Origin of the sequence: Desulfovibrio sp. 86 (genome assembly GCF_902702915.1) — a bacterium.
Lineage (GTDB): Bacteria > Desulfobacterota > Desulfovibrionia > Desulfovibrionales > Desulfovibrionaceae > Desulfovibrio.
Map to the genome: position 1 here is coordinate 2,850,686 of NZ_LR738849.1, position 115,343 is coordinate 2,966,028.

Here is a 115,343-nt window from a genome sequence, read left to right on the forward strand (position 1 = left end):
GGGGCGTGAGGGCCAGCAGCATGCGCAGGGGCAGCCGAAAAGAGATTTCAGAGGCAAGCCATGTTTCGGGCCCGTTGGCCTGCTCGCCACGCAACGCCAGGCCACGGATGAAAATTTCGCGCGTAAAGGGCGAAAATTCCACCTGATCTGCCGAAGCGGCATAGGGCTTGCCCTGAGGACTGCGGGACAGGTTGCTGAGCCCATTGAGAACCTGCTCCTGTATGGTGGAGCGCAGCCCGAATCCCAGGGCGGTCAGGCCGCCAGCGACCAGAATGGCCAGTATTATCAATGTTTTCAGCAGTTTTTTCATGAGGGAGGTTTTCCTTTATATGATGGCTGGCTGGCGGTTGGGCCGCGCCAGCCTTGGCGACGCGTTACGGGTTTTGCGGTCAGTCCACCCGGTGGTGACAACCCAGGCTTGTGGGGTTGCGCATGGCTGCCTGGGTGATGACGTAGGCCGTCTGCGAACCGTGAAAAAGGTCCACCAGACGGCGGGAAATACGTGTATGCTTGTAAAAGTCGTGTATATGGCGCACAAGGTCGCGCATGTCTTCAAAGGCCCGGCGTAGGCGGGCCTCTGTGCGTGAAATGCCCACGTAGTTCCACATGGTGTTGCGGATATTGGCCCAGTCCTGCGCCACCAGGGCCGGGTCGTCGCGCCGCTCGTCGCCTTCATGCAGCCAGTCGGGGATGGAGGCGGCGAGTTTATTTGAAAGGCCGCGTTCGCTGTTCAGGCGGCGGGACAGATCCTTGCCGCAACTGACGCCCCACACAAGGGCCTCGAGCAGGGACGTGCTGGCAAGGCGGTTGGCCCCGTGCAGGCCCGTGCAGGCGCATTCGCCTATGGCGTAAAGCCCGCGCATGGAGGTGCGCCCGCGCACGTCCGTGAGCACGCCGCCGCAGAAATAGTGGGCGGCCGGCACCACGGGGATGGGCTCACGGCGGATGTCGATGCCCGCCTCAAGGCATTTCTGGAACACGGTGGGAAAGCGTGTGGGAAGGTCCTGCTGCACGCCGCTTACGTCCAGAAAGAGGCAGGGCGCGCCGTTGTGCAGCATTTCGTCCATCATGGCTTGCGACACCACGTCACGCGGGGCGAGATCCGCGCGCGCATCGTAATCTTTCATGAATGCCTGCCCCTTGTGATTGAGCAGGCGCGCGCCCTCGCCGCGCATGGCCTCGGTGATGAGGGAGCGGCGGTTGCTGCGCTCCTCATACAGGGCCGTGGGGTGAAACTGCATGAATTCCAGATTGGCCAGCGACACGCCAGCGCGAAAGGCCATGGACACGCCCGTGCCAACGCAACCGGCCGCGTTGGTTGAATGCAAAAAAACCTGCCCCACGCCGCCTGTGGCGAGCACTGTCCAGTCGGCCAGGATGGTTTCGGGTTCGCCGCTGTCCTCGTTGAGCACATAGGCCCCCAGGCAGCGGTTATCGACCTCGTAGCGCAGTTGCGAATTTTTGGCGTGGTGGTGGCTTGTCAGAAGGTCGATGGCGGCGCGGCGGTGCAGTCGCGTGATGCGTGGGTGCGCCATGACCTGTGCCGTCAGGCCGTCCATCATGGCGCGGCCGGAATAGTCACGGCAGTGCAGGATGCGGGGGGCGGAGTGCCCGCCTTCGCGCGCGAGGTTGAAGCTGCCGTCTTCATTGCGGTCAAAGGGAACCTTGGCGCGCTCGATGAGCATGCTGTCAACGCATGCGGGGCCCTGACTGCAAAGAAAGCGCACGGCTTTTTCATAGTTGTAATTATGGCCCGCGACCAAAATGTCTTTTTCCAGGGCCAGGGCATCGCCCTGAGGTTCGGCCTTCTGTTTGACCGGGCTGCTGGCAGTGTCGGCAGCCGCGTGCGCGGGGGTGTCGGCGCGGTAGATGATACCCCCTTGCGCCAGTTCGGAATTGCCGTCGGCCAGTTGGGCTCCGGCATTGATGAGAAGCACTTCATAACCGGCGTCGGCCAGGGTCAGGGCGGCGGTGCATCCGGCAATGCCCGAACCGATTATCAATACGGGCACATGACGGCGACTGGCATTCACTGGGCAAACCTCACAGGCCGCATGCTTCAAGCATACGGGTTAATGAAAGACGGGCGGGGGGGCAAAGTTGCGCCTCAATCTCCAGAGGAGTGGCTTTTTGTGAAACAATTTCAGTCAGTATAGTCCAAAGCTTCTTTTCCGTCACCTTGGCCATATTGCCGCAAATGGCGTGGCCCAGGGGGATAATGCGGCACTGGCCCTTAAAGTGGTCGGCCAGGCGGTGAACAAGGTTGTTTTCTGTGCCCACGATAAGTGTGGAGCCAGGCGCTTCGGCAGCCACGCGGGCCGCGTCCTTGATGAGAAAGGATGTGGAGCCCGCGCCGTCGCAGACGGCAATGACGTCTTCGCGGCATTCGGGGTGCGCAATGACGCGACAGCCGGGGTGGGCGGCGCGCATTTCGCGCACGTCGTCGGGGTCAAAGCGGGCGTGGATGGCGCAGCAGCCGGGCCAGAGCAGCAGTTTTCTGTCCAGGGCCTGAGTTTCCGGCTCGACCAGCCCCTTGGAACCTATGCGCAGCACGTGCCGGTCATGCGGCGGTATGCCAAGGGCCGTGGCCGTGTTGTTGCCCAGATGCCTGTCGGGCAGAAAGAGCACGCCGTCTCCCTGTTTCATGGCCCATTGCAGCATGACGCCCGCGTTGGCCGAAGTGCAGACCGCGCCGCCGTACTCGCCCACAACGGCCTTGAGGGCTAGGTCTGTGTTGACGTAGGCCAGGGGAATGATCCTGCGCCCGGTTGCGTAGAGCTGTTCCAGAACTTTGCGGGCCAGGGGGGCGGGCGTCATTTGCGACATGAGGCAGTCAGCGTCCAGGCTTGGCAGATAGACGGACTGCCCTGGCTTGGCCAGGAGCGCGGCGGATTCGCCCATAAAATACACACCGCAAAAAACAATAAAGTCCGCGTCAACCTGGGGCACGCGCCGGGCCAGCTCCAGGGAGTCTCCCGTAATGTCGCAGTGCTGCACCACGGCGTCATTCTGGTAGTGGTGCCCCATGATGCAGAGTTTGTCGCCCAATTGTCGCTTGATAGCCTGAATTTCGGCACTGATATTTTGCATGTTCTTTTTCCTGCGCTGAAAAGATGCGGCCCTGAGCGGCCTCAGGCCGGCAGCAGCGTCATGCTGAAGTCCGCCGCCACTGCGGAGTGGGTAAGCCGCCCCACGGAGATGAAGTCTGGCCTGCGGGGGGCTGTAAGCGCGAGCTTGCGGATATTTTCAAGGCGGACGCCGCCGCTCACCTCGGTTTCAATATCAGCCGGGACAAGGGCCAGGGCCTCGCTCAGAAGCGGGCCTTCCATATTGTCCATCATAATGCGATCGGCGCGCGCCGCTATGGCTTCGCGCACATGTTCAAGAGTGCGGCACTCAACCTCGATGGGCGGGCAGGGAGCGTAGCGGGCGCGCAGGGTGGCCACTGCCGCCGTGATGGAGCCTGCGGCGTCAATGTGGTTGTCCTTGAGCATGAGCATCTCCGCAAGGTTTTTGCGGTGATTGCACGCGCCGCCCGCCTGAACGGCGTATTTTTCAGGCCAGCGCATGCCGGGAGTGGTCTTGCGGGTGTCGAGCAGGCGCACGCCCGTGCCTTCAAGCTCACGCACGTAGCGGGCCGTAAGGTTGGCTATGCCTGAAAGATGGGTTATAAAGTTGAGGATGACGCGCTCGGCCTTGAGCATGGCTACGGCGGGGGCCGAGATGCGGGCCACAACGGTCATGGCGGGCACGGGGGCTGCCTCGGCGGCCAGGGCCTGCCATTTGAAAGGTGAGCCCAGACTGCGGAACACCGGGCCGATGACGGGCAGCCCCACCACCAGGGTGTCCTGTTTGGCGCGTATGGCTGCGTTCAGATACGCGTCGGGAGCAAAAAGGCCCATGGCGGTCAGTTCGGGGCCGTCTTCTTCCAGGGCGAGGTCTATACATTGTTGGAGAAGCCGCTGTCCTTCAGGTGAAAAAAAAGCGGCCCAGGGCGTATACATTGCGCTTGTCCCCATTTCTTACGCATGCTAAGTGAGAGGGCGCCCGATGTGGCCAGACGCCACGCGCGGCGTGTTGGCCCTCACACGGCGGAATGCGCCGATGTGCGGGTGTTTTGAAGTAGATAGAATGCCCAGTGCGTCGCGTCAAGCCGCGTGAACCTCGAGAGCATTTTCACATATGCGCCATTCCCTCGGTGAGGCGCATTTTCCGGCATTATTGCTCCTTCGGGACGTATTTTTTTTGGATGAAAGGCGCGCCATGGCAGATTACAAAGATAAACAGCACAGCAGGGCCCAAGAGGGCATGGGGCAGGACGACGCCTGTGGAGTCCAGGCTGCGGTTTCGCGGCCAGACTCGCAGTCGGGCCTGCAGCCAGACATGTCCGCAAGTTCCGCGCCTGCAAGCCTCGCGTCTGAAAGGCCCGCACCCGCAAATCCCGCTTTCGGCGACAGTGAACGCGCCGCAGAAGTGAATGCGGATGCTGACCGCGCCGAAAACCGCGCCGAAGACCACGTTGAAGACCGCGCCGATCCCGGGGCGGGGACTCCTGGGCACGCCTCAACGCAGGACGAGTCTGCCGCCAATACCTCTTTCAAAGATGATGAATACGACGCCGACTATTCGGATCAGGAGTTTATTCATCCGGCCGATATGGCCGATCATCTGGAAAATCTCAGCCTTGAAAAGCAGGTGAGCACGCTTTCCAGCATGTCCAAGGAAGATGCCGCCGATGCCCTGGCCGAACTTGACGGCAATGTGGCCGTTGACGTGCTGGAAAATCTGGATACAGACGTTGCCGCCCAGATTATTGCCGAAATGTCCCCGGACGACGCCGCCGACGTGCTGGATGAGCTGGACGAGGACCACCGCGACGCCCTGCTGGAAAAGCTGACCCGCGAAGACTCCGACGAATTGCGCAGCCTGCTCAATTTTGACCCGGATTCCGCAGGCGGGGCCATGAACACCGAGCTCATCCTGCTGGAATGCAACCAGACCGTGGATGAGGCCATTGCCCATATCCGTTCTGAAATGGCCGAAAAAGAAAGCCCCTATTACGGCTATGTGGTGGATTCGCACGACGTGCTTGTGGGCGTGCTTTCCCTGCGTGACCTCATGCTGGCCCGCCCCGGCACCATCGTGGGCGACGCGGCGGCCGGGCAGAGCGTCATCAGCGTCACGTACGACACGGACAGGCGCGAAGTGGCCAGCCTGCTTTCGCACTACAACTTCATGGCCATGCCCGTTGTGGATAATGACGGGCACATCATGGGCGTCATCACCTATGACGACATCATGGACATCATGCATGAAGAGGCCAGCGCCGACATGCTGGGCATGGTGGGCGCCGACCCGGAAGAAAGCGTGGACACGCCCTGGAAGGAGAGCGTGCGAAAACGCCTGCCATGGCTGTTCGTGAACATGTTCAACTCGGCCCTCTCGGCTTCGGTGGTGTACATGTTTGAAGGCAGCATAGCCGAAATGGCGGTGCTGGCCGTGCTCATGCCCATGGTGGCCAATCAGGCGGGCAATACGGGGCAGCAGGCCCTGGCCGTCATGATCCGCCAGTTGGCCACAGACCGCTTTGACCAGAAAAAAGCCTGGATGGCAGTTGTGCGCGAAGGCAAAATCGGCATTGTGACCGGTATTGTCATGGCTTTTACAGCCTTTGTGGGCGCGTGGATGTTCACGGGCGTGGCCACCATCGGCGCTGTCATGGGCGGCGCGCTTATGTGCGACATGCTCCTGGGCGCTGTTTCCGGCGGTTCGATACCGCTTATTTTTCGTGCCCTCGGGCGTGATCCTGCGCACGCATCCAGTATTTTTCTCACCACAATAACGGACGGAGCGGGATTTTTTATTTTTCTCGGGCTGGCGTCACTTTTTCTCTTATAAAGCATTGTATCTTTGAAAAAAGGGACATGCTCCAAGGCTGCACGAGAGCGCAGCGCGCCGCGACGGGGCGTGGGTTCTGCCGAAGAACGCATTTTTCGGCAGAACGACGATTGAAATGTGAAGCATTTCAAAGATACTCTGGTCTGGCTCTGCATACTCTGAACCTCCCGTTTCAGGCCGCCGAACCCAAGAGGGCTGGCAGGCATGGGCAGCCGGGAGCGCCCGGACAGGCATATGACACAGACGCAAAGCGAAATCTGCCGCATCCTGCTGGTGGATGACCACAAACTGCTGATGGAGGGCGTGCGCAGCCTGCTTGCGCCCTACGCCCATCTGCGGGTTGTGGGCATGGCGCTTACCGGAGGGGAGGCCGTGGCCCTGGCCGCCTCCATGTCGCCGCACCTGATGGTGCTGGATCTCGGCATGCCCGGCATGAACGGCGTTGAAACGGGGCGCGCCGTGCTGGAGGTACGCCCCGGCACGCGCATTCTTGTCTACACAGGGCATGAGGACCAGCGCTGGCTGCCGGAACTTATCGACATAGGCATCATGGGCCACGTGCGCAAGTCTGAACCGCCGGGGGTGCTGCTGCGCGCCATCGAAAGCGTGCGCCAGGGCAACATCTTTTTGAGTTTTTCCGATCCTGGGGGGCGGCTGGCGGCCCTGCTGCGCGCGCGCCGACAGGCCGCCGACGAAACGGGCGGCGAAGGGGGGAGCGACCTGAACGCGCTTTCACCCCGCGAAAAAGAAATATTCCGTCTTCTGGCAGATGGATGGAGCGTCAAGGCCATTGCCGGCGATCTGCACATCAGCCCAAAAACTGTTGAAACCCACAAGTATAATCTCCTCACCAAACTACAGGCTGGGTCTGTGGGGGATCTGGTCAAGATCGCCATCCGCCACGGCCTGCTCAAGGTCTGACCTTCTCCATAGCCGCCACAGGGCCGGGCCATGAACCGGATTATGAACCGGGCCATGAGCCGGGGCCGCCCCCCCCTCCTTTTTTGCCTTTCGCGTCGACCGCCCTTGGGCCATATGCGCCCGCGCCAGCACGGGGGGGCATTACAGGCGCCTGGGGAAAATCCTTAGAACTTTCTTTCACAAATCAGGATTCTCCCGATGGTGCGCGTCCGTCCCCCATCCTAGTCTTGCCCTAACCGAAAAAACAAATGCGTCGGTCAAGGGCGCAAGGGGGAGACAATGGCCTGTGTTTTTCGTGAATGCTTCAAAAGAGGCGCAAGGGATTATACGGCAAGGCTCGTGCTGTTGCCCGTCATGCTTTTTCTGTTTTTAGCCGCGCCGGTGGCGGTTCTGGCCCAGAACGGGGACCAGACTCGGCCCGCCGCGCAGAGTTCGGCTCCCGCTTCCGGTTCCGTGACCGCCGCTCCCGCAGCGACCGCCACTTTTGTGGATGGATCGGCCCTTCTGGCGGCGTCGTCCACAGTGCAGGATTCCGGCCAGGTTCTGGAGCAGGCTTCCTCGCAACCGGTTGACATGACCCCCATCGATAATCACCCCTGGTGGTTCTGGCCCCTTGCCCTGCTGGGTTTCTGCTTTATTCTCGGCATCATCGCCGTCATGGCCGGCGTTGGCGGCGGCGTGCTCTTTGTGCCGCTGGTCAGCGGCTTCTTTCCCTTTCATCTCGACTTCGTGCGCGGAGCGGGTCTGCTGGTTGCCCTGGCGGGCGCACTGGCAGCCGGTCCCGGTCTGCTGCGCCGTAATTTCGCCAACCTGCGTCTTGCCCTGCCCGTGGCGCTGATCGCTTCAGCCTGCGCCATCGTTGGGGCCATGCTGGGTCTGGCTTTGCCCACCGATGTCATCCAGACATGCCTTGGCGCTACCATTCTGGCCATTGCCGTGCTTTTGCTGCTCTCCAAAAACTCCGTGCGTCCCGTGGTGAACAAACAGGACGCCATTGGCATGGCCCTGGGCATGGACGGCGTTTTTCTTGAGCCCAGCACCGGCGAAGTGGTGGAATGGAAAACCCACCGCACGCTGGCGGGCCTTTTGCTCTTTATCGTCATCGGCATCATGGCGGGCATGTTCGGCCTTGGAGCCGGATGGGCCAACGTGCCTGTGCTCAACCTGCTCATGGGCGCGCCGCTCAAGGTGAGCGTGGGCACATCCAAGTTCCTTCTTTCCATTACAGACACCTCCGCCGCCTGGGTGTATCTCAACCAGGGCTGCGTTATTCCCCTTATGGCGATTCCCTCCATCGTGGGCCTTATGCTCGGTTCCGTGGTCGGTGTGCGCCTGCTTGCCGTGGCCAAGCCAAAGTTCATCCGTTATATGGTGATTTTTGTGCTTCTTTTCTCCGGCGTCAAAGCCCTCATGAAGGGCTTGGGCTGGTAGTTCCCGCCCGGACTGGACTTTTTGGGAGGATAGTATGAATACTGTGGATGTAAAAAACAACATCAAGGCATCACCGGCGCAGCTGCGTTACGCCGATACGCTGTTTTACGGTTCGCTCATTGGCTTTGTGACGATGCTGATCACGTACGCCCTCTATGTGTTCGGCGTGCTTGAACCGCAGATTCCCCTTGATGAAATGCCGCGACTTTGGACGCACAGCGCCGCCGCCTACCGTGCTGCGGGGAACATTCCCCAGGGATGGGGCTGGCTTGCGCTCGTGGGCAAGGGGGATATATGCAACTTCCTGGGCATTGCCTTTCTTGCGGCCCTGACGATTTTCTGCTTTGTGCAGCTTGCCTGGAGCCTGGCCCGGCATAAGCAGTGGCTCATGATGTGCATTGCCATTGCGGAAGTGCTGGTTCTGAGCCTGGCTGCGTCCGGCGTGTTGGTGGCCGGGGCGCACTAGCCTGCCCGCCAAGGTCTGCGCGGCAAAAACGTACGGCTCTAAGCCCCAGTGTGCCTTGCGGCGCAGACCTCGGAGGAAACCATGTTTGCCGTTATAAAAAACACGTTCGCACACCTGCTGGAAGTGCCCGATGCCGTGTCACCGGCACGGTATCGCTCGCTCCGGCGGCTTATGACCATGCTGATGGTGGCGGTGTCTGTAACGCCGTTGCTGCTGCTCTCGGGCATAAGTCATGTGCAGTATACCAGAACCCTCGAGCGTGAGGTGGAAAGCCCCATCTACGCGCTGGCCCGCAAGTCGCAGGCGGCTCTGGAGCTGTATCTTGGCGAGCGTGAATCCACCGTGAGCTTCATCGCCCATGCCTATACGTTCAAGGATTTGGCGGATGAGCGCACCCTTAACCGGATTTTTCTGTCCCTCAGAAGCGAGTTTCAGGGCTTCGTGGACATGGGGCTGGTCAATTCCGAAGGCATGCAGATTTCCTACGTGGGGCCGTACAAGCTCAAGGGCGTGGACTATGCGGGCAAGCCCTGGCTGCGCGAAACGGAAATCAAAAGCCGCTACATGAGCAATGTTTTTCTGGGTTACCGTGGCTATCCGCATATGGTCATAGCCGTTCACAGGATGGAAGAAAGCGGCATTTCATGGACCCTGCGCGTGGCTGTGGACACGCTGCGCCTGCAGCAGGTGCTTTCCGCCGTGGGGCCGGAGCAGGACACCGACGTTTTCCTGGTGGACAGGGAAGGCGTGCTGCAGACAGATTCCAACCTCTACGGCAAAGCCCTGGAATCCTGCCCACTGCCCACGCTCCAGGCCACGGCCGAAACCGTGGTGCGCACCATTACCGAGCCGTCCGGGCGCAAGCTCATGATTGCCTCGTGCGGGCTGGCGGGCACGGATTTTACCCTGCTGGCGGTCAAGCCCACGGCTGACGCCTTCCGCCCCTGGACGGCCCTGCGTACCGAACTGCTGATTGTTCTGGGCGGCGGCGTGGCGCTTATTGTGCTTGTGTCGCACCTGCTCATGAAGCAGCTCATCAACAGGCTTCAGGCCAGCGATGAACGCCGGGTGGCCGTTTTTGCCCAGATGGAGCACAACCAGAAGCTTTCCTCCATAGGGCGGCTGGCTGCGGGAGTGGCCCATGAGGTCAACAATCCCCTGGCCGTCATTTATGAAAAGGCCGGGCTGGCGCGTGACTTGATCAACCTGGGGCAGATGGGCGGCGAGGACAAGGATAAGGACAGGCTCAATACCCTGCTTGAAGGCATTGAAAGCACGGTGGAGAGGGCGCGCGGCATCACCCACAGGCTGCTGGGCTTTGCCCGGCGCATGGAGGCCAATCGCCAGAGCCTGCATATTGAGGAAGTTATTGCCGAAACCCTGTCATTTCTTGAGCGTGAGGCCAAGAACCGGGGCGTCAGCCTGCAAATGGATCTGGACGACAATCTGCCCGAAATTGTCTCTGACCGTGGCCAGTTGCAACAGATTTTTCTGAACATCGTGGGCAATGCGCTGGACGCCGTGACGGGCAGCCAGCTTCCCGGGGACGCAAGAAACGGACAGCAACGCTTTGTGAAAGTGCAGTGCGTTCCCTCAGGCGGCAGCGCGCTTGAGGTCACCGTGTGCGATAATGGCAGGGGTATGCCTCCAGAGGTGTTGCGGCACATTTTCGAGCCGTTCTATTCCACCAAAAAAGACAAGGGCACCGGGCTTGGCATGTTTATCACCTACGGCATCGTGCGCCGTCTTGGCGGCGAAATCCGTGTGGAAAGTGAAGAAGGTCGCGGTAGTACCGTGTACGTGACCCTGCCTTTGACCCCGCCCGACGGCTCTGTGGAGGTATAGTGATGGCCTTGCGTATACTTCTGGCTGACGATGAAAAAGATTTTGTCGAAACCCTGGCAGAAAGGCTTGAACTGCGCGGGCACAGCGTGCGCGTGGTTTTTGACGGCCTTGCGGCTCTCAGCGCCGTGGCTGAAGAAACGCCCGACGTGGTGGTGCTCGATCTGCTCATGCCGGGCCTTCCCGGCGACGAGGCTTTGCACCGCCTCAAGGCGGCGCAGCCTGAACTGCCAGTGATTCTGCTTACAGGGCACGAGGTTGTGGATGACACGGGACTTTCACCCGCGTGCCAGGCCTATGCCTGCCTGACCAAACCCCTGAGCTTCAATGTTTTTCTTGAAACTTTGGAAGCTGCAGTCCGTGAGTGCCGCGAGACCGCGTCTCGCCAAGGAGGCCGCGCATGAATACCAGTCAATGTACGGCCCGCCTGCTGGCGTCAGCAGTGCACGACATGCGCAACGTGCTTGCGGTGATTCGTGAATCTGCCGGCCTTGCGCAGGATCTGGCGGCCCTTGCCGACTCTTCCGCCGCCAGGAACGGTGGCGGCGCGTTGGCGGGAAAACAGCGGCTTGAAGCCGCCCTGGCCGAGGCGCAACGCTCTGTGGGGCAGGGAGCCGCGCTGGCCGAAGCCATGGACTATCTGGCCCAGTCCGGCGGCGCGGAAAGCGGCGAACACAGCGGCCCGTGTGATCTGGCCCGCGTGAACCGCAGCTTTTGCCTGCTGGCAGGCCGTCAGGCCCGCGCGGCGCAAATTGGCCTTGTGAGCGGCGAATGCTCGGAGCCAGTGTGGGCGTCTGTGCCTCCTATGGATGTGCTGCGCGCCCTGCTTGAAATTTTCGACCTCTGCGCCTCGGTGGGCGGTCAGGTGCAACTGCGTTTCACCGCCGGACGTCGCCAGAAGGAAGAAGGTATTGTGGTGGAAGTGCTGGAAGGAGCCAACAGGGAATTGGCTCTGGCTGCCATGACGGGCAGTCCCATGCTCAGCGGCATGCGCCCCGGCTGGCGGGCCGCGCTCATGCCCTGGCGAGAGCAGGGGCCGCGCTTCTTTCTTTCACTTTCCGCCTGCGACTCAGATGCAGCATAACCGGTTCCGGCTGATGCCCGGGCCTTCAAGGAGAGTTCCATGACCAAGGAAGACATCAAGATTCTGCTGGTGGACGATGAAAAGCAGTTCGTGGATACGCTGGCCGAACGCCTTGCCATGCGTGGCTTTGCGGCAAGGGTGGCTTATGATGGTCCTGAAGCCCTGCAGGCTGTGGAACAGCCCACGGACGTCATAGTGCTTGACCTGCGCATGCCCGGCATGGATGGCTTTGAAGTGCTGCGCAATGTGAAAAAAAGCAACCCCCAGGTGCAGGTGATCATCCTTACCGGCCACGGCGGCGATGCCGAAGAGCAGACCGCCTACCGTATGGGCGCGTATAATTTCCTGCGCAAGCCCATGGACATTGACGAACTGCTCAGCAGCATCCGCATGGCCTACCGCGACAAGCTGGAAAACGCCATGGTGGCGGTATCGCTTGCAGAAGGCGGCGATTTTGATTCCGCCCGCGATGTCATGAATGAAAAGGATATTATGCAGGATCACGAAAAATAGACAGCGGCGGTTTGATCTGACCGCCGCGCAGGAGCGGCCATGCGCGTGCTGATTGTTGATGACGAGTCGGCGTTTGCCGGGCCTCTGGCTCAGCGTCTGAGCCTGCGCGGCATGGAAACGCGCACGGCCCACGATGCCGGTGAAGCCTTGAAGGTTTTGCACGACTGGCCTGCGGAACTGGTGTTTCTTGATGTGGGCCTGCCCGGCATGGACGGTGTGGCGCTGCTCAAGATCATGCGCGAAAAACACCCGCAGACGGATGTGGTCATGCTCTCCGGGGCCGCAGATATGGGCAAGGCGGTGCAGGCCATGCGCCGGGGGGCTTTCAACTGGCTTTCCAAGCCGGTTGACCTTGAACAGGTGTTGGAAGAGTGCCGCAAGGCACGGGAGCGCGCAGCCCTCCGGCAGGAAGCAGCCCGGCTGGCGGAAGCCGCGCGCTGGCGCAGCCTGGGCCGCGTGGCGGAAGGTGTGGCCCACGAGGTGAATAATCCGCTGAATATCGTGGTGCAGGCCGCCGGGCTCATCAAGGACTGCCTGGATGAGCCCGAGGCGCAGGCCCTGCCGGACATTGACGAACTGCGCGAGGCCGTCAACACCATCCGCACGCAAAGCCTGCGCGTGCGCGAAATAACCCGCAAGCTGCTCATGGTCGGGCACGGGCTGGATGCGCGCACGGGCCCCTTGGACGTCGCGGCCATCATTGGCGAAGTTACGGAACTGCTGCGCCACAGGTTTGATGCCACCGGTTTGCAGTGTCTGGTTGATCTTTCAGGCGCCCGCCTGCCTGAGGAGCAACGCCTGGCGGACGATCTGGCTGTTGAAGACGAGTTGCGGCCCTGGGGCTCCGCGCCGGAGTTGCGGCAAATATTTTTGCATCTGTTCGAAAACGCTCTGGATGCCATGCCCCACGGCGGCGTTGTGCGCGTAACGGCCAAGGTAAGGCGTGACGGCCAGGGCAGGAGCTGGTATGATTTACTGGTGGCTGACACCGGGCCTGGCATAGCGCCAGACATAATGCCCCACATTTTTGAACCATTCTTCAGTTCGCGTGCCCTTCAAAGCGGATGCGGCAGTCATGACCAATACCATGACAGTCTCAGCGGCAGCGCCATGCGCCCCGGCTCTGCAGCACAATCCCATATGGGCCGCTATGCGGGTCTCGGCCTTGCCGTGGCCCGTTCACTGGCGCACGCGCGCGGTGGTGAACTCTCCGCCGCAAACAGCCAGGAAGGCGGGGCAGTCTTTTGCCTCAGTCTCCCCTTGGCGCAAATGCCCTCGGCCACCGGTCAGGCTGCGGGCGACCGCTCTCCGGGCGGCGGCCTCTGACGGCCGCCCCCGGTGGCGTTGACGCGCAAGATGCGTCAATAAAAAATCCCGGCACGAACCGGGATTTTTTATTTGCAACGTTATCCGTAGCGCTGCCGCCTGTCCGGCCTTGGGGCCAGAACCGGTTTCCTCAGCCGCGTTTTGGCGCAGCCGCCGTTACCGCATCCGCATCCGTCCATACCACTGGCGTCTTTGGCGTCAGGCGGCGCCACGTGGCTGCCTGCGGCAGGCGTATCCCGGCCAGGGGGGCAGGGGCTACTCGGCGTTCTCGCCGAGATTGTTCAGCCATTGGGCCATACGGGCGGTCTGTTCCAGATACCACAGCGAAGCTATAAGCGGCGAAAGCGTACCGCCGTCAGGGTCATACATGGCGGAGGAACCGTGCTTGCGCAGGCTCTCCCAGGCGACGACAGCTTCATGCAGCGATTTGGCGCGCTCTTCCCCCAAAACAGGGGGCAGGGCGATCTGCTTGAGGGCGATGGTCTTCTCCAGACGATCCAGTTCCGCAGCAATGCAATCCTGCATGTCAGTGGTCACCCCGGCCGCGCGATCCATGCACGCCTGGTAGCCGGGGCTGAACAGACTGTCAGCCTGCGCTGGAGAAAAATCGTCCTGATCCGCATCCGGGGCAGTGCCCTGACTGCCTGACGGCGGACTCACAGTGGTGGGAGCCGTGCCAATTGCGTTTGTCTGGGTGTTTTTTGCCGAAGGAGCGCCAGCGCCGTTGGTAGTCGCGGGCTGGGCTTCAGTGTGGCGCTCGGCGCTGAACGCGGGCGGAGCAGTGGACAGTAGAGCCAGCATGGTCAACGCAGGCAAAATTACGCGAAAAGATTTCAGACAGCTTCGCAACATCCTGGACTCCTTGATGAATAAAACAAGCAGAGCTTCAGTGTACGCGCAGGGCCAGAGGGGCGCAAGGGACGGGGACGCTGATGCAGCGCCACTAAGCTTTCGTGCGCAAAGTCTGCCTGGCCGGCAGAGCAGCGCCATGTCAGAGGGCGCTGGCGGCTGCGTAAGCTGTCGCGCCGGGGCGCAAACGCGGTTCGGCCGCGCTGCACTCTCGTGCCGCGAGAGCAATGTAACTTTTGAACGGCTCTAATCGCGCTCTGGCGGCCGCGAGAGCAAACGTTCGCTACGGAGGCGTGAGCGCAGTTTATCTGCGCGGTTAAACGCCGTAGTGAGCGTGTCGTAAACTTTGAGAATATATATTCTCAAAGGTGCCCTGTTCCAGAGCATGTCCCTTTTTTTAGAGCATTTTGCTTTTGAAACACTCCTTGTTTCAACGCATCATTCTGGCGAAAAACGTGGTTTGCGCCAGAATCCACGCCACTTCGTGGCGGCTGCCGCCTTCGCGTCAGCAGAGCAATTTCAAGCGGCAGCCGTTGGGCGACGAAGAAGCCTTACGGAGGATGGCGACAGCATCACTAGTGAAATTGCTCTAAAGGTAACATGCTCTAACGGTATTCGCGCCCGGACCAGAGAACCCGGCCAATAACCCTGAACTGGTCGGCCATGTCGCCGCGCAAGTCCAGGCTGACAGGAGGATATGCCGGGTTAACGCTGTGCAGTATGATCTTGCCGGGAATTTTGTCAATACGTTTGATATAGATGGCGTCTTCAAAGCCGACAGCGTACAGACGGCCGGGGCTGATTTCCGTCTGCCCCTTGTCCAGCAGCACCAGGTCGTTGTCAAAGATTTCAGGCACCATGCTGTCGCCGGATACGCGCATCAGGACCATACGCCTGGGATTGCCCTTGCGGCGCAAAAAATCGCCTCTGAAGGCATAGCTGTCATCACTGCGTTCGCTGACTTCAAGACTGCCCGTACCAGCGGAAAGCCGCGCTTCAGCCAGTGGAATATGGATAAGGTCTGCTTCGCTGTCAGGCGAAGCTGCGGGAAGCTCGCCCTCCGCCGCTTCAGGCAGGTACATGGGGCCGCTGCCAAAGAAAAGCCAGTGGGCGTTTACGTTGGTTTCCGCCGCGCATTCCTGTATCCAGGCTGGCGGCACTTCGCCGCGTTTGCGCGCGCCGCTGACGGATTGGGGGGTGATGCCCAGAGCGCGCGCCAATTCAGCGTCGCTCGCGGCGTTCAGGGACAGCATGAGCCTTTGCAGGGTCGCTTCAAAGCCGGTTTTTTCGGTCATGGCATGCCTCGCGGGCCGCGTCAGCCGTGCCTTCAAGCTGGGCATGCCGCGCGGCGGCCTTGAACAGCCCGTGCACTACGGGCTGTGGAGTTTTGTGAGTGCTGGCAATGTCGCTGACGGGCGGAATGCCCACAAGAAACGTATATGCCTGGGTCAGGCTATCAATCTTGATGCAAGCTGGCAAGAATTTTATCAACTTTAAGTTGATAAATGTTTTCTATGGGTAATCAAAAAATGATTGATGAAATATATAATTGTTTTTTTACACTGTTGTGTCAGTTTTGCGTGCTTGCGGTTTGTTGTTTTGTCAGCGCTATCAGTCGTAGGGTCAGGTTGGCCACAAGAACGCCGCCGCAGGCCAGGATAGTGTCGATCAGCCGCCAGCCGAGCAGGGATATGTCGCCCCCCGTGCCCAGCATGGCCATATCCACGAGCAGGAGCACGATGAAGGTAATGATCAGGCTGAACAGCATGTAATGCCCGGCCTGGGCGTATGGGATGAAGAGGGCGACCAGGGCGATGCAGCCGGCAAGCTGCAGGGGGGCCTGTGTGTTGAATACCACCGGAGCCGCTGCAATAACGCCAAGCACCGTGCCCAGGGCCCGGTCGCCTATGCGGCGTAGTTCCGTCGCGCCATCGCTGTGCATGACAAAGAGTACGGTCAGCCCCACCCATGCAGGATGGCTGAAATTCATATGGCGCGCTGCCAGCGTGCAGAGCAGCACCGTAAGGGGAACCGCCACGCCAAAAAGGCGGTCGTTGATGGCCCCGCTTGTGAAAGCCTTGAATTCTTCAAAGGGGCTTGCTCCGTGTCCCTGCCCGCTGCCAAAGGGGATGCCCAGCACGCTGAGCGTCGCGCCCAGAGCAATGCCCGACATATAGAAGACCGCCGCAGACAGAGAACTGGTCAAGCCAAAATGGGTCAGCAGGGCTGCGGCGGCCATGTTTTTGACCACAAGGCTGAGGTAAGCCTGATCAGGGCGCGGCAGGGCGGCAAGCCAGCTGAAGAGTACCAGGGGAATAAGGGCAAGATCGTTATTGCCCTGTGTAAAAAAGCCCACAGTGGCGGCCAGGCATACAAGCAGCCCTCCCGCGCCGATGCACAGCACGCGCGGCAAGGGTGTGTAGCGTGGTGCAATGAACAGGGCGAACAGCGCCCCCATCCCGCCCAGCAAGGTGATATCCGGTTTGTTCCAGGCCAGGCTGACGGCAATGGGTATGCACATGGCCAGCAGGTAAAGAACGCCTCGAACCATAAGGTCACGTGTTTGCGGGGAAATGGGCATGCAAGCTCCCGAGGAATCAGCGAAAAACGGTTATATTGTGTTTTTGATGCCTATTAATTACATAGTATATAGGCAGGCATACAAAGGTCAACGCGCGTATGCCCGGGATCGTCCAGGCTCGCGCAACGATATCTCCGTTGTTGCCCTTTGCCGCTGGCAACGGCTATGCTGACAGCACAGGCGGGGTTTTGGAATGCCAGCCTGTTGAAGTCTCACTGAGCTGCCTTGTTTTTTTGGCAACAGCCGACAAGCTGAAAATGCGATACCCCTTCCCTATTGCGGATGGCCGGAAGCAGGTCGTTTTTGCAGAAACATTTACCGCGCTTTCGCGTCTTAAGAAACGGGCCAAACTGGCGATTAATTGTATATGCTGACGAAACCCAGGAACACGATGGGGAACCGGACCCCGGTATGCCACTGAATGCGTCTGAAGGGTGAGAACAGGCAGAGGAGGTTCAGTACATGACTATCAAAGTAAGGATTATCCTAGGCTTTCTGCTGACCATCGCCATCATGGCGGGCAGCACGATATCCTATGTAACCAGTAAAATGCGTGACAACGCCGAACAGGCGTATCTGGAAGCCTCTAGTGAACAGTTGCAGATTATGGGCAGCTATATCGAAGGATTTCTTGGCGAAGCCGAGCGCAATCTCTCGGTTCTGGCGGCCAATGAGATGCTGATTAACGCTGAGGGGCTTTTTCCCAGCTACGTGAACAAAACGGGCGAGACCCTCTATAAGCGCTCCGAGCTTGGTCCGGAGGCCGCCAGGGCCACCCGGCCTTTGGCGCGTCTGGCCGAGGTGAACCCCGCCTATGCCGAGATTTACGTGGGATACCCTGACGGCAGTTACGGCACTTCAATGAAGGAGGGGCCAGTACCTGGCGGATACAACTCTTCCAAGCGCCCCTGGTATGTGGGCCGTATGAACTCCAACAAGGACGTGGGCCTCGCCGACAGTTACCTGTCCATTTCCGGCGAACTGGTGCTGGCCGTAACACACAGTATGCGTGGCCCCAATGGCGAAATCAAGGGCGTACTGGGAGCCGACGTCTCGCTCAAGGGCCTTTCAGACAAGTTCGCCGCGCTGAATTTCGGCCGTACCGGTTACTTCATGCTTATTGAAAATACGGGGCGCATCCTTTGCGATCCCAGAGACAAGGAGCTTACCGGCAAGATTATTGGCAAGGAGGTCAAGGATCCTGGGCTGGAACAGCTCTTCAAGGCCAAGGACGGCCTTGTGTTCACACACATAAAGGACGTGTCAGTTCGCGCCAACGTGTTCACCACCCGCTTTGGCTGGAAGATTGCCGTCATTGAGGATGAGAGCGAAATTTTCGCCAGCGCCAATGAGGCCATCCGTTCCGTGTCTATCATCTATGGCATCGTGACGGTCATCATGCTGGTTGTGGCCTGGGGCATCGTGCGGTCCATCAACCGTCCTCTGCGTCTGATTGTTGTGGAGGCGGACAAGATTGCCCAGGGCGACCTTAATGTGCGCCTTGAACCGCGCGATTTTTACGGCGAACTGGCGGAATTGCGGCATTCTTTGATGAATATGGTCAGCAATTTGCAAAATATGATTGCAACCGCGCACCAAAAGAGCAAGGAGGCTGAAGACCAGGCTCTGCTGGCCAAGGCCGCCACAGAACAGGCCGAAGCAGCGCGGCATCAGGCTGAGAGCGCCAGGCGCGACGGCATGCTGGCTGCCGCCAGTCAGCTGGAAGAGGTGGTGTCCATCATTTCGTCCGCCTCCAATGAGCTTTCGGCCCGCATAGATCAGTCAAGCCACATATCGACGGAATCCGCCAGTCGCCTTGGCGAGGCCGCCACGGCCATGAACGAGATGAACGCCACCGTGCGCGAAGTGGCGGGCAACGCTTCTTCCGCATCGGCCATGTCGGACGAGACGCGGGGCAATGCCGAAAACGGCGCGCAGATTGTGCTGCAGGCCCTGAAGAGCATTGATCAGGTTCACAGCGTCTCAATGGAACTCAAGGACGACATGGCGCAACTGAACGAGCATGCCCTGGCCATCAACCGCATCATGGGCGTCATTTCAGATATCGCGGATCAGACCAACCTGCTGGCGCTCAATGCCGCCATTGAGGCCGCACGCGCTGGCGACGCCGGGCGGGGTTTTGCCGTGGTTGCCGATGAGGTGCGCAAGCTGGCTGAAAAAACCATGGCGTCCACCCAGGATGTGGGCAATGCCATCAAGGCGATTCAGGAGAGTACGGCCAAGAGTGTCGGCGGTATGGACAAGGCGCTTGCAGAAGTGGAAACCGCCACCGGCTTTGCCCGTCAGTCTGGCGAAGCCTTGCGCCAGATTGTGCAGAATGTGGAAACCACGGCGGATCAGGTGCGGGCCATCGCCACGGCCAGTGAAGAGCAGTCTGCCGCCAGTGAGGAGATCAACGAGTCCATCCTGCAGGTCAACGACATGTCGGGGCAGACCGCCCAGGCCATGGGTGAGGCTGCCCATGCGGTGAACGAACTTGCGCAGCAGGCGCGCCGCCTGAGCGAACTTATTGGGAATATGAAAAAAGCCTGATGGCGCTCGCATAATGAGAGCATGTAACGTTGAAAAGATTACATGCTCTCAGGCGACACAAGGGTGCAGCGCGCCACGAAGTGGCGTGGATTCTGGCGAGCTTTAGCCGTTGCGACGAAGGAAGCTACGGATAAAGATCGCCAGAATGAGGCCTTGAAACAAGGAATGTTTCAAAAGCTAAATGCTCTAAGGGCGGATAGCCGTTGCGACGGCTATCCGCCCTTGTGCGGGGCGAGCCTGTTTTTGCAGCCACGCTTCGACCTGTTCTGGGTGGTCTTTTATGAACTGGCGGGCGTTTTCAGCGGGTCCGCGTCTTTTTCCTGATTCTTGGCCATAAGCTGCTGCAGCGGCAGGGGGGAGAAGAGGAAAAAGACATGTCAGACGACTCTGTGCGGGCAGGTATAGATGTTGATATTGTCTTTGCGCACAAAGCCGAGAAGGCTTATGCGCATGGCTTCGGCCAGTTCCACCGAGGCCAGCGAGGGCGCGCCCGGGGCCATGAGCAGACGCACGCCGCTGACTGCGGCCTTTTCGAGCATGTCCACCGCCAGACGCCCGCTGAAGATCATGAGCTTGCCGTGAGGGGGCACGCCTTGAAGCTGCATGGCCCCTATGAGCTTGTCCAGAGCGTTGTGCCGGGCTATGTCTTCATAAAACAGCAAAATGCCCTCAGGGTCCGCCAGGGCGCAGCTGTGGGCGGCCCCTGTTTGCCGAAAAAGCGCGCAGCGTTCTTCAAAGGCCGCCTGAAGACTGTGCACCTGGGCGGCGTCAAGCCGCACGTCCGCCTGCTGTGCCTCGGTTTCTGGGGCCGGCGGCGGGGCAAGGCGGACAAGGATGCTCCCGGCGGCGCGAAGCTTGAGGGAGGGCAGGGGCGCGGCGCGTTGGTCCGCAGGCGCGCATGGTGGTTCGGCCGCTGATGCCGCCGATGTCGTTGATGTCTCTGATGCCGTTGCTGCCTCTAATGCCGTTGCTGCCGCAGAGGCGCAAGCCAGCGGATCCAGCCCATGGGCGTTTTCGGCCGCAAGGCGCGGACTCTGGTGCGGCGTGCGGTCGGGGTTCTGCCCCGCAGGATGCCGGATGGTCAGGGATGATATCTGGCGCGCATCACGCAGCAATCCCAGGGTGAAAAGCCTCCCGACGGCCAGTTCTTCAAGGTCGGCGGGCATGCAGTGCATGCGGGCCACGGTCTGGCCGTCACAGATGAGGTCATAGGCTTCTTCACGCAGAAGCACATCCTCCACCTCATGCCTGCCCGTATGGTTGATACGGGTAATGACGCGCAAAACACAGGCTGGTGAAGGCAGGAAAACGGGCATGGCGGCTGTGGTCTCCGGTAAAGATTGCAGGGCGGCAAGGAATGCTTTGCAGAAAAAAAGGGACTGGCCAGATTTTATCAGCGACCTGATGCGGCGCTTACCAAGTTTAGCCAAAATGCTTTGAAAAACAAGCGCAACGGGCCAGTTTTCGCCAGTTGCGCGGTTTGCGTATTTTTTATGAGGCTGACAGAATACCTGTCATAAATTGCCGGGAATGAAGATCGCGTGAAAAAGGAAGCTTTTCATTACCCGTTTGCTCACATATACATAAATGAGTGGCATACAGACAATACGTATGCCGCACCATGAAATGTTTGGAAAAGGAGACATTATCATGAAAAAACTGCTGCTCTGCCTTTTTCTTTTGCTTCTGGCCGCCCCCGTTGGCGCGGACGGCGGCGAACTGGTCTGGAAAGAGTTTGAAGCCAAGTGGATGAAAGCGTTCACTCCTGGTTCCGTTACCGTTCAGGATCAGGGGCAGGTAAAAATATGCACATTGGAAGAAGGGGTTACGGCCACGTTTTTTTTAAACACGGACGATATGGTGGAGCGTGCCGTTGTGGCCAATACGGCCGCGTCCTCTGCCCGTTATTTTGAGGGCATAGCGCAAACCATCAAGGTTCTTGTCGGGCAGAACCCCCAGGCAGAGGCTGTGAGTGCGGCTTTTGCCACGGTGCAGCCTGCCACTCTCTGGCGTGCGGTGGGAAACTTCTGTTTTGAGCGCACACAGGATTCGGATGCGGGCTGGTTTTTTTACGCCAGCCGGAGTGAACAGTGCCCCACAGAGGTCAGATAAGGTCAAACATCATGACGGTATTTGCGGGATATGGGCCTTATGGAACAGCTTGCGTTTCATGAGCTTGAAGGGCACGCCGGGTGGCAGCGGGCTGCCCTGTATTCAGGGCAGGCAGACCCCTTTTGCTGTACGCCCGCCTGGCAGCTTTCCTTTCACGAGGTTTTTGCCCCCGAGCGTCGCCTTCTTGTGCGGCATGAGAGCCGGCACGATGTGGACAGTGTCCTGGTGTTCGCCGAACAGGCGTTTTCAGCCGAATCAATGCTGCTGACGCCCATCGACACGTTGTGGTTTTTTAGCTCGCCCCTGCTCGGCCCCCATGCCGTGGACATGCTGGGCAATCTCCTGGACGAGCTTGCTAGCCGCCACAAACCATTTTTTCCGCGCATTGTGATCAGTGGCTTGCAGCCGGGCGGCCTTTTGCCACGCCGCTTGCTGCGGACTTTCGGGCGTCAGTATGATTTTTTTATGCATTCTGAAACCGTACAGTGCGCAGCGTCTCTTCAGGGCGGGCTGGACGGCTTTTTGTCGCGCAGATCCGCCAACCACAGGGCCAAAATGTCCAAGGGGCGGCGGCGCGCCCAGAACCGGGGCATTGGCTATGAGCGGCATGTGCCTGCCTCGGCGTCAGAAGCGCGGGCCGTTTTTGCACGCATGCTGGCGGTAGAGAATAAAAGCTGGAAGGGAGAGGGGCAGTGCGGCATGGCCGAAGAACCCGCCCGCAGCTTTTATGACGCCATGTTGCGGCGGCTTGCTCCGGCACGTGGGGCGCGCGTCATGTTCGCCGTGCACGAGGGCCGCGATGTGGGCTTCATTTTTGGCGGCATGGCGGGCGATGTGTACCGGGGACAGCAGTTCAGCTATGATCAGGACTGGAAGGACGCGGGCATCGGCAATCTGTTGCAGATCGAACAGGTGGCCTGGCTGTGCGAGCAAGGGGCGACCCGTTACGACATGGGGCCGCTGACCGGCCCGCGAATGGGCTACAAGGCCCATTGGACAGAGGCATGCCTGCCCATACAGACATGGCTGATGGTCAAAAAATAGCCAGACGCATCTTCTGCCTTTTCATCTGCAAGGTCTGATTCCCACCTGACGTTCCCACACCTTTTCTGCCCCGACTTCCCTGTGCCTGCGGCATGGCAGGCCTTGTCCGCCATCATCAGCGTCAGCCTTTACGCTCGGCCAGATCTTCCTGCGCGCAGGTCTTCCCCATGGCAGGAGCTTCTTCAATGCCAGGAGCTTCAATCAGCGCCGGTTCGGCAAACGTGCCCGCGAGAGTGTTCCGGTGCATCCTGTACAGGTTTGGGGCAACCGCGTCCGTTCGTGACCGTGCCAATCGCCGTGCTAAGTCCGCGCTCCGCCCGTGCCGTGCCAGTGCCCAGCGGCACTGACGGTCATTTTGACAATCGTGGCGTGTACGGGCGGGAAGGGCGAAAACGCCACAGACATGCCCAAGTCGGATATGGTGCAGGCTGGATGCGGCTCGTACTGTGCGGCGGAGAGTGTGCTCAGGGGAGGCTTTGACCTGTCCGGCGGGCAAGAAATCCTTGATATCCGGGCCTGTGAAAGGGAAAAATGTAGAAAATTTATTGACATTCTCTAATGAATGACCGAAATTTAAGGCTGCCCTCGTAAAAAAGTGAGGGTAAGTACTTAGGAGGACTGTCATGAAACGTTTTATAGTTGCTATGGCACTTGCCCTTTCGTTGGCATTGCCCGGCTTGGCCGCTGCCGAAGGCACCGGCATGTACCTGGCCCCCAAATTCCTTATGACCATCCAGAGCACCGGGCAGATGGAACGCAGCAGCGGTCTGGCCGGCAGTGGTGTGGACGACTACAGCCAGTTTACCATGGGCGGCGCTCTGGCCCTTGGTTACGACTTCTGGCCCCAGCAGATGCTGCCCATCCGCGCTGAAATCGAATTTGCCCTGCGCGGCAACAGCGAAAAAAGCTGGACCGATGGCGGTGCGAACCTGCGTGACGTCAAGGGCGTGTGGAACAACTCCACCCTGTTTGCCAACGTGTTCTGGGATTTCCACAACGACAGCGCCTTCACCCCCTACGTGGGCGGTGGTCTTGGCATGGCGTTCAACTACACCGGCTACACCTTCAGGGGCAATGACGGCAGCAAATTTGAAGCTGATGACCGCTTCACCAACTTCGCCTGGAACGCGGGCGCCGGTGTTGCTTACAACATCAATGAAAACTTCACCGTTGACGCTTCTTACCGCTTTGTGAGCCTTGGCTACAACGAAGTGAGCTCCAACATTGGCGGAACCAAGTATGAAGTTGGCAACCGCCCCTACAACAATGAATTCCTGCTTGGCCTGCGCTACGGCTTCTAAGGCCCACCGACGCTAACCAAGGCCCGCAAGCCCTGGTTGCCTGCCCCATTTTGCAGCAGGCAGCGCTTTCCAAGGCTGAATGACTGCATCTCTGCCGGAGGTGTGGACCGTTTTTTCAGTCGCGGCTTCTGGCCGCAATGCCACCGGTTTTGAAAGCCCCCCGGAATTTTTCGGGGGGCTTTCACTTGTGCGTGCCCGGAGTATTTTTTCGCGGGCGCATGCCGATGTATGCCCCAGGCCGTTGGCCATTTCACCACACCACCCGCCAGCGCGGCTGACATCCGTGTCAGCCGTCGCCTGTTGTATTCCCACCCGTTTCGACGAATCAAAGCAGCCCAGGTACGGCATCTGAAGGCATGTGAACAAGGCCAGGGCCTCACGCGTTAGCGTGGGGACTGCGGTCATGTCTACACGGACTGTATCTGGGCATGTGTGTGCATATGTGCGGGTGGCCTGTATTCGGGCATCTTATAGACTGGGTCACACGCAAGGAGCCATGCGCACGCCAAATCTGATGGCCACCCGCAGCAGTGAATATGTGACAGGCATGGTACAGCACCGTTACGCTCTCCACAGGTTTTGTGACAAAACCCAGCTTGCCCAAGTTCCCACATTTGCCGCCGTCATGACTTCAAGCCGAAACCACCTGAAATCCTTTGGTTCGTGAATGGAAGAATGTCTAGAAATTCTATATAGTTTTTGCTTGTTTCAGCGTAGAAAATGGGAAAATTAGCTGGCTCGGAGGGCATGAAAAAAAGGAAAAAAATCTTTTTTCCCTCTTGACAATCAGCCTGGCCTTACGGTTCGGAACTTTTGCTGAACATGTTAAAAAAATGGAGTATAGATGAGAAAATGAGAGAAAATTAAAACTACAATTGTTAAAAACTCTGCCATTATTTGTTAATATAGGATAATGAATTTTTAAAACCCTTGCGGTGTAAGGCTTTTCAGGACGGCCCGAACTGACCGATAATTACAAAAACATAAAGCATTTCTGCAGATTATCCGACTGTGTCATTGGGGAAAGCAAAAAAGCGTTCTGCCCCAAACAGCCTTTATTCATCAATTGCCCGCCAACCTCGTTATAAGCTACAAAGCCTCATGCGAGAAAAATGGCCTGAAATTTCTGAAAATCTCAAAAAAATGCTTAAATCCGGGCTTTTCAAAGTCTGGATTGCTCCTTTGCATGCCAGCGTTGACGAAGAGGGACTGCACCTTGTGGCCCCCAACGCCTACGTGGCCAGCAGGCTGGAAAGCATGATGCTAACGACCTTGAAAGAGGCCGCTGCTCCAGTACTGGGCCTTGAACCGGGACAGGTCAGCGTGTGCATCACGGCTGCCGGTCAGGAGGCCGAAGCGCCTGCGCAGGAGTCCAAGGCTCCTGCGGAAGAACCGCAGGTCGCAGTGGCGACGCCCAAGGTTCGGCCTGAACCCTCTGCGCAGGCAGCGCCCAACTTGCAGCAGGCATCACTTCCCCTTGCGGCGCCCGTTATATTTCGCAGCACGCAGAACTGGCGTTATTCCTTTGCGGATTTTGTCGTTGGCCCCACCAATAACATGGCCGTTGCCGCGGCGCAGGACGTCAGCCGCAGGCATGGCTGTGTTCGTACCCTGTTTGTAAATTCCGCATCTGGTCTTGGCAAGACACACCTTGCCCAGGCCGTTGGGCGCGCCATCAACGAAGAGGGCGGCAATGCGCGTGTGGGCTACCTCACCGCCGAGGAGTTTGCCTCGCGCTTTGTGACCGCGTTGCGCGCTCAGGACATTGAAGGCTTTAAAGCCCGCTTTCGCGAGCTTGATGTGCTGCTTATGGAGGACGTGCACTTTTTCCAGGGTAAGGAAAAAATGCAGGACATGGCCCTGGCCGTGGTTAAAAACCTTCAGGCCAAGGGCGGGCGCGCCATATTCACATCGTCTTTTTCGCCGCGCGAATTGCAGCGTGTGGACAGCCAGCTTGTATCGCATTTCTGTTCGGGCATTTTGACGGATATGGGCCGTCCCACCAAGGACATGCGTTGCGACATCCTTGGGCAGAAAGCCAGAAGTTTTCAGGTGCTTTTGCCGGACTCGGTTTGCGAACTGCTCGCCAGCCGTCTCAATGGCGATGTGCGCCAGATGGAATCCTGTCTCAACAGCCTTATTTTCAAGGCGCGTCTGCTCAATTGCGGCCTGAATCTCGATCTGGCCATGGAAGTGCTGAGCCAGTATGCGGACGTAGCTTGCGGCCCGGATTTTTCCACCATTTTGCGTCTTGTCTGTGAAAGCTACGGCCTTAACGAGCGCCAGCTGGCCTCCAAGTCGCGCCGCAAGGAATGCGTCACAGGCCGTAATACAGCCTTTTATCTGGCCCGCAAGCATACGGAAATGACACTGGAAGAGATTGGCGAAAAATTCAATCGCCGTCATTCCACTGTCATCAAGGGCATTACGTCTCTGGAGCGTGAGCTTTCCAAGCAGTCTACCGAAGGGCGGCGTATTGCCCGCGCGGTGTCGCTGATCGAGCGCAATGCCGGTCTTGCAAGCGCCCGCGCCATGTAGCCCGTATCAGGCGGCCACGCACCATATAGCCACTCCGATAGCCATTCCCTGCCGAAAAAAATCACGGCCCGTTCCTCCAAGGAGCGGGCCGTTTATTTATGGCTTCAGCCAGGCGAGCGCACCAGCGCGATGTACAAGACTGCCTGTCAGAGTAAAAACCACCGTATCTTACGGTAACATATAATAAAGGTTTTAGGGGGTGGGGGCGTGGGGGAGGAGACCCTTTTACAAAAGGGTCCCTCCCCCACAAAACATTTCCGCTCGTGCCCCAGCATTGGGACAAGCGCGGCAGCCGTTTCCTCCCCCACAAAACATTTCATCGTATTATCACCCTACTGCGCCTTACTGCAGTAAGGCGTCCAGCGCGGAGGCAGAGAGACGGCGCGGCTCAAGCCGTCGGACGGGCTCAACGCCCCAGCGCCGCAGAATGTCCAGCGCCATGTCTTCTCCCTTGTCCAGGCATTGGGCCACAGCGGGCGAAAGGGGCGCGCCCAGGGTCATGGCCGCAGGCTGCGCCCCGATAAGGGCGCACTGGTCGGGCATGTTGCCGCGCAGTGTGGCAAGGCCGAGAACCTCAGAAAAACTGTTCTGGTGCGGGCCGATTTTTTGGGCCGTGAGGTAGGCGGGCACCTGATCCCGCAAGACCATGTGCCCCGGTTCCAGGCCAAAATCCACAGCATCCAGCACAAGCAGTTTGTCCGCGCGTTCAACGTGGGTCAGCAGGGTTTGCCCCTGGGTGCCGCCATCAACGATGTCCACATGGTCGGGAAAGTCCCAGTGGGAATAGAGATTTTGCGCCAGCCTGACGCCATAGCCTTCGTCGCCGTAGAGAATGTTGCCCAGTCCGATGATTACTACCGCTTCCATGAAGTGTCCTGTTACGGTGCAGGTTGCGCCTGCAAGCAGAGGGCGGCCCTACTAGAGCATTTACACTTTTTCAAAGTTAAAATGCTCTAGTGCGGGGCCGCCCTGATGTATGGTCGAAAGGGCTCAGGGCTTGCGCCGCTCCCTGTATCCGCTGAACATGCCGGAAACCAGGGTGGTCTTGCCCATGATTTCTTCGCGTATGACCATGTAGATATGCACGGTCACAAAGGTGACCAGCAGCAGCATGCCAAGGCGGTGCAGGCTGCGCAGTTCCTGGTCATTGCCGCCGATCCAGTAGGCGAAGTCCAGCACAAAGAGGAAGGGCCTGAAAAAGGCCTGATGGCTGCTTTCAGCGTACATGCCAAGGCCAGTAAGCATGATGACAAGCATGAAGACCATGCCCACGGCCATTCCGGCCTGGGCTAGGGGATTGTGCCCTATATAGGCGCGTGGTTCCTTGTCCAGAAAAAGGTACCAGCGTATGTCGTGCCACAGTTCGTTCCACCAGGTTTTGCGCCAGACCGGCAGGATGATCAGCTCGCGCGAGTAGCGGTTGCCAAAAAGGCCGTAAATGTAGCGCAGCACAGTGGATATGATGAGCACAAAGCCCGCGATGAAGTGCGCCATGCGGGTATAGCCCATGTAAAAGGTGTCGTAGGCTGAGGTGCCTGCCACGGAAAGCCAGGGTTTGCCAATGATATAGCCCGTGACGATGAGCACGCACACGCAGATGACCATGACCCAGTGCCAGATGCGGATGGGCAACTGGTACACATATATGCTCTTGCCCAAAGGCATTTCAGGCGGATTTTCTTTCATCTCGCTCATGAGATTTCTCCTACGCTTGGGGCGCTTGTGCGCCGGGGCGTCAAAGGGCGGGGCTACATGCCCCGATCCATGCGCACAGTAAGCAGGTCTTTGCCGTCAGGCCCGATGATGTGGGTCGAGCAGGCCAGGCACGGGTCAAAGCTGTGGAGCGTGCGCAGGATTTCCAGAGGCTGCTCCGGAATATCCATATGCGTGTTCATAAGCGAGGCCTCGTAGGCGCTCAGCTGGCCGTCGGGGCTGCGGGGCGCGCCGTTCCAGGTGGTGGGCACCACGCACTGGTAGTTTTCGATCTTTCTGTCCTTGATTTTGACCCAGTGGCCAAGCGCGCCGCGCGGAGCTTCGGTAAAGCCCACGCCCCGCAGTTCTGTGGTGGGCCAGGTTTCGGGCTTCCACTTGGCGGTATTGGCCGTGGTGCGTATGCCGTTCTTGAGGTTGGCAATAAGCCTGTCATAGAAATAGCGCATTTTTTCCGCAGACCAGGCCAGCTCCAGAGAGCGGGCGGCGATGCGCCCCAGGGTGGACTGCAGCACGCTGACGGGCACGCCGCCCGCACGGCCCAGAAAGTCGTCAACCAGGCCCTTGATTTCGTCATTCTTGCGGGCATAGCCGATGAGCATGCGGGCCAGAGGGCCGACTTCCATCTGGTGTCCGCGCCACAGGGGCGTCTTGAGCCAGGAGTAGCGGTCTCTTTCGTCCACCTGCTTGAGGTCCGTGGGCGTTCCCTTGATATTGGGGCCGGGGTTGTAATGCGGCTCGGTGATGCCTTCCCAGGGGTGCAGTCCGGTCTTGCCGGCAGGGTAGGTTTTGTACCAGGAGTGGTTGACCGTTTCCTGAATTTCTTCAGGATTGGTAAGGTTAACGGGCAGAACCTGATCGAATTTGCCGTTGATGATGGCCCCTGAGGGCAGAAGCAGACTTTTGTCGCTGAAATCATTGGCAATGCTGGGAATGGCGCCGTAGGCCAGTACCGAGAGCTTGGACAGCCCGCCGCCGATATTGAGCCAGTCGCCATAGAAGCTGGCCAGGGCCAGGGTGTCGGGAATCACCACCTGCTGGGCAAAGGTGCGGCAGCGCTCGATGACCTGGAGGATGAAATCCAGACGTTCCTGATTGATGACGTCGGCAGCGCCCACGCCGTCAATGTTGAGCGAGCAGGGCACGCCGCCCACCAGCCAGTTGGGATGCGGGTTTTTGCCCCCAAAGATGGTGTGGATGTGCACCACGTCCTTCTGGAAATCCAGAGCTTCGATATAGTGGGCCACAACCATCAGGTTGGCTTCGGGCGGGAGTTTGTAGGCGGGGTGGCCCCAATAGCCGTTGGTGAAGATGCCGAGCTGGTTGGAATTGATGAGCTTGAGCAGCTTGTCCTTGACGGATTTGAAGTAGCCCGGTGAAGAGTTGGGCCAGGGCGACAGTTTTTGCGCCAGCTCCGAGGTGGCCTTGGGATCGGCGGTGGAGGCCGAAACCACGTCCACCCAGTCCAGCCCCGTCAGATGGTACAGATGCACCAGGTGGTCATGGTACATGAGGCAGAGCTGCATGAGGTTGCGGATGATATTGGCGTTATCGGGGATTTCAATGCCGAGAGCGTTTTCAACGGCCTGCACGGAAGCCAGGGCATGGGTGCCCGTGCACACGCCGCAGATGCGCTCGGTAAAGGCCCAGGCGTCGCGCGGGTCGCGGCCTTTAAGGATGATTTCTATGCCGCGAAAGATGGTGCCGCAGGAAACGGCATTGGTGATGACGTTGTCGTCATTGATGTTCACCTCGCAGCGCAGGTGTCCCTCGATGCGGGTCACGGGGTCCACAACGAGGCGGCGGCCCGCGTCAACAACAGTATATCCTTGCGTAGTGTATTCGTAGGACATGGGTGCGTTCCTTAGCTCTTGCTGGTGTCGTCGTTAACTTCCGGGGCTTTTTTCTTGTCGCAGCAGGCATGGCGGACCATGGTCGCCGCGCCGTGAATGGCCACGCCTGCCGCCACACCGGCCACAGCGGCAACGCCCACGGTTTCGGCCGTGGAGTTGGTGCCCATGTGCGGGATGGTGGTGATGCGGTCATAAAAGGACTGCTGATCCCAGAAGTTCTGTTCCGAGCAGCCGATGCAGCCGTGCCCGGACTGGATGGGGAAGGAAACGCCGTTGTTCCAGCGGGTGGAAGGACAGGCATTGTATGTGGTGGGCCCTTTGCAGCCCATTTTGTACAGGCACAGGCCGGAGCGCGCGCCTTCGTCATCCCACGACTCAACAAACTGTCCGGCGTCGAAGTGGGCACGGCGGTAGCACTGATCATGCACGCGCACGCCGTAGAACATTTCGGGCCGTCCCTGTGAATCAAGGTTCGGCAGCCGGTCAAAGGTAATGATGTAGGTCAGTATGGAGCTCATTACCTCAGGGATTGCCGGGCAGCCGGGAACCTTGATCTGCGGTTTGTTGGGAAAAAGCTTGTGCAGGGGGGTTGCGCCGGTGGGATTGGGCGAGGCCGCCTGCACGCAGCCCCACGATGCGCAGGTGCCCCAGGCCACAACGGCCTTGGCGTGTTCCACGCCCTGTTTGAGCTTTTCATAAAAAGGCTTGCCGCCGTCAATGCAGTACATGCCCTGCGCGTTCAGGGGCACATTGCCTTCAAGGGCCAGAATGTACTGCCCCTTGTATTTTTCGATGGCCTGCTCGTACGCGGCGTTGGCCTGATCGCCAGCGGCCGCCATGATGGTGTCCTGATAGTCCAGAGCAATCATTGAAAGGATGATGTCCGCCGCAAGGGGATGGGCGGTGCGCAAAAAAGATTCGGTGCAGCAGGAACAGGAAAGTCCGTTGATCCAGAGCACCGGCAGACGAGGTTTGGTGGAAAGGGCCTGGGCGATGGCCAGATCCGCGCCGGGGCCAAGCCCCATGGCAACGGCGGTGAGTGCGCAGAATTTCATAAAGTCTCTGCGGCTTACGCCCTTATTTCGTAAAACCTCGGCGGTTGTTTCAAGACGTGCCATAGTTACCTCAACGCTTGCTGGTTGGAAGTGAGCCGTGAGGGGTGCGTTATGCAGCAAAGGAGGGAAGCGGTCCGGCTTCCCCAGACCAGATTAACTTTGAAATGCTTCACATTTCAAAGGTTTCATTCAGCCGAAAATGCGATTTTCGGCTGAATCCACGCCACGTTGTGGCGCGCTGCACTCTTGTACAGCGATAGAGCATTTAAGCTTTTTCAAAGCTACAATGCTCTATGCCATAAAAGCTACTGTTAAGGTTATAGTTCAGCTTGCTCAAAGGCAAGAGAAAAATAATATTACAGACTTGCGATCATAATGGCAGGTTTAGCATGAAAGCATACTGCATAAAAATAAACAAATATTTAATTATAGATATGCATGTTTATACGATGCGGGCCAGCATTTGCGCCGCAAAAAAAGGGGGGCGAAAGCCCCCCTCTGGTCAGCTCAGGCAAGCGTGGCTGCCTGTGTCATTCCATCTTTTTTGTGTATTACTCTTCTGCGCCTTCTTCGCCTTCAAACTTGATGAAACCGGGCTCCACGTTGGTCATGGCGTTGACAATGAGTTCCACCAGACCGCCGTAGGCGAAGTTGTTCTTGGTATACAGGTCGTTGTGCTCAAGGATTTCGCGGATCTGGCCCTTGCAGTTGGAGCAGGGGGCGCAGATGTACTTGCGGGTTTCGGGACCAAGGCAATCCTTGAAGGCTTCGGCAATCTGCCACATCTTTTTGCGGCCGGAGATGTTGCCGCGCCATTGTTCGATGTTGTTGCGGGTCATGATGGCAAAGCCGGAACCGCCGCCGCAGCAGTAGTTGTCCACACCGTGATGGGGCATTTCACGGAACAGGGGCGCAATCTTGCGGATGATTTCGCGCTGGGGCTCAACAATGCCCATGAGGCGCACCACGTTGCAGGGGTCGTGCAGGGTCACGGGAAAGTTATTGCGCGAGGGGTCAAGCTTGAGGCGGCCGCTCATGACGATGTCACGCAGGGTGACGTAGCAGCTTTCGCGCGGAACCTGGTATTCAAAGGGAATAACGCGGTCGGCAATGACCGTAAGGGCTTTGTGGGCATGGCCGCACTCGCCGATGACGATCTTTTTCACGCCCAGTTCCTTGGCGGCCATCATGTGTTGCAGGGCGATGCGGGCGGTCTGCGCGTCGTCGTAGAACACGCCGTAGTTCACGCCGTCATAGGCAAGAGCCTTGCTGGAAAGCGTCCACGAAAGGCCCGCTTCCTGGAAGATGAGGGAGAAGGAGGCGATGTTTTCAGGCCAGGCCATGATTTCACCGGCATTGTGCAGCAGCATGATGTCCGCGCCCTGCACGTCAAAGGGCGTGTGGATGCCCACGCCGGTGATTTCCGTGTAGTCTTCGTCGATGAATTCGACGTTTTCCTTCACCACTTCGGGCGTCATGCCCGTGGAGGAACCGGCCTTCATGTGATTCATGGTGCCGCGGTCGTGCAGTTCGCGGGGGTAGATGCCCATTTCCTGGCTGAACAGCTTGCGGATTTCGCGGGCCAGCAGGCCGTTGTCAACGCCGATGGGACAGGTCTGGGCGCAGCGGCGGCACAGGTTGCAGCGGTAGGCCAGTTCGCCCAGGCGCGCCACGGTCTTCCAGTTCAGGTCCATGTCGCCGTAGCGCCATTTTGCCAGAGGTTCCTTCTTCACATACTGCTTGTAGATGCGGCGGAAGATTTCGGAACGGAAGTTGGGGCGGTACATTTCATTCTCGCCCGACATTTCATAGAGATGGCAGGCTTCGGAGCAGGAGTTGCACTGGGCGCAGTAGTCCATGCTGGTTTCAAGTGAAGTAGTCGCGATTTGATCTGACAGTTGTCCCTTGAAAAGCGAGGGGAACTCCGTTTTGATGGAAGTGTAAACGTACCATCAACCGGGCACAGCGCCCACGGAGTTTCCCCATGGAAAGTTTCAATCAAAACGTCATCAAACACAAGACCGGACTTCTCAACCTTGCTGCCGAACTCGGCAATGTCTCCAGAGCCTGCCGCATCATGGGCTTTTCCAGAGATACCTTCTACCGGTATCAAACAGCACGAGACGCCGGAGGCGTTGAAGCGCTGTTTGAGGTCAGCCGCAAAAAGCCCAACCTGAAAAATCGCGTGGAAGAGGCCACGGAACTGGCGGTGTTGGATTTTGCGATAGCCTTCCCTGCTCATGGGCAAGTGCGGGCCAGCAACGAACTGCGCAAAACCGGCGTATTTGTGTCGCCGTCAGGGGTGCGTTCCATCTGGTTGCGCCATGACCTGGCCTCAATGAAGCAGCGCCTGAACGCCCTGGAGAAGAAGTCCGCTGAAGAGGGCATTGTGCTCACCGAAGCCCAGGTACAAGCTCTGGAGCGTAAAAAACACGACGATGAGGCTTGCGGCGAAATAGAAAGCCATCATCCCGGATATCTCGGCAGTCAGGACACATTTTACGTCGGCACCATCAAGGGCGTCGGCCGTATTTATCAGCAAACCTTTGTGGATACCTACTCTAAGTGGGCGGCTGCCAAGCTCTACACTACCAAAACACCCATCACCGGAGCCGACCTGCTCAATGACCGGGTTTTGCCATTCTTCACTTCAATGGAAATGGGCATTATCCGCATGCTGACGGACAGGGGCACAGAGTACTGCGGCAGACTGGAAACGCATGACTACCAGCTTTATCTGGGCATAAACAACATAGAACACACCAAGGCCAAGGCGCGGCATCCGCAGACAAACGGCATCTGCGAACGTTTCCACAAGACCATCCTGCACGAGTTTTACCAGGTTGCCTTCCGGCGGAAACTGTATAACTCTCTGGAGGAACTGCAGGCCGATCTGGATGTCTGGATGGAACATTACAACATCGAAAGGACACATCAAGGGAAAAAGTGTTGCGGCAGAACGCCATTGCAAACACTCCTTGACGGAAAACAGATCTGGAAGGAAAAGGTCGGACAACTCAACTAACCTGACAATCGGAACCATCAAAACGGAACCGACTGTCAGATCAAGTCTGAACTACTACATTTCAAGCATGGGCAGAAAGGTCCAGTTGTTTTCCTTGGTGAACAGTTTGCGCATGCCGGAGAGGAACTTGTTGACCAGCTCTTCCTCTTCTTCACGGCTCTTGGGCTTGGGGATGTTCAGCACGCTGACTTCATCAAGAATACAGGCCGTGTTTTCCTTCTGCTCGTCGGTGAAGGGCTTCCAGGGCATGGTATGCATATCCACAGCCAGTTCGGGGATTTCCTTCAGGTCAATGCTGACCATCTGCCCCTCGACGGTGGAAACGTCAGTCAAACGGAGGTTGTCTTTCATGTCTGAAACTCTCCCTAGTCTTCTTTCTTTTCTGTGGGGTTGGTCGTGGCGACGTCTACCCAGCTCTTGGGGGCGCCATCACCTGAGATATGCTTGGCCGACCAGGTCACGTTGAACTTGAGGGCCTCAAGGATTTTCTGCTTGTTCTTCTCGCTGTAGCTGGTGGGTTCATCGCCCCAGCGGATGTCATGATAGGTGAAGTACTTCATGAAAACGTGCCCCATGTGCGTCATGGGAATCCAGATAAGCAGGAAGAAGCCCACCAGCAGGTGCAGGCTGAACAGCACGCTGGTCTGCGGGGCGAAGTTGAGGGTAATCAGGTTGTAGATAAAGGTGCGGGCCAGTTCGAAATACGAGGGCGAAAAAGCCCAGGCGGCCAGACCAAGAAGGCCGAAAACAATGAAAATGACCAGATTGAAGTAATGCTCGGGCGTGCTGTAGCGGCGCAGGCCGTCGTCGTTGCGGCGCCTCTCGATAAGGCCGATGCCGCCGATAATGATGCACAGCGTGCCCACCAGCACCATGGCATTAATGACGTTGCCCACAAAGAGCATCAGTCCGCCCTGCGGGTTCAGCCCAAAAAGCTGAGCAATGGCAGCGCAAAGCACAATTATTGTGCCGCCCATGAGCATGTACATGCCCACGTGGAAGGGATACGAGCGCACCCACAGCTTGATGTTGTGTTCAAATGTGGCGTGGAGGAAAAGCACTTCAGTGAGCAGCGCCTTGATGTCGCCCCAATGTGAAATGTGACGCGGCTTGGTCCACCAGTCCTTTTCTTCCATGAAGCTGCCGCCGTAGACGGTTTTGCTGCCTTCATGCGGGACGGGGTAAAGTTCCCAGCGCACATGCAAGGGGCTGGCGGCCATATACGACCTGATTTTCAAGTATGCCATGCAAATAAAGCCGGCTACCGCCAAATAGCCCAAGATGTAAAACAAAATGGTCATGCGTTTTCTCCCGTAGAGTCAAGATGCCGCTGAAACGTGGGTTCGACGGGCCCGGCCCAGCCGTGCGCCGCTAAAAGCCCGGCATGCGTCTGCTTGCCTGCAACCTCTTCTTAAAAGGTACCGGGTATGCGATTATGGCGGATAGCCTCTGTTGAGAACTGATCACAATAAGCCATGGAGTCAAGTTGCCCGGTGGCCCTCCTGATACCTTAAATATAAAAAAATGCAAAGATTTCAGAAGGATTCATCATGACAATTTTAATCAAGATTAAGATAATTTTATTTAAGTAAATCAACAAGATTAAGCTCAAAAATCAGTTTTGCGCAAGCAAAAATATTTTTTTTCTGCGATAAAAGTAAAAGCGCCTAGGTTGGATGCTATCTGACTGCTGAAATAGTACTAAAAAACTATGTAATGAGCTGAATGAATGATCAATCTATGTAAATTGCAAGGCAATAGAGTCGTTTAAAGAGACGTGATTAACCAAGTGTTGCGATATGAAAAGATAACAGGCAATAATAATCAATGTTTATTGTTGCTTGCCAAAATGGCTCTGCAAAGCGGGTATGCGGAAAGGGGGGCAGATGAGCAGGATCGCGCTGATTGCGGGGAGGAGACCAATAGGCAGCCGCACGGTGGGGCGGTCAAGGGGAACAGGCAGAATGGCGACTTGGGGAGTGACCGGGCCGAGGGGCCATAGAACAAAAGGGATTCAAGAAGGAATAGGGGAAGTTGACCGAATTCAGGGGGGAATGGCAGGAATGAGGAAGTGGTGGGGCACTCAGGAGCGTGACGTAATGCCCGTACTCAGGGAGTGGGAAAGGCAGGGTACAGGAAAAAGCGGGGAGCGTTGCAGGGTAGGAAAAGCCGACAGATGCCCGGGGTCCGTGCCGTCGGAGTGCAGCCAGTTTCACGGTGATGGGGCGATGGTATAGGCGGGCGCTGGCCTATCCAGCCGCAGCGCTTGTGCTGGCTACACCTCGGTGCGGGCGGGGCCGCTGGCCTGCAGGCGTGGATACGCCGCTGGGAGGTGGTTAACGCCGTAGGGATGTAACGTAGCCTTTGAGAGAAGCCGTGTGCTCACAGCAAATAGTCATGGGCAAAGGAACGCGCTCTAGGGGCAGGACTTCCGAAACTGCTGCAGCACGTGCCCCAAAGCGTCTTCTGTCCAGACGCTCATGGAGTTGCGCACGCTCGTGAAGGGGAATGAAAGAGGGCAGGCCCTCGCTGGTCAAAGCAAAAGCCGGTCATCGTGCATGAGATCGCGAAGGGTAATGGATTCAAACACGCCATCAAGCGTCGCTTGCAGGCTTTCCCACGCCTTGCGTACTTCGCAGGCATCAAAGCGTGAACAGTTGCCAGGTTTTTCAAGGCAGCCGCTCAGCTCAATGCCCCCTTCCATCAGACGCACGATACAACCAAAAGTAAGATCTTCCGGTTTGCGCATAAGGACATGCCCACCCTTGGCGCCGCGAACACTGCCTGTGATGCCCGCCAGCCGTAGCTGCCGCAAAATTTGTTCAATAAACTGAGAGCTGATGCCAGTTTTACTTGCGAGCAAGCTTGAAGAAACCGGTTTTTCAAACCCATTGTTTGCTAAGTACAGTAGAATACGAGCTGCATAGCGCGTTTTGGCTGAAAGCTTCATTGCGTATCCCCCATGGAGCAGTGGTAAAAGGGGAAATCAAAAGGAACCTATGGCCTCATCACGCTGAGACAAAAGTTCGACGTCCGAAACATAAGCGCGTGTGGCAGATAGTAACATCAACGTAGCAATTATGATACAACTTTTTTCAGATTATCGTGTAGCTTGAGAAAACATTCACAGTTATTTTTGGCGTCCTGTGCTAAGGACAGGTTTCAAGAAAGGATCGCCCAAGTCCGCTTGACGCCCATAGTGGCTTACGCTAAGAATCATGAGTAAAGCAGTCTAAATTAGATGTATCGGGTATCGTCAACTTTATCGCCTCCCGCTAAATAAGGAATAACTATGCGTATTTCCACAATGTCCTGTCATGCGCTGCATTTGCTGTTGTGCCTTTCTGAACAAGATCAGGACATGCCGGCATCCGCTTCCGAACTGGCGGCCTGTACGGGTATTTCTGAAAAGTTTGTGCAAAAAATCATGCGCTTGCTTCAATCTGAGGACATTATCAAGAGCGTAAGGGGCATCGCCGGGGGGCACATGCTTGCCCGCAACCCCGATTCCATAACGCTGGCGGACATAATCAACGCAGTGGAAGGTGGCATTACCCTGCCCGGCGTCAACAGTGAGGCCCCAGTCGGCAAAGCCGCCTTTGACGTTTGGGACAAGGCTGCCATGACCCTGCACAACTCTTTGGATGCGGTGACGCTCAGTTCAGTTCGTAAGAGCGCCGGGTTTTCGCCGCGTCATGCTGCTCATCGCAAACAAGGCCACTCAGTCACCAGACGACCAGAATCAGAACCCGGAGGCGCCAATGCAAAAGCATATTCTCTTGGTAGACAGCGATGCCGAAAGCCTAAACAGGATGTCGCAAGTCTTACGTCAATCTAACTACCAGGTAAGCGTCGCGTCCAGCTGTGACGAAAGCCTGCATTTGGTCAACAATTGCAAACCGGACTGCATCATCTTTGATGTTGAGCTGCAGGGCACTTCGGGCACCATCTTGTACAGTCGACTGCGCAGGAATTCGCAAACGCGTGATATTCCGGCCATTGTCTGTACAAACGTGGGGCCGAGGCCCGTCTGCTTTGGAACTGGGGTTCCGGTTTTGAGTAAAAACTGCCCAGGCGATGTGTTGCTGGGCGCTGTTTCTGCCGCTGTAGCCTGTTAGCTCGCCGCCCAACACGGTTTCGCGGTGTTGGGCCAGCATGGCCTTTGCGTGCGGCATGGCTGCGCTGAAATTTTTTTGTTGGCCGGGCAATGGGATCGTTGCCCGGCCAACGGGCATAGGTGCGCCCTTGCAAAGCAGAACTGCGGTCGGCAAAGGACAAAGCGACGCCGTTCTGCTGATTTTGCCTTACTCCAGTTCGTTATGACGGATGTGCGGCGGCACAATGATCATTTCTGCCAGCAGGGGCTTCAAGAAAGACCATTTGATCTTGTGTTCTTCATACACTTCCATCATATCGCGAATGGCGTCCCAGCAGTTATGGCAGGGGGTGATAACCAGTTCAGCGCCAGTGGCCTTGATCTGATCCAGCTTGTTTTTGAGCCCCACATTGCGTTCCTGGCGGTACTTGCCAATGCCGTTAAGGCCGCCCCCGCCGCCGCAACAGAAGTTGTGGTCGCTCTTGGGGTCCATTTCTCTGAAATCTTCAGCAATATAGCTCAGGATTTCACGTGTGGCGCTGCCCAGGCCGTGGTTGCGCACATAGTTGCAAGAGTCTTGCAACGTGCAGGGAACCTTGATTTTCTTCGTGGGATCAATCTTGAGTCTGCCAGTGCGCAGCATTTCGGCCACCCACTCCACATAGTGCATGAAGCGCACCGGCGGATCCCCGCTTTCACGTCCGGCCCAATAAGGGCCTTCAACCACGGTGGCGCGATGGGCATGGCCGCATTCCGTTCCCACAACCACTTTGGGTTTGAGGCGATCCACAGCGGCGTAAATGCGCTTGATATTTTGCGAGCAGCCTTCCCAGTCGCCAGCGAACATGCTTAACGAGGTGTTTTCCCATCCTTCGCGGGGCACCGTCCAGTTGGTGTCGGTCACGCTGAAGAGAATCGCGGCCAGGGCGATGTCTTCAGGATAGTGCTTTACCTCACGGGCGTTAAGAACATACATGACGTCGGCATTTTCTTTTTCCACAGGGATTTCAAGATCAGGCCATTCTTCCTGCTGTTCTTCCACCATCCATTCGCAGGTTTCCAGCCAGTCTTCTTCGGTCACGTCCATCTGCGCGCCGTACACGCGGTGCATGCCGGAACCGATCTTCATTTCCCAGGGAATAAAGCCGTGCTTGAACAGTATGCCGCGCAGGTAACTGAACATGACGCCCGTGTCTATGCCGTGGGGGCAATAGACGCCGCAACGGTTGCAACAGGTGCACTTGCCCCAGGCCGCATCCATGCACTTGATCATGAATTCGGTGTCAACCTTGCCCTTGCGGCGCAACATTTCGCCCAGGGTGGCCTGAATCTTGTACGACGGAATCTGGGTGGGATCATTGTCGCTGGTTCTGTAGAAAAAGCAGCTGTCCGCACACATGGCGCAATGCGCACAGACACTTAGCCATGTGCGGGTGCGCGATTTACAGGTCTGTTCAAGATCGCGGGCCAGGGCTGCCTGGTCCACTTTCATTTCCTTCATCTGGCTATAATATTGCGCCCCGGCCTTGTCCTTCAGCAGTTCAAGAATGCCTTCTTTGGTGGTGACTGGGGTCGGGGTGCAAAGCAATTCGGACATAATCCGCTCCTTTCAGACGAAAAAATAATGATACAGGTTCCCGCTTACCAGGGAAAAGCGCCGCCGCGGGTGGCTCCGCCCCTTTTGATGGCGAAGTCCATGCCGAGCTGGGCACGTGACATAAAGAAGAGAACTATGTGCGAAAGCTTGGTGAAGGGAGCCAGTATAAGGAAAAGCTCACCACTCAGAACGTGCGCCAGCATCCAGCTCTGGTAGGCGGGCATGTCCAGCCGCGCCATAAGCCCGGTGGCAAAGGGCAGAAATGTCAAAAGCAGTACGAGCCAGTCCCCGCCGCTGTTGAGTTGGCGCAGTGCAGGCGAAATCATGCGGCGTATGGCCAGCAGAACGATGGCCACTATGCTCATGACGGAAAAAATGTCGGCCAGTGTGCCGGGCAGCGAAGGCAGTATTATGCCGACATAGCGCTCAAGCAGCACGGTATGGCCAAGCAAAAAGAGCGGAACAAGCACGGCACCGAAGTGCAGAAGAAAAAATAAAACAGCGGCTACGGGCTGTGTTCTCCAGCCGTCGGTTCCACCGGGGATCAGCCATTTGAAGATTGACGCAAAGATGCCTGCGATGGAGCGGTTGGCATGGTACCGGTAGGCCACGCGTTCAAGGCGCCAGTCCAGACCGTTTACGTACCAAAAAACGCGGGCCAGCATGCCGACCACAAAGATCACGAGTGAAATGACAAAAAGGGGTCCGGTAATAAAATCAACCATCTGATTTTGCCTCCTACTTTCTTTCTACCTTGTACGTGACAGCCAGTTACTTATTGGCGGCATTCTCAGATGCAATGCGCTCGCTATGACAGGTCCGGCAGTCCACAAGGCGGGGCCCCTTGGCAAGTTTGACGTGACATTCGGTACAGGTAGCGTGCAGATAGTCCATCTGTTTGCGTGGAGCGACGTTTCTGACGTTTGCGAACGATTCGGCTAGGCCTTCGTCCGTCATCTGGTGGCAGGTTGTGCAGTCCTGCCCTTTGTCTGCCAGATAGGCAATGTGTTGATCGTGTGTGAAGAAGACCGGCGGCATTTTTTTGGCACTGAAAGGCGGGTAGGTGAAGGGGATGCGCTCCTCACCGTATGCTTCGCCCGAAGACAGCACCAAGCCGAAGGTCAAAAACAACAGGCAGGGGAGAGTGATCCAGAGTCCGATGTGTTTTTCCTGCATGGTGAATCCTTACTTCCTGGCATAATCCTAATGATGTTGCCCCGGTATAAACCAGGCCGGCGCAAATTATAAGGAAATCCCGAGCCCACGCATCGGGATTTCCCCTGGTTTTGTGCTTATCTACGACTTGGCCCCATGAAGCGACTCAGCCGCGTTGCGCATGAAAACAGCGCATTTGTAAGGCTCATTCTTCATACACCTCATGGCAAACGCTGCCGAAAGGTAGAGAAAAAGGCGGGATTCATAGTCCAACCTGTTGGTTTGCAACCAGTGATCATGAGGCGCGTCACCCTGTGCAAGAGCTTTGGCCCGATTGAGGTCTTCCGCATACGCATCGCCAGCAAGCTTGGAATACAGTTCGCAAATTTCTTCCGCCAGGTACTCACGTTCTGATAAGGCAGACATGGCAACCCCCTTGCGTCACGCGCAGTTACGCCTCACTGTACATGAGGCACTGATAAAGAGCAATTAATCATTCTTATTCTTGAGCAACTTAATCACTACCAAAAGATTATTATATAAAAAATACTGCGTCAATAAAGTTTCTATTTTTTTGCACTAAAAAATTATAACTAATTTGACTTGTTAAACATAAAAGTGGACTTAAAAGATATAGTATTTTTGTCACAATCTTGCTCTTGTATGAGAATTCTGGAGACGCTTTGCAGACGTAAATCATATTTTTTTACTCGAGTTACCGTTTGAACATTCAATTTTTACTTATCAAATTAGTATTATTTGTATTTACGTGAATACATTAATATTTTTTTTCTATTTTAGAGGCGCTTGTGGCTCAAAGCAGTATGGCCATCAGCAGTACTCGTGTTCCAACGCATGTGACTACATGAAACAACAGGTCAGAACCCTGACGTGAGCGAAAACCATCATAAACTGAGCTTTTTATTATACTGAAATATAAGAATTTTATTGTTGATACAATTTTCACAAGTGAAGAGGCCACATTAGCCCGAAAGTCCCCACCCAGGAAGGCAGGTGGGCTGCGTTGTGGGCTGCCTACGCGTTTCCAGCAAGGAGGGACGCCCGCGTGGCAACAGGCGGGCGAGGATCTGTAAGGATGAGCGCCCGCGTGGCAGCAGGCGGGCGAGGACCTGAAATAAGGGGGCGTTTGGCAGCAGGCGGGCTAGAGCATTTTAACTTTGAAAAAGTGTAAATGTTCTATCGCTGTACGAAAGCACAGCGCGCCACAACGTGGCGTGGATTCAGCCGATCTTTAGCCGTTGCGACGAAGGAAGCTACGGATGCTTCAAGCGTTGTGACGCAGGAAACTACGGATAAAGACAGCATGAGTAACTATACATCTTGTTCTGCGTAATCGCTGTCGCCATTCGTAAGGCTCGCAGACTCGCCAACGACTGCCGCGAAGACAGCATGAGTAACTATACATCTTGTTCTGCGTAATCGCTGTCGCCATTCGTAAGGCTCGCAGACTCGCCAACGGCTGCCGCAAAGACAGCAATTGGTTAATAGAGCGACCAGCCTGCTGATGGTTGTCGCAAATCGCATTTTCGGCTGAATGAAAACTTTGAAATGTGAAGCGTTTCAAAGTTAATCTGCTCTAGGATATGCAAGGGCGATGACTACGCGGGGAATAAAAAAGAAGCGCAGGGAGTTCCCTGCGCTTCTTGTATGGCATGTGCGGCCGTTCTAGCCGTTCAAGTCAACCAGTATGGGGTTTTCTTCAAGCTCTTCAAGGAACTTGTCGGGGCGTTCCTTCTGATCCGGCACCACGATGTCGCCATTGACGTATTCGCGGTAGCCAGTTCCGGCGGGAATCAGGCGGCCAACAATGACGTTTTCCTTGAGGCCGCGCAGATAGTCCATCTTGCCCTTGAGGGAAGCCTCGGTCAGCACCTTGGTGGTTTCCTGGAAGGAGGCCGCCGAGATGAAGGAGGAGGTGGTCAAGGATGCCTGAGTGATGCCCAGCACCAGCGGTTCCGCAGTGGCGGGCTGACGCCCTTCTGCCATGGCCCTCTGGTTTTCCTGCCTGAACTCGCCCTTATCGACCTGTTCACCCACCAGGAAGCTGGTGCCGCCCGAATCCAGAACAGTAACCTTTTTAAGCATCTGGCGCACGATGACTTCAATATGCTTGTCGTCAATGCCCACGCCCTGGAAGCGGTAGACTTCCTGAATTTCGTCCACCAGGTAACGGGCCAGGTATTTCTCGCCCTTGGTGCGCAGGATGTCGTGCAGTTCGGGGTAACCTTCGGTCAGCGGGTCGCCGGCTTCAACAAAGTCGCCGTCGGCAGCGGTGATGTGCTTGCCCTTTGGCACCAGGTATTCCTTGGCTTCACCGATTTCAGGCGTCACCACAAGCTTGCGCTTGCCCTTGGATTCGCCCGCATAGGTGACTGTGCCGGATATTTCGGAAACAACGGCCATGTCCTTGGGCTTGCGCACTTCAAAGAGCTCGGCCACGCGGGGAAGACCACCCACGATGTCCTTGGTCTTTGCGGTTTCGCGCGGCTTACGGGCGATGATGTCGCCGGCCTGGATGTTGTCGCCGTCCTTGACCATGATGATCGAGCCCACCGGCAGGCTGTAAATGGCCGCCGCGCCGCCGTGGCTGCGCTTCTTCACGTTGCCGTTGTCATCGCAGATGGAGATGGACGGGCGGAAGTTGGTGGTGCGGTATTCCATAATGGTCAAGCTGGCCTGACGGGTGATGTCGTCCACTTTTTCCTGAACGGTCTTGCCGTCTACGATGTCCGTAAAGCGCAGGGTACCCTCTTCTTCGCACACAAAGGGTTCGTTGAAGGGGTCCCATTCGGCCAGCACTGTTCCCTTGTTCACTTCCTGGCCATCATGCACCAGCAGGCGTGCGCCGTTGGGCAGGATGTATTTTTCGCGTTCGCGGCCCTGGGCGTCAACAATGGCCAACTGTCCGCTCTTGCCCAGCACCAGATACACGCCGTCCCTGTTGGTGACGGCCTTGACCCGGTTGAGGATGACGCGGCCGGTGTTGAGGGCTTCAAACTTGTTCTTTTCAATGGTGCTCGAAGCCGTACCACCGATGTGGAAGGTACGCATGGTCAACTGCGTGCCAGGTTCGCCGATGGACTGGGCCGCGATGATGCCCACGGTTTCACCCGTGTTAACCAGGTGCCCACGGCCAAGGTCACGGCCGTAGCAGAGAGCGCATATGCCGCGTTCGGCCTGGCAGGTAAGGGGCGAGCGCACCATGACGGAGGAAATGCCCTTGTCATTGATGATCTGGGCTTCTTCTTCGCCAATAATGGTGTTTTCGGGCAGCAGGACTTTTTCCGGATTATCGGGGTCATACACCGGGTAGAGCAGGGCGCGGCCGATGATGCGTTCAGCCAGGGGCGTCTTGATGTCGCCGCCGTCCTTGAGGTGGGTCAGCTCGATGCCGTCCACCGTGCCGCAGTCGTGTTCGGACACGATGACGTCCTGCACCACGTCCACCAGGCGGCGTGTGAGGTAACCGGAGTTGGCCGTCTTGAGGGCCGTGTCCGCGAGACCTTTACGTGCGCCGTGTGTGGAGGTGAAGTACTGCAACACCGACAGGCCTTCGCGGAAGGAAGACGTGATGGGCGTTTCAATAATTTCACCAGAAGGCTTGGCCATCAGGCCGCGCATGCCGGCAAGCTGACGCATCTGGTCCTGGTTGCCTCGCGCGCCCGAGTTGGACATCATGAAGATGGGGTTGAAGCTCTGGTTCTTTTCCTGCTTGCCGGTCTTGGGATCAGTGAGGATATCGTAAGAGATTTCCTTGATCATTTCCGTGGAAACGTCCTGAGTGGCCTTGGTCCACACGTCCACCACCTTGTTGTACTTTTCAGTACGGGTGATGATGCCGTCGCGGTACTGGTGTTCGATGTCGTCCACTTCAGCCTGTGACGCCGCAAGAATGCCCTTCTTGGTGGCAGGAATGGTCAGGTCTTTCACGCCGATGGTCACGCCAGCCCGGGTTGCGAACTCGTAGCCCATGTCCTTGAGCCTGTCGCACAAAATGACCGTGGCCTTGATGCCGCAGTCGCGATACGCAGCGCCCACGAGGCGGGCGATGTTTTTCTTGGTCAGCACGCAGTTCACAAAGTCAAAGGACAGCTTTTCCGGCAGGATATCGCTGACCAGCACGCGACCGGGAGTCGTGTTATACGTGTTCCCGTCGGGCATACGCACCTTGACGCGGGCGTGCAGGGAGACGACGCCCGCATCGTGCGCGCTCTCGACTTCCCAGGGGGCGCAGAAGGACATGCCCTCGCCCTTTTCAAAGCTGCGCTCGGCGGTCATGTAGTAAAGGCCAAGCACGATGTCCTGTGAAGGCACGATGACAGGGCCGCCGTTGGCGGGCGAAAGAATGTTGTTGGTGCTCATCATGAGCACGCGGCATTCAATCTGCGCTTCCACGGACAGCGGAATATGCACGGCCATCTGGTCGCCGTCGAAGTCGGCGTTGTAGGCGGAGCAGACCAGCGGGTGCAGCCGGATGGCCTTGCCTTCAACCAGCAGGGGTTCAAAAGCCTGAATGCCGAGGCGGTGCAAGGTAGGCGCGCGGTTCAGCAGAATGGGGTATTCGCGCACCACTTCCGAAAGGATATCCCAAACCACCAGTTCTTCGCGCTCCACCATTTTTTTGGCGCTCTTGATGGTGGAGGCGTGACCGCGTTTTTCCAGCTCCGAGTAGATGAAGGGCTTGAAGAGTTCAAGCGCCATCTTCTTGGGCAGGCCGCACTGGTGCAGTTTGAGGTAGGGGCCCACGGTGATGACCGAACGGCCGGAATAGTCCACGCGCTTGCCCAGCAGGTTCTGACGAAAACGCCCCTGCTTGCCCTTGATCATGTCCGAAAGAGACTTGAGGGGACGGCCGTTGGTGCCGGCGATGGCACGGCCACGGCGGCCGTTGTCGAACAGGGCGTCAACGGCTTCCTGCAGCATGCGCTTTTCGTTGCGGATGATGATCTCGGGCGCGCCAAGTTCCATAAGCCGCTTCAGGCGGTTGTTACGGTTGATGACGCGGCGGTACAGGTCGTTGAGGTCGGACGTGGCGAAACGCCCGCCGTCCAGGGGCACGAGGGGACGCAGTTCCGGCGGAATGACAGGAACAACTTCCATAATCATCCATTCGGGCTTGTTGTCCGACTCAAGAAAAGCTTCAACGATCTTGAGGCGCTTGGTGAGTTTTTTCTTCTTGGTCTGGCTCTTGGTGGCTTCGCCTTCCTCACGCAGTTCGGTACGGAGCTTTTCGAGGTCCAGTTCTTCCAGCAGGCTGCGCACGGCTTCCGCGCCCATGCCCACCGTAAGCACATCCTCGCTGCCGTAATGATCCAGAATCTGAAGGTACTGATCTTCAGAAATGACCTGACGCTTTTGCAGGTTGGTCTGGCCCGGATCAAGAACAATGTAGGAGTCGAAGTACAGCACCTTTTCAAGATCAGCCATGGTCATATCAAGCAGCGTGCCGATCTTGGAGGGCAGGGTCTTCAGAAACCAGATGTGCGCCACCGGCGCGGCCAGTTCGATATGGCCCATGCGTTCGCGGCGCACCTTGGAGGCAATGACTTCAACGCCGCACTTTTCGCAGACGATGCCGCGGTGCTTCATGCGCTTGTACTTGCCGCAGTTGCACTCATAGTCCTTCACGGGGCCGAAAATTTTGGCGCAAAAAAGGCCGTCACGTTCCGGCTTGAAGGTACGGTAGTTGATGGTTTCCGGTTTTTTCACTTCACCATAGGACCATTCGCGGATGGCTTCAGGAGAGGCGATGGAAATCTGGATGGCTTTCAGATTGCGGATATTGGTCACGTTGGCCGACGTGCCGCGTGCTGTGAAAAGATCGTCCAGGCTCATATATAATACCTTGCTTTGGTAGAAGCTCGTTGGAATCGTTATCTATGTCGCGTCACCCGCAAGTGGGGTCACCACTTGCGGGCGACGCAACGAATGTCCGGGTCCGCCAGAACGGGCGGCTTATGCCTCATCCTCGCGATCTCTCATATACCCTACGCGCTTGGGCTTCTTTTTGCCTTCTTCCTGGTGCAGGGTGACGTTGAGCCCAAGGCTCATGAGTTCCTTGACCAGAACGTTGAAGGACTCGGGCAGACCTGCTTCAAGGAAGTTGTCGCCCTTGACTATTTTTTCGTACATCTTCACGCGCCCGGTCACGTCGTCGGACTTGACCGTGAGGAATTCCTGCAACAGGTAGGCGGCGCCGTACGCTTCGAGCGCCCACACTTCCATTTCACCCAGACGCTGCCCGCCGAACTGGGCCTTGCCGCCGAGGGGCTGCTGGGTCACCAGAGAGTAGGGGCCCGTTGAGCGGGCGTGGATTTTTTCGTCAACCAAATGGTGCAGCTTAAGCATATACATGACGCCTGTGGTCACGCGGTTCTTGAAGGGTTCACCCGTGCGGCCGTCGTAAAGGGTCGTCTTGCCGTCGTTGGCAAGGCCGGCTCTTTCCATCCAGCCCCAGATCTCTTCTTCGGTCGCGCCGTCGAACACAGGGGTTTTGGTCACGATGCCGTTGCGCAGCTTGTGGACGGAGGCCTTGAATTCTTCGTCGTCCATTTCGTCCACGAGCTTGTTGATGTCTTCAGAGCTGTAAACGCTCTTGACCTCGTCGCGCAGTACCTGCATGGCCGCGCCGGAATCCAGCAGTTCGGCCAATTGGCGGCCCAGTTCTTTGGCTCCCCAACCAAGGTGGGTTTCCATAATCTGGCCTATATTCATTCGCGAAGGCACGCCCAGGGGGTTGAGCACAATGTCAACGGGACGGCCGTCGGCGAAGAAAGGCATGTCTTCTTCCGGCAGGATGCAGGAGACGACGCCCTTGTTACCATGGCGGCCCGCCATTTTGTCGCCCACCGAGAGCTTACGCTTGATGGCAATGTGAACCTTGACCATCTTGATGACGCCGGGGGGCAGATCGTCCCCTTCGGTGACCTTTTCGCGTTTGGAGTCATAAATGGCGCGCAGATAATCAATCTGCTGGTCATAGGACTTGAGTATGTCGGTCACGGCATCATTGACTTCCTTGCTCTTGAAAAGGCCAGCGAGCTTTTTCACGGGCAGTTCGTCAAGCATTTCTTCAGTCAGGGCCGCACCGGCTTCCACCAGCACTTCGCCCTTCTTTTTGCCGGGCACGGAGGTAGCGACCTGCTTGCCGCAGACGTGCGGGGCCAGCAGAACGCGCGTGCGGTCGGTAAGGGCGCGCATGTGGTCGGCTTCTTTCTGGTCAAACACCGCAGTGTCATGAACCTCAATGGCCAGCGTGCGGTCGTCCTTTTCGCCCGAGCGGCGGTTGAAGACCTTGACGTCAATGATGGTGCCTTCCACTCCCGGCGGGACCTTGAGGGAGGTGTTTTTCACGTCCCTGGCCTTTTCGCCGAAAATGGCGCGCAGCAGTTTTTCTTCAGGGGTAAGCTGGGTTTCGCCCTTGGGGGTGATTTTGCCCACAAGGATGTCGTCGGGCTTGACCGCCGCGCCAATGCGAATGATGCCGCTTTCATCCAGGTTACGCAGCATGTCTTCGCTGACGTTGGGGATGTCGCGGGTGATTTCTTCGGGTCCAAGCTTGGTGTCACGCGCCACCACTTCGAATTCTTCGATGTGGATGGAGGTGAAGACGTCTTCCTTCACCGTGCGTTCGGAGATGAGGATGGAGTCTTCGTAGTTGTAGCCGCACCAGGGCATAAAGGCTACCACGAGGTTTTTGCCCAAAGCCAGTTCACCGTCGTCGATGCCGGGGCCGTCAGCGAGAATCTGGCCTTTTTTGACAACCTGGCCAGGATAGCAGCTGGGCTTCTGCCCGAAGCAGGAGTTCTGGTTGGACTTGTGGTACTTGAGCAGGTCATAGGCGCGCACGCCGCCCTGCTTTTTGTACACGTCGCCCTCGTAGGCCACCACGATGCGGTCGGCGTCCACATATTCCACCTTGCCGTTGGCAGGGGCAACGATGCAGGCGCCGGAGTCGCGGGCCACGTCCACTTCCATGCCAGTGCCCACAAGGGGCTTTTCTGAACGCAGCAGAGGCACGGCCTGGCGCTGCATGTTGGAACCCATGAGCGCGCGGTTGGCGTCGTCGTGTTCCAGGAAGGGAATGAGCGCAGCGGAGATGGAGACCATCTGGCTGGGCGAGATGTCCATAAGGTTCACTTCGTCGCGGTGGCGCATTTCCACTTCGCCCTTGACGCGCACGGTGACAAGCTCGTCCAGCAGGTTGCCGTGCTCGTCCACAAGGGCGTTGGCCTGGGCGATGACCTGGTCGCCTTCACGCGAAGCGTCAAGGTGCACCACGTCCTCGGTGACGCGGCCTTCGCGCACGACACGGTACGGCGTTTCGATAAAGCCGTAGTCATTGACCTTGGCAAAGGTGGTCAGGGAAACGATAAGGCCGATGTTCGGGCCTTCAGGCGTTTCAATGGGGCAGATGCGGCCATAGTGCGACGTATGCACGTCGCGCACCTCAAAGCCCGCGCGCTCACGGGTCAGACCGCCGGGGCCCAGGGCCGAAAGGCGGCGCTTGTGCGTCACTTCGGACAGGGAGTTGGTCTGGTCCATAAACTGCGACAGCTGGGATGTGCCAAAGAATTCCTTGAGCACGGCCGCCACGGGTTTGGGGTTGATAAGGTCGTGCGGCATGAGCGTGGAGATTTCCTGCAGGCTCATGCGCTCCTTGATGGCGCGCTCCATGCGCACAAGGCCGATGCGGTACTGGTTTTCCACCAGCTCGCCCACAAGGCGAACGCGGCGGTTGCCCAGATGGTCGATATCGTCGGCCGGGCCATGGCTGTCCTTGAGGTGCACCAGCACCTTGATGGCCGTGAGAATGTCATGGTCCGTCAGGGTGCGCAGATCCGAAGATTCGTCCAGCGCAAGGCGCTGGTTGAGCTTGTACCGGCCCACGGGCGACAGGTCGTAGTAGTCGCCGTTGCGGAACAGGTTGTCGAAGAAGCTGGCTGCAATCTCGGCAGTGGGCGGCGAAGAGGGACGCAGACGACGGTAGATCTCTTCCTGCGCCTTCTGCTGGTCGGGAATACGGTCCAGCATGAGGGTGTCGCGGATGGAGGACGACGTATCGGTGCCCTTGGTGTGCAGCACGCTGACCCGGTTAATGCCGGCTTCACGCATGCGGTCCAGCAGACCGGGAGTGATTTCATCCGCGGCTTCTGCCAGAAGTTCGCCGGTTTTGGGATCGGCCACGTCCACAGCCAGAAACATGCTGTCCAGAGTGTCAGGACGCATTTCAATGGCTTCAATGCCCGATTCACAGATAAGACGCCAGCTGCGTTTGGTAATGGGCTTGCCAGCCTTGACAATGACGTTGCCTGCGCCGTCAACGATGTCGGCATAGGCATTGTCCTTGCGGTACAGGTCCTTGCGCACTTCCCAGTAGATCGCGTTACGGTCTTCCAGACGGTAGGTTTCGCGCGAGTAGAAGTAGTCGAGGATCTGTTCCTTGCTCATGCCCATGGCCTTGAAAAGGATCGTGGCGGGCATTTTGCGGCGGCGGTCAATGCGGACGTAGAGTATGTCCTTGTGGTCAAAGTCAAAGTCCAGCCAGGAACCGCGCATGGGAATGATGCGGCACGAATACAGCACCTTGCGGCTGGTATGCGTCTTGCCGCCGTCATGCTCGAAAATGATGCCTGGCGAACGCTGCAACTGGTTGACGATGACACGCTCGGTGCCGTTTATGATAAAGGTGCCTTTTTCGGTCATAAGGGGCAGGGTGCCAAAATAGATATCCTGTTCCTTGATGTCGCGAATGGTACGGTTGCCCGACGCTTCATCGGCATCATAGACCACAAGGCGCACCTTGATGCGCATGGGGGCTTCGTAGGTCAGTCCCTTTGAGATGCACTCCGCCTGATCGTACTTGGGTTCGCCAACTTCATAGCTGACAAATTCCAGACTGGCGGTCTTGTTGAAGTCTTCAATGGGAAAAACAGTATGAAAAACACCTTCGAGTCCTTCATCAGGGCGGCGATCGGCTTCCGGAACGCCTTCCTGAAGAAACTTTTCATATGAATCTATCTGCAGGTTAAGCAGATGGGGAATAGGGAGGGAAATCTTGATCTTGCCGAACTGTTTGGTGAGCTGGCCCATGGGTACCTCAAGATAGGTAGCGGTTGCGCCCCGGCGGAGCGACAAGTAAAGCGTCTGCCGAAGCCGGCGGGCAAAAACTTGTTGTCACTGCACCCTGAAAGCGTAAATCACGGTGGGAGGTAATGCTTACTGCGCGGGGAAGGCGAAAAAAACCCATCCCTGTCTGGGTAAACAGGGCTTGGGTTCAGGCGTCAACCTTAAAAATATGTACTTATGCAGTAAGTTATATTAAACAGAAAAAGGCCTCCTAAGCCGTTCATGAAAGAGGATACATAATGCGAATTTTAAACTATGGCAAGCCTTTTTTTTGATCTGTTTTTTTTACCGCGTCAGAGCATAAACAATACCGACGTTAATGGCAAAAAGAATTTGGTCGTGATCCACGGAAAATTTCCAAAACAGAGTATCTTTGAAATGCTGCGCTTTTCAAAAAAAGCGATTACCGGCAGAAGTCACGCCACCTTGTGGAGCATGTATATTTTTTTAGAGCAATTTCTCTTTGAAATTGCTCTGCTGACGCTAAGGCGGCAGCCGCCACGAAGTGACGTGAATTCTGGCGAGCTTTAGCCGTTGCGACGAAGGAAGCTACGGATGCTTAAAGCGTTGTGACGCAGGAAACTACGCTTGAAGACAGCATGAGTAACTATACGTCTTGTTCTGTGTAATCGCTGTCGCCATTCGTAAGGCTCGTGGACTCGCCAACGACTGCCGCAAAGACAGCAATTGGTTAATAGAGCGAGCAGCCTGCTGATGGCTGGCGCAAACCACGTTTTTTGCCAGAATGATGCGTTGAAACAGGGCGTGTTTCAAAAGCAAAATGCTCTAACAGTAAAATGTTCTACGGGGGCATGCTCCGGCAGCCAAAAAAAAAGCGGGGCCAGAGGCCCCGCCATAAAGCACGGTAGAACCGAACTTACTTCACTTCGACAACAGCGCCGGCTTCGGTCAGCTGCTTCTTGGCGTCTTCGGCTTCGTCCTTGGACACGCCTTCCTTCAGGGTGGAGGGGCAGCCGTCAACCTTTTCCTTGGCTTCCTTGAGGCCAAGGCTGGTCAGGGCGCGCACGACCTTGATGACGCCGATCTTGTTGGCGCCAGCTTCCTTCAGGATAACGTCGAACTCGGTCTTTTCTTCAGCAGCTTCAGCAGCAGCGGCGGGAGCGGCCACCATCATGGCAGCGGCAGGCGCAGCGGCGGACACGCCAAACTTTTCTTCCAGTTCTTTGATGAACTCGGAAAGTTCAAGAACGGTCATGCTGGAGATAAATTCAACAACTTCTTCTTTGGTAACGGCCATGATAGTCTCCTAATCTTTGGCTTAAATTCGGATGATTTCGGTGATGGCCAACTAGGCGGCATTGGACTTCTGCTCTTCGATGCCCTTGAGGGCATAGAGCAGGCCACGCAGCATGTTGGCAAACAGCGACACAAAGTTGGTGGGCACGGCGTTCATGGTGCCGAGCAGCTGACCGAGAAGCTGTTCCCTTCCGGGCAGCTTGGCCAGCGCATCCAGTTGGGCGGCACTCAGGGCCTTACCGTCCAGGCTGGCGCAGCGAAGCTCAAAGAGCTTGCTTTGCTTGGCAAAATCACTCAACGCCTTGGCCACCGCCACGGGGTCATCGAACCCAAAGGCCACGCCGATGTTCTCATGGAAGTTATCCTTGATGACATCGTGCGTGCCGTCGGTCAGAGCTATACGCGCCAACGTGTTTTTAACGACGAGATATTCGCCGCCAGCCTTGCGAAGGCTCACACGCAGGTTTGTCAGCTCTTCCACCGTCATACCCTTGAAGTCCGTCAGCACAGCAAAGGAAGCACTGTCGGCCTTGGCCTTGATGGCTCCAATTATTGCGGCTTTTTCAGACCTGTTCACGTGATACCTCTCACGTTCGGGGTTGCCAGGTGGAATGCCGAGCCAAAGTAGAAGCGTCTGGGCAGGGCAATTAAGGGGGTTAACCCGCCTGCCGTCTTCGACTCGTATTCCGTTCCTCAGACACTATGATGGCGACCTGCAAACCAGGCCGCCATCACGCTTGAGAGTTATCCCTCAAGAAATTTTTTGACCTGGGACATGTCAACTTTGAAGCCGGGGCCCATGGTGGTGGAAACAGCCATGGAAACCATGTAGGCGCCCTTGGCGGCCGAAGGCTTAAGACGGTTCACCGCGTCAAGCAGGGCCTTGAGGTTGCCAAGAATCTTCTCGGCGCCAAAAGAGGCCTTGCCCAAAGGAGCGTGCAGCACGCCAGCCTTGTCAACCTTGAAGTCCACGCGGCCAGCCTTGAGCTCGGTGACGGCCTTGGCTACGTCAAACGTAACCGAACCGGTCTTGGCATTGGGCATAAGACCACGGGGGCCAAGCACGCGGCCGATCTGGCCCACAAGGGCCATGACATCGGGGGTGGCTACGGCGGCGTCAAAGTTCAGGTTGCCTTCCTTGACCTGGGCGACCAGGTCTTCAGCGCCAACCACGTCTGCGCCGGCTTCGCGGGCCTCGGCCTGCTTTTCGCCCTTACAGAACACGGCAACGCGCACTGTCTTGCCAAGCCCGTGGGGCAGGGTGACAGCGCCGCGCACCATCTGGTCGGAGTATTTGGGGTCAACGCCGAGGCGAATGGCCACATCTACGGTTTCGTCAAATTTGGCAAAGGCCGCGCCAAGCGACTTGCTCACAGCGTCTTCTATGCTGAAGCGCTCCTGAAGGTCAGTGCCTTCCAGAGCCTTGCGAAAATTTTTGCCATGTTTAGGCATGAGATAATCCTTGTCGTTTTGCATCTCCTGCCACGCATCGTCTTGCGCGAAGGCGGCAGTACAATTGATTTCAACGATGGCAACTGCGGCGGGTTAATGGCAGAACCACCCGGCTGTCGCCTCAAGACCGATAAACCTGCAAATTGCGAAAAGCCCCGTAAGGCCCGCGCTGCGGCATGGCCTTTACTTAACGTCAACGCCCATGCTGCGAGCGGTGCCCGCAATGGACTTCACCGCAGATTCAAGAGTGGCGGCATTGAGATCGGGAAGCTTCAGCTTGGCGATTTCTTCCACCTGCGCCATGGTCAGGCTGCCCACCTTGTTGCGGTTGGGTTCGCCAGAACCTTTTTCCAGCTTGGCGGCCTTCATGATCAGCACCGAGGCCGGAGGGGTCTTGGTGATGAAGGTAAAGGAACGGTCGGCATATACCGTGATAACCACGGGGATGATCATGCCTTTCTGGTCCATGGTACGGGCATTGAACTCTTTGCAGAAGCCCATGATGTTCAGGCCATGCTGACCCAGGGCGGGACCTACCGGCGGGGAGGGGTTGGCCGCACCCGCAGGAATCTGCAATTTGATCTTGGCAACTTCTTTTTTGGCCATTTGCTTTATCCTTCATCGCTGCTCGCGCTGACCGGCCTTGGGCCGCCGCGCGGGGGCAAGTCATTAAGCAAGGTTAGGTGATATGCGCCCCGGCATGTTTTGTATGGGTATACAAACGTGCCGTGCGGACAAAGAGCAATCCTGTCCGCAGAACCCTTCAGTGCGAAAGGGGCCTAGCCTTTGGAAACCTGTGCGAAATCCAGCTCAACCGGCGTTTGACGCCCGAAGATGGATACGGAAACGCGCAGCTTTCCCTTGTCGTAGTTAACGTCTTCAACCACGCCATTGAAGCCCCCAAAGGGTCCTTCAATGACACGCACTTCGTCGCCCCTGTCAAAATTGAACTTGGGTCTCGGGGTTTCCTGACGTGTTTCCATCAGTTCCAGGATGCGTTCGGCCTCGCCGTCACGCATGGGCGTGGGACGGTTTTTGCCGCCCACAAAGCCTGTGACCTTGGGGATGGACTGTACCAGATGCCAGGACAGGTCGGTCATGATCATGCGAACCATCACATAGCCGGGGTAGAACTTGCGCGTGGATGTGCGCTGCTGTCCACCCTTGGTGGGTTCGATAACCTTTTCGGTGGGAACCACCACTTCCTCAATAAGGCCCTGTTCCTGCCCGGTGCGGCGCAACTCGTTAATGGTCTTTTGCACACGCTGCTCGAAACCCGAGTAGGTGTGCACAATATACCAACGAGCCTTTGAGGAGAGCTCGGAAGTTTCGTCGATTGCGGGGTCTTTCATATCGGCCTTCAGGACAGTATGGTCTTGATCAGTGATGACAGACCAAGGTCAACCAGCCCAAGAATAACGGCCATCACGGCGACAAAGCCCAACACGGCCAGAGTGGCCTTGCGTGTTTCTTTCACCGTGGGCCACGTCACCTTGCGCAACTCTGCCTTGGCATCCTCGACGTAGCGCGCGAAGCGCACGAAAATGTTGGGGGCTTTGTCGGCCTTAAGGTCGCCAGCCTGAGCTTGTTTTTTTGCCATGGTATTGTCCGGAGATAAAAAATGGCAGGGCAGGAGGGATTCGAACCCCCAACATGCGGTTTTGGAGACCGCCGCTCTAGCCGTTAGAGCTACTGCCCTGCGTGCCGTCCGGGGGGGCGTGACGCCCCCCCAGCGGAATTATGTTACCTGGTTTCGCGATGCAGCGTGTGCTTCTTGTCCCAGGGGCAATACTTTTTCATTTCCAGCCGACCGGTAGTGTTTTTCTTGTTCTTCCGGGTGCTGTAGTTGCGGCGTTTGCACTCGGTGCAAGCCAGAAGTATGTTGATTCTCATGGGCCTACTCGGTGATTTCAGTCACCACGCCCGAGCCAACGGTGCGGCCACCTTCGCGGATAGCGAAGCGCAGGCCAACTTCCATGGCGATGGGAGCGATGAGTTCAACCAGGAACTGCGAGTTGTCGCCGGGCATAACCATTTCCACGCCTTCGGGCAGACCGATAACGCCGGTGATGTCCGTGGTACGGAAGTAGAACTGAGGACGGTAGCCAGTGAAGAAGGGGGTATGACGGCCGCCTTCTTCCTTGGAGAGCACGTACACTTCAGCCTTGAACTTCTTGTGGGGGGTGATGCTCTTGGGAGCGGCAAGAACCTGGCCGCGTTCCACGTCGTCACGCTTGACGCCGCGCAGCAGAGCGCCGATGTTGTCGCCGGCTTCACCCTGGTCGAGCAGCTTGCGGAACATTTCAACGCCGGTGCAGGTGGTCTTGACGGTGGGCTTGATGCCCACGATTTCCACTTCTTCGCCGACCTTGACCACGCCGCGTTCCACACGACCGGTCACAACTGTGCCACGGCCGGAGATGGAGAACACGTCTTCGATAGGCATGAGGAAGGGCTTGTCGATGTCGCGCTCAGGCGTGGGAATGAAGGTATCGCAAGCTTCCAGCAGATCGATGATGCACTTGGCTTCAGGGGAATCGGGGCTGTCGGTTTCCAGAGCTTTCAGCGCGGAACCACGGATGACAGGAACGTCGTCGCCGGGGAAGTCGTAGGAAGACAGCAGTTCGCGCACTTCCAGTTCCACCAGTTCGAGCAGTTCTTCGTCGTCAACGAGGTCGCACTTGTTCAGGAACACCACGAGCTGGGGCACGCCGACCTGACGGGCGAGCAGGATGTGCTCACGGGTCTGGGGCATGGGGCCGTCAGTGGCGGCCACCACCAGGATACCGCCGTCCATCTGGGCAGCGCCGGTGATCATGTTCTTGATGTAGTCGGCGTGGCCGGGGCAGTCCACGTGCGCATAGTGACGATTGGGGGTCTCGTACTCAACATGCGAGGTGGAGATGGTGATACCACGTTCCTTTTCTTCGGGGGCCTTGTCGATTTCGTCATACGAAATGAACTTGCCGCCGTTCTTCATGTTCGCCACCTTGGTGATGGCGGCGGTCAGCGTGGTTTTGCCATGGTCGATGTGGCCGATGGTGCCGATGTTTACATGGGGCTTTTTGCGTTCAAATTTTTCCTTGCCCATTGTACGTCTCCCTGGAGAAAATAATGTTTGCGTTTTACCTGCGTTACAAAAAAGTGCTTCAAGCTTTGCGTGTGTAACGCCTGCTCCTCGCGTAACGGCTGCGGCAGTGGAAAAAAACCGTTGGGCGGCCCGCTGTCCGCATTCAGTCCCTGGACACCAGGGAACGTGCATTGGCGGACGGGTTGACTGAGGGGGAGGAATTCAGCAGGAATGGAGCGGGAAACGGGATTCGAACCCGCAACCCTCAGCTTGGAAGGCTGATGCTCTAGCCGTTGAGCTATTCCCGCACGCTACCGTAGTTCCCCGACAGGCTCCCTGTCTCCTACAGCCAAGGCAGTTTTTTGTAACCAGCCACCACCCGTCTGATTTACGGAAGACGGAAAAGTGGTGGTGGAGGGGGGTGGATTTGAACCACCGAAGTCTTACGACGACAGATTTACAGTCTGTTCCCTTTGGCCACTCGGGAACCCCTCCACTCGTGCCGCTAAGGTCGGGCAAGTGTCCTTCCTTTGACCGGCGTAATTCTCTGGAGCTGGCGATGGGACTTGAACCCGCAACCTGCTGATTACAAATCAGCTGCTCTGCCAGTTGAGCTACGCCAGCGGCAAGAGTGCTATTTAGCCACTTCCGAACTGCTTGGCAAGTAAAAAATGCATTTTCCCGCATTTTTTTATAAATTTCACTGACTCGCCGTTATGCGCAAGCCCCCTGAATCATGAGGAGAGCCGCGTGAACCGCCACTTTATGGCGCGCTCCCCCGACAATGCCTCAGCGGGCCCGGAACGCCACGGTGCAGCGTTCAAGGCCAGCCATGTCCCTGTGGGTCACGGGAGCCTCAAAAAGGCTGTCGGCACGCAGCAGGCGGCGTGTTTCCGCGCCCTGTGCCGCGCCATGTTCCAGCAACAGGCAGCCGCCGGGCGCAAGCGCTCTGGCCGCTGCCCCAATGACCGCCCCAAGGTGGGCCAGCCCCGCCGCAGGCGAAAAAAGCGCGCCATGGGGTTCGTGCGCCAGCACTTCGGGCATTACCATGGGACGCTCGTTTTCGGCAATATACGGGGGATTGCTCGCCAGCAGGGCATAAGCGCCGGACGCAAGGGGCGGCCTGTACAGATCGCCCTCAATGCAGACAACTCGCTCCTGCGCCCCCAGCGCCTGGGCATTTTGCCGCGCCGTTTTCACGGCCTCGCCGCTGATGTCCATGAGCAGGCCGCGCCAGCGGGGGAGCTCAAGGGCAAGGGTAATGCCAATGCAGCCTGAGCCTGTGCCCACATCGGCGAAATACAGGCCACGCTCTGTAAGTCTGCCCCCGGATTCAAGCTTTGTCGCCGCCTCAAGGGCTTTTTCCACAAGCAGTTCCGTCTCGGGACGGGGAATGAGCGTGTGGGGCGTTACCAGAAAATCGCGCCCATAGAACTCCCTGCTGCCCGTTATGTGCGCTAGCGGTTCCCCTGCGGCGCGCCGGGCAACAAGGACGTCAAGGGCCGTCAGTTCACGTGACGTCAGTTCGCGGTCAGCCTGCGTCACGCAGGCTATGCGGTCAAGGCCGAGTACCTGGCGCACCAGCACATGCGCGCAAAGGCGGGGGCTGTCCACCCCCGCCTTTGTCATTTTTTGCGCGGATTCAGCAAGATACTGGCGCAGCTTCACAGGACTCAGGCTCCGGCTTCGGGCTGGGGCTGTCCGGCCTTGCGGCCGCCGCCAGAGGCGGCAGGCTTGCGCGGGCGGGCTGCCACGGTTTCCTTCTTGCTTTCTTCTTTGTTCTTGCGGTTCTTGTCCGTTCCGGAGGCTCCGCCACGGCTGCCCTTGTCTTCAAAGACCAGGGGCAACAGTTCATCATAATGGTGCACAGGATGCACGGTTATGCGCTTGAGCAGTTCCTTGGGCACGTCTTCAAGATCCTTGGTGTTCTGCCAGGGAATGATCACGTGCTTGAGGCCGCGCGCCACACCCGCCAGAATCTTTTCCTTGATGCCGCCCACGGGCAGCACCCTACCCTGAAGGGTGATTTCACCGGTCATGCACAGGTCTGCGCGCACGCGGCGTCCACTGAGGGCCGATATGAGGGCCGTCGTGAGCGTAACGCCCGCCGAAGGGCCGTCCTTGGGCGTAGCGCCAGCGGGCACGTGCACGTGGATGTCAAACTCGGACACAAAGGACGGGTTCACGCCCAGATCGTCGGCCCGACTGCGGATGTAGCTCAGGGCAGCCTGGGCGCTTTCCTTCATGACGTCGCCGAGCTGGCCGGTGAGGGTAAGGCCTCCCTTGCCCTTCATGACTGTGGCTTCCACGGTGAGCACTTCGCCGCCCGCAGGAGTCCAGGCCAGACCAAGAGCCATGCCGGGCATGAGCTTCTTTTCCTTTTCGTCCTCAATAAAGCGCGGCGCGCCCAGCAGCTTTTCCACATCGGCCGCGTCAACCCTGAAGGGCCCCTTCTTGCCTTCGGCCTTGCGACGGGCCAGCTTGCGGCAGATGGACGACAGTTCGCGTTCAAGGTTGCGCAGGCCCGCTTCGCGCGTGTATTCCCTGATGACCTTTTCAAGGGCAGCGGCGTCCAGAATCACATCCTTTTCTTCCAGGCCGTTTTCCTTGATCTTTTTGGGCAGCAGATGCTTGCGCGCTATTTCGGCCTTTTCCTGCATGGTGTAGCCCGGCAGGGTGATGACTTCCATACGGTCGCGCAGGGCCGCCGGGATGGTCTCAAGGTGGTTGGCCGTGCACAGGAACATAACCTTTGAAAGGTCAAAGGGCACATTCAGATAGTGGTCGCTGAAGGTGTAGTTCTGTTCCGGGTCCAGCACTTCCAGCAGGGCCGAAGACGGGTCCCCCCTGAAGTCCGAACCGAGCTTGTCCACTTCGTCCAGCACAACAACCGGGTTGCGGGTGCCAGCCTGCTTGATGCTCTGGATGATGCGGCCAGGCATGGCACCAATATAGGTGCGCCTGTGCCCGCGTATTTCGGCCTCGTCGTGCATGCCGCCCAGTGAGAGTCTCTGGAACTTGCGTCCCATCGCGCGGGCGATGGAGCGGCCAAGAGACGTTTTGCCAACGCCTGGAGGGCCGGCGAAGCAGAGAATGGGTCCCTTGGACTGCGGATTCAGCTTGCGCACGCTCAGGAACTCAAGGATGCGGTCCTTGACCTTTTCCAGCCCGCAGTGGTCTTCGTCCAGAATCTGCTTGGCGTAGGCTATGTCCAGCCTGTCGCGCGAAAGCTTCTTCCACGGCAGTTCCACCAGCCAGTCCAGGTAGGTACGCACCACGTTGGCCTCGGAGGAGTCCGCATGCATGCCCGCCAGGCGGCGCAGCTGCTTGTCTGCTTCCTTGCGCACGTCCTTGGGCAGACCTGCCTTGTTCAGGGCGGCCTTGAGGTTTTCCAGTTCTTCTTCGCCTTCTTCATCCTTGTCGCCCAGCTCGGTGCGGATGGCCTTGAGCTGTTCGCGCAGGAAGTAGTCCTTCTGGGCCTTGTCCATACCCTCGCGGGCAGAACTCTGAATGCGCGCCTGGACGGTGGCCACCTCGACTTCACGCTGCAGCTGGGTGTTGACCAGCATAAGGCGATCCAGCGGATCTTCGGCCTCCAGAATGCGCTGGGCGTCGGCCGTCTTCATGCGCATGTTGGCGGCAATGAGATCAGCCAGGCGGCCGGGATCGTCCACGCCCTGCAAAACTGCCAGCACGTCAGGCGAGGAGAGCCCGCGCAGAGAAAGCACTTTTTCGCTTTGCTCGCGCACGGAGCGCAACAGCGCCTCCACTGTGGGGTCTATCTTGGGCGTGGTTTCGGACAGGGTTTCAATATGCGCCTCAAGGAAGGGCTCAACCTGGCTGAAACTGCGCACACGGGCGCGGCTCACGCCCTGCACAAGAATCTTCACCCGCGAGTCGGGCATCTTGAGCATGCGCATGACCTGCACCACGGTGCCTACCGTATACAGGTCGTCCGGGCCGGGGTCTTCGGTGCTTTCTTCTTTCTGGGCGCAAACGAGCAGATGCCGTCCGTTCTTGAGAGCGGCGTCCACTGCCTGAACCGATTTTTCACGCCCAATGAAGAGAGGCAAAATCATGTAGTTAAAAATAACCACGTCGCGCACGGGCAGAACCGGCAAGGTGTCGGGTATGCTCTGCATGGCGGCGGTCAGGCCGCCTTCGCCTTCAGCCACATCCTGCGCGAGAGGGTTGGCGTCCCGCTGTTCTTCATTTTCAACGTCCGGACCCGCAGTGGAATCGGTTCCATCCAGGTTCAACAAATGGTTCTTTTCATTATAATCAGCCATATACTCTCCCTGACTGCCTTAAATGGTCTGCATCTGCGTGATGCTGTAGCAGTCTCCCTCAGTAACGATAACATGATCCAGAAAGCGCAGGCCCAGTTGCGGCGCAAGTCTTTGCAGCTCGGCGGTGAAAGCTTTGTCTGCTTCGGAAGGCGCGGGGTTGCCGCCGGGATGGTTGTGCACCATTATGATGCCGCTGGCCTTGCGCAGCAGCGCGGCCTCGAATACTTCTCTGGGCTGCATTGAAACCTCCGCGATACCGCCGCGCCGCAGACATTCCCAGGCGGTAAGCCTGTTGCGCTGGTCCACCAGCGCCAGCCAGCACTCCTCGTGCGGGCAGCCCGCCAACCGGCTCTGGGCCATGCGGGCCACGGCTTCCGGCGTGACCAGCACTTCTCTTTTACGCATGGCCGAAGCCACATAGCGGCTGCGGACTTCGCGCAAGACCTGAAAATAGGTCATCAGTCCTGGTCCGAAACCGGGCACTGCAAGAAGTTCGTCGGGCCGGGCGTCCATGACGCCCCGGATGCTGCCAAAGCGCTGGAGCAATTCCTTGGCCAGAGGTTTGGTGTCCTTGCGTGTGAGCCCGTAGCCCAACAGCAGTTCCAGAACCTCATAGTCAGCCACAGCGGCCGGTTCATGCTCGAAACGCTCACGCAGCCGGGCTCTGTGCCCTGCGTGCAGTTGTATGGGGCCTGGCTTTGCTGTCATAATGTAAGCAGTCTTGGAGGTTATGCAAGAGGCAGGGATATGACTATAGGGATTTTGCCCGTTTTGGGCCAATAAATAAAGGGATTTCTGGCAGCACGAGGGTCATGCCCTGCCCTGAACCTGGCCCCGAGCCTGGCCCTGGGCCCTGGCAAATAGAGCCGTCATGCGCGTGGCCAGAAAATCCAGGCTCTGTTCGGGACTGCGGCGGCCGCTTTTGACATGCAGTTCGGCATCCACCACAAGGGACATGCCCTGCGCGATGCCTTCAGGCCCAAGGCGCTGGGCAAGCTGTTTTTTGGCCCCGGATTCCTGGGGGCGCATACGAGGATTTTCACCAGCCTGACACTGCCATAAAAGGCGCAGTTCACGGGCCAGCAGGGCAAGAAGCGAAAACAGCAGGCTGTCGCCGTCCTTGCTGCGCGCAAGCTCTCTCCACACGGCGGGCAGATTGCCTGCCTGCATGTGACGGATGCAGGCGAAAACGTCGCATTCCGGGCTCCACGAGGCTGTGGATATCAAGGCCAGACTTATGTCCTGCTCGCGGCTGCCGGAAACAGCGCCAGCGGCGGCGTTGGCGGCGTCGTCAGCGTCCAGCATGGCGGCGCGGAGCAGAAGCAGCTTTTCCAGTTCGTTTTCAATGGCCAGGGCGTCGGGCGGGACGGAAGCGCAGAACTGCTCCAGGGCGTCAGCTTCAAACCGCAGGTTCAGCGACTGGCAGCGTTGCAGCACGTGTTTTTTCACAGTGCGTTCATTGAGCCCTTCATGCCGCCATATCCAGCCCTGTTTGTCGGCAAAGGCCATGCAGGGCAATTTGCCGAGATGGGCCGGAATCTTGGGCTGGCCACGTTCCCAGTTGACCTCAAGGCAGAAGAAGGGCCAGCACTGCTCCGAGGGACGGGCCAGGGCGTGGGAGATTTTTTTCCATACTGCCGCCGGCCACTGGTTGGCTTGCCTGATAATCAGGGCGCGCGGCGCGCCGAAGAGTCCTTGAAGCGTCAGATGCTCCCAAAAGCGCTGCGGCGGTTCTTCATCACCCCAGTAGACATGCCTTTCCCACTGCTCGGGAGCGGCCTGGGGCATGAGGCCGCCTCCGGCCGCAGGAGGATGGGCCGCCAGCATCCTGTTCAGATGGGCGCGCAGCAGTTGTCCGTCAGGGCAGACAAGAAAGGAAAATCCTGGATGGGGAGTGCTCATGTTTGTATGCCGTACAGTTATGGAAACGCTGATTTATTCCGTTTGGCTGCGTTGCTTCCCTTTTTTTGAAACAGTCGAGGACGGAAGAGTCCACTCCTGCTTGAAAAAAGATCGCGCCTTGCCAAACGAAATACCAGCGCGTTTCCAAAAGATTCTTTAGAGCAGATTAACTTTGAGAATGTTCATTCTCAAAGTTTAAGGCACGCTCACTACGGCGTTTAACCGCGCAGGTAAACTGCGCTTGCGCCTCCGCGGCGGGCGTCTGCTCCCGCATCCGCCAGAGCAATTTCAAAGAGAAATTGCTCTAATCAGTGCTTCTTTAGAAAGAAAGCAGCCAAGACAGTACCATACCGATAAACGCTTTTTCAGGGAAGGGGAAAGGAGAAGGGGCGCTTTTTTGAAAAAAGCGCCCCTTTCCATATATATTTCATGCGGCCGGACTGGGCCTGACCAGGGAGGATACATTTTACGATGCGTGATGCCTGAAAGATGCTGCCGCCGAACTTCCCGCCTCAGATCAAAAAACGCTTTGTACCATGACAAGAGTTTTAGGGGGTGGAGGCGTGGGGGAGGAGACCCTTTTGCAAAAGGGTCCCTCCCCCACAAAGCATTCCAAAAATGATATACCTACGCCCTAGTTGGCCACGATGTTGACCAGTTTGCCCGGCACCACCACCACCTTGCGCACGGTGAGGCCGGCCAGATGGCGCTGTACCGAACTGTCGGCCAGGGCAGCGGCTTCCATAGCGGCCTTGTCCGCCCCGGCGGGAACTTCCACCGTGCCGCGCAGCTTTCCATTGACCTGGAGCGCCACGGTAAGCATGTCCTGGGCCATGGCGGTCTCGTTCCATTCCGGCCAGAGTTCTTCGGAAACAGTGGTCTTGTGACCAAGGCGTTGCCAGAGTTCTTCGCAGATGTGCGGGGTGATGGGGGCGAGCAGGGTTATGGCCGTGCTCATGGCAGAAGAGAACACACGCCGATCAGCCTCGCTCATGCTCAGTTTTTCCCGCGAAAGGTACATGGCATTGACCAGTTCCATAACAGCGGCGATGGCCGTGTTGAACTGGAAGCGGTCGCTCATGTCTTCCCTGACCTTCTTCACCGTGAGGTGCTCACGGCGGCGCAGGTCGCGGGCTTCAGGGCTTGTGGCGTCCTGATCGGTGGCGGCGCAGGCCGTGAGGGGCAGCAGGCGTTCCTGCTCTTCCATAAACAGCCGCCATACGCGGCCAATAAAGCGCGAGGCCCCCTCGATGCCGGAATCGGACCAGTCAAAGTCTCGCTCCGCAGGGGCGGCAAAAAGACAGAACAGGCGCACGGTATCCGCACCGTATTTTTGGATCATGGTCGTGGGATCGACCACGTTGCCCTTGGATTTGGACATCTTGCCGCCGTCTTTGAGCACCATGCCCTGAGTGAGCAGGTTCTTGAAGGGTTCGGCAAAGTCCGCCGGGAAGAAACCCATGTCGCGGAGCACCTTGGTGAAGAAGCGGGAGTAGAGCAGGTGCAAAATGGCGTGCTCCACGCCGCCGATGTACTGGTCCACAGGCAGCCAGTACTTGATGGCGTCCGCATCAAAAGGCGCTTCAGTGTCTCGGGCGCTGGTGTAGCGGGCGAAATACCAGGACGATTCCACAAAGGTGTCCATGGTGTCTGTTTCGCGGCGGGCAGGGCCGCCGCACTTGGGGCATGCGCAGTTCACGAACGAGGGAGTGTCGGCCAGAGGCGAGCGCCCATCGCTGTGCGTTTTTACGTCCAGGGGCAGGAGCACGGGAAGGTTTTCTTCCTTTTCGGGCACAACGCCGCACGCATCACAGTAGATCATGGGGATTGGCGAACCCCAGTAGCGCTGGCGCGAGATGTTCCAGTCGCGCAGGCGAAACTGCACTGTGGCCTTGCCCTTGCCTTCTTTTTCAAGGCTCTGGGCCACGGCCTTTTTGCCGTCTTCATTGGGCATGCCGTCAAAGGAGCCGGAATTGACCATGACGCCGTCAGCGGTGAAGGCCTCGGTCATGCTTTCCGAATCCAGTACCTCGCCAGCGGGGCTTATGACCACGCGCAGGGGCAGGTCGTATTTGCGGGCGAATTCGAAATCGCGCTGGTCGTGGGCGGGTACGCCCATGACCGCGCCCGTGCCGTAGTCGGCCAGCACAAAGTTGCCGAGCCACAGCGGCACGCGCTGCCCCGTGAACGGGTGTATGGCGTAAGCGCCGGTGAAGATGCCCTCTTTTTCCACCCCGTCGGACTGGCGATCCAGGCGGTCCATATTGCGGATGCGTTCCACAAAGGCGCGCACTTCCGCAGCGTTGGGATAGTCCGCAATGAGCTTTTCCACCAGGGGATGCTCGGGGGCCAGCGTCATGAAGGTGACGCCAAACACCGTGTCGGGCCTGGTTGTAAAGACGTCTATGCCCTGTACGCCTTCAATGGCTTTTTCAAGGCCAAAGGCAATGGCCGCGCCCGTGGACTTGCCGATCCAGTTGCGCTGCATGGCAATGACGCGGTCAGGCCAGTCGCCTTCAAGCTTGTTGAGATCGTCCAGCAGTTCGTCGCCATAGGCGGTGATTTTGAGAAACCACTGCGTGAGGTCTTTCTGCTCCACACGGCTGTCGCAGCGCCAGCACAGGCCGTCAATGACCTGCTCGTTGGCCAGCACCGTATGACAGGACGGGCACCAGTTCTGCGGGGCTTTTTTGCGGTAGACAAGGCCCTTTTCAAACATGCGCACAAAAAACATCTGTTCCCAGCGGTAGTATTCGGGACGGCAGGTGGCGATTTCGCGGGACCAGTCGTAGGAATAGCCCAGGCGTTTCTGCTGGGCGCGCATATTGCGTATGTTGGCGTAGGTCCACTCGGCGGGGTGGGTATTGTTTTTTATGGCCGCATTTTCAGCGGGCAGACCAAAGGCGTCCCAGCCCATGGGATGCAGGACGTTGAAGCCCTGCATGCGTTTGCTGCGAGCCACCACGTCGCCAATGGAATAGTTGCGCACGTGCCCCATGTGGATGTTGCCCGAAGGATAGGGGAACATCTCCAGCACATAGTACTTGGGCTTGCTGCTTTCATGGCTGCAGGCAAAAGAATTGTCAGCCTGCCAGCGGGCCTGCCATTTTTCTTCTATAGCTTGGGGATTATAGCGTTCTTGTGTCATGGGGCATACCGGTTCAGATGGAGGGATTGGCGGACGGGGCGAGCCTTTGCAGTTCGCCTGCATCAAGGGCCTTGGCCACGGCGTCGAGAATGCCGTTGATAAAATTCTTGGCATTGCCTTCGCCGAACTGGCGGCTTAGTTCCAGGGCCTCATTGATGGAGACCTTCGGCGGCACGTCGTTGCGGAACAAAAGCTCATACACGGCCAGACGCAGCAGTGTCAGCTCCACCCGGCCCATGCGGTCCACGCGCCAGTTGTGCGAAAAGCGGGTAATGGCATCGTCCAGGGCGGCGCTGTTGCTCCAGACCCCCTGCACCAGTTCCCAGGAAAAGCCGCTGGCATCAACGGGAACGCCGCTTTCTTCACTGCGCGCGAGGTTGTCCGGCGAGGTGCGGAAACTGCGGCGCAGCTCCTCAAGAGTATTGGCCGGCGTAAAGGAAAGGCCGTACAAAACCTGAAAAGCCAGTTCGCGTTCGCCGCGCCGTGTTGCATTTTTGGCCTTGGCCATGGGTTACAACTGCTCCATGACGCGGATGGTTTCCAGCATGGCGGCGGCAGCTTCCACGCCCTTGTTGCCAGCCTTGGAACCGGCACGCTCAATGGCCTGCTCGATATTGTCGCAGGTGAGCAGACCAAAACCGATGGGCGTGCTGTGCTCCAGCATGCAGTGGGCAATGCCCTTGGTGGCTTCGGCGCAGACGTACTCAAAATGCGGAGTGCCGCCACGGATGACGGCGCCAAGGGCGAGAATGCCGTCGTATTTGCCGGAGGCCGCGAGCTTCTTGCAAATCAGGGGCATTTCGAAAGCGCCGGGGATACGCACAAGCGTGATGTTTTCGGAGGCAAGGCCGTGGCGCTCCAGATAGTCGAGAGCGCCGCCCACCAGGCGGTCCACAATAAAATCGTTGAAGCGGGTGGCCACAATGGCCACTTTAAGGCCCTTGGCGTCCAACTGGCCCGCAATGGTTGTCATAGTGCTCATGGCAACTCCTCGGCGCATGGTGTGCGCAGTTCATTCTATAGTGATACGATTGCAAAAACGACAGAGGGCACGACCCCGGGTCACGCCTACAAAAAACCCTGACGCAGCAGAAAATCCATGTTCAGCCCTGCGGCTTTGGGGGCGGCGGTGTCGCCGCTGGCGGCGGCAGCCCACGGACGCAGCAGGTTGCGCACGTACTTGCCGATGAGGTCAGTTTCCATATTGACGGATACACCCGGACGCCAGTGCAGCATGGTGGTGCGCTTCTGGGTGTCGGGTATGATGTTGACCTCAAGAAAATCCGGGCCGCAATCATTGACTGTAAGGCTGATGCCGTCAAGGGTCACCGAACCCTTGGGGATGACCTCGACGCCAAATTCTGCGGGAAAGGCAATGCGGCAGCGCAGGGACTGGCCCGCCTGGCGCACTTCGCGCACGGTGGCGATGCAATCCACATGGCCGCTCACAAGGTGACCGCCCAGGCGGTCGCCCAGGGCCAGGGCCCGCTCAAGATTGACGAGATGCCCTGTTTGCAGCCCCCCCAGGGTGGTGCGCGAAAGTGTCTCGTTTGAAGCATAGGCCGTATACGTGTCTGTCCCGTGCTCTTCCACGGAAAGGCAGGCTCCGTTGACGGCTATGGATTCGCCATCCTCAATATCAGGCAGGGTAAAAAGCGGACGCAGGCAAATACGGCACTCGCCGCCGGTTCTGCGCAAGGAGCGCACCTCGCCCTGCCCCTGAATTATGCCTGTAAACATGAGATCCTACTTTGTTTCCGCAGTGTGCAGGGGGCGCAGTTCTATATGGATGTCGCCGCCGCTGGTATGGGTTCCCATAACGCGCATGCGCAGCGCTTCGTCCAGACTCAAGGGAGCCCGGCCGGAAAAAAGCGGGTGCGCGTCTTCATCACCCAAGATTATGGGCGCCATGTGCAGGCGAAATTCGTCAACAACTCCGGCTTCCAGAAGACTGAGAGCCAGATGCCCGCCCCCCTCGCACAAAAGGTAGGGGCAGTGCAGTTCTTCCCACAGGGCCTTGAGCATGTGGGTCAGGTCGGGGCCGCCGCGCAGCGCCGGGCCAAGGGAAAGCACACGCACGCCGATATCGCGCAGGGCTTTGGCCGTGGTTGAGGCGGCGGCAGCGGGCGAAGCGAGAAATACGGTCTGCTCCGGCCGTTCTTTCAGCAGGTAAAAATCCGCGTCGGGCTGCGGCAGGCGCGATGTGAGCACGCACGCCAGAGGCTGGCGGCAGTCGGGCTCGTCATCGCTGATGGGGCGCACGGTGAGGCGCGGGTTGTCCGCGCGAAAGGTGCCGCCGCCCACAAGCACTGCGCCGCCGCAATGACCGATGCCAGCCCTCAATTGCTGCACTTCCTGCCGTGATTCTTCGGAGCTGATCCACTGGGATTCGCCCCGGCGTGTGGCAATGCGGCCATCAAGAGTGGCGGCCATCTTCAAAATGACATAGGGGCGCTGCTTCTGCTGCCAGACCAGAAAGTCGGCCACAAGGTCGCGGCAGGCATCAGCGCACACGCCCTCAATAACTTCCAGACCGCTTTCGCGCAATTGGCATGCGCCGCCGCAGGCTTCAGGGTTGGGGTCGGCAAGGCCCACCACGATTTTCTTGATCCCCGCCCGACGTACGGCATCGGTGCAGGGGGGCGTCTTGCCCTGGTGGCAGCAGGGTTCGAGCGTGACAACAAGAGTGCACTGGGACGGGTCTACTCCCCTGGCGGCAGCGTCCTTGAGGCAGGCCACCTCGGCATGGTCAAGCCCTGCGGCATGGTGCCACCCTCTGGCCACAACATGGCCGTCACGCACAAGCACCGCGCCCACCATGGGGTTGGGGCAGGTTTTCCAGCGGCCCTTCCGCGCCAGAGCGATGGCTTCACGCATGAAGGGGGCGTAATCCAGTTCAGACATGGGATCTACTCCGGCTGGGGGCTGATGACGGGTGGAACGAAGTTCAGTCTTTCCACATGCACCCCCGCTTCAGCAAGCATGGTGGTGGCAAGTTCGTCAGGATAGTATTCCGCGTAATAAATATGCCGTATGCCGCAGTTGATAAGCATCTTGCTGCACTGAACGCAGGGATGGGTCGTGCAGTACAGTTCAGCGCCGCTGATATTGATGCCATGCACGGCGGCCTGAATAATGACATTCTGTTCCGCATGCAGGCCCCGGCAGATTTCATGCCGCTGGCCCGAGGGAATGCCCATCTGCTCACGCAGGCAGCCAATGTCAAGACAGTGCGGGACACCAGCGGGAGCGCCATTATACCCTGTGGCGAGAATGCGCTTGTCCTTCACGGCCACAGCGCCGACCTTGCGGCGCGTGCATGTTGAGCGCCCGCTCACAAGGTAGGTGATGTTCATAAAATATTCAGGCCAAGGCAGACGTTGCATAAGATACCCGTTAAAATTTCACACAGTGTACATAGCGGAGACACAAAAGCCAAGCCGGGGAACCTGGGCCTTGAGGGTGAAAAAACACGGTGTTTACGTAAGGGCGCAGGGGCCGATTTCTAGCAGGGACGGCCCGAAGGTGGTAAGCCTTCGGGCCGCCAAAGGCCATTGTTTCAAAAAAAGTGAAGCAACGCCGCCAAACAAAATAAATCAGCGTTTCCCTAAAATGCTCTAATGGGCGAACAGGGGAAACTGAAGGGCGAACTCTTCAACTTCCGCACGAATTTTTTCAAGGGCAGCAGCGTCATTGCGGTTTTCAATGGCCGTTACAATAAACTTGCCCACAATGCGCATGTGATCCTGCTTCATGCCGCGCGTGGTGAGGGCCGCGGTGCCCAGGCGCACGCCCGACGTCACAAAGGGAGAGCGCGTTTCAAAGGGAACAGTATTCTTGTTGACCGTGATGCCAGCGGTATCCAGCGCTATTTCAGCGTCCTTGCCGGTGATGTCCTTGCGGGTCAGGTCCACCAGCATGAGGTGGTTGTCGGTGCCGCCGGACACAAGGTCGTACCCTGCATCGGTCAGGCATGCCGCCAGGGTGGCCGCATTGTCAATCACCTGCTTCTGATAGGCCTTGAAAGAGGGGTGCAGCGCCTCGCCCAGGGCCACGGCCTTGGCGGCCACCACGTGCATCAGGGGGCCGCCCTGAATGCCGGGGAAAATCTGGCTGTTCAGCGTCTTGGCCATGTCTTCGGTGGACAGGATCATGCCGCCACGGGGGCCGCGCAGGGTTTTGTGCGTGGTTGTCGTGGTGACGTGGGCGTAGGGCACGGGGCTCTGGTGCAAACCTGCGGCCACAAGACCGGCGATATGCGCCATGTCTACCACCAGCTTGGCGTCAACTTCATCGGCAATGGCCCGGAAGCGGGCAAAGTCAATGGCGCGGGGGTAGGCGCTTGCGCCGGCCATGATGACCTTGGGCCTGTGTTCACGCGCTTTGTCCGCCACCGCGTCATAATCGATGCGGCCGGTTTCACGCTGCACGCCGTAGGACACGATGGTGAAGAGGCGGCCGGAAAAATTTACCGGACTGCCATGGGTGAGGTGCCCGCCGTGGGAAAGGTCCATGCCGAGAATGGTGTCGCCAGGCTTGAGGAAGGCCAGATAGGCGGCCATGTTGGCCTGAGAGCCGGAGTGGGGCTGCACGTTGGCGTACTGGGCGTCAAAAAGCAGTTTGGCGCGTTCCTGGGCAAGGGTTTCGACCATATCCACATATTCGCAGCCGCCGTAATAGCGTTTGCCGGGATACCCTTCCGCATACTTGTTGGTGAGTATGCTGCCCTGCGCCTGCCTCACGGCAGTCGAAACGATGTTTTCCGAAGCGATAAGCTCAAGCTTACCCATCTGCCTTTGCGATTCAAGAAAAATGGCCCGTGCGATTTCCGGGTCCTGAAGGAGAATTTCATCCATGAACGTGGTCCTCAGTGAAATATACTGCCCGCCACAGTGGCGGGCAGTGTTGTGAATAGGCTGGACCCGGCGGAGGGGGGCGGATCTGTGGGCAGCGCGTTTTTCCGGGCGTCCCTGGTGATTCAGGCAGGTGCTGCCAGGGCGCTATTTATCCCATTTTTTCAAAATCAGGCTGGCATTGGTGCCGCCAAAGCCAAAGGAGTTGCACATGGCATACTCGCAGGCGATATGCTTTGAACCGTCGGCCATGTAGTCAAGGTCGCAGGCCGGGTCGGGGGTGTCGAGGTTGATGGTGCCGGGCAGCATTTCGTCATGCAGCGCCAGCGCCGTGAACACGGATTCGATGCCGCCGGCAGCGCCAAGCAGATGCCCCGTCATGGATTTTGTGGCCGATATCTTGATCTTTTTGGCATGGTCGCCAAAAACCAGTTTGATGGCCTTGGTTTCAATGCTGTCATTGAGCATTGTGGACGTGGCGTGGGCATTGATGTGCCCGATGGCCGAGGGAGCAATGCCCGCCTCGCGCAGGGCGTTCTGCATGGCGCGCGCCATGCCTTCGCCGTTTTCACAGGGGGCGGTCATATGGTAGGCGTCGCCGGAAGCGCCGTATCCCACCATTTCAGCGTAAATCTTCGCGCCGCGCTCCTGGGCCGATTCTAGCGTTTCAAGCAGCAGCAGCCCCGCGCCTTCGCCAATGACAAAACCGTCACGGTTGGCGTCAAAGGGACGTGAAGCCTTGGTGGGGTCATCGTTGTGCTGCGTTGAAAGGGCCTTGAGGGCCGTAAAGCCCGCCACGCCAAGGGGCGTGACCGTGGCTTCGACGCCGCCGGTGATAACGGCCGTGACCCTGCCGAGCAAAAGCTCGCTGAAGGACGTGCCCATGGCGTGAATGGCCGAGGCGCAGGCAGTGGTGGTGACGATGTTGGGCCCCTTGGCCCCTGTGAAGATGGATATTTGCCCAGGCCCCATATTGGAGATGAGCATGGGGATCATGAAGGGCGAAATTTTGTTGGGGCCAGACTCCAGCAGCTTGGCATGGTAGGTCTCAATGGTATGCAGGCCGCCAAGGCCGATGCCGAGTATCACGGCCGTGTCATAGGCATTGGCGTCCGTCACTTCATAGCCCGCGTCCTTGAGCAGCATCTGGGCCGAAGCCACGGCAAACTGGGTAAAACGGTCCATGCGTCGCACCTGCTTGGCGGGCATGAACTCTTCGGGCGCGAAATTTTTCACCTCGCCCGCGATCCGGGAATCATAGGCCGAGGCATCAAAAAGCGTGATGGGCGCAATGCCCGACTCGCCTGCGAGCAGTTTTTTCCAGGTGCTCTCAATATCGTTGGCGAGGGGCGTAACGCCGCCAACACCAGTGATTACTACGCGGGGACGGGTCATGCATGCTCCTTTGATGCGGGAGGGGGTTTGCAGGCCCCCTCACACGCAGCAGATCTGGCGATCAAACTCTGGCTATTTCTTTTCTTCAATATAGGAAATGGCGTCCTGAACCTTCAGAAGTTTCTGAGCATCGTCATCAGCGATTTCGACTTCAAATTCTTCTTCCATGGCCATGATCAGTTCGGTCAGGTCAAGGGAGTCAGCGCCCAGATCTTCCACAAAGCTGGCTTCGGGCTTCACTTCATCAGCGCTCACGCCAAGTTGGTCAACAATAATTTTTTTAACTTTTTCAGCGACATCAGACATGGTATCCTCCAGGTAATTTAATGATCACTTCCAAACCCGGCCTCAGGGGTGCGCCGGGAGAGTCTCCGGACTTTCCGCCTAACAGTGCATGCCCCCATTCACCCCGAGCACCTGCCCGGTGATATAGGCAGCTTTGTCCGACGCGAGAAAGGCGACGGTTTCGGCCACATCCTGAGCAGTGCCCATGCGCTTGAGAGGAATGGATTCTTCATAGCTTTTGCGCACTTCGTCGCTGAGGGCGGCGGTCATGTCCGTTTCGATGAACCCGGGGGCCACGGCGTTGACCGTGATCTGCCGGGTAGCCAGTTCTTTGGCGCAGGACTTGGTAAGGCCCAACAGGGCGGCTTTGGCCGAGGCGTAGTTGGCCTGGCCGGCGTTGCCCATCTGGCCCACCACCGAAGAAATATTTACAATGCGGCCCTTGCGCGCCTTGCTCATGATTTTGGCGGCTTCGCGGGTGCAGATGAAAGCGCCGCGCAGATTGACGTTGATGACCTGATCAAAGTCTTCGTCTTTCATGCGAACAAGAAAGCCATCCTTGGTGATGCCCGCATTGTTGACCAACACGGCAAGATTGACTTTATCTTTGATTTCATTGGCAAAAAATTCAGAAACAGCGGCGCTGTCGCTGACATTCAGGGCAAAAGCCCTGGCATGGCCGCCCTGCGCCCTGATTTCGGCTGCCACCTGTTCCGCTTCAGCGGGGCGGCTCACATAGGTAAGAAAAACCTGAAAACCATCGCGGGCAAGGGTTTGGGCAATGGCCCGCCCGATGCCGCGCGAACCGCCCGTCACAATGGCGGTGGGCGTAGCGGTGGGTGCGGAATGCTCTGTACTCATGCTCGTTCTGCCTTTGCTTGAGTGTGCTGTTTATAGCGTGACCATGCGTTCATTTCAATGCCGCCGACAAGAAAAAAAGCATTGCGCGGCGGGCTGCGCTCTGGTCTGCACAACATCGGTTGATGGAGTGTGACTCCGTCCCGCGACGCCTGTGTAAAATCCGCGCGGCAAAGTGGTTACAGGTTGGCGGCCTGAGCGCGGATAGCCCTGAAAAGATTAAAACCGCAGCAGGGCCGCGCCCCAGGTCAAACCCGCGCCAAAGGCGGTGACGAGCATACGGTCGCCAGCCTTGATGCGCCCGGCGGCGCGGGCTTCCGTAATGGCCAGGGGGATGGAGGCCGAGGACGTGTTGCCGTACTTGTCAACGTTGACAAAGACGCGGTCGCCGGTCATGTCCAGGCGGCTGCCCACAGCCTCAATGATGCGCATGTTGGCCTGATGGGGCACAAGCAGGTTCACGTCTTTGGCGGTAAGGCCGTTGCGTGTCAGCACATCTTCACAAATGTGCACCATGTTGCGCACGGCATGCTTATAAGTCTCGCGGCCTTGCATGGTGATGAAAAAGTCGTCGCTGACGGGATCGCCCTTGGCGTAACGGCTGCTGGTTCCGCCGCCCACCACAATAAGGTCGCGCTGCGTGCCGTCGCTCTGGCAGATGACGTCCTCAAGCCCGGCCACAACATTGCCCGGTGAACTGGCGACAATGCAGGCCGTGGCCGCATCGCCGAAAAGCACGCAGGTGCTTCTGTCGGCCCAGTTAACGCGGCGGGTCAGGGCCTCGGTGCAGACGAAAAGAATTTTGGCCTCGGGCTGCTGGGCCAGAAGGGCGCGGCAGATAGAAAGGCCGTAGATAAAGCCGGAGCAGGCTGCGCCAAAATCAAAGGCCATGACCGGCCCTGTGCCGAGCTGCCCCGCCATGATGCAGGCCACGGAAGGCGAAAGCACGTCAGGCGTGCAGGTGGCCGCAATGACGTGGGTAAGTTCAGAGGCTTCCATGCCCGCATCGGCCAGGGCCTTGCGGGCGGCCTTGAGGCCAAGGTCGGAAGTGTTCTCGTCATCGGCCAGCCTGTGTCGCTGCTTTATGCCAGTCCGGGTAACAATCCATTCTTCGTTGGTGTCAACCACCTTGGCGAGGTCTTCGTTGGTCAGGACCGCGTCCGGCACATAGGCGCTCAGCGCAAGCAAATGGCAGAGAGGGTTCATTCTGTAGTACCGCCGGTTAGATGGCGCGTGAGAAGCGCGTGAGCTCCTCGTTGGCCAGGATGGTCTCGGCAAGGTGGCTGTTGGTGCCTTTGCGAACAAAAGTACCGCCCATTTTGATGGCATTTGTCATGGCAAGCGAGCTGGAACGACCATGACAGACTATGGCCAGGCCCTGAAGGCCCAACAGCGGCGCGCCGCCGTACTCGGCATAGTCAATGGTGCTGGCAAACTTTTTGAAAGCGCCCTTGGCCAGCATGCCGCCAAGAGCGGGCAGCACGCCGGTAGTAAAGACTTTCTTGAGCATGCGCACCAGCGATGACGCCAGGCCCTCGCTCATCTTGACCACCACGTTGCCCACAAAACCGTCACATACCACGACATCAAGATCACCGGTAAAGATGTCCCGCCCTTCGGCATTCCCCACAAAGTTGAGGTTTTGGGCCATCTTTAGCAGTTCGTAGGCTTCCTTGACCTGAGAGTTGCCTTTGCCTTCTTCTTCACCAATGCTCAGCAGGCTGACGCGGGGCGAGGGATAGCTCAGCAGATCCCTGGCAAAAGCGTCTCCCATAAGGCCGAACTGAAAAAGGTGATAGGGGCGGCAATCCACATTGGCTCCGGCGTCAAGCACAACCACGGGGTCTTTTTCCGTAGGCAGCAAGGCGGCCAGAGCCGGACGCTCCACCCCGGGCAGGCGACCCATAATGAACATGCCACAAGCCACTGTGGCGCCGGAATGTCCGGCACTGACCACAGCGTCCGCGGCGCCGTCCTTCACCAGGCGGCAGGCCACCTGGATAGAGGCGTTCTTTTTGCGGCGCAGAATGTCCGAGGGCTTTTCATTCATGTGCACCACATCATCGGCTTGAACGATATCATAATGCACGTCCTTGAGGTCAAGCTTGTTCAACTCGACCTCCAGCTTGGGGGTGTCGCCCACAAGCTGGATATGCAGATCATGAAGTCGGGCGGCCTCAACGGCACCCGGCACTACCACGGAGGGGCCAAAGTCCCCGCCCATGGCATCAACGGCGATGATGGGGCGCTCGTTCATTACTCGCTATCGGTCTTGGCGACGACCTGACGGCCCTTGTACGTGCCGCAGCTGGGGCAGACGCAATGGGGCACGGTGGGCTCGCCGCAGGAGCAGTAAATAACGGCAGGAATGGCCACACGATCGTGAGAGCGGCGCATTCCCTTGCGGGAGCGGGATTTTTTATTCTGTTGCACAGCCATGGTGTTCTCCTTTTCCGTCCTTGCGGACACGTAAGGCAAAGATATGGCGGGCAGGACCAGAAATAGGGCTTGCCCGCAAGACTCAGCAGTTTAGTAAAAAACTTTAGAAATGTCTAGGCTCCGTCTGTGGCAATCCATCAGCGGAAACCATTTTTTTAAGCCGTCAAGCTCGAGCAGTTAGCGAATGAAATGAGCTGACTGCTCTGCAAGGATTTTCAAGAAAATCCTTGCCACGAAATGCGCCCAGGCAGGCTTTTGCCTGACGTGCGCGAGCATTTCAAGTGTTAAAAACACCAGGTTCCGGCGCGCCCTGAGGCGCTCATTCAGTTTTTGTGCAGCGTGAGACCGCGCAAAACAGCCATGCGGGGGTCAAGCTCTTCGTGCTCGCACGCGCAGAGTCCCTCATTGAGGTTGGCTCCGCAGATGGGGCAAAGCCCCTTGCATGTGGTGGCGCATAGGGGCGTCACGGGCAGGGCGAGCATGAGCTCTTCCCAGCAAATGGCCGCAAGGTCCAGCAGGGGCACGTTGTTTTCAAAAACGAGGCGACTTTCCGGAGTCTCTTCCTGCGAGCGCTCGGCGGAAGGCCCGGCAGCTTCGTCAAGTTCGTCGCTCTCCGGCAGTTCCTCAAAATCTTCAAAGCGCGCGTTGACCACAGCCAGGGCATCCTCGGTGCAGCGACTGCACGGCAGAACCACCTCGCCCGACAGACTGCCGCGCACAAGCCAGCCGCCGTCAGTGGGCAGCACGCTGATACTGGCGCTCAGGGGCTTGGTAATCCGGCAATCCATTTGAAACTCCTCAATGGAGTTCTGCCAGATGGCCTGATCGTCCAGATGAAACTCCCTGCCCTCGGGGGGCAGTTCGTTGAGTAATATGCGGTAATTCTGCATGAGGTACCTCGAAAGTCTGGCTACATACCCTTGGCCATAACAGTTGTCAAGAAAAGCGGTAAAACTTGCGTTCATGCCCCTGCCGGGCAAGGCCGACAATGGGGCCGACATCGGGGTCGAAATCTTGGCGGGACAGACGGCCCCGTTGCTGCCCAAATGCCTTGTCGCTCCGTGTCAAAGACCGTAATCCCTCAGCTTCCGGCCCTGCCTGCGGCGCAGCGAGACCTTTGCTCCTGGCGTGTCCGCAGCATTGTGCGTCGCTCCATGCCGTGTCTGCGGTTCTGTTAGCGAGTAACCTGTGCCGTATCCCAAAAAAACTCTGACAACAATCTATGGCTCAAGCGGCGGATGGCAAGTGGCCCCACATGAAGCGCCCGCCCCTTGGGACACCGGCCGTATGAAATGCCCCTTGCATGGAGCATTCGGGCAGGCGGCACCCGCCAGTTGCAGCGGCAGCCGGTTGGCATGGGTACGTAACGCTGTCAGTACGTGGCTTCGTCAGCGCCCGCCACCGTCAGCGCGTGGCAAAAAGCAGCGCCAGCGCCAGACCTGCAAAAACCAGCCCTGCGGCCCTATGAATGAACACCTGACCGCCCGGAGATTTGTTGAACCACACCGCCAGCTTGCCGCCAAGCAGGGCCACGCTGAAAAAAACGATAATGGTGGCCAGCATGAACAGCAGCCCCAGGCTGAGAACCTGCAGGGCCACGCTGCCCCGTGCCGGATCGCAGAACTGCGGCAGAAAAGCGAGAAAAAAAAGCGAAACCTTGGGGTTGGTCACGTTCATGACAATGCCGCGCCTGTACAGCGGGGCATAGCCGGGAAAGGGCGCGCCGTCGCCCTTGGTGACGGCCAGCGCCGCGCCAGCCCTGAACGACAGCCAGGCCAGCCACAGCAGATATGCCGCGCCCACGGCCTTGAGCATGGTGAAGGCCAGGGGCGAACCCTGAAAAATGGCGGCCACGCCCAGCGCGACGGCGGTGGTGTGCACACAGAGCCCCGTGACGAGACCAAGTGTCGTGACCATGCCAGCGGCCGCGCCATAGACGGCGGACTGGGTGAGCACAAAAATATTGTCCGGCCCCGGAGCAATGCCAAGCAGAAGAGACGCCGCAAAGAAAGCCAGAGCTATGTCCACCGTCAGCATTGCTTTTTTTCCCCCTCAAGCAAAAAAGTGATTTTTGCGTGGCGCGGTTTGGCCTTTATCGCGCATTCCAGCCGCAGGGCGTCCGCCTTGCAGGAACATGCCCGGCTGGCCAGCAGGCGTACCGGGCGTCTGCCGCGCGTATAGCGCGCTCCGCCCGGCGCTGCGCCGTTGTGCTGCGCAAGACGCCGCTCCATATCGCAGGTGATGCCACAGTACAGGGTGCCGTCGGCGCATTCCAGCAGATAGACCTGCCAGCTGTCAGGCGTCATTGGCTTCTCCATCGTATCATGATGCAGCCCGCAAGGGACTGCAACGCTGCCAAACGGAATAAATCAGCGTTTCCTTAAGAATATGTGCCCGCACCGTTTGGCGGTGCGGACAAACCCTCTCGCGCCTTCACGGCGCACGCCTGCTTTCGCAAATGCGGAGCGCCTTCACGGAGAAGTGGTGCTAGTCAAACCCCCCGGCAAGCCAGACGGTAACAAGAAAAGACAGTATCCAGTTGCCCATGCGCCACAGCCAGGGGTTGGGCACGACGCCAGCCGTCATGAGGCGCATCTGCCGCAGCGTGCCCGCCAGTGACCCTATGGTGTGAAAAAACACAAAGCCAAGTCCCGCCAGAAAGCCGAACTGCGCAAGGCACACAAGAAAAATGGCAAAGGTGATACAGGGGGCGAGGCAGGCGTTGGAGCTGTCCCGGCTGGTAATCCATATCTGCCCCAGGGGCGATCCTGACTGGAAGCCGCCGAAGTTGCGTCCGCCAAAGGTTCGCTGATAAAAACGGCCCTGCCTGCCGGTCTGGCCGTATCCTTCAGATCCGTCCTGACGGCCGCTGCGGCCATACGTCGTATCCTGCTGTTGCTCCTGGTTCTGTTGCTCGTCCGACATAAAAACCACTTCAGCGTCGTGTACGCGCCTTTGCTCTTCCCCGGAGCCTTTGCCGTCGTGCTGTTGTCCCGAGGGCACGGGCAGATTGGCATCGTGCGGCGTATGTGCGTTGCCGGAGTCCTGGGGGGGCTTGTGCGGGGGGTGGCTCATGCTCGGCCTCCTGATGTATGTCAGCCTTGTGGGCGAATTATTGCTGGAAATGAATAAGGGCTTGCCGTGGTTGTGCCTGCTCCATGGCGGGGCGTCAAGGGCATGGCCGTAGCCAGGCTGCCAGGGGCGGGTGCGCCGCAACGGGGTGACGAGCCTGGATGACGAACCTGCGCTACCTTGCCAAGTCCTTTTGGCGGCGCTATTCTTTTTGGTGTAGGTATCAGGCGTGGCCGGTTGGCCGCGCCCATGAGGAGGTTTTTATGAAAAAAAATTTTGTGGCGATTTTTCTGACAATGACGTTTTTTGTGTTTTCGGCCCTGACTGTGGGCGCGCAACCCGTGGACAAGGTGGAACAGAAGCTTGATGAGGCTTGGGTTGCCTATAATATCGGCCAGTATCAGAAAGTCCTGCAACTGGTGCAGCCCCTGGCCTCGGACGGAAATGCCCGTGCCCAGATCATTCTGGGCCGCTGCTATGAGAACGGCCTTGGCGTGCCGCAGGATATGGAAATGGCCGCCAAGTGGTTCCGTCTTGCGGCGGAACAGAACAATAGCGAAGCCCAGGTGCTTCTGGCCTATCAGTACGAACTGGGCATTGGCGTGCCGAAAAACGACGCGACCGTGGTGGACCTTATGACCCGCGCGGCCAACGCGGGCAGTGCCGAGGCCCTGTTTAACCTGGCGCTGTATCATGGCCAGGGCAAGTATGGTTTTGCCAAAGACCCCGCTGAAAGCTTCCGTCTGGCCAAGCTGGCGGCCGACAAGGGCTACGCGCAGGCCGAGCGATACGTGGGGGCCTGCTATGACCATGGCGTGGGCGTGCCGGAAAACAAGGCCGAAGCGCAGGTCTGGTATGGCAAGGCCAGGGCGCAGGGTCTGGAAGTGGAAGGCAACGTGTTCAATTTTGTGCGTGAGTACAGCATGCCGTAATGCCTGATGGAGCGCCGCCACGGCGCACAGTTCCATCAATGCCTCGGCTTCGGGGCCAGGATATTCTGCGGGAAAGGCCCCCCCGGCTTGACGCTGCCAGCTGGTTACAACAGACGTGCGGTGCTAATAAGCCGCCTTTTCCCGCAGATTTGCCACAAACAGCTATGGCCGCTCCCTTGTGGGAGCGGCCATAGCTGTTTGCGCTGGGGGAGGGCAATTTCAAAGTAAAATTACTTTGTGGGGGAGGGAGCTTTTGCAAAAGGGGCACTCCCCCACGCCCTAGAACAGTTTACGAATGAAATGAGTTAAATGCTCTGCAAGGATTTTTCTGAAAATCCTTGCCACGAAATGCGAGTAGGCGGGCTTTTGCCTGCCGTACGCGAGCATTTCAAGTGTTAAATGCTCTAGACAGTGTCGCCACGAGCGCCTTTCCGACTATTTCTGCGTCGAACTTCACCTTTTATTCCGGTCGAGGACCATTAGAGTACACTCCCAGCATAAAAGGTTCGTTCTCCTTGATATAGCAGGAAATTCATCCCGTGACGGCACTGTCTAAGTGCTTACTGTAGGTTGGCATAGTATGGAATGTTCTGATCTCACGGGGAGCCGCAGCCGCGGCTTCAAGGCAGTACCTCGTCGTAACTTTGCAATGTTCCTGCTGACGCGGCGAGGTGTTGAAACGTCCACTTCAAGACGTCATTGGCCTGTCTGGCCTGCTTGCCCTGCCGGAGGCACGCCGCGCTCCACGCGGATATGGTTCAATACCGTAAGTCTTTGCAGCAGGGCCTTGAGCGAATACCGTATCTTGCCTCTGGCGTCTTCCATAAGATCCTGCCGAATCTCCTGAAAGGACTGTCCCAGAATTTCTTCAATATATTCCCTGTTTTTGGCCGTGATTTTTTCACGGTTTTTTTCATTGAGAAGAAATTTGGGCAGCTTTTGCCTGCGGAGAAAATTCTTGCCGAATTTGCCCAGCGCCCATGTGCCCGCAAAAGCCGCAGCGCCGCCGATGACGGCGGAAACAGGTTCTGCCGTGATGAGCAGCATTTTTTCGCCAATGGCAAGGGCCGCTATGCCGGGCAGCACGGCCACAGCCATCACGTCCATGGTGTTGAGCAGGGTAAGGCGTGAAACTTTCACCTGTACCGCGTCGAAAAAACTGGTGCTGAGCGTGCGGGCGGAAAAATTCAGCCTCGGTACAAGGTAGACGCCATGTTCACGCAGCCAGCGGCTGAACTGCAGGCGCAATTCCCTTTCTATTTCCTTGCGGGCAGCTTCCGTGCGCTCCTGAACAATAGCCAGCAGGCCGGAATCATTCTGGATTTTTTCACTGATCTCCCGTTCGATCTCTTCGACGGTTTTTCTGTCCTCCTGGGCGGCCTCAAGAACGCTCAGGATATCCTTGACGGCGATGCGTTCGGCGCAGGTTTTGGCGGCCATCTTTGTGTGTTTTTCAAAGATGCCCTGCGCAAGGTCGGCAACGCGCAAGCAGAAATCTTCGCTCTGTTTCTCAAGCAGGTCTTTTATCTTGAGGTGGGTATGCAGCAGCATGGGGTAGAGGGCCAGACCAAAGGCGATATCCTCATAGGTGCGCGGACTCATGACGATATTGTCTGTGCCGAAAACTTCGCGCACAGCTTCGCTGGCGAAAAACCAGCCGCTGCTGCCGCCCGTGAGGATGACCTTGTCGGCGCTTTTTAACCGCCGTATGTCGTAAAGCACGTCCTTGAACCAGGAGATGAGGCCCACCTGACGGCCTTGCAGCATTTCCCCGGCCACAGCCCCCAGCGAACCCCTGTTGGCATACTGGCTGAGCATGGCCCGCAGGGATTCAGAAGCCACATAGCTTTCTGCCGCGCTGACCACCTGCTGCCTGGTGAGTTCGTGCAAATAGGCGTGCTTTTGCGCGCCCGCCGCATCATACCACGAAAGGTGCAGGCTTACGGCGCTGTCGAGATCCTTTTGCAATATCTTGGAAAACCGTTCTTTTTCCGCCTTGCACAAGACCCAGTGGACATAATACTCGCAACTGTCGGCCTGCACCTCTTCCTGAAGGTGGGGGTTCTGGCGGCAGAAAAGCTGAAAGAACAGATCGTCGAAAAGGCGCCCGCCCAAAAGCCGGTCGCCGCCGCTGTGCAGGATGTTGGAATTTTCCGCCAGGGTGAAGTCGCAGGTGCCGCCGCCGAAGTCCAAAATAAGCAGGCTGTGTTCCAGATCGTCCAGTTCAATGGCCCCGGACTGCAGGCAGGAGATCATGGCCGCGTCGGATTCCTTGATAAGAGCGGGTGCGGGCCAGCCCGCATCCTTGAAGCAGTGCGCGAGCTGCAGGCCGAAGCTTTCGCGCGTGCGGGCGGGAATGCCCACATAGAGCTGGCTGTCGGGCTCAAGCGTGTCCTGCGGCAAAGCTTCGCGGAGCAGGCGCAGAAAGTCCGTCATCCAGCCAACCGCTTCGGCATTTTCTTCGCCTATTTCGGGCTTGAACTGGCAGCGCAGGCTGCGGCGCGTCCGCATGCCGGGATTGGCGTAATACTCGCTCTCCGCCAGGTGCCCGATAAGCAGGGGCAAACCGTCTTCATAAAGGATGGCGGTTTCGACGCAGCCGTCCGGCGCGCTGACGCGGGGCAGCAGTACAGGCTGCGGAGCCGTGGAGCTTTTGTGCGCGCCATAGATGTAGGTATTGCTGGTGCCGAGGTCGATGCCCAGTATTTTCATGTCGTGGCTCCCCCGGCGGATGTTCCCTCGGCGGATGCCTCCCCGGCGGGCGCTCCCCCTGCCAAGGGGAGTTCTTTTTGCACGTGCCCTTTGACGACAGTGTCTCCAGAACGGGAATAACGGCGCAGGACGCGGCAGCGATCACCGTTGCGCACAAGCCCGACGGTATCATAAAGCTCGGCATGAACGGCGTCATCCCACACGATGTGGCTGTCGCCCTCGCCGGGGTTGTAGCCCATAAAAACAAGCTGTTCCGAGAGAAAGCGCCTGGCTTCCGCATCCATGCCGTCCAGCAGGTGAATGACGCCAAGGGCCAGCGGGCAGTCAGTTCTGGGGCATTTGCCTGTGTGCGCGTCTGCCTGCCCCTGCTCCCTGAGGCTGTCCAGTTCTGCGCGCAACTGATCCCATGCGGTGAAAAAGGTCATGAGATTCCGCGCGCGGGCCTGGGCCTGTTGCTCCAGGGATATCCTGAACGCCGCCATATCGAGTGCGGTGGTTTTTTTGGCCAGCAGCACGAAAAGAAAGGCGGCCCCAAGCAGCAGGTACAGGCGTTTGAGCAGGCCCGGCGCGCCGCTTGAACCAAAGACGGCGCTTTTGAAGTCCGCCCAGGAGGCCAGCCGTAACACGCCTGCCACCATGCTGGCGGCGAAGGTTGTCAGTGCGCCAAGGCCAAGAAAAAGCAAAAGGCGGCTGCGCGCCCTGGGGTTGCCCGCCAGAAATTCCGCGCCGTAAAGCATGCCGAGCACCGTGGCCACCCGTATGATTTCCCCGCCCATATCAATGAGCCCCAGCAGTTTTGACAGCAGACCGCCAATAAAAAAGCCCAGAAAAACAATGCCTGCCATGCTCGGCAGAGAGTAGCGCTTCACATACAGGGCATCGGTGGAAAAATCGGGCATGTCGCGTGCCAGGCTCCAGCGGAGGTCTTCCGGAATATCGGCGCTGGCGGCTTTTGCGGCGCAAAGATCCACAAGCTCTTCCTTGAGGTCTGAAAGCAGCTGGCGGTGCTGGGCAAAATCCTTGGGAAAGGAGGGTATTTTTTCAAGGGTCGCGTCCAGGACGGGCTGTATGTCCGGCACGGACGCCGCAGTGGTATTTGTCATTGTCATCAGCATATCCCGTTAGCGGTGTGGCCGTCGGGCAGAGGGCGAACCGGAAAAAAACCGCTCTGCATGAAATTGCTCAAGGGGAAAAAGGAGCATAGAGGCTTTACTGTGTAAAAAGGTAGCGCACCAGGCCCTTAAGTCAAGTCTGGCGGGGTTTTTCAGGCTGGAAGCAGCGAGGGAGGGCGCAGGATGCGTGCCCGGGATCATGTGGCTTGATGCCGAAACCGGTGATTTTGCTCAAGGGACGCCAGAAAGCCTGGCTGCCACGCGGCATGAAGTCTTTTTCGCGGCAACCGCCACGAAGTGGCGTGGATTCTGGTGAACTTTAGCCGTTGCGACGAAGGAAGCTACGGATAAAGCTCGCCAGAATGATGCATTGAAACAAGGAGTGTTTCAAAAGCAAAATGCTCTAAAAGTGCTCGCCGCAGGCGGCAGGTCTATATAAAACAGCCGCGCAGCAATGGATCGTTGTCGAGGATGCGGATCGCCTCGGGCAGCCAGTCCCGCAATGATAGCACGGTGAAAAAGTTTTCCTTCATGTCGGGCGCGAGGCTCAGGGCGTGGAGCCACTCCTGTCTGGAGAAGGGGGCGGCGCGCACGGCATCCCAAAAGCCGGTCTTGGTAAAGACATGGGCCAGAAGTTCTGTGTTCCGCTCCTGAAACTGGCTGACAAAGTAGGAGGCCATGCCCACCTGGAGGCCGTGCAGGCGGGGGTGGGCGGACGTGGCGTCCAGGGCGTGCGAGATGAGGTGTTCGCTGCCGCTGGTCGGACGCGAGCTGCCGCAAATTTCCATGGCGATGCCGTTAAGCATGAGGGCCGTCCCCAGCAGGGCCATGCCTGCGGCGTCGTGGGTGGGATTGGCCAGAAACTGGTGCACCGTGGCGTCAGAAAGCAGGGCCGCCAGGTCGTTGACCGGCTCTCCCGTGTTGTGAAAGGACAGCTTCCAGTCATGAACTGCGGTGAGCTTGGCAACGAGGTCGCCCACGCCGGACAGCCAGAGCGCGCGCGGAGCGGAAAGGCACACGTCCACGTCAATAATCACGCCCTGGGGCAGGGTGGCGGCCAGGGAGCGGCGCTTGCCGTGCATGGTCAGGCTGGATTGCGGGCTGCAAAAACCGTCATTGGAAAGAGACGTGGGCACTGCCAGATAGGGAAGACGCGCCAGAAAGGCCAGATACTTGGCCATGTCCAGCGCCTTGCCGCCGCCAAGGCCCACAATGGCCATGGTTTTTTTGGGCAGCAGGGCGAACAGCTCCACCACGTTTTCAAAGCTGTTGTCGTCCACCTCAACCCAGGGGCCGGTGTGTATGTGGTTGCTTTCCAGCCCTTCCCGCGCCGCTTGGGTGACCGCTTCGGGAAGCTGCCCCGACACCACAAGAACATGGGTAAAGGCGGAGCGGCTCAGGTAGATGCCAAGGCGGGGCAACGCGCCCGGTTTGATGCGCACAAGACTGGGGACGCGGATCTGGCTGTTGTTCATCGGAGTTCACCTTGATTTTCCATGGCAAGCAGGGCGTCGGCCACATCCGACCAGACGGAGAAGGCGTGAAAGTCTTCGTGGTAGCGGCCCAGGGCCGCAGCCAGATCCGCCCGCGCAAAGCGCAGAGCCGGGGATACGCCAAGGGCTGCGGGCAGGTCGGCAAAGCCGTCGCCAGCAAAGGCGACCGTATAGCCACGACGTATGTATGAGCGCACAATGCCCGCCTTGTCCACCCCTGTTTCGGCGCAATAGAAGGGTGAATCAGTGGGGGCCAGCATGCGCAGGCTGCCGTTGGGCTCATAGCTTGTGGGATTTGCGTGAACAGGAAGGCTGACCCCGGCCGCGTCCAGCACACGGCGGATGTACCAGTCGCATCCGGCGGAAGCCACAACGATTTCCCAGCCCGCCTCACGCAGATCGGCGACAGCGCTGCCGAGGCATGGATCGGGCTGCATGGCCAGAGCCAGAGTGTTCAGTTCGGACTCCGAAGCGCGGATTTTGGCGAAAATCTGTTGCAGGGCGGCCAAATGCGTGATTTTGCCGTCCCTGTATTCCTGCCATGGGGCAATGTCCCTGGGCGTCAGCAGGCTGCCGACCACCAGCTTGTAAAAATCGTGCGCGGTAATGGTGCCGTCAAAGTCGGTCACGAGAATACGGGGCCTGGGCATGCTTTTCTCCCTGCGGCGCGGGTTGACAAAGGGCTGCGGTACTGGGGCAGATTACCTTTAAAATCCTTCACATTTTAGAGCAGTTACACTTTTTCAAAGTGAAATTGCTCTAAAGGTAAAATGCTCTATGCGCCGGGATTGCGGGCCAGTTCGGCCACAGTGCCGTTCACGGCCCGCACAAGGTCTTCGGGGTTCAGAAGAATCTGCACGCCGCGCAGCCCTGCGCTTATGTAGATTTGCGGATGCGCAAGGGCGCTGGCATCCAGGTACACGGGGTAGTTCTTCTTGCCGCCCAGGGGGGAGCAGCCGCCACGCACGTAGCCCGTGAGGGGGCGCACGTCCTTGAGCGGCGTCATTTCCACATGCTTGTTGCCGGAAGCGGCGGCCAGGGCCTTGAGATTCAGTTCGGCATGGGCGGGAATGCAGGCCATGAGCACGCCCGTTTTATCGCCCCGCGCCACAAGGGTTTTGAATACAATATCCGGGGCGACCTCCAACTGGCGGGCCATGGCGACACCGGAGAGGTCGTTTTCATCCACGGCTACCTGATGCAGGGTGTGGGCAATGCCCAGACTTTCCAGTTGCCGGGCGGCGTTGGTTTTGCTGATTTTAGGTGCCATTATTCTGTTCTTGCGGCGGCTGGCGCGAAAGGGTCAGGACAGATTGAGCCAGTAAGCCAGTTTTTTTCGCAAAGCCGCCAGATTGACGGGTTTGGCAATGTGGTCGTTCATGCCGGAGTGCATGATTTCGTCTACAGTTTCGGGCAGGGTCACGGCGGTCATGGCAATAATGGGCAGGGGTTTTTTGCCGATTTTCGCGTGGTTACGGATTTCCTTGGTGGCGCTCATGCCATCCATAACAGGCATATACACGTCCATAAGGACGGCGTCGTAGGAGCCAGCCAGAACCATGCGCACGGCTTCGCGTCCGTTCTGAGCCAGATCGTGCTCAATGTTGAGGTGGCGCAGCATGGCCTTGGCGATTTCCTGATTGATCTCATTGTCTTCCACCAGAAGTACCCTGAGATTTTGTGTGTTTTCCAGAGGCGGCACGTTGTGCGACTCATCGTCTGTCTGGCAAAAAATATTGCGGGCTGGCGCGCAGGGGATACACAGGTGGAACCGCGAACCGGTTCCGAGTTCGCTCTCACACCACAGGCTGCCCTTCATGAGCTCCGCTATGCGCTTGCAGATGGTCAAGCCAAGCCCTGTGCCTCCGAAGCGGCGGCTGATGCTGGAACTGGCCTGCGTATAGGGATCGAAAAGATGCTTCTGGTATTCGCGGCTGATGCCCATGCCAGTGTCAGATATCACAAAGTGCAGGCAATCGCTGCCCTTGTTTTGTTCCCTCGTGATCCGCAGCCCAACGCTGCCTCTGGCCGTAAACTTGACGGCGTTGCTCATGAGGTTGAGCAGCACCTGTTTGAGCCGCAAGCCATCGCCCCAGAGCTTGAGGGGGACATCTTCCGCCAGTTCGCAGTTGTACTCAAGCCCTTTTTGCTCCAGTGGAAAACGTATGGAGGTGTGCACAAAGTCCAGGACTTCCTCGACCATGAAATTGACGTTTTCCAGCACCATCTTGTTGGCCTCGATTTTTGAGAGATCGAGGATATCATTGATGATGGCGAGCAGATTGGTGGAAGAAGAGCGGATTTTGAGCAGGTATTCCTTGAGTTCTCCTGCGGGGGTGCTTTGCAGGGCCAGATGGGTCAGGCCAATGATGCCATTGAGCGGCGTGCGTATTTCGTGGCTCATGTGGGCCAGAAATTCGCTTTTGGCCTGAGAGGCTATGACGGCTGACTGCTTTTCATGTCTGGTGCGCAGAATGTCGGTGACGTCCGTGGCAATGGACAGGCGCACGAGTTTGTCGTTGTCCCATTTGATGACCTTGTCCACCACCGAATAGGTGAGTTTGGACAGCTCGTTCTGGTAGGTCCACTGATAGGGTTCGCCCGTTTCGCGAATAATGCTGTTGGTGCAGTAGGGGCAGGGGCTGTCGCGCCCCATGAGTTTGCTGTAGCAAAAGTCGTTTTCCGGATCGTCCGAGTCGGGAAATTTTTCCTGCACGCTTTTGTTGGAAAACAGTATTTTATTGGTTTCCATGTCGATAATGCAGACAGGATTGGAAAAAGCATCCAGGATGTCGCGCAGTTGCCTGTGTTTTAACCGTAGCTGGCCGTAAAGGCGAAAATGCGTCAGCACCATGGCCAGGATGTTGCCCAGCAGGTGGCAGATGCTGGTTTCTTCCTGCATCCATTGCCGTTCGGAAGCGCGCCGGGCAAGGCAAAGACCGCCACAAAGCTGACCTTCGTGCAAAATGGGTATGCAGAATGCGGACTTGATCTGGCGGGCCTGAAAGTTTGTTTTTTGCGGCCCATCGGGCAGGTCTTCAACATCGGCGATGCAAATGCTTCTGTGTTCGCTGAAGGCTTGCAGTATGGGATTCATCTCATCAAGATCGGGCGGGAGCAGGTCGCAGGCCGTACTCTGCAGGGAGCTTGTCCAGATATAGGGCTCTGCCCACTGGCCGTTGACATGCTCTATGAGGAGCACCTGGCCGCAGTGCAGGGTTTCGCCAATGCTGGACAGGCTGGCCCGCAGGAAAGGTTCCTTGCGATCGTGCAGGAGCGCTGAACTGGAAATTTCCAGTGCCAGAATCAAAGGATTGGCAAAAGGGCCGTCAGAGGCCTTGAAAGGGACTGACATGCGGCGCGCTCCAAAAAGGTTAGCAAATTCTCGAGATAAGGAATCAGCATATCCACTTGGAGTAAGAAGTGTCAATAAAAGAGGCTCTATGGATCCCTTTTATTGAGGATCAAATCCAAAGTAAATTTAAGAGTTGGAACAGTTCCTGGCGCTTTTTTTGGTCATGGTCCCGCAGATCTTCGAGCAGGTGGGTTGCTTCATCTTTAAGGTGCTGCAAATCTTCATCGTTTTTTATCACCATGTCGCAGGCAGCCATCTTGCGTTCCTCAGGCCATTGCCATGCCTCGAGCGCGGCCATTTTTTCCTGATCCCATGCTCTGGTTTTTGCCGTACGCGCGCCACGCAAGGGCAGGGGACAGGAGACGCCCACGGTCAGGGGCGGCGGAGAAAACAGCTGTTGCCAGCCGCATTCGAAATACAGGGGAATTTCCGCAGCGGCCAGCGACGCTCCTGCCGCTTCCATACGCCGCCAGAAATCCTCCAGTGCCTGACGGGTCAGGGCATGAACGACCTGTTCCACATCGCGGCGCAATACCGTGTCTTGCTGCATGGCGGCAAGAAGCGCCTTTCTGTTTACAGAGCCGTCCGCCTCCAGCAGGCCGCCTCCGTGCAGGCGTCCTATCCACTGGCTGCCAGCGCCGCCAGGGGCGTAGAGGTCTGCCACAATTGCATCGGCGCTGACAACGGGCACGCCCATTTGCCCCAGAAGGGCCGTGAGGGCGGATTTGCCGCTGCCGGGGTTGCCGGTAATGACCAGCCGCCGCATGCGCAGGTTGGCTTTCAGGGCCGCATCGGGCATGTCTTGCGGCGGTGGGCAGGCAAAGCTCATGACTTCGTCACTGACAGGGTGAGTGAACGTCAGCCGCCATGCGTGCAACATCTGGCGCGGGGCCATAGCCTGTACAGCCTTGGGAGCGTAGAGTCTGTCGCCCAGCAAGGGGTACCCCAGATGGGCCATATGCACCCGTATCTGATGGGTGCGGCCGGTATGGATGCGTACGGCCAGCAGTGAAACGCTGCCGTCTTCCGAATGCCAGAGCCGCCGCCATTCCGTATGGGCGTTTCTGCCGCCCCTGTTTTCCGGAACAACCGCCATTTTTATCTTGGCCGTGGGGTGACGCCCCACAGGTTCAAGGCATTGCCCGCTCAAAGGGGGAAGCCCGGCCACAAGGGCCAGGTATTCCTTGTGAACCTGACGCTCGGCAAAAGCCTGACTGAGGCGGAGCCGATCGGTCTCGGTCAGGGCCACAACCAGCAGGCCGCTGGTATCCTTGTCCAGCCGGTGCACAATGCCAGGGCGTTGCCCTTCAATCTTACCAAGTTGAGGAAAACGTGCAAGCAGTCGTTGCACCAGCGTCTGTTCCGGACAGGAGGGGCAGGGGTGTACGGTGAGCCCCGCAGGTTTGTTGCAAACCACCAGGTGCTCGTCATGCCAGAGCACTTCCAGTTCTCCGTCTTCAGGCGCAAGCTGGCCCGATACTTCCGGCAGCTGGAACGCGACCACCTGCCCTGTTTTTACCTTGGCTGCCGGTTTGGTTTCGGCCTGGCCGTCCACAGTGCAGTGCCCGGACTGAATGGCTTTCTGCAAGGCCGCCCGCGACATGTCCGGTTGCGCGGCGCTCAGTATGCGGTCAAGCCTCTGGCCCGCCTGCGCGGCTGTGATTTCCAGTTGCAGGCGGTTCACTGGAGGGTGTCCGCCGGAGTGGAAAGCGTGCGCAGCCTGTCCACAAAGGTTGTACCCCTGTAGAGGTTTTTCAGTTCGTCGCCGGGCGTGATGGATGTGACCACCGCCCGGCCAACAACAAAGCGGGCGTTATTGTCATTGCCTTCCACGGTGCGGACGCCCCAGACGTTATGAAAGATGGCAGGGCGGCCATTGTATTTGCCCACGTAGAGCATGATGTGCCCGCGCATGCCCACAAGGCTCAGGAAGGGCACGCCGTAGCGCATGATGGTTTCTTCTTTTTCCCTGGCCGTCATGCCCTCGAGGGAATTGACGGATCCGACGCGGGCCTGACCAGCGGAGTTGCGCGGCAGCCAGAGGCCGAATGGCGTGAACAGGTCGCGGGTGAGGGCAGAGCAGTCCCTTTCGCCAAACATGCCCCCCCAGCCGTAGCGCTGGCCCATCATGACGTTGCCCACGGCGGCCACGTTGTCCGGCGTCAGGGGCAGGGGACGCGCCACAACGTCTGCGGAAGAAACGGTAACCGGCGCTGTACTGGCCATGCCATTGGCATCCTTGACCGGAGCCAGCAGGGTTACCGGAGGCGCGTCGGCCTTGCCGGCAACCACCGAGCCCTCGGCGGCGGCGCCGGCGAGCATGGGCAGGATGGCCCCGATGCTGACGCTCAGCTGTGCCGGGGCCGAAGCGCCATACTGGTTGGGCTGACCGGCAAGGGGCACGTTGTCGCGCACAATGGCCGCAAACGAGGCGTTGCGGTACAGGGCGGCGAAACTGCTGTCCACAAGGGCCAGGTCTTCGGCATCAACCCATCCGCCCGCAATGGGACATTCCACAAAATGCCATCTGCCGTCGCTGGAGGTGTGGGCAATAAGTACGGGCGTTCCCATGGGCAGCAAGGAATACTGAAAATAATCAAAAGGATTGGCGCGTGGATCCGGCGTGGGCTCAGAAAAGCGCGTCAGGTGCGTGGGCATTTCCCTGAGGTCCGTATTGCGCACCGTAATGGCGGCCTGCGCCCGCGAAGGAAAATTCTTGAGGTTGGCGTTGCGGGCCATGGCGTCCCATTCCACCTGCGTCCAGCGCTCGCTGCCCTGCTTGTAGCCTCTGGCCTTGCCAAAAACGGCGGCCACGTCGCGCTTGCGCATGGATGTTTTGCGCATCTCCCAGGGGCCAAAGAAAATGCGGTCAAAACGGGCTACCTGACGGCTCTGTTCATCCTGGGAAATGAGCCGTTTATTCTGCCCGGAATTTTTTGCGTACACGTCAAGATTCTGCGGGAACTGGCGCAGATCGGCGATGGTGCCCATCCATGAGGGGGCTGTGCCGTCACGGGGAGGGACGTTCTTGCCGCCACATGCGGCTGTCAGAAGCAGAAGAAATGCAAGACAAAGCAGACGAAGGCGGGAAAACATGGAGAGCCCTCCGGACGAAATTTGCCGGGAACATCCGGTCTTTTTTCACACTAACACTTCAACTATGTAATCAGCAACGCATTCTTTTTAGCTGCCCGCCGTATTGACATTACTTCATTACCTTCTTACAAGAGTCTCGCTGTCACCATCGTCTATCCGGTTAGGACGGCGGCCTCTCAAGCCGCTAAGACGGGTTCAAATCCCGTTGGTGACGCCAAATTACTAAGGCACTTACAGTTTTTGCTGTAAGTGCCTTTTATGTTTCAGCCTGTTTCCAACTTTATTACGCTTCACAAACGAAATTGCCTAAACATGCCGGGCGCATTTGCGTACCACGCCACTGATGGCATGCTTTTTTGAGGCATGGTCAAGGGTGCGCATGTCACGCTTTTGGCGGCTTGACGCAGGCATGGCTAATATGCGAATAATTAGTCGCATTATGTGGCACTGCCAGTAAGGGCATTTCATTCACAATATCAACACGGCACACCAACATGAATATTGACAGACACCCTCAGATCGCCTCGCGCAAAAAACCCCAGCAGACACGGTCAGCAGAACTGGTTACAGCCATTCTGCAAGCGGCGGCCCTGGTTCTGGCCGAGGAGGGCGTAACCCGGTTTACCACGGCGCGCGTTGCGGAAAAGGCTGGGGTCAGCGTTGGCTCCATATATCAGTACTTTCCCAATAAGGTGTCGATTCTTTTTCGCCTGCAGGTGGATGAGTGGATACAGACGACCAGGATGATGCAAAGCATATTGAAAGACGCCAGTGCACCGCCTCTGGAGCGCCTGCGCACGCTCGTGCACGCCTTTTTACAGTCTGAATGCGAGGAAGCGGAGATCCGCAGTGCGCTCAATGATGCGGCCCCCCTGTATCGCGACAGTCCTGAGGCGCGCATGGCACGTACAGAAGGCAGCGAGATGATTGATACCTTTATGGAGGGTGCACTGCCTGGAGCGCCCCTGGCGGCCCGAAAGCTTGCTGGGGATCTCATATTTGCAACGCTCAAATCCATAGGCAACAGCTTTTCACTGGCCAAGCGGACAAAAGCGGAAATCACCGCGTATGCGGATGCAACGGCAGATATGTTTTGCGCCTACCTGAAAAGCATTGAAGGGCATTCACCCCTGTAAGCGGGGCCGCACGGTACGGCTGCCCCGATTTCAGTACGCGGTCATTCCCTGACCTGCGTAATCAAACGGCACCAGCCATAATGACAGATCAAAACGGCAACCTGACTGCTGATGACGCCTGGATTCCGGTGTCGTGGTCATGCCGGTTGCCGATCCATGTGAAAACGCCCGGCCGCATCGGGCAAACCCCAAGAAGACGAACGCCCACTTCGGGTCTGCCCGGTACAACCAGGCGTTTTTGCCCACCCGCGCCGGGGAGCGGCAGCACTGCCGATACAATTGGCTGTGGGATACGGACTCGCAGCGGTTTTGGCGCTGTTGCGTTGGCGCAAGCCATCCGAAGGTTTGCCCCACAGGGTTCACGGTGCTTCAAACTGCACCGTTACTCGGCAGAATGCTCTTGCCAGCCGCCGCCCAGGGCTTTGAAAACATCAACCCGCGCCGTGCCGACCTGCTGGTCTGCCAGCGCCACTTGCAGGCGCGCGTTGACAAGGGTGTCCTGAGCCACGAGTACGTCGAGGTAACTTATGGACCCGGCCCGATAGCGCTGCTCGGCCATATGAAAGGCGTTTTCGGCATGCGCTTGCGCTTCGGCCAGGGCGTTGCGCTGGTTGACGGTCCCCGCATATCTGCTCAGGGATTGTTCCGATTCCTTGAGCGCAGTCAGCACCACGCCATCGAACCGCGCAAGCGACGCCGCGCTTTGCGCCTTGCTCTGGGCAATGCGGCTGCGTGCCTTGGTGATGTTGGGGAATGACCAGGTAATCAGGGGCCCCAATGAAAACGACCATGTATGATCGTCTTTCAAATAGTCGTTGCGCAGGTAGCTGAGCGAACCGCCGAGCGTGACGCGGGGATAGAGGTCGGCAACGGCAACCCCGATGCGAGCCGTGTCCGCAGCGAGCGTGCGCTCGGCCTGGCGTATGTCGGGACGCCTGCGCAGCATGGCAGTGCCGTCTCCCACAGGGATTGCGCCGCTCATCTTTGGGATTTTGCTGCAAATACGCGCGGCCTCAGGAGCCTGTGCGGGAGTGCGGCCCATCAGGGCGGCCAGCTCGAACACGGCTGCGTCCTTTTGGGCCTGAAGCCGGGGCATGGCCGCTTCTGCCCGGGCCAGTGCGCCGCTTGACCGCTCCACGTCAAAGCGCGATGCGGAGCCGAGGCGTTCCTGATGCGAGACGATGTCCAGAGACTGCCGCGCAAGTTCGGTGGAGGAACGCGCCACTTCAAGGGACGCTCCATTGGCGCAGGCGTCCATGTAAGCACGTGTCGTCTCGGCCACTACCAGCACCCTGGCCGCGTCATACGCGGCGTCGGTGGCCTCGGCATCGCCTCGGGCCGCTTCCATGTCGCGGCGCACACGCCCGAAGAGGTCCAGCTCATAGGCGACGTCCAGCCCCCCAACGTAGTTCCACTGTACAGGCGCTTGCCCCTCGCCGCTCCACGTCGTCTGGTCGCGGCTGCGCTTGACGCCCCCCGCCAGCGTGGTCGCGGGCAACATCTGCCCGCGTGCTTCGCCGCTGATGGCCCGCGCCCGATCGAGGTTTGCCAGGGCAATGCGAAGATCGGTATTGGCCGCCAGAGCCTCATGCACTATGGCATCGAGAGCCTGATCGTCATACAGCCGCCACCAGTCCTCAGGCGGCGCAGCGGCATCCACTTGCGGCGACTGGCTGACAAACGGCCCCATGGCCGTGTCTGGCAGCTTGGGGGCGTGATAGTCCGGGCCGCTGGCGCAGCCCGTAGTTGTTAAAAATAAAAGCAGAATCATGGGCCGTACTGTGTTGTTAAGACGCACGGAATACCTCCGTTGATGAAAATTCACGCTGGCGAGCGCTTTTTGCGGATTCACGGTGATCTTTGGCTATAAAGCTGTAGATGGTCGGCAAAACAAAGAGCGTAAACATGGTGCCGACCAGCATGCCCATCACAACCACAATACCGATGGAAAACCGGCTGGCAGAGCCAGCGCCGTCAGCGAACACCAGCGGCAGCAGGCCTGCGACCATGGCTGCCGTGGTCATCAGCACCGGGCGCATGCGGACTGCGGCCGCCTTTTCGATGGCTTCGATCCTGCTCAGGTTTTCCTGTTGCTGAATATGGTTGGCAAACGTGACCATCAGGATGCCGTGCTTGGAGATCAGGCCGATCAGCGTGACAAGTCCTATCTGCGTGTAGATGTTCAGGGTGGCGTAGCCAAGCCAAAGCGGCACCAGCGCGCCGCATACCGCCAGCGGTACAGTTACAAGAATTACCAGGGGGTCGCGCAGGCTTTCAAACTGCGCCGCCAGCACCAGAAAGATGACAACAAGCGCAAAGCCAAAGGAGAGCAGCAACTGATTGCCTTCCTGCACAAACTGGCGGCTGTCGCTGAGCCAATCGACGCCCGTGCCCGGCGGCAAGGGTTGGGATTGCAGAAAGGCCACGGCCTCGCCCATGCTGACGCCGGGGCGCGGCATCATCTCCAGGGTGGCCGAGTTCATCTGGCCAAACTGGGTCAGACCGTTGGCCTGCGGGCCTGTGTGCACCGTAATCACGGTGGACAATGGCACAAGAGAGCCGGAACGTGTCTTGACATAGAAACGCCCCAGGTCGTCCGGCGTCATGCGGTCATTGTCCTTGACCTGGGGAATGACGTCGTAAGAACGGTCGTGGAAATTGAAGCGGTTGACGTAGTTTTCGCCCACAAGCACCGCTAGGGTGTCGGCAATGGCCTGCATGGTCACGCCCATTTCACGCGCCTTGCTGCTGTCAATGGCGATGTGGGCCTGCGGGCTGTCGAAGGCCAGGTCATTTTGCACATAGAGGAACAGTCCACTTTTGTACGCGGCGCTCTTGATCTGCTCGGCCGTCTCAAACAGCGTGGGGAAATCATCGGGCGAGCGCAGCACCATCTGCACGGGCAGCCCGCCACTGGAACCGGGCAGCGGCGGCATCTGTACCGCCGTGGTGGTTTCGCCATCAATGCTCGCGCCCATGGCCTGAACCTGCCCCTGAATTTCGATGGATGAGCGGGAGCGCTCAGACCAGTTTTTAAGAATCGCCCCGGAGAGCATCTGGTTCTGGCCGCGCCCTGTTCCTCCGATGTGCATGAAACTGCTGTCGAATTCTGGCAGGGACTCAAATATCTTCTCGACCATTTTGGCGTATTTGGCGGTATAGCCCACGCCCGCATACTGCGGAGCCTTGGCGATAACGACAACTATGCCCTGGTCTTCGGCAGGCGCGAGTTCGTGGCGAATGCCCATAAACAGCGCAGCAATGGTCCCCAGCACGGCCACGCCCACCAGCAGCACCAGCTTACGCGCGGCCAGCGTGCGTGCCAGCAGGCGCTGGTAGCTTGCCGTCAGCCGCGTCATGTACTGCTCGATGAGTCTGGCCAGTCTGGTTTCGCCCTGTCTGGAGTTGAGCAGCATGGAGCTCATCACCGGCGACAGCGTCAATGCGACCACGCCGGAGACGATGACCGAGCCAGCCAGGGTAAAGGCAAACTCCTTGAACAATGCCCCGGTCAAGCCGCCCATCAGGCCGATGGGCGCATATACCGCCGCCAGCGTGATGGTCATGGCGATGACCGGGCCGACAATTTCGCGTGCGCCAAGCAGGGCCGCGCGTGCGGGCGATGCGCCTTCCTCGATATGGCGGTGGATGTTCTCCACAACCACGATGGCGTCGTCCACGACCAGCCCGATGGCCAGCACCATTGCCAGCAATGTCAGCAAATTGATCGAAAAGCCAAAGGCCAGCATCAGGCCTGCGGTGCCAACCAGCGAAAGCGGAATGGTGACCACAGGTATGATGACCGCGCGGAAGGTTCCGAGAAACAGGAAAATTACGGCAATAACAATCACAATGGACTCGGCCAGGGCGTGTTCCACCTCAGCGATGGACGCATTGATGAACTTGGCGACGTCGTAGTTCGGCATGACCGTCAACCCGGGCGGCGCCACTGCCCGTATGTCCGGCACAAGCTCCTGCGCCTTTTTGGCTATGTCCAGGGGGTTGCCGTCCGGCGTGGGAAAAATCGCCGTGAACACCGCCGGAACGCCAGAGGCGAACGAGGCGTTGTTATAGTTCTGCCCGCCGATTTCCACTGTGGCCACATCGGCCAGTCGCACGACCCCGCCAGTGGGACTGGACTTGATCACCATCTGGCGGAAGTCCTCCACGTTGCGCAGGTCGGTCGCGGCGCTGATGTTGGTGATGGTCATCGAGCTTTTGAGCTGGCCGGGCGCGGCCTGCACGTTGTTGGCGCGCAGGGCTGCCGCTATTTCGCCTGCCGACAGCTTGCGGGCAGCCAGCTTGAGCGGATCGATCCATATGCGCAGGGCCAGCGTCTGACCGCCGTTGATGTCAACGGAACCCACGCCGGGTATCCCTGCAAACAGCGGTTGGGCGACGCGGCTCACAAAGTCCGTAACCTGGGGAATTGTCAGGGTGTCGCTGAAAAAGGCCACGTACTGCACGGCAGTGCCGCCTTCGGTGGACTTACTGATGATAGGGTCGGTAACGCCAGCCGGGAGCTTATATTTGACCTGCTGCACCTTGGCCAATATCTCGGTCATGGCCCTGTCCGCATTGGCGTTGAGCACCAGACGCGCCTTGATTTCGCTGCGGCCCTGCGTTGTTGTTGAACTCAGGTATTCAATGCCGCTGGCCGTGGCGATGGACTGTGCGATGGGCGTGGTGACAAAGCCTTGCATGACCTCCTGGGTAGCGCCCGGCAAGGATGTGCTGATATTGATGGTGGCATTTTCAAGGTAGGGATACTGCCGCACCGGCAGGGAAAAGACCGAGGCCATACCCGCCAGCAAGATGAGCAGACTCACTACCAGGGCCAGAATTGGCCGCCGGATAAAAATATCGGTAAAATTCATGGCCGTTTCCTCATTGAGCCTTTGCTGCTGAAGTGGGGTCGGCCAGGGCGCCCACTGTTTTAGCCATTGCACTCGCGGACGAGTCCTGGTTGACTCTTACCCTCCCGCCTGGCTGCAAGCGGTTTTGACCAGCTACAATAACGATGTCGTCAACTTCCACGCCCTGCGCCACCAGCACCTCTTCACCAAGCCTGCGGCCCGTAATGACCGGAGTTGCCACCGCCTTGCCGACGCCCTGGGCGTCAATATCCTTCACAAGCAGGATGCTGTCTCCCGAGGCGGATGTCTGGATTGCCGTCAGCGGCAGCACAATGGCGTTGCTCTCTGTCGGCAGGGTGAGTCTGACTGTGGCGTACATGCCGGATTTCAAGACGCTTTCGGTGTTGGACAGTGTGGCCTGAACGGCAATATTGCGAGTTTCCTCGTCTATGTGCGGGTCAATGGCATTGACCCTGGCCTCAAATACCTGATCTGGCACGGCATCCACCGTAACCAGCACCTGAGTGCCCAGCGCCAGCTTGGGAAGCTCCTGTTGCGGCAAGGTAAAGTTGACGTACAGGGGGTCAAGCTGCGTCAATGTGGCTATGACATCGCCAGCATTGAGGTATTGGCCCACATTGACGCGGCGGATGCCAAGCTGCCCGGAAAACGGCGCACGGATATGTTTTTGCTGGATGCGCGCATCCAGCTGCCGGACGGCGGCCGTCGTCTGGGCGGCCTCTGCCTTGCGCTGCTCCAGCAGTTCGCGTGGCTCGGCCCCGCTTGGGGCAAGTTTTCGCGAGCGCTGCAACTGCAATTGCGCAAATTCCGCTTTTGCCGCTGCGGCGCTTCGCTCCGCCTGTTCGGGGGCGTCATACAACTGAACCAGTATGGAGCCTTCTTTTACGACCTGGCCCGCCATAAAATTGATGGCAACGACACGACCGGAGGTGTCGGGAGCCAGCAAAACCTCACGCACCGCCTGCAGGCTGCCGACCGCCTGCAACTCGGCCGCAATGGTGCGCGGCTCTGCGCGCACCACGGACACCAGTGCTGGCGGCCTGGTCGCAGGCGCGGCACTGACCTTATGAACAGCGCGCCATGCGCACAGCCCAGCCAGAATGACTGCCAGGGCGCTTACGCACACGATGGCTGTCCTGGCATTTTTAAAAAAACTATACATTGCAAAATCTCCTTTGGAGAGGGGTTCGGCCCAGCCGGACAAACAGCTCGATGGCATCGTCGAAGGGCATTCTCGGGTGGCCGTTTTCTATGGAGCGCAGGACAGCCGCCAGATTTTCCCCGGAAATTCCAGAATAAGCGCCTGCCCTTGCGGTATGCCGCGCGCACGCGCTGCGTGTCAGGTGGTGCGGCGGCATGCCGGGATTGCGCGAAACGAGCGGCCACACCCCGTTCGTGCGTTCGCAAAGCGCACACTGCTCAGTTTCACTGCACAGCAGTCCATACTCTTCGGGTGAACCAGCAATCACTGGGGCCGCTGCCCTGGTCGGCCTGTTCGAGCAGGCGGTTACACAGCGGCGCAATGGGAGCAGCGCTCAGTGTCGTGGTCATGTGGCGTCCAACTCCGGGTCGCGCTTTGGCGGCAAGCGAGCTCCGCTCACGTTTATTGGTGGACGCACAATACGACGAATTGTTCACATTAGAAATTCGCATCCAAATCCGCATTTGTAGCCGTGCGGGCATGGTTTTATAACTAGCTGATTGGCCTGTAAAAATTTTGTCAGCAATCAGCCAGATATGGGCATTGGGGATCTGTCCCCATGGCGCTATTCAGATTTTCGTCAGCAGAAGAAGCGTGGACGGCCATGACTGGTTTGCCCCGATGGGCAGTGCCCTTGAAGCTGATCCGCCGCTGAATGCCTGCGCGAGGCCCGTCGCCGTTTTGTCACACAAGGATCGTTGCGGCGGCACAAAAAAATATAGCGTCAACAGCATATTGCACTCATCCGGTTCCCCCATGCCGGAACCTTTCCGCAGACGTTCAGCCTCTCGCATCCCACTCCTTTCTTCCCATTGAAAAGCCGGCCCCCACCGGCTTTTCCTTTCTGCGCTCTTTTACCAGTAAAAGGAGTGCCGCCTGGCATGCGGGGCATCTCGGGCCAGAGCTCGATGCAGGCCGCAATCCTGGCGTCTTGAGCATTGCAGCGTGATGCCTGCCTGAGGGCAGGACACTGTCTGTGCCTGGGATCAGATGTCCATTCCATGCCTATGGCGCGGCGGTGGATACGAATGCAAGGATATGGGACAGCGGCTGAACTCTGCTGGTGAACAGACATCGTGGGTGGAAACAGGCAGAAATATAAAAACCTGGCGCGGCTTCGGAACAAGCGCAGCGCCAGGTTTTTATGGAAATTGAGTGGGTGATGCTGGCCCTGATGCACGCGGAGTATTGCAGCAGCCAGCGTGGGTGGAGTCGGGCGTCAGGCCTTGCCCGAACAAGTGCTCAGCATAAGTGTTTGCGCAAGTTGCTCGCGCAGCGGTTTTCGTCCTTGAGCCGCTGGATCAGGCTGTCGTGCCAAAAACAATAGGATCAGGCAGGGCTGCCCCAGCCGGAAACAATGATGAGCATGCCGGCAAGAGCCACTGCGCCGCCCAGCATGTCTGTTGTTGAAAGGGACACTTTGTCAACAAATTTGAGCCATGAAAGGGCCGTGGCGACATACACGCAGCCGTATGCCGCGTATACGCGCCCACTGGCCGCCGGATGCATGGTCAGCAGCCATGCGAACAGGGCAAGACTCAGCGCCGCCGGGACAAGCAGCCAGGGGGAACCACCCTTGCGCAGCCATACATAGGGCAGATAGCAGCCCACAATTTCAGCAATGGCCGTTACCACAAACAGAAAAAGTGTTTTCAGGATCATGTGTTTCTTTGCTGTGTTTTTGCGCGCTGCGCGGTTGGCGAGGCCCCTCGGCGGCAGCATGACAGAATGCGGGTCGGCGGTCGAGAGCCATAGCGGTGCCGCAGGCGCTACGCTGGCGTGCTGAAAAACCGGTTCCATGCGCAGTGCTCAAAACAATGAGGTATTCTCATAGGTATTTGTGCCGCTGGCGGGTGTAACGTGGCGCGTCTATTTTTTATGAGTGTGATGCTTGGAAACCCCTCCCCCACAAAGCCCTTTTCCCCACAAAGCCTTCCGAAATGCCATTGCCCCCGGGGCAGAAGCGCCAATCCCCCATGGCCCGAATCATGCGGGCCATGGGGGATTGATCCCTTGGCGGCGTCCCCAAAAGGTCGGGGCATTTCATCAGATTTTGGCAAAAAGCCTGGGTATCAGGCTTTGCGGATGCTAACCTTGTACTTGCGCAGGAAATCGGCGGGCAAATAGGTCATTTTGGCCTGGCGCAAGCCTTCTTCGTCCAGGTCCTGCGCACGGTTTATATAGGTGAATCCGGCTCCGGCACGGCGGGAGAACGTGCAGTTGATGGTCTGGTACACGCCCTTGAATCCGCTGAGACCTTTTTCATAGTGAACACCGAGGCTCTCGCCGTCGAGGTTTTCACCAACGCTGAAGGCCACCATCTTTCCATCCACATAAAGGGAGCCGCCCACAAGCCCGCTAAAGCAGTTCCAATGGCTCAGCACGCGGTTAATGGCCTCATTTTCGGCCATCAGCGACGGGGAGCCTTCGCATTCATGCCACTGGCACCAGTCGTCCTGCACGGCCAGCACGTCTTCCACCATGGCGTCGTCAAGGCTGCGGTAGTCTGGTTCGCCGTAGGTTTTGATATAGCTGTTATAGTGGTTGCGCTTTTTGTGAAAGCGGTTGCCCGGCAGTTCCGCCAGTTCTTCCTGCTTGTAGAGATACTCCCACTGTCCCCTGTCTTCTTCGGGGTCCACGAGGCCGGGCAGGTGTTCCTGCCATATGTGCAGAAGCTTTTCCGGCACGCGCACTATGGTATGGGCGGTTTCGTTGAAGGAGCAGGGCAGAAGGCTTTTCCAGTCCACGGCATTCCAGTCGCCCACAGGAGCCCAGCAGATCTGGTACGGGCGGGTCTGGCGAATCCAGCACAAATTATCGTCAAAGCACCATTCAAGACCGTAATAATCCTGCCAGCCCCAAAGGTTGGCCAGGGTATAGTCCAGCGAGCGCTGGGGGGTGCGCTGCCAGAGATCATAGTATGCCTGGCTGTCGTCCAGGCTTACGGGAAGAAAGTTTTTACTCACGATATTCTCCTTGAGGGAGGCAGTCTCGCTGCCGGGGAACCCTTTCGGGCGTCTTAGAGTAGATTACCTTTGAAATGCTTCACATTTCAAAGCTTTCATTCAGCCGAAAATCGCATTTTTGGCCGAATCCACGCCACGTTGTGGCGCGCTGTACGAGAGTGCAGCGTTAGAGCATGTACACTTTTTCAAGGTGTCAAAGCTCTAGGCCTGGTTGGGCTGGCGGCTGCGGATCATGACAAAGCGCATCCAGTCGCGACGAAGAACCACATAAAGCATGATGCTGGTTTGCAGGCACTGAGAGACAAGCATGGCCACAAAGACGCCAGAGGCCGTGCCCCACAGGATATGACCAAGCAGCCAGCCGAGGGGAAGGCGCACCAGCCAGAAGGTGCCGCCAAAAATCATCAGGTTGTACTTGGTTGCTCCAGCCCCGGTCATGACGCCGCCCATGACGGTGCTGGCGATGGAAAAGGGGGTGGAGAGCAGGTTATAGGTCAGGTAGTTGACAATCTGGGCCTGGGTGCCCGGCTCCTGCGACAGCAGCAGGGCGATATCCTGCCTGAAAGGCCAGAGCAGGGCGGCAATAAGGCTCATGCCAAGGGCTGAAACGGTCACCATGGTAAGGGCGACCTTTTTTGCTTCCTTGGGTTTGCCCGCGCCAAGACTGTTGCCCACAAGAACGGCCACGCTCATGTTGAAGGCCATACCGGGCAGAAATAACAGGGCTTCCACGCGCAGACCGGCGGTGAGCCCGGCCAGGGCATTGACGCTGTCAAAAGGCAGGGAGGCCACCAGCACGAAAAGGGTCAGGTACCCGGATTGCCAGACAATCTGCGCGGCCCCAGCGGGCAGCGCCACCTTGAACAGATAGGGCAGCCCTGCCTTGAGCCAGCGCAGCGTGGGCAGGGTGCGGCGTTGCAGATAGCCGGAATTCATGAGCAGGGCGCAGTTGCATATGGCTCCGAGGCACTGTGAACCCACAGTGGCCCATGCCAGGCCCATATAGCCCCAGTTGGGCAGGCCAAACCAGCCCAGACCAAAGCCAAGGCAGGCCAGCAGGTTGACGACGCAGACAATGGCCGCCACCCATAGGGGCGGGATGACCTGGCGCGTTGCGCGAAACATGACGCCCGTGGCCGCGTACACATACTGGGCGGGCAGCGCCAGCATGCCGACCTGCCAGAGCTCTTTTGTGAGGGGCTTGATGCTGTCCGGAACCATGAGCATGCCCAGAATGGCGTCGCCAAAATACCAGCCAAGCAGCGCCACCACAAAGCCCAGGACAAAACAGCCCAAAACGGTCGTGGCAACGTAGCGTTGCGCGCGCGCCACCTTAAGCGCGCCAAGAGACTGGCTGACGGCGGCGGTGGCGCCGCTAGAGATGGCCATGGCAACCACCATGAGCAGGATGCCGCACTGGTTGACCATGCCCAGGGCGGCCTGAACCTCGGCGCTGATCTGTCCCGCGACCCACACGGCCACAAGGCCCATGAAGAACACAAGGTACATCATGAGCATTTGGGGCCATGTGAGGCGCCATACGGCACGGGGAGAAGTGCTCAGATCCGGTGTGGGCCGACTCTGAGGAGCGGACAGACCGCGTTGTTCAATCACGGCAGAATCGCAGTTCCGTCACGGCAGTCCGTTACGAAGTTATATGTGGTCAGAGTACCTTACGAATGAAATGAATCAATCGTCTGCAAGGACTTGCGTGCAAATTCTTGCCCCTAGAACAGATTAACTATGAAATGCTTCACATTTCAAAGTTTTCATTCAGCCGAAAAATGTGATGTGCGGCTGAATCCACGCCACGTTGTGGCGCGCTGCACTTTCGTGCAGCCTTAGAGCATTTGCACTTTTTCAAAGTTGAAATGCTCTAAATAGTCGTAGGCGAGCTTTGCCCGCCGTAACACGACTATTTCAAGTGTAAAATGCTCTATTCGAGGCCCTCAAGGCAAAGGGCCAGGTCTTCAAGAGATTCGCGCCGCCTGATGAGCCTTGCCGTGCCGTCGCTCTTTATGAGCACTTCGGCCGGGCGCTGACGCTGGTTGTAATTGGAACTCATAGTAAAACCATATGCGCCCGCGTCAAGTATGCCAAGCACATCTCCCTCACATATTTCCGGAAGTTCGCGATCCTTGGCAAGGATGTCGCCGCTTTCGCAAATATTGCCCACAACGGTCTGCACCATGTTTTTGCGTGGAGTTCCGCCGGGTTCGCCGTAGATTTCAACGTCGTGGAAGGAATCGTACATGGCGGGGCGCACCAGAACGTTGAAGCCCAGGTCAGTGCCCACATAGCGCTTGTCGCCGTTGTTTTTTACGGCGTGCACGCTGCCAAGCAGCACGCTGCATTCGGCGGCCACATAGCGGCCCGGTTCAACAAGAAAGCGCCCGGCATAGCCGGTTTTTTCGGCCCAGTTGCTGATGAGGGCGTGCAGGCGGCTGCCAAGTTCCGCCATGTCCAGGCGGGCCTGCCCCTCGTACTTGTGGTAGGGGATGCCGAAACCGCCGCCGAAGTCGATGACTTCAAGCGTGTCCAGTGCGCCCTTGGGCAGTTGTTCGGCTAGATGCAGCAGCACTTCTGCGGCATTGAGGTAGCCTTCGGCCTCCATAAAGAGGGAGCCTATATGCTGGTTGACGCCCGCCAGGGTCATGTCGTGCTTTTTCAGCAGGGCAAAGACCTCGTCCATCTGGCCGGGGTTGACGCCGAACTTCGTCTCCTTGCCGGCGGTCACGACCTTGGCGTGGTGGCCTGCGCCGATGCCGGGATTAAAGCGCACCATAACCTTGCCGCCCTTGTTGATGGCGCCGAGGTCGTCCAGTTGGGAGAGCGAGTCCACGCTGACAAGCAGATTGTGCCCAAGGGCGTTTTGCAGCTCTCGGCGCGAATTGTTGTTGGAAATATACAGGATCTGTTCGGGTTTGAAGCCTGCAAGCTGATCCATGTACAGTTCGCCGGGGCTCATGGCATCCACCACCAGGCCTTCTTCACGCACCATGCGCAGCAGCGCGGGGTTGGCGTTGGCCTTGATGGAATAGTTGACGCCAAAGCCCGGATGGCTCGAAAGCCCCATGAGATCGCGGCACCGCTGGCGCAGCACGTCCTCATTATACACATAGAGCGGAGTGCCGAAGGTTTCTGCCAGTTCGCGCGGTGTGTGGCGGCCGTAAAAGTGTTGATTATCAGTATAACTGGAGCGAATGTCGGACATAGATACCTCTGGGATGCCTCAAAAATTTCTGTTGCTGCCCGCGCCCGGGCAGTAGATCACCTCTGGGGGGTAATTTACAATTATCCCGGTCATGGTGTGCACTGTCAAGCCTTGGCCCGGCGCAGGAGCGCCCGTGCGCACTGGCGCATTGACATAAAAAGCCTGTCGTGTTTTGGTTCTTTTTTTGATAACGGGCGCTTTTCATGCGCTTGTGCCGCAGGACAGCGCATATGGAACCTTGCGGCAGGGCACCCGCCAATCGCCCACAGACCACCATTTGGAGTAGTTATGCCTATCAAGAAAGGCGACACGGTGCGCGCGCACTATACGGGAACCCTGGAAGACGGCACAGTGTTTGACTCTTCGCGCGAACGCGACCCCCTGGAATTCGTCATGGGCAAAGGCATGCTCATTCCCGGCTTTGAGTCTGCCGTGGAAGGACGCGAAGCCGGTGAGACCGTCACCGTGACCATCGCCCCGGCCGAAGCCTATGGCGAAGCCGACCCGGAACTGGTGTTCACCGTGGCCCGCGGCCAGGTGCCGGATCACATCCCCCTCAATGTGGGCGTGCCCCTGCAACTGTCCAATGAACAGGGCCAGATGGATGTGACCATTACTGAAGTGACCGCCGATGAAGTGACCCTTGACGCCAACCATCCCTTGGCGGGCAAGGCTCTCACGTTTGAAATCGAGATCGTCGGCGTCAACTAGAGCAGGCATCAGGCCGGCGGGCGACAGTCTGCCGGCCTTTTTCAAGGCATTGCGCCATGTGGCTGTCCGGAATTATTGCGGCCCGGCCCATATCGGCGGAAGAGTTTCAGAACGATTTTTTTTGATGCGTCAGCCCCTTTTTCGACGCGAGGTTGTATATGAGCAGCAAAACCGCCAGACACAATGCCATTCAGGCCATCACCACCTACAAGCCTGAAGCGGCCCCTCTCAATTTCGCCGATACCAGGCCCACAGACATTTTTGGCTGCAATGTTTTCAATGACCGCGTCATGCGCGAGCGTTTGCCCAAGAGCGTGTACCGCTCCCTGCGCAAGACCATTGAGTTCGGCCAGCGCATGGACCCTTCCATCGCCGACACCGTGGCCGCGGTCATGAAGGATTGGGCCATTGAAAAAGGGGCCACCCACTTTACCCATATTTTCTACCCGCTCACCGGGCAGACCGCCGAAAAGCACGACAGCTTTCTCATGCCCGACGGTTCTGGCGGCGTGATTGCCGAATTTTCCGGCTCCATGCTCATTCGAGGCGAACCCGACGCCTCTTCCTTTCCGTCCGGCGGCCTGCGCTCGACGTTCGAAGCGCGCGGCTACACGGCGTGGGATGTGACCAGCCCGGCCTATATTATGGAAAACCCCAACGGCACCTTTTTGTGCATCCCCACCATGTTCCTTTCGTGGACGGGCGTGGCTCTGGACAAAAAAACGCCGCTGCTGCGCTCCAGTCAGGCGCTCAACCGCGAAGCCAAGCGCGTGCTGCGTCTTTTCGGGCAGGAAACGGAACTGCCGGTGGTGGCGTATGCCGGGCTTGAGCAGGAATATTTCGCCATTGACCACAACTTCAATTTTGCCCGGCCCGACATACAGATAGCCGGTCGCACCCTTTTTGGCGCGCGTCCGGCCAAGGGGCAGGAATTCAGCGACCAGTACTTCGGCGTCATTCCCCAGCGGGTGCTTTCCTATATGATGGAAGTGGAGCGCGAGCTTTACAAGTTGGGCGTGCCCGTGCGCTGCCGCCACAATGAAGTGGCCCCCAGCCAGTACGAAATCGCGCCCCTGTACGAGGTCAGCAATCTGGCCGTGGACCACAACCACATCATCATGTCCACCCTGCGCAACGTGGCCAAGCGCTACGGGCTCAAGTGCCTGCTGCACGAAAAGCCCTTTGCCGGGGTCAACGGTTCGGGCAAGCATGTCAACTATTCCATCGGCAACGCGGATCTCGGCTCGCTCTTTGATCCCGGTGAAACGCCGCACGCCAACGCCAAGTTTCTGGTGTTCTGCGCGGCCATGATCCGTGGCGTGCACAAGTTCGGCGGCCTGCTGCGCGCCACCGTGGCCAGCGCCAGCAATGACCACCGCCTGGGTGCCAATGAAGCCCCCCCGGCCATCATGTCCATCTTCCTCGGCGACATGCTCACCGAAGTGTTTGAGGCTTTTCGCGCCGGACGCATCGACGATGCCGCCAACGGCAAAAAGCGCGGGGCGCTCAACATCGGCGTGGACACTTTGCCTCCGCTGCCCGCCGACCCCGGCGACCGCAACCGCACAAGCCCCGTGGCCTTTACCGGCAACCGTTTTGAGTTCCGCGCCCTTGGATCCAGCCAGTCTGCGGCGGGTTCCATCACGGCGCTCAACGTCATCATGACGGATTCGCTGGGCTTTGCCGCCGACTGGCTTGAAAAGGAAATGGGTGAGGGCAGAAGCTTCACCGAAGCTCTGGAATCCTTCATCAGCCATGTCATTGAGGAGCACAGCGCCGTCATTTTCAACGGCGACGGGTACTCCGAAATCTGGCACAAAGAGGCTGTACGGCGTGGCCTGCCCAACCTGCGCACCACCCCTGAAGCGCTGCCCGTGTTTGTCAGCCCCGAAGTGGTGGAAGTTTATGAAAAGGCGGGCGTGCTCAACAGGTCGGAACTGCGGGCACGGCAGGACATCTATGTGGAGCAGTACTGCAAGACCGTGCGCACAGAGGCCAACCTGATTATCCGCATGGCCCGCACAATCATATTCCCTGCCGCCATGCGCTATCAGGGCGAGCTTGCGAGCACCGCCGCCAGTATGCGCTCTCTGGGGCTGGAAGCCAAAACCATCACCCTTGAAGAGGTGACTGATCAGCTTCGCCAGATGCAGGCCGCCATCGCAGCGCTTGAGAACGTGCTGGCCGAGGCTGACGCCCTGGGCGTGGGTTTTGAGGCCGCCCGCCACTATTGCAGCGAAGTGCTGCCGCACATGGCCAGGGTGCGGAAGCACGCGGACATGCTGGAAACCCGCGTGGCGGACGATCTGTGGGCCCTGCCCAATTATCAGGAAATCCTGTTCGGCAAGTAGGCGTTTTGACGGGCGGTATTGAACCCGCCTGCGGTTTCCGCATAAAGGCGGCATGTTTCTGTTGACAGCAGGCGGGGACATGTGTAGGTTCACAAAAAAGTAAAGGACTCAGGTATTCGCATGAACTCTTTCCCCAACACCATTTCTTGCAGCTATCAGGGCTGGTGGTGGCGCAATCAACTGCGTGGGGGAGACGTGCGGGCTAACTAGTTCCGATACGTTGGCATAGCTGTATTCAGGCGCCGTCTCCCCACAGGAGACGGCGCTTTTTTTGTATGTTTAAAACCCAAAGGATGCGGCAGATGAAAGAGAACGGTGACAAGTTGCACTCGATTACGCTGCGCCAGTCTGCCCGCTGGTTGCCAGCGGATATGGATACGCCCATCAGCCTGTTTATGGGCATGGTGGGCGCGGGCAATGGCATTTTGCTGGAAAGCGCCGAAGTTGACGGCCGTTGGGGCCGCTACAGTATCCTTGCCTGCGACCCGGCCCTCTTTATCTTCTGCCGCGAGGGCAAGCTGGTTGTGGACGTGAAGGATCAGAGGCTGGCCTCCCTCGCCGCCTTTGAAGGACGCCCCTTTGTGGAGGGGCTGCGGGAACTTATGGGCAGCCTTGAAATTGCGCCGCCGGAAAACATAGCCGGTCTGCCGCCCATAACCCGCGCCCTGTACGGCTACCTTGGCTTCGGCATGGCGGGGCTGTTCAATCCCACCCTGGCCAGCATCATGCCCGAAAACGAGGCCGACTGCATACTCATGCTGCCTGCAACGGTGCTGGTCTTTGACCATCTGTACAACCGTCTCTGCCAGGTGAGCCTTGGCGAGCACCGCGCCCTGCAAAGCGCCCGACAGTCTCTGGAGCCGCGCGCCGCCAGGGGTTCCGGGCCGGACATCGACCCGGACAAGGTGTGCGCCGAACCCGGCGAAGAGGGCTATAAGGACTTCGTGCGCAGGATCAAGGAGATGCTGCGCCAGGGGGAAGCCATCCAGGTGGTGCCCTCGGTGCGGTTCTCCACGCCCTTCATGGGCAATCCCTTTGAGCTTTACAGGCGCATGCGCCGTTTCAACGCTTCGCCCTACATGTTCTACATGTCTTTTCCCGAACTGACGCTTTTCGGCTCTTCGCCCGAGGTTATGGTGCGCTGCACTGCGGGTTGCCTGCAGCTTTCGCCCATAGCCGGCACACGCAAGCGCGGAGCCGACGATTTGGAAGACGCCCGCCTGGCGGCCGAGCTTCGCGACGACCCCAAGGAGCGCGCGGAGCATGTCATGCTGGTGGATCTGGGCCGCAACGACCTTGGCCGCGTGGCCCGGCCCGGCACGGTGAATCTGGAGCGCTACATGGAAGTGGAGCGGTACTCCCACGTCATGCACCTCACGAGCCGGGTTTCGGCTCGTCTGGATGCGGGGCTGGACGCCCTGGACGTGCTGGCGGCCACCTTTCCGGCGGGCACGGTTTCCGGCGCGCCCAAGATCCGCGCCATGCAGATCATCCGCGAGCTTGAAGGACGCAGCCGTGGCCCCTACGCGGGCTGCATCGGCTGGCTGGGACTCGACAAGGACAGCGTGAATCTGGACATGGGCATCACCATCCGCAGTATGTGGCTGCGCGACAACAGGCTTTTCTGGCAGGCGGGCGGGGGCATCGTCCACGACTCGGACCCGGATATGGAATGGAAAGAAGTGTGCAATAAATCAGCCATTATGCGCCTGGCCCTGCGTGCGGAGGACGAAGAAAATGTTCTTGCTCATAGATAACTACGATTCCTTCACCTACAATCTTGTGCAGGCGTTCTACGCCCTTGGGCACAAGCCTGTGGTGCTGCACAATGACGACCCGGCTGTGCTGGAAATGGCCGCCAACCCGGAACTTGCCATGGTCTGCATCTCTCCGGGGCCGGGGCATCCTGCCAATGCGGGTTTTTGCCCCGAATTCCTCAAACGCCTGAGCCCCAAGATTCCCGTGCTGGGCGTGTGCCTGGGGCATCAGCTGCTCGGCCTGCACGCCGGGGCGCGGGTAGAGGTCGGCCCCTGCATCATGCACGGCAAACAGTCGGAAATCGTGCACGACGGTATGGGCCTGTTCTCGGGCCTGCCCAACCCCATGCGGGTGGGGCGTTACCATTCGCTGGTGGTGCGGGCCGATGAGGACGCTGAAAATCCCCGCTTCACGGTGACGGCTCGCGGCCCGGAAGGCGAAGTCATGGCCCTGCGCTACAATGACCGCCCCTGGGTGGGGGTTCAGTTCCATCCCGAATCGGTGCTCACGCCCGACGGCCTGCGGCTGCTGGGCAACTTCCCCCAGTCCGTCATGGGCGCGGGGAGCGACGCCAGCGACTTTGCGACCATTCTGGACACGCTGGCCCGTGGAGAAGACCTCAGTGCGGAGATGGCGGCAGCCGGTTTTGCCGCGCTTATGGACGGAAAAATGAGTCCGGCCCAGGCGGGCAGCTTTCTCATCGGGCTTCGCATGAAGGGCGAAAGCGCCCTTGAGCTGGCCCACGCCACCCGCGCCGCCCTGGCCAGGGCCGTGCGCGTGGACGGCATCTCCGGCACGACCATTGACGTGGTGGGCACCGGCGGCGACGGGCGCAACTCTTTCAACTGCTCCACGGCCACGTCCCTCGTCCTGGCAGGGATGGGGTACAGGGTTGTGAAGCACGGCGGGCGCGCCGTTTCTTCCAAATGCGGCAGCGCCGACGCTCTGGAGGCTTTGGGCATCGCTCTGGACAACAATCCGGCCTCTGTGGCCGAAATGGTCAAACGGCGCAACTTCGCCTTTTTATTCGCGCCGTATTTTCATCCGTCCTTCGCCAACATCGGCCCTGTGCGCAAGGAACTCGGCGTGCGTACGCTTTTCAACATCCTCGGCCCCATGATCAACCCGGCCCGCCCCAGCCACCTGCTCATGGGGGTGGCCCGCCCGGAACTGGTGAACCTTGTGGCCGAAACCCTCCTTCAGTCGCCGCTTTACCGGGCCGCCGTGGTCTGCGGCGCTGGCAACTATGATGAAATAACGCCCATTGGCCCTGCCCAGATGGCCGTGCTGCACGCGGGCGCCATGACGCAGATGACCCTTGACCCTGCGGACTTCGGCATCGAACCCTGCTCGGTGGAAGACCTTTCGGTCAACGGCAAGGACGAGGCCGTTGCTGTGCTCAAGGACATTCTGGACGGCAATGGGCCACGCGCCATGATGGACATGGTCACGCTCAATGTGGGCCTGGCCATCTACCTTCTGGAAGAAAATATGGACATGGCCCTGTGCATGGCCCGTGCCCGCGAAGCCGTGAGCGGCGGTTTCGGCAGGAAGGTGCTGCATGCTGCTTGAGCGCTTTCGCACGGCCAAACAGGCGGAGGTGGACGCCCTGCGCCTGCTGGCGGACCATGGCGGCATGCCCGCGCCTCTTGAGGGGCCGCGGCCGGATTTTCTGGCGGCTCTGCGCGGCGCGTCCGGCTCCCCTGTTGTCATTGAGGGCCGTCCCCTAACGGTTGTGGCGGAATACAAAAGAGCCTCGCCCTCGCGCGGCATTATCTGCGAAAGCCTTGAGGTGGAAGAGGTGGCGCGCCAGTATGCTGCGGCAGGGGCCGCCTGCCTCTCCATCCTGACGGAAGCCGCGCATTTTCGCGGTTGTCTGGAGTATCTGGAGCGGGCGGCGGAGGCTGGTCTGTACGCGGGTGCGCGGCCGCCCCTGCTGCGCAAGGATTTCATCTTTGATCCCTTGCAGGTGGCAGCCACGGCGGCTACCCCGGCATCGGCCCTTCTGCTTATTGTGCGGCTTACGCCGGACGTAAACACGTTGCGAGCCCTGCGTGAACAGGCTGAAAGCCACGGCATGCAGGCAGTGGTCGAGGTTTTTGACCGTGATGACCTGCGGATCGCGCGTGAGAGCGGGGCGCGCATCATACAGGTCAACGCCCGCGATCTGGAAACACTGAAGACAGACAGGGGTGCAGCTCTTAATCTGGCCCACGCCTGCCCCCCGCAGAAAGGCGAAACCTGGATAGCCGCCAGCGGCATCGGCAGGGGCGAACATCTGCTGGCAGCCGCGCAGGCTGGCTTCCACGCCGCTCTTGTGGGCAGTTCCCTTATGGAGGGAGCGCAGCCGGGTCGCGCGTTGTCGAATCTGCTGGAAGAAGCGGTGAACGGCGCGCGCGCCCTTGGCGAAAGCCGGGAAAAGCCGGGGGAGGGCGGCGGTCATGCTCATTAAGGTCTGCGGTCTCACCCGCCAGCAGGATCTGGATATGGCGTCCTCACTGGGAGCGGGCATGTGCGGCTTCATCTTTCACGCCCCAAGCCCACGGAACGTGACCCCCGCCCATGTGGCATCCCTTGAAAGCGGAACAATGCTGCGCGTGGGCGTTTTTGTGAACCAGAACGCGGACGAGATCTGCCGCATAATGGCTGAGGCGCGGCTGGACATGGCCCAGTTGCACGGCAGGCAGGATGTGGACTGCGCCAGAACCGTGGGAGTGCAAAGGGTCATACGGGTCATCTGGCCCGGCCGTTACTGCCACAGGGCGCTGCTCTACAATGAGCTGCAAAAACATGCCGGGGCCTGCGCCTGCTATCTGCTTGACGCCGGTCTCACTGGGGGTGGCAGCGGAACCCGCCTGGACTGGCAGGATCTGAGCCATCTGCCTGCCCCGCATCCCTGGCTGTTGGCAGGGGGCTTAAGTGCGGATACTGTGGGACAGGCCCTACGTCTCTGCTCACCTGACGGCATTGATTTGAATTCTGGCGTTGAAGATGCGCCTGGCCTGAAAAATGCGCAAAAGCTGGCAGCCGCTCTTGGGGTTGCCTCCAAACAGAAAGGCAATGGGTATTTGTCATGAAAAACAGATATTTTGGCGAGTTCGGCGGCTGCTTTGTGCCTGAGCTGCTCATGCCGCCGCTTATGGAAGTGGAAGCGGCCATGCACAGCATCTATCCCACCGAGGCCTTTCAGGCCGAGTTGCAGGATCTGCTGCACAATTATGCCGGACGTGAAACCCCTCTGACCCATTGCCCCACGCTGTCGCGTGAACTGGGCTTTGACCTCTGGCTCAAGCGGGAAGATCTGCTGCACACGGGTGCGCACAAGGTGAACAATACGCTGGGTCAGGCGCTGCTTGCCAAACATATGGGCAAGACGGCCCTTGTGGCCGAAACCGGCGCGGGGCAGCACGGCGTGGCCACGGCCGCCGCCGCCGCCCGTCTGGGACTGGAATGCACGGTCTACATGGGCGCTGAAGACGTGGAGCGTCAGTCCCCCAACGTCATGCGCATGAAGCTTCTGGGCGCTACCGTCAACCCTGTTGAGAGCGGAACCCGCACCCTCAAGGACGCCATTAACGAAGCCCTGCGCGCATGGATCAGCAGCCAGGAAACCACCCATTACTGTTTCGGCACGGCAGCCGGGCCGCATCCCTTCCCCTTGCTGGTGCGTGAACTGCAAAGCGTCATTGGCCGCGAAACCCGCGCCCAGATGCTTGAAAAAACCGGCAAGCTGCCAGACGCCGTTGTGGCCTGCGTCGGCGGCGGCTCCAACGCCATAGGCATGTTCCATCCCTTCCTTGAGGATGCGAGCGTGCGCATTATCGGCGTGGAGGCGGCAGGCACCGGCGAGCCGGGCTGCTTCAACTCCGCCCCCCTCAACCTGGGCGCGCCTGGCGTGCTGCATGGCGCGTACAGCATGCTTTTGCAAAACAATGACGGTCAGGTGGAACCTTCGCATTCCATTTCCGCCGGTCTGGACTATCCCGGCGTGGGCCCCGAGCATTCCTGGCTGCACAAGACCGGCCGTGCACAGTACGGCATGGTCAAGGACGGCAACGCCCTGACCGCGTTCCAGCGCCTGTGCCGCGCCGAGGGCATCCTGCCCGCTCTGGAGTCTTCCCATGCGCTGGCATGGGTGTTTGACCATCCGCAGGAATTCAAACCGGGGCAGCAGGTGGTGGTCAATCTTTCAGGCCGGGGAGACAAAGACCTTGGCATCATCAACAAGGCCCTGGGTTTTGCCCAGGGGCAGGGCGAGGTGTAGTCATGAACCTGCTTGAAGAAAAAATTCGTAAGGCCACTGCCGCAGGGCGTCCGGCTCTGATCCCTTTTCTTACCGCCGGTTTCCCCAATCAGACGGACTTTTGGCCCACGCTGATGGAACTGGACGAAAACGGCGCGGACATCATTGAAATTGGCGTGCCTTTTTCCGACCCGGTGGCTGACGGCCCCGTGGTTGAAGAAGCCTCACGCCGCGCCCTGAGCGACGGCGTAAACCTGCGCGGCATCCTGATGGATCTCATACAGCGCAAGGGCCTCATTCAAGCTGGCGTGGTGCTGATGGGCTATCTTAATCCCTTCTTGCAGTACGGCTATGAAAAGCTGGCGCATGACGCGGCCAGGGGAGGCGTTCACGGATTCATCGTGCCGGATCTGCCCCACGAGGAGGCAGAGCCGCTGCGCAACGCCCTGAAAAAAGAGGGCATAGCGCTTATCCCCCTGGTTGGCCCCAACACCAGCGCCGAACGCATGGCCCTGTATGCGGCCGAAGGCGAGGGCTATGTCTATGTGGTCTCGGTTATGGGCATTACCGGCGAGCGCGGCAATGTGGCCCCAAAGGTTGCGGAAACCATGCGCCGGGCGCGCTCTGTCTTCAAACTGCCTCTTGCCCTGGGCTTCGGCCTGCGTGAACCGGCGCAGCTGGAAGATTTGCCAGACGACGCCCGGCCCGATGCCGTGGTTTTTGGCAGCGCCTTGCTCAAACACCTTGACGAAGGCAAGAGCGCCGAAGAGTTCATGGCCCGCTGGAAGTAACACGCGGCTTATGGGTAGAGCGATTACGCTGTGAAAGGCTTTGTGAAGGTGGGAAAAAGGCTTTATGGGGGAGGGACCCTTTTGTACAAGGCTCTCCTCCCCCATGCCCCACCCCCTAAAACTTTTATTGTAGTTGAGTGTATTACGACGAGGTTTCTGATCTGGAGCAGTTGACGACTGGAATAAGTTAGCTGCGCCACGACATGCGAATGGGCAGGCAAAAACCTGCCCATTCGTATGTCACGTATAGAATGCTCTAAAGCGGTTTTTTGGCGC

At 58.5% G+C, this 115,343-nt stretch carries 97 protein-coding genes and 5 tRNA genes (1 of these 102 cut by a window edge); 29 read left to right on the forward strand and 73 right to left on the reverse strand.

What is annotated here, in order from left to right; genetic code table 11:
• From DESU86_RS11675 to nadC, 4 genes are all read right to left on the reverse strand, one after another.
• On the reverse strand, positions 1 to 310 hold the beginning of the coding sequence (locus DESU86_RS11675; protein WP_179981201.1) for a hypothetical protein. 1,244 nt of this gene lie to the left of the window's left edge; the window shows 310 of its 1,554 coding nt (coding positions 1–310); its start codon is at positions 308 to 310; its stop codon lies beyond the left edge, outside the window.
• Positions 311 to 389: 79 nt separating this feature from the next.
• Positions 390 to 2,033 (reverse strand): L-aspartate oxidase, encoded by a 1,644-nt coding sequence (gene nadB / locus DESU86_RS11680; protein WP_179981202.1) that lies wholly within the window; start codon positions 2,031 to 2,033, stop codon positions 390 to 392.
• Between the two features lie 10 nt (positions 2,034 to 2,043).
• Complete coding sequence (nadA, locus tag DESU86_RS11685) at positions 2,044 to 3,090, reverse strand: quinolinate synthase NadA (protein ID WP_179981203.1); 1,047 nt, start codon at positions 3,088 to 3,090, stop codon at positions 2,044 to 2,046.
• A 41-nt stretch (positions 3,091 to 3,131) separates the two neighbouring features.
• A complete protein-coding gene (gene nadC / locus DESU86_RS11690) occupies positions 3,132 to 4,004 on the reverse strand; it encodes a carboxylating nicotinate-nucleotide diphosphorylase (protein WP_179981204.1) in 873 nt (290 codons plus the stop codon).
• A 259-nt stretch (positions 4,005 to 4,263) separates the two neighbouring features.
• Between nadC and mgtE the strand changes: the two genes are divergently transcribed.
• The 9 genes from mgtE (at position 4,264) to DESU86_RS11735 (ending at position 13,481) form a co-directional block, all read left to right on the forward strand.
• Entirely contained in the window at positions 4,264 to 5,898 is a 1,635-nt protein-coding gene (mgtE, locus tag DESU86_RS11695) for a magnesium transporter (protein ID WP_232088352.1), read from the forward strand.
• Between the two features lie 234 nt (positions 5,899 to 6,132).
• Positions 6,133 to 6,819, forward strand: coding sequence for a response regulator (locus DESU86_RS11700; protein ID WP_179981205.1), 687 nt, complete (start codon positions 6,133 to 6,135; stop codon positions 6,817 to 6,819).
• Positions 6,820 to 7,098: 279 nt separating this feature from the next.
• Positions 7,099 to 8,250, forward strand: coding sequence for a sulfite exporter TauE/SafE family protein (locus DESU86_RS11705; RefSeq protein ID WP_232088353.1), 1,152 nt, complete (start codon positions 7,099 to 7,101; stop codon positions 8,248 to 8,250).
• Between the two features lie 34 nt (positions 8,251 to 8,284).
• On the forward strand, positions 8,285 to 8,716 hold the full coding sequence (locus DESU86_RS11710; protein WP_179981206.1) for a DUF1634 domain-containing protein: 432 nt from the start codon (positions 8,285 to 8,287) through the stop codon (positions 8,714 to 8,716).
• Positions 8,717 to 8,797: 81 nt separating this feature from the next.
• Positions 8,798 to 10,561, forward strand: a complete 1,764-nt coding sequence (locus DESU86_RS11715) for a sensor histidine kinase (RefSeq protein ID WP_179981207.1) — start codon at positions 8,798 to 8,800, stop codon at positions 10,559 to 10,561.
• Positions 10,562 to 10,563: 2 nt separating this feature from the next.
• Positions 10,564 to 10,962, forward strand: coding sequence for a response regulator (locus tag DESU86_RS11720; protein ID WP_179981208.1), 399 nt, complete (start codon positions 10,564 to 10,566; stop codon positions 10,960 to 10,962).
• A complete protein-coding gene (locus DESU86_RS11725) occupies positions 10,959 to 11,642 on the forward strand; it encodes a HAMP domain-containing histidine kinase (protein WP_179981209.1) in 684 nt (227 codons plus the stop codon). The genes DESU86_RS11720 and DESU86_RS11725 overlap by 4 nt, the downstream gene beginning before the upstream one ends.
• 39 nt (positions 11,643 to 11,681) lie before the next feature.
• Positions 11,682 to 12,155, forward strand: coding sequence for a response regulator (locus DESU86_RS11730; RefSeq protein WP_179981210.1), 474 nt, complete (start codon positions 11,682 to 11,684; stop codon positions 12,153 to 12,155).
• Between the two features lie 39 nt (positions 12,156 to 12,194).
• A complete protein-coding gene (locus DESU86_RS11735; RefSeq protein WP_179981211.1) occupies positions 12,195 to 13,481 on the forward strand; it encodes a hybrid sensor histidine kinase/response regulator in 1,287 nt (428 codons plus the stop codon).
• 255 nt (positions 13,482 to 13,736) lie between these two features.
• On the opposite strand, the gene DESU86_RS11740 is transcribed toward DESU86_RS11735, so the two are convergent.
• From DESU86_RS11740 to DESU86_RS11755, 4 genes are all read right to left on the reverse strand, one after another.
• A complete protein-coding gene (locus tag DESU86_RS11740; RefSeq protein ID WP_179981212.1) occupies positions 13,737 to 14,333 on the reverse strand; it encodes a lysozyme inhibitor LprI family protein in 597 nt (198 codons plus the stop codon).
• A gap of 602 nt (positions 14,334 to 14,935) precedes the next feature.
• Positions 14,936 to 15,625, reverse strand: a complete 690-nt coding sequence (locus DESU86_RS11745; protein ID WP_179981213.1) for a LexA family transcriptional regulator — start codon at positions 15,623 to 15,625, stop codon at positions 14,936 to 14,938.
• Positions 15,603 to 15,809 (reverse strand): hypothetical protein, encoded by a 207-nt coding sequence (locus DESU86_RS11750; protein ID WP_179981214.1) that lies wholly within the window; start codon positions 15,807 to 15,809, stop codon positions 15,603 to 15,605. The genes DESU86_RS11745 and DESU86_RS11750 overlap by 23 nt, the downstream gene beginning before the upstream one ends.
• Before the next feature lie 91 nt (positions 15,810 to 15,900).
• Entirely contained in the window at positions 15,901 to 16,911 is a 1,011-nt protein-coding gene (locus tag DESU86_RS11755) for an FUSC family protein (protein ID WP_179981215.1), read from the reverse strand.
• A gap of 462 nt (positions 16,912 to 17,373) precedes the next feature.
• On the opposite strand from DESU86_RS11755, the gene DESU86_RS11760 reads away from it, so the two are divergent.
• Positions 17,374 to 19,464, forward strand: a complete 2,091-nt coding sequence (locus tag DESU86_RS11760; protein ID WP_179981216.1) for a methyl-accepting chemotaxis protein — start codon at positions 17,374 to 17,376, stop codon at positions 19,462 to 19,464.
• Between the two features lie 377 nt (positions 19,465 to 19,841).
• Here the strand turns inward: DESU86_RS11760 and DESU86_RS11765 are convergent, their stop codons facing one another.
• Entirely contained in the window at positions 19,842 to 20,780 is a 939-nt protein-coding gene (locus DESU86_RS11765) for a formate dehydrogenase accessory sulfurtransferase FdhD (protein WP_179981217.1), read from the reverse strand.
• A gap of 334 nt (positions 20,781 to 21,114) precedes the next feature.
• On the opposite strand from DESU86_RS11765, the gene DESU86_RS11770 reads away from it, so the two are divergent.
• Both DESU86_RS11770 and DESU86_RS11775 read left to right on the forward strand, forming a co-directional pair.
• Positions 21,115 to 21,576 (forward strand): hypothetical protein, encoded by a 462-nt coding sequence (locus DESU86_RS11770; protein WP_179981218.1) that lies wholly within the window; start codon positions 21,115 to 21,117, stop codon positions 21,574 to 21,576.
• A 39-nt stretch (positions 21,577 to 21,615) separates the two neighbouring features.
• A complete protein-coding gene (locus tag DESU86_RS11775) occupies positions 21,616 to 22,620 on the forward strand; it encodes a GNAT family N-acetyltransferase (RefSeq protein ID WP_232088354.1) in 1,005 nt (334 codons plus the stop codon).
• Between the two features lie 121 nt (positions 22,621 to 22,741).
• Here DESU86_RS11775 and DESU86_RS11780 read toward each other — a convergent pair whose 3' ends face one another.
• A complete protein-coding gene (locus tag DESU86_RS11780) occupies positions 22,742 to 22,912 on the reverse strand; it encodes a hypothetical protein (RefSeq protein WP_179981219.1) in 171 nt (56 codons plus the stop codon).
• Between the two features lie 331 nt (positions 22,913 to 23,243).
• Here DESU86_RS11780 and DESU86_RS11785 point away from each other — a divergent pair, with 331 nt between their 5' ends.
• Positions 23,244 to 23,921 (forward strand): outer membrane protein, encoded by a 678-nt coding sequence (locus DESU86_RS11785; protein WP_179981220.1) that lies wholly within the window; start codon positions 23,244 to 23,246, stop codon positions 23,919 to 23,921.
• 1,101 nt (positions 23,922 to 25,022) lie between these two features.
• A complete protein-coding gene (locus DESU86_RS11790) occupies positions 25,023 to 26,459 on the forward strand; it encodes a DnaA ATPase domain-containing protein (RefSeq protein ID WP_179981221.1) in 1,437 nt (478 codons plus the stop codon).
• Between the two features lie 342 nt (positions 26,460 to 26,801).
• On the opposite strand, the gene hybD is transcribed toward DESU86_RS11790, so the two are convergent.
• The 5 genes from hybD to DESU86_RS11815 all read right to left on the reverse strand — a co-directional run bounded on the left by hybD (position 26,802) and on the right by DESU86_RS11815 (position 32,936).
• Positions 26,802 to 27,326: a HyaD/HybD family hydrogenase maturation endopeptidase gene (gene hybD / locus DESU86_RS11795; protein WP_179981222.1), complete on the reverse strand. Its 525-nt coding sequence runs from the start codon at positions 27,324 to 27,326 to the stop codon at positions 26,802 to 26,804.
• Between the two features lie 123 nt (positions 27,327 to 27,449).
• Positions 27,450 to 28,154: a Ni/Fe-hydrogenase, b-type cytochrome subunit gene (gene cybH / locus DESU86_RS11800; protein WP_179981223.1), complete on the reverse strand. Its 705-nt coding sequence runs from the start codon at positions 28,152 to 28,154 to the stop codon at positions 27,450 to 27,452.
• A gap of 53 nt (positions 28,155 to 28,207) precedes the next feature.
• A complete protein-coding gene (locus tag DESU86_RS11805) occupies positions 28,208 to 30,022 on the reverse strand; it encodes a nickel-dependent hydrogenase large subunit (protein WP_179981224.1) in 1,815 nt (604 codons plus the stop codon).
• A gap of 11 nt (positions 30,023 to 30,033) precedes the next feature.
• Positions 30,034 to 31,140 (reverse strand): hydrogenase small subunit, encoded by a 1,107-nt coding sequence (locus tag DESU86_RS11810; RefSeq protein ID WP_179981225.1) that lies wholly within the window; start codon positions 31,138 to 31,140, stop codon positions 30,034 to 30,036.
• 488 nt (positions 31,141 to 31,628) lie between these two features.
• Positions 31,629 to 32,936, reverse strand: coding sequence for a (Fe-S)-binding protein (locus tag DESU86_RS11815; protein WP_232088355.1), 1,308 nt, complete (start codon positions 32,934 to 32,936; stop codon positions 31,629 to 31,631).
• Between the two features lie 125 nt (positions 32,937 to 33,061).
• Between DESU86_RS11815 and DESU86_RS11820 the strand changes: the two genes are divergently transcribed.
• Entirely contained in the window at positions 33,062 to 34,102 is a 1,041-nt protein-coding gene (locus DESU86_RS11820) for an IS481 family transposase (protein ID WP_072312028.1), read from the forward strand.
• A gap of 54 nt (positions 34,103 to 34,156) precedes the next feature.
• On the opposite strand, the gene DESU86_RS11825 is transcribed toward DESU86_RS11820, so the two are convergent.
• The 3 genes from DESU86_RS11825 to DESU86_RS11835 all read right to left on the reverse strand — a co-directional run bounded on the left by DESU86_RS11825 (position 34,157) and on the right by DESU86_RS11835 (position 37,052).
• Positions 34,157 to 34,453: a hypothetical protein gene (locus DESU86_RS11825; RefSeq protein WP_232088356.1), complete on the reverse strand. Its 297-nt coding sequence runs from the start codon at positions 34,451 to 34,453 to the stop codon at positions 34,157 to 34,159.
• 14 nt (positions 34,454 to 34,467) lie between these two features.
• Positions 34,468 to 35,322: a respiratory nitrate reductase subunit gamma gene (locus DESU86_RS11830; protein ID WP_232088357.1), complete on the reverse strand. Its 855-nt coding sequence runs from the start codon at positions 35,320 to 35,322 to the stop codon at positions 34,468 to 34,470.
• A 1,313-nt stretch (positions 35,323 to 36,635) separates the two neighbouring features.
• On the reverse strand, positions 36,636 to 37,052 hold the full coding sequence (locus DESU86_RS11835; RefSeq protein ID WP_179981227.1) for an RrF2 family transcriptional regulator: 417 nt from the start codon (positions 37,050 to 37,052) through the stop codon (positions 36,636 to 36,638).
• Positions 37,053 to 37,394: 342 nt separating this feature from the next.
• Between DESU86_RS11835 and DESU86_RS11840 the strand changes: the two genes are divergently transcribed.
• Positions 37,395 to 37,940, forward strand: coding sequence for an RrF2 family transcriptional regulator (locus DESU86_RS11840; RefSeq protein ID WP_179981228.1), 546 nt, complete (start codon positions 37,395 to 37,397; stop codon positions 37,938 to 37,940).
• Positions 37,915 to 38,220, forward strand: coding sequence for a response regulator (locus DESU86_RS11845; RefSeq protein WP_232088428.1), 306 nt, complete (start codon positions 37,915 to 37,917; stop codon positions 38,218 to 38,220). Before DESU86_RS11840 ends, DESU86_RS11845 begins: the two co-directional genes overlap by 26 nt.
• Positions 38,221 to 38,406: 186 nt before the next feature.
• On the opposite strand, the gene hmcF is transcribed toward DESU86_RS11845, so the two are convergent.
• From hmcF to rpoB, 6 genes are all read right to left on the reverse strand, one after another.
• Positions 38,407 to 39,795, reverse strand: coding sequence for a sulfate respiration complex iron-sulfur protein HmcF (gene hmcF, locus DESU86_RS11850; protein WP_179981230.1), 1,389 nt, complete (start codon positions 39,793 to 39,795; stop codon positions 38,407 to 38,409).
• 44 nt (positions 39,796 to 39,839) lie between these two features.
• A complete protein-coding gene (gene hmcE, locus DESU86_RS11855; RefSeq protein WP_179981231.1) occupies positions 39,840 to 40,520 on the reverse strand; it encodes a sulfate respiration complex protein HmcE in 681 nt (226 codons plus the stop codon).
• Positions 40,521 to 40,566: 46 nt separating this feature from the next.
• Positions 40,567 to 40,971 carry a cytochrome c3 family protein gene (locus DESU86_RS11860; RefSeq protein WP_179981232.1) on the reverse strand — a complete coding sequence of 135 codons (405 nt, stop codon included), beginning with the start codon at positions 40,969 to 40,971 and terminating at the stop codon, positions 40,567 to 40,569.
• 120 nt (positions 40,972 to 41,091) lie between these two features.
• Complete coding sequence (locus tag DESU86_RS11865; protein WP_179981233.1) at positions 41,092 to 41,376, reverse strand: hypothetical protein; 285 nt, start codon at positions 41,374 to 41,376, stop codon at positions 41,092 to 41,094.
• 1,260 nt (positions 41,377 to 42,636) lie between these two features.
• A complete protein-coding gene (gene rpoC / locus DESU86_RS11870; RefSeq protein ID WP_179981234.1) occupies positions 42,637 to 46,806 on the reverse strand; it encodes a DNA-directed RNA polymerase subunit beta' in 4,170 nt (1,389 codons plus the stop codon).
• A 120-nt stretch (positions 46,807 to 46,926) separates the two neighbouring features.
• Positions 46,927 to 51,063, reverse strand: a complete 4,137-nt coding sequence (rpoB, locus tag DESU86_RS11875) for a DNA-directed RNA polymerase subunit beta (RefSeq protein WP_179981235.1) — start codon at positions 51,061 to 51,063, stop codon at positions 46,927 to 46,929.
• A gap of 291 nt (positions 51,064 to 51,354) precedes the next feature.
• On the opposite strand from rpoB, the gene DESU86_RS11880 reads away from it, so the two are divergent.
• Positions 51,355 to 51,630, forward strand: coding sequence for a hypothetical protein (locus tag DESU86_RS11880; protein ID WP_179981236.1), 276 nt, complete (start codon positions 51,355 to 51,357; stop codon positions 51,628 to 51,630).
• 346 nt (positions 51,631 to 51,976) lie between these two features.
• Here the strand turns inward: DESU86_RS11880 and rplL are convergent, their stop codons facing one another.
• From rplL to DESU86_RS14565, 33 genes are all read right to left on the reverse strand, one after another.
• Positions 51,977 to 52,357: a 50S ribosomal protein L7/L12 gene (gene rplL / locus DESU86_RS11885; protein ID WP_179981237.1), complete on the reverse strand. Its 381-nt coding sequence runs from the start codon at positions 52,355 to 52,357 to the stop codon at positions 51,977 to 51,979.
• A gap of 51 nt (positions 52,358 to 52,408) precedes the next feature.
• Entirely contained in the window at positions 52,409 to 52,933 is a 525-nt protein-coding gene (rplJ, locus tag DESU86_RS11890) for a 50S ribosomal protein L10 (RefSeq protein ID WP_179981238.1), read from the reverse strand.
• A 167-nt stretch (positions 52,934 to 53,100) separates the two neighbouring features.
• Positions 53,101 to 53,808 (reverse strand): 50S ribosomal protein L1, encoded by a 708-nt coding sequence (gene rplA, locus DESU86_RS11895; RefSeq protein ID WP_179981239.1) that lies wholly within the window; start codon positions 53,806 to 53,808, stop codon positions 53,101 to 53,103.
• Positions 53,809 to 53,991: 183 nt separating this feature from the next.
• Entirely contained in the window at positions 53,992 to 54,414 is a 423-nt protein-coding gene (gene rplK, locus DESU86_RS11900; RefSeq protein WP_179981240.1) for a 50S ribosomal protein L11, read from the reverse strand.
• 173 nt (positions 54,415 to 54,587) lie between these two features.
• On the reverse strand, positions 54,588 to 55,160 hold the full coding sequence (gene nusG / locus DESU86_RS11905) for a transcription termination/antitermination protein NusG (RefSeq protein ID WP_179981241.1): 573 nt from the start codon (positions 55,158 to 55,160) through the stop codon (positions 54,588 to 54,590).
• 8 nt (positions 55,161 to 55,168) lie between these two features.
• On the reverse strand, positions 55,169 to 55,408 hold the full coding sequence (secE, locus tag DESU86_RS11910) for a preprotein translocase subunit SecE (RefSeq protein ID WP_179981242.1): 240 nt from the start codon (positions 55,406 to 55,408) through the stop codon (positions 55,169 to 55,171).
• A gap of 22 nt (positions 55,409 to 55,430) precedes the next feature.
• Positions 55,431 to 55,507, reverse strand: a tRNA-Trp gene (locus tag DESU86_RS11915).
• 44 nt (positions 55,508 to 55,551) lie between these two features.
• Positions 55,552 to 55,701 carry a 50S ribosomal protein L33 gene (rpmG, locus tag DESU86_RS11920; RefSeq protein WP_179981243.1) on the reverse strand — a complete coding sequence of 50 codons (150 nt, stop codon included), beginning with the start codon at positions 55,699 to 55,701 and terminating at the stop codon, positions 55,552 to 55,554.
• Positions 55,702 to 55,705: 4 nt separating this feature from the next.
• Complete coding sequence (gene tuf / locus DESU86_RS11925) at positions 55,706 to 56,899, reverse strand: elongation factor Tu (protein ID WP_179981244.1); 1,194 nt, start codon at positions 56,897 to 56,899, stop codon at positions 55,706 to 55,708.
• 211 nt (positions 56,900 to 57,110) lie between these two features.
• Positions 57,111 to 57,186, reverse strand: a tRNA-Gly gene (locus tag DESU86_RS11930).
• A gap of 101 nt (positions 57,187 to 57,287) precedes the next feature.
• Positions 57,288 to 57,373: transfer RNA gene (locus DESU86_RS11935), tRNA-Tyr, on the reverse strand.
• A 53-nt stretch (positions 57,374 to 57,426) separates the two neighbouring features.
• Positions 57,427 to 57,502: transfer RNA gene (locus DESU86_RS11940), tRNA-Thr, on the reverse strand.
• Positions 57,503 to 57,667: 165 nt separating this feature from the next.
• Entirely contained in the window at positions 57,668 to 58,546 is an 879-nt protein-coding gene (gene prmC / locus DESU86_RS11945; RefSeq protein WP_179981245.1) for a peptide chain release factor N(5)-glutamine methyltransferase, read from the reverse strand.
• A gap of 5 nt (positions 58,547 to 58,551) precedes the next feature.
• Positions 58,552 to 61,167 carry an endopeptidase La gene (gene lon, locus DESU86_RS11950; RefSeq protein ID WP_179981246.1) on the reverse strand — a complete coding sequence of 872 codons (2,616 nt, stop codon included), beginning with the start codon at positions 61,165 to 61,167 and terminating at the stop codon, positions 58,552 to 58,554.
• Positions 61,168 to 61,185: 18 nt separating this feature from the next.
• Positions 61,186 to 61,875 (reverse strand): RadC family protein, encoded by a 690-nt coding sequence (gene radC / locus DESU86_RS11955; protein WP_179981247.1) that lies wholly within the window; start codon positions 61,873 to 61,875, stop codon positions 61,186 to 61,188.
• Positions 61,876 to 61,977: 102 nt separating this feature from the next.
• Complete coding sequence (locus DESU86_RS11960) at positions 61,978 to 63,069, reverse strand: DNA polymerase III subunit delta (RefSeq protein WP_179981248.1); 1,092 nt, start codon at positions 63,067 to 63,069, stop codon at positions 61,978 to 61,980.
• 634 nt (positions 63,070 to 63,703) lie between these two features.
• Entirely contained in the window at positions 63,704 to 66,217 is a 2,514-nt protein-coding gene (leuS, locus tag DESU86_RS11965; RefSeq protein WP_179981249.1) for a leucine--tRNA ligase, read from the reverse strand.
• A 13-nt stretch (positions 66,218 to 66,230) separates the two neighbouring features.
• The gene (nusB, locus tag DESU86_RS11970; protein ID WP_179981250.1) at positions 66,231 to 66,725 is read right to left on the reverse strand and encodes a transcription antitermination factor NusB; all 495 of its coding nucleotides are present in this window, start codon (positions 66,723 to 66,725) and stop codon (positions 66,231 to 66,233) included.
• A 3-nt stretch (positions 66,726 to 66,728) separates the two neighbouring features.
• Positions 66,729 to 67,199 carry a 6,7-dimethyl-8-ribityllumazine synthase gene (gene ribH / locus DESU86_RS11975; protein ID WP_179981251.1) on the reverse strand — a complete coding sequence of 157 codons (471 nt, stop codon included), beginning with the start codon at positions 67,197 to 67,199 and terminating at the stop codon, positions 66,729 to 66,731.
• An 86-nt stretch (positions 67,200 to 67,285) separates the two neighbouring features.
• Positions 67,286 to 67,957, reverse strand: a complete 672-nt coding sequence (locus tag DESU86_RS11980; protein ID WP_179981252.1) for a riboflavin synthase — start codon at positions 67,955 to 67,957, stop codon at positions 67,286 to 67,288.
• A gap of 6 nt (positions 67,958 to 67,963) precedes the next feature.
• The gene (ribD, locus tag DESU86_RS11985; protein WP_179981253.1) at positions 67,964 to 69,121 is read right to left on the reverse strand and encodes a bifunctional diaminohydroxyphosphoribosylaminopyrimidine deaminase/5-amino-6-(5-phosphoribosylamino)uracil reductase RibD; all 1,158 of its coding nucleotides are present in this window, start codon (positions 69,119 to 69,121) and stop codon (positions 67,964 to 67,966) included.
• A 5-nt stretch (positions 69,122 to 69,126) separates the two neighbouring features.
• Positions 69,127 to 69,603: a deoxycytidylate deaminase gene (locus DESU86_RS11990; protein WP_179981254.1), complete on the reverse strand. Its 477-nt coding sequence runs from the start codon at positions 69,601 to 69,603 to the stop codon at positions 69,127 to 69,129.
• Between the two features lie 231 nt (positions 69,604 to 69,834).
• A complete protein-coding gene (glyA, locus tag DESU86_RS11995) occupies positions 69,835 to 71,073 on the reverse strand; it encodes a serine hydroxymethyltransferase (RefSeq protein ID WP_179981255.1) in 1,239 nt (412 codons plus the stop codon).
• A gap of 144 nt (positions 71,074 to 71,217) precedes the next feature.
• Complete coding sequence (fabF, locus tag DESU86_RS12000) at positions 71,218 to 72,465, reverse strand: beta-ketoacyl-ACP synthase II (RefSeq protein ID WP_179981256.1); 1,248 nt, start codon at positions 72,463 to 72,465, stop codon at positions 71,218 to 71,220.
• 72 nt (positions 72,466 to 72,537) lie between these two features.
• On the reverse strand, positions 72,538 to 72,771 hold the full coding sequence (locus tag DESU86_RS12005) for an acyl carrier protein (RefSeq protein WP_179981257.1): 234 nt from the start codon (positions 72,769 to 72,771) through the stop codon (positions 72,538 to 72,540).
• 78 nt (positions 72,772 to 72,849) lie between these two features.
• Complete coding sequence (gene fabG / locus DESU86_RS12010; protein WP_179981258.1) at positions 72,850 to 73,611, reverse strand: 3-oxoacyl-[acyl-carrier-protein] reductase; 762 nt, start codon at positions 73,609 to 73,611, stop codon at positions 72,850 to 72,852.
• A 216-nt stretch (positions 73,612 to 73,827) separates the two neighbouring features.
• Positions 73,828 to 74,814, reverse strand: a complete 987-nt coding sequence (locus DESU86_RS12015; RefSeq protein ID WP_179981259.1) for a beta-ketoacyl-ACP synthase III — start codon at positions 74,812 to 74,814, stop codon at positions 73,828 to 73,830.
• Between the two features lie 16 nt (positions 74,815 to 74,830).
• The gene (plsX, locus tag DESU86_RS12020) at positions 74,831 to 75,865 is read right to left on the reverse strand and encodes a phosphate acyltransferase PlsX (RefSeq protein ID WP_179981260.1); all 1,035 of its coding nucleotides are present in this window, start codon (positions 75,863 to 75,865) and stop codon (positions 74,831 to 74,833) included.
• On the reverse strand, positions 75,865 to 76,047 hold the full coding sequence (gene rpmF / locus DESU86_RS12025; protein ID WP_179981261.1) for a 50S ribosomal protein L32: 183 nt from the start codon (positions 76,045 to 76,047) through the stop codon (positions 75,865 to 75,867). The genes plsX and rpmF overlap by 1 nt, the downstream gene beginning before the upstream one ends.
• A gap of 323 nt (positions 76,048 to 76,370) precedes the next feature.
• The gene (locus tag DESU86_RS12030; RefSeq protein WP_232088358.1) at positions 76,371 to 77,012 is read right to left on the reverse strand and encodes a YceD family protein; all 642 of its coding nucleotides are present in this window, start codon (positions 77,010 to 77,012) and stop codon (positions 76,371 to 76,373) included.
• 439 nt (positions 77,013 to 77,451) lie between these two features.
• Positions 77,452 to 78,084, reverse strand: coding sequence for a LysE family translocator (locus DESU86_RS12035; RefSeq protein WP_179981262.1), 633 nt, complete (start codon positions 78,082 to 78,084; stop codon positions 77,452 to 77,454).
• The gene (locus tag DESU86_RS12040) at positions 78,078 to 78,353 is read right to left on the reverse strand and encodes a GIY-YIG nuclease family protein (RefSeq protein WP_179981263.1); all 276 of its coding nucleotides are present in this window, start codon (positions 78,351 to 78,353) and stop codon (positions 78,078 to 78,080) included. The genes DESU86_RS12035 and DESU86_RS12040 overlap by 7 nt, the downstream gene beginning before the upstream one ends.
• A 181-nt stretch (positions 78,354 to 78,534) precedes the next feature.
• On the reverse strand, positions 78,535 to 79,122 hold the full coding sequence (locus DESU86_RS14565; protein WP_232088359.1) for a hypothetical protein: 588 nt from the start codon (positions 79,120 to 79,122) through the stop codon (positions 78,535 to 78,537).
• A gap of 260 nt (positions 79,123 to 79,382) precedes the next feature.
• Here DESU86_RS14565 and DESU86_RS12050 point away from each other — a divergent pair, with 260 nt between their 5' ends.
• Positions 79,383 to 80,051, forward strand: coding sequence for a tetratricopeptide repeat protein (locus DESU86_RS12050; protein WP_179981264.1), 669 nt, complete (start codon positions 79,383 to 79,385; stop codon positions 80,049 to 80,051).
• A gap of 696 nt (positions 80,052 to 80,747) precedes the next feature.
• Here the strand turns inward: DESU86_RS12050 and DESU86_RS12055 are convergent.
• The 8 genes from DESU86_RS12055 to DESU86_RS12090 all read right to left on the reverse strand — a co-directional run bounded on the left by DESU86_RS12055 (position 80,748) and on the right by DESU86_RS12090 (position 91,819).
• Positions 80,748 to 82,763, reverse strand: a complete 2,016-nt coding sequence (locus tag DESU86_RS12055) for an Hsp70 family protein (RefSeq protein WP_179981265.1) — start codon at positions 82,761 to 82,763, stop codon at positions 80,748 to 80,750.
• Complete coding sequence (locus DESU86_RS12060; RefSeq protein ID WP_179981266.1) at positions 82,760 to 83,872, reverse strand: adenosine deaminase; 1,113 nt, start codon at positions 83,870 to 83,872, stop codon at positions 82,760 to 82,762. The genes DESU86_RS12055 and DESU86_RS12060 overlap by 4 nt, the downstream gene beginning before the upstream one ends.
• 434 nt (positions 83,873 to 84,306) lie before the next feature.
• The gene (locus DESU86_RS12065) at positions 84,307 to 85,350 is read right to left on the reverse strand and encodes an iron-containing alcohol dehydrogenase family protein (RefSeq protein WP_179981267.1); all 1,044 of its coding nucleotides are present in this window, start codon (positions 85,348 to 85,350) and stop codon (positions 84,307 to 84,309) included.
• Positions 85,347 to 86,018 (reverse strand): HAD-IB family phosphatase, encoded by a 672-nt coding sequence (locus DESU86_RS12070; RefSeq protein WP_179981268.1) that lies wholly within the window; start codon positions 86,016 to 86,018, stop codon positions 85,347 to 85,349. The genes DESU86_RS12065 and DESU86_RS12070 overlap by 4 nt, the downstream gene beginning before the upstream one ends.
• 125 nt (positions 86,019 to 86,143) lie before the next feature.
• Positions 86,144 to 86,638 (reverse strand): Cys-tRNA(Pro) deacylase, encoded by a 495-nt coding sequence (gene ybaK, locus DESU86_RS12075; protein ID WP_179981269.1) that lies wholly within the window; start codon positions 86,636 to 86,638, stop codon positions 86,144 to 86,146.
• A gap of 33 nt (positions 86,639 to 86,671) precedes the next feature.
• Positions 86,672 to 88,723, reverse strand: coding sequence for a GAF domain-containing hybrid sensor histidine kinase/response regulator (locus tag DESU86_RS12080; RefSeq protein ID WP_179981270.1), 2,052 nt, complete (start codon positions 88,721 to 88,723; stop codon positions 86,672 to 86,674).
• Positions 88,724 to 88,832: 109 nt separating this feature from the next.
• The gene (gene coaE / locus DESU86_RS12085) at positions 88,833 to 90,407 is read right to left on the reverse strand and encodes a dephospho-CoA kinase (RefSeq protein WP_179981271.1); all 1,575 of its coding nucleotides are present in this window, start codon (positions 90,405 to 90,407) and stop codon (positions 88,833 to 88,835) included.
• Positions 90,404 to 91,819, reverse strand: coding sequence for an NlpC/P60 family N-terminal domain-containing protein (locus tag DESU86_RS12090; protein ID WP_179981272.1), 1,416 nt, complete (start codon positions 91,817 to 91,819; stop codon positions 90,404 to 90,406). The genes coaE and DESU86_RS12090 overlap by 4 nt, the downstream gene beginning before the upstream one ends.
• A 141-nt stretch (positions 91,820 to 91,960) precedes the next feature.
• On the opposite strand from DESU86_RS12090, the gene DESU86_RS12095 reads away from it, so the two are divergent.
• Positions 91,961 to 92,036, forward strand: a tRNA-Glu gene (locus DESU86_RS12095).
• 277 nt (positions 92,037 to 92,313) lie between these two features.
• A complete protein-coding gene (locus tag DESU86_RS12100) occupies positions 92,314 to 92,955 on the forward strand; it encodes a TetR family transcriptional regulator (RefSeq protein ID WP_179981273.1) in 642 nt (213 codons plus the stop codon).
• A gap of 382 nt (positions 92,956 to 93,337) precedes the next feature.
• On the opposite strand, the gene DESU86_RS12105 is transcribed toward DESU86_RS12100, so the two are convergent.
• From DESU86_RS12105 to lysA, 8 genes are all read right to left on the reverse strand, one after another.
• Complete coding sequence (locus DESU86_RS12105) at positions 93,338 to 94,753, reverse strand: efflux transporter outer membrane subunit (RefSeq protein WP_197957560.1); 1,416 nt, start codon at positions 94,751 to 94,753, stop codon at positions 93,338 to 93,340.
• Entirely contained in the window at positions 94,743 to 97,832 is a 3,090-nt protein-coding gene (locus DESU86_RS12110; RefSeq protein WP_179981274.1) for an efflux RND transporter permease subunit, read from the reverse strand. Before DESU86_RS12110 ends, DESU86_RS12105 begins: the two co-directional genes overlap by 11 nt.
• Positions 97,833 to 97,842: 10 nt before the next feature.
• Positions 97,843 to 98,994, reverse strand: a complete 1,152-nt coding sequence (locus DESU86_RS12115; protein WP_179981275.1) for an efflux RND transporter periplasmic adaptor subunit — start codon at positions 98,992 to 98,994, stop codon at positions 97,843 to 97,845.
• Positions 98,995 to 99,257: 263 nt separating this feature from the next.
• Positions 99,258 to 99,383 carry a hypothetical protein gene (locus DESU86_RS14650; RefSeq protein WP_269474319.1) on the reverse strand — a complete coding sequence of 42 codons (126 nt, stop codon included), beginning with the start codon at positions 99,381 to 99,383 and terminating at the stop codon, positions 99,258 to 99,260.
• 979 nt (positions 99,384 to 100,362) lie between these two features.
• Positions 100,363 to 100,695, reverse strand: a complete 333-nt coding sequence (locus tag DESU86_RS12120; RefSeq protein WP_197957561.1) for a YnfA family protein — start codon at positions 100,693 to 100,695, stop codon at positions 100,363 to 100,365.
• A gap of 410 nt (positions 100,696 to 101,105) precedes the next feature.
• Positions 101,106 to 101,999, reverse strand: coding sequence for a DUF2156 domain-containing protein (locus DESU86_RS12125; RefSeq protein WP_179981276.1), 894 nt, complete (start codon positions 101,997 to 101,999; stop codon positions 101,106 to 101,108).
• Positions 102,000 to 102,200: 201 nt separating this feature from the next.
• Positions 102,201 to 103,613: an MATE family efflux transporter gene (locus tag DESU86_RS12130; protein WP_232088360.1), complete on the reverse strand. Its 1,413-nt coding sequence runs from the start codon at positions 103,611 to 103,613 to the stop codon at positions 102,201 to 102,203.
• A gap of 322 nt (positions 103,614 to 103,935) precedes the next feature.
• The gene (gene lysA, locus DESU86_RS12135) at positions 103,936 to 105,213 is read right to left on the reverse strand and encodes a diaminopimelate decarboxylase (RefSeq protein ID WP_179981277.1); all 1,278 of its coding nucleotides are present in this window, start codon (positions 105,211 to 105,213) and stop codon (positions 103,936 to 103,938) included.
• 288 nt (positions 105,214 to 105,501) lie between these two features.
• Between lysA and DESU86_RS12140 the strand changes: the two genes are divergently transcribed.
• From DESU86_RS12140 to trpA, 8 genes are all read left to right on the forward strand, one after another.
• Positions 105,502 to 105,924 (forward strand): FKBP-type peptidyl-prolyl cis-trans isomerase, encoded by a 423-nt coding sequence (locus DESU86_RS12140; protein WP_179981278.1) that lies wholly within the window; start codon positions 105,502 to 105,504, stop codon positions 105,922 to 105,924.
• Positions 105,925 to 106,082: 158 nt separating this feature from the next.
• Entirely contained in the window at positions 106,083 to 108,275 is a 2,193-nt protein-coding gene (locus DESU86_RS12145; protein ID WP_179981279.1) for a glutamine synthetase III family protein, read from the forward strand.
• Positions 108,276 to 108,577: 302 nt separating this feature from the next.
• The gene (locus tag DESU86_RS12150) at positions 108,578 to 110,032 is read left to right on the forward strand and encodes an anthranilate synthase component I family protein (protein WP_179981280.1); all 1,455 of its coding nucleotides are present in this window, start codon (positions 108,578 to 108,580) and stop codon (positions 110,030 to 110,032) included.
• A complete protein-coding gene (gene trpD / locus DESU86_RS12155; RefSeq protein ID WP_179981281.1) occupies positions 110,013 to 111,605 on the forward strand; it encodes an anthranilate phosphoribosyltransferase in 1,593 nt (530 codons plus the stop codon). The genes DESU86_RS12150 and trpD overlap by 20 nt, the downstream gene beginning before the upstream one ends.
• Positions 111,595 to 112,485: an indole-3-glycerol-phosphate synthase gene (locus DESU86_RS12160; RefSeq protein ID WP_179981282.1), complete on the forward strand. Its 891-nt coding sequence runs from the start codon at positions 111,595 to 111,597 to the stop codon at positions 112,483 to 112,485. The genes trpD and DESU86_RS12160 overlap by 11 nt, the downstream gene beginning before the upstream one ends.
• Entirely contained in the window at positions 112,475 to 113,110 is a 636-nt protein-coding gene (locus DESU86_RS12165) for a phosphoribosylanthranilate isomerase (protein WP_179981283.1), read from the forward strand. The genes DESU86_RS12160 and DESU86_RS12165 overlap by 11 nt, the downstream gene beginning before the upstream one ends.
• Positions 113,107 to 114,297: a tryptophan synthase subunit beta gene (trpB, locus tag DESU86_RS12170; protein ID WP_179981284.1), complete on the forward strand. Its 1,191-nt coding sequence runs from the start codon at positions 113,107 to 113,109 to the stop codon at positions 114,295 to 114,297. The genes DESU86_RS12165 and trpB overlap by 4 nt, the downstream gene beginning before the upstream one ends.
• Positions 114,298 to 114,299: 2 nt before the next feature.
• Entirely contained in the window at positions 114,300 to 115,067 is a 768-nt protein-coding gene (trpA, locus tag DESU86_RS12175; protein WP_179981285.1) for a tryptophan synthase subunit alpha, read from the forward strand.
• The last annotated feature ends 276 nt before the right edge of the window (positions 115,068 to 115,343 follow it).

Bases quoted from the DNA above. Each gene is read 5' to 3' on its own strand.
- hybD (WP_179981222.1), bottom strand. From the start codon at position 27,326: ATGGAAGCGGTAGTAATCATCGGACTGGGCAACATTCTCTACGGCGAC.
- DESU86_RS11845 (WP_232088428.1), top strand. From the start codon at position 37,915: ATGTCGCAAGTCTTACGTCAATCTAACTACCAGGTAAGCGTCGCGTCC.
- rpoC (WP_179981234.1), bottom strand. From the start codon at position 46,806: ATGAGCCTGGACGATCTTTTCACAGCACGCGGCACGTCGGCCAACGTG.
- DESU86_RS11860 (WP_179981232.1), bottom strand. From the start codon at position 40,971: ATGCAGGAAAAACACATCGGACTCTGGATCACTCTCCCCTGCCTGTTG.
- DESU86_RS11775 (WP_232088354.1), top strand. From the start codon at position 21,616: ATGGAACAGCTTGCGTTTCATGAGCTTGAAGGGCACGCCGGGTGGCAG.
- DESU86_RS11825 (WP_232088356.1), bottom strand. From the start codon at position 34,453: ATGAAAGACAACCTCCGTTTGACTGACGTTTCCACCGTCGAGGGGCAG.
- nusG (WP_179981241.1), bottom strand. From the start codon at position 55,160: ATGAAAGACCCCGCAATCGACGAAACTTCCGAGCTCTCCTCAAAGGCT.
- DESU86_RS12120 (WP_197957561.1), bottom strand. From the start codon at position 100,695: ATGATCCTGAAAACACTTTTTCTGTTTGTGGTAACGGCCATTGCTGAA.
- DESU86_RS12015 (WP_179981259.1), bottom strand. From the start codon at position 74,814: ATGAACCCTCTCTGCCATTTGCTTGCGCTGAGCGCCTATGTGCCGGAC.
- DESU86_RS11755 (WP_179981215.1), bottom strand. From the start codon at position 16,911: ATGCCCATTTCCCCGCAAACACGTGACCTTATGGTTCGAGGCGTTCTT.
- DESU86_RS12145 (WP_179981279.1), top strand. From the start codon at position 106,083: ATGAGCAGCAAAACCGCCAGACACAATGCCATTCAGGCCATCACCACC.
- trpA (WP_179981285.1), top strand. From the start codon at position 114,300: ATGAACCTGCTTGAAGAAAAAATTCGTAAGGCCACTGCCGCAGGGCGT.
- DESU86_RS11770 (WP_179981218.1), top strand. From the start codon at position 21,115: ATGAAAAAACTGCTGCTCTGCCTTTTTCTTTTGCTTCTGGCCGCCCCC.
- cybH (WP_179981223.1), bottom strand. From the start codon at position 28,154: ATGAGCGAGATGAAAGAAAATCCGCCTGAAATGCCTTTGGGCAAGAGC.
- DESU86_RS11720 (WP_179981208.1), top strand. From the start codon at position 10,564: ATGGCCTTGCGTATACTTCTGGCTGACGATGAAAAAGATTTTGTCGAA.
- DESU86_RS11805 (WP_179981224.1), bottom strand. From the start codon at position 30,022: ATGTCCTACGAATACACTACGCAAGGATATACTGTTGTTGACGCGGGC.
- DESU86_RS11840 (WP_179981228.1), top strand. From the start codon at position 37,395: ATGCGTATTTCCACAATGTCCTGTCATGCGCTGCATTTGCTGTTGTGC.
- mgtE (WP_232088352.1), top strand. From the start codon at position 4,264: ATGGCAGATTACAAAGATAAACAGCACAGCAGGGCCCAAGAGGGCATG.
- lysA (WP_179981277.1), bottom strand. From the start codon at position 105,213: ATGTCCGACATTCGCTCCAGTTATACTGATAATCAACACTTTTACGGC.
- fabG (WP_179981258.1), bottom strand. From the start codon at position 73,611: ATGAGTACAGAGCATTCCGCACCCACCGCTACGCCCACCGCCATTGTG.
- DESU86_RS11700 (WP_179981205.1), top strand. From the start codon at position 6,133: ATGACACAGACGCAAAGCGAAATCTGCCGCATCCTGCTGGTGGATGAC.
- DESU86_RS11730 (WP_179981210.1), top strand. From the start codon at position 11,682: ATGACCAAGGAAGACATCAAGATTCTGCTGGTGGACGATGAAAAGCAG.
- rplL (WP_179981237.1), bottom strand. From the start codon at position 52,357: ATGGCCGTTACCAAAGAAGAAGTTGTTGAATTTATCTCCAGCATGACC.
- fabF (WP_179981256.1), bottom strand. From the start codon at position 72,465: ATGACCCGTCCCCGCGTAGTAATCACTGGTGTTGGCGGCGTTACGCCC.
- DESU86_RS11710 (WP_179981206.1), top strand. From the start codon at position 8,285: ATGAATACTGTGGATGTAAAAAACAACATCAAGGCATCACCGGCGCAG.
- hmcE (WP_179981231.1), bottom strand. From the start codon at position 40,520: ATGGTTGATTTTATTACCGGACCCCTTTTTGTCATTTCACTCGTGATC.
- DESU86_RS12165 (WP_179981283.1), top strand. From the start codon at position 112,475: ATGCTCATTAAGGTCTGCGGTCTCACCCGCCAGCAGGATCTGGATATG.
- DESU86_RS11790 (WP_179981221.1), top strand. From the start codon at position 25,023: ATGCGAGAAAAATGGCCTGAAATTTCTGAAAATCTCAAAAAAATGCTT.
- DESU86_RS11880 (WP_179981236.1), top strand. From the start codon at position 51,355: ATGGCAAGCCTTTTTTTTGATCTGTTTTTTTTACCGCGTCAGAGCATA.
- rplK (WP_179981240.1), bottom strand. From the start codon at position 54,414: ATGGCCAAAAAAGAAGTTGCCAAGATCAAATTGCAGATTCCTGCGGGT.
- tuf (WP_179981244.1), bottom strand. From the start codon at position 56,899: ATGGGCAAGGAAAAATTTGAACGCAAAAAGCCCCATGTAAACATCGGC.
- nadC (WP_179981204.1), bottom strand. From the start codon at position 4,004: ATGTATACGCCCTGGGCCGCTTTTTTTTCACCTGAAGGACAGCGGCTT.
- glyA (WP_179981255.1), bottom strand. From the start codon at position 71,073: ATGGATGAAATTCTCCTTCAGGACCCGGAAATCGCACGGGCCATTTTT.
- rpoB (WP_179981235.1), bottom strand. From the start codon at position 51,063: ATGGGCCAGCTCACCAAACAGTTCGGCAAGATCAAGATTTCCCTCCCT.
- DESU86_RS11735 (WP_179981211.1), top strand. From the start codon at position 12,195: ATGCGCGTGCTGATTGTTGATGACGAGTCGGCGTTTGCCGGGCCTCTG.
- DESU86_RS12040 (WP_179981263.1), bottom strand. From the start codon at position 78,353: ATGACGCCTGACAGCTGGCAGGTCTATCTGCTGGAATGCGCCGACGGC.
- rplA (WP_179981239.1), bottom strand. From the start codon at position 53,808: ATGCCTAAACATGGCAAAAATTTTCGCAAGGCTCTGGAAGGCACTGAC.
- nadA (WP_179981203.1), bottom strand. From the start codon at position 3,090: ATGCAAAATATCAGTGCCGAAATTCAGGCTATCAAGCGACAATTGGGC.
- ybaK (WP_179981269.1), bottom strand. From the start codon at position 86,638: ATGGCACCTAAAATCAGCAAAACCAACGCCGCCCGGCAACTGGAAAGT.
- DESU86_RS11835 (WP_179981227.1), bottom strand. From the start codon at position 37,052: ATGAAGCTTTCAGCCAAAACGCGCTATGCAGCTCGTATTCTACTGTAC.
- leuS (WP_179981249.1), bottom strand. From the start codon at position 66,217: ATGACACAAGAACGCTATAATCCCCAAGCTATAGAAGAAAAATGGCAG.
- DESU86_RS11810 (WP_179981225.1), bottom strand. From the start codon at position 31,140: ATGGCACGTCTTGAAACAACCGCCGAGGTTTTACGAAATAAGGGCGTA.
- DESU86_RS12060 (WP_179981266.1), bottom strand. From the start codon at position 83,872: ATGACAATGACAAATACCACTGCGGCGTCCGTGCCGGACATACAGCCC.
- DESU86_RS12035 (WP_179981262.1), bottom strand. From the start codon at position 78,084: ATGCTGACGGTGGACATAGCTCTGGCTTTCTTTGCGGCGTCTCTTCTG.
- DESU86_RS11760 (WP_179981216.1), top strand. From the start codon at position 17,374: ATGACTATCAAAGTAAGGATTATCCTAGGCTTTCTGCTGACCATCGCC.
- DESU86_RS11815 (WP_232088355.1), bottom strand. From the start codon at position 32,936: ATGGACTACTGCGCCCAGTGCAACTCCTGCTCCGAAGCCTGCCATCTC.
- DESU86_RS11740 (WP_179981212.1), bottom strand. From the start codon at position 14,333: ATGTTGCGAAGCTGTCTGAAATCTTTTCGCGTAATTTTGCCTGCGTTG.
- lon (WP_179981246.1), bottom strand. From the start codon at position 61,167: ATGGCTGATTATAATGAAAAGAACCATTTGTTGAACCTGGATGGAACC.
- DESU86_RS11705 (WP_232088353.1), top strand. From the start codon at position 7,099: ATGGCCTGTGTTTTTCGTGAATGCTTCAAAAGAGGCGCAAGGGATTAT.
- DESU86_RS12160 (WP_179981282.1), top strand. From the start codon at position 111,595: ATGCTGCTTGAGCGCTTTCGCACGGCCAAACAGGCGGAGGTGGACGCC.
- ribD (WP_179981253.1), bottom strand. From the start codon at position 69,121: ATGTCTGAACTGGATTACGCCCCCTTCATGCGTGAAGCCATCGCTCTG.
- rpmG (WP_179981243.1), bottom strand. From the start codon at position 55,701: ATGAGAATCAACATACTTCTGGCTTGCACCGAGTGCAAACGCCGCAAC.
- DESU86_RS12070 (WP_179981268.1), bottom strand. From the start codon at position 86,018: ATGCCCAGGCCCCGTATTCTCGTGACCGACTTTGACGGCACCATTACC.
- DESU86_RS11830 (WP_232088357.1), bottom strand. From the start codon at position 35,322: ATGGCCGCCAGCCCCTTGCATGTGCGCTGGGAACTTTACCCCGTCCCG.
- trpB (WP_179981284.1), top strand. From the start codon at position 113,107: ATGAAAAACAGATATTTTGGCGAGTTCGGCGGCTGCTTTGTGCCTGAG.
- DESU86_RS11980 (WP_179981252.1), bottom strand. From the start codon at position 67,957: ATGTTTACAGGCATAATTCAGGGGCAGGGCGAGGTGCGCTCCTTGCGC.
- radC (WP_179981247.1), bottom strand. From the start codon at position 61,875: ATGACAGCAAAGCCAGGCCCCATACAACTGCACGCAGGGCACAGAGCC.
- DESU86_RS11990 (WP_179981254.1), bottom strand. From the start codon at position 69,603: ATGCAACGTCTGCCTTGGCCTGAATATTTTATGAACATCACCTACCTT.
- DESU86_RS11785 (WP_179981220.1), top strand. From the start codon at position 23,244: ATGAAACGTTTTATAGTTGCTATGGCACTTGCCCTTTCGTTGGCATTG.
- DESU86_RS12005 (WP_179981257.1), bottom strand. From the start codon at position 72,771: ATGTCTGATGTCGCTGAAAAAGTTAAAAAAATTATTGTTGACCAACTT.
- ribH (WP_179981251.1), bottom strand. From the start codon at position 67,199: ATGAGCACTATGACAACCATTGCGGGCCAGTTGGACGCCAAGGGCCTT.
- DESU86_RS12030 (WP_232088358.1), bottom strand. From the start codon at position 77,012: ATGAACGCAAGTTTTACCGCTTTTCTTGACAACTGTTATGGCCAAGGG.
- DESU86_RS11715 (WP_179981207.1), top strand. From the start codon at position 8,798: ATGTTTGCCGTTATAAAAAACACGTTCGCACACCTGCTGGAAGTGCCC.
- DESU86_RS11765 (WP_179981217.1), bottom strand. From the start codon at position 20,780: ATGCCCGTTTTCCTGCCTTCACCAGCCTGTGTTTTGCGCGTCATTACC.
- DESU86_RS12140 (WP_179981278.1), top strand. From the start codon at position 105,502: ATGCCTATCAAGAAAGGCGACACGGTGCGCGCGCACTATACGGGAACC.
- trpD (WP_179981281.1), top strand. From the start codon at position 110,013: ATGTTCTTGCTCATAGATAACTACGATTCCTTCACCTACAATCTTGTG.
- DESU86_RS11865 (WP_179981233.1), bottom strand. From the start codon at position 41,376: ATGTCTGCCTTATCAGAACGTGAGTACCTGGCGGAAGAAATTTGCGAA.
- DESU86_RS11745 (WP_179981213.1), bottom strand. From the start codon at position 15,625: ATGACCGAAAAAACCGGCTTTGAAGCGACCCTGCAAAGGCTCATGCTG.
- DESU86_RS12090 (WP_179981272.1), bottom strand. From the start codon at position 91,819: ATGTTTTCCCGCCTTCGTCTGCTTTGTCTTGCATTTCTTCTGCTTCTG.
- nusB (WP_179981250.1), bottom strand. From the start codon at position 66,725: ATGGCCAAGGCCAAAAATGCAACACGGCGCGGCGAACGCGAACTGGCT.
- DESU86_RS12080 (WP_179981270.1), bottom strand. From the start codon at position 88,723: ATGTCAGTCCCTTTCAAGGCCTCTGACGGCCCTTTTGCCAATCCTTTG.
- DESU86_RS12115 (WP_179981275.1), bottom strand. From the start codon at position 98,994: ATGTATAGTTTTTTTAAAAATGCCAGGACAGCCATCGTGTGCGTAAGC.
- plsX (WP_179981260.1), bottom strand. From the start codon at position 75,865: ATGAACGAGCGCCCCATCATCGCCGTTGATGCCATGGGCGGGGACTTT.
- hmcF (WP_179981230.1), bottom strand. From the start codon at position 39,795: ATGTCCGAATTGCTTTGCACCCCGACCCCAGTCACCACCAAAGAAGGC.
- DESU86_RS12050 (WP_179981264.1), top strand. From the start codon at position 79,383: ATGAAAAAAAATTTTGTGGCGATTTTTCTGACAATGACGTTTTTTGTG.
- DESU86_RS11725 (WP_179981209.1), top strand. From the start codon at position 10,959: ATGAATACCAGTCAATGTACGGCCCGCCTGCTGGCGTCAGCAGTGCAC.
- DESU86_RS11820 (WP_072312028.1), top strand. From the start codon at position 33,062: ATGGAAAGTTTCAATCAAAACGTCATCAAACACAAGACCGGACTTCTC.
- DESU86_RS12110 (WP_179981274.1), bottom strand. From the start codon at position 97,832: ATGAATTTTACCGATATTTTTATCCGGCGGCCAATTCTGGCCCTGGTA.
- DESU86_RS12055 (WP_179981265.1), bottom strand. From the start codon at position 82,763: ATGAAAATACTGGGCATCGACCTCGGCACCAGCAATACCTACATCTAT.
- rpmF (WP_179981261.1), bottom strand. From the start codon at position 76,047: ATGGCTGTGCAACAGAATAAAAAATCCCGCTCCCGCAAGGGAATGCGC.
- DESU86_RS14565 (WP_232088359.1), bottom strand. From the start codon at position 79,122: ATGAGCCACCCCCCGCACAAGCCCCCCCAGGACTCCGGCAACGCACAT.
- DESU86_RS12150 (WP_179981280.1), top strand. From the start codon at position 108,578: ATGAAAGAGAACGGTGACAAGTTGCACTCGATTACGCTGCGCCAGTCT.
- secE (WP_179981242.1), bottom strand. From the start codon at position 55,408: ATGGCAAAAAAACAAGCTCAGGCTGGCGACCTTAAGGCCGACAAAGCC.
- DESU86_RS12100 (WP_179981273.1), top strand. From the start codon at position 92,314: ATGAATATTGACAGACACCCTCAGATCGCCTCGCGCAAAAAACCCCAG.
- DESU86_RS14650 (WP_269474319.1), bottom strand. From the start codon at position 99,383: ATGACCACGACACTGAGCGCTGCTCCCATTGCGCCGCTGTGTAACCGC.
- DESU86_RS11960 (WP_179981248.1), bottom strand. From the start codon at position 63,069: ATGAGCACTCCCCATCCAGGATTTTCCTTTCTTGTCTGCCCTGACGGA.
- DESU86_RS12065 (WP_179981267.1), bottom strand. From the start codon at position 85,350: ATGAACAACAGCCAGATCCGCGTCCCCAGTCTTGTGCGCATCAAACCG.